The organism is Ferranicluibacter rubi (assembly GCF_011603255.1).
In the GTDB taxonomy this organism is placed as follows: Bacteria; Pseudomonadota; Alphaproteobacteria; order Rhizobiales; family Rhizobiaceae; genus Ferranicluibacter; species Ferranicluibacter rubi.
In genome coordinates this window covers 1-98108 of sequence record NZ_JAANCM010000015.1, presented here as the reverse complement: position 1 = coordinate 98108, position 98108 = coordinate 1, and the positions used below count along the sequence as shown (strand labels likewise).

Below are 98108 nucleotides of genomic sequence, written 5' to 3'. Positions count from 1 at the left end.
ACCCACCCCCACCCCAGTTCCCTCCCGAGCCCAAACCTCAGGAGCGCCCCATGCCCGCACTCGCCGACACCTTCATCTCCGCCCTCCACCGCCTCGAATCCGACCGCGATACCGACACCATCGCCAGCCTGTTCGCAGACGATGCCAGCCTGTCCAATCCGCTGGTGTCCTATGACGATGGCGGGGTGGATGCGGCGAAGACGTTCTGGTCGCATTATCGCGATGCCTTCGACGAGATTGCCTCCGAGTTCCGCGCCGTCACGCAGACGGAGGGCGTTGCCTTTCTCGAATGGCGCAGCCGCGGTTCGATCGATGGCGAGGCCTTCGACTATGGCGGCGTCAGCGTGCTGGAAGAGGCGGATGGCAAGATCGCCGCGTTCCGCACCTATTTCGACAGCGCGCAGATCCCCCGCGCCCATTCCACCGGCGGCGAAGGGTCCGGTCGCAGCGGGAAACCGGAGATCGCAGTGACGGGTAAAAAGAACGGTGAGGACGATCTGGAGACCGCCCAGCGCGAAGCCGCCGAGCAGCGCGCCAAGGGCGGCTACAGCTGATCCCGACCGTTCGAAAATCTGTTTGAAAACAAGGAGGCAGGCCGGAAACGGTCCTGCCTCCTTCCTGTTTCCGCCCCCGCATCGGCCTGATCGGGCGAAGCCGAAACGCGCCACACCACCCAAATTTGCACGTGCCGTTTTCCCCGCCGCCCGGGCCCGCCCCCATACTGGCCCCGTTCCGCTCTCGGATACACCGGCAGGCGTGCCGGCGAGGCGGAGCCGGCTGTGGGGTGGGAGGAACGACGTGCGCCTCCCGCAACACGGTCCGCAACACGGCCTCCCCCCGAAACGGCAGCGCCTCGCGCAAGCGACGGTGCGAATGGGTTCGGGTTTGCCTTCGCGGCATGCAACGCCATCCCGTCCTGCCCCTCCGGGCGGTCGGGATCCCGGCAGAGAGGCACTTGCGGGCATAAACCGCCGAACGGGGCGCCGGAAGGTGTCATTACTTTACCTATCAACGCGGCAGCTTCCAGCGCCCCGTCCGAAATTCCGGCCCGACAGCCGGTCCAGCATCGATGCGCCAGACCACGCGGCAAAACCGCCTGCGTGAAGGAGACCGCATGTCCAGACGAGATCCGACATCCCCCGGCATCGCGCCGCCCAGCGCCCAACCGGCCAGCGCCCGACCGACCGAGGCCGTCCCGCCCGTCCGGCCTTCACCCCCGAACCCCGCCTGCGCGGTGGCAGATATGCTGCTTGCGCCGGCCTTCCTCTGCCACCGCGCCCGCTGCCGCCGTCACCGCGGCTGCAGCCTGCCCGGCGCGACAGTGCCCGACCCGGACATTCCCTTCTGGCAGCCCGAAACCTGCTTTCCCCGCTGCATCATGGAAGCGAAAAACAGATTTCGCGGGGAATTCCTGCTGATCCTCGGCTTACTGATGCACATCGAGAAGCTTCTGGAGCCGGGCGTGCTCAAGGCCTGGAGCGGCACTATCGACACCGACGACACCGGCGACCAGATTCGCGCCGCCCTCACCCTCGCCGCCCGCCGCCTGCCCCGCGGAGACCCCTTGATGGCGGAGTTTCGGGCTTTCTGGCGGGAGGAGGAGGCTCAGGGGGATGGGGATGATGAGGCGTTTGCGGGTGAGGTTTGAAAGAAAAACCCTCTCTGGCCTGCCGGCCATCTCCCCCACAAGGGGGGAGAAGACCCGGGGCCGGCCGCTCGACTTCGGCTTGGCGAGGCGTGAGTGAATAGGCAGTAGGCAGTAGGCAGTAGGCAGTAGGCAGTAGGGAGTAGGGAGTAGGGAGTAGGGAGTAGGGAGTAGGGAGTAGGGAGTAGGGAGTAGGGAGTAGGGAGTAGGGAGTAGGGAGTAGGGAGTAGGGAGTAGGGAGTAGGGAGTAGGGAAACAGGACCAAAATCAAGCACAAAGACAAAACGGAATCGAGTGGCAAACCCCAAATCTTCTCCCCCCTTGTGGGGGAGATGGCCGGCAGGCCAGAGAGGGCCTTCCTTCCTTCAACATCCTATTCGCTATTCGCTACTCCCTACTCCCTACTCCCTACTCTCACTCCGCCGCCTCATCCCGCTCCTCGGCCCGCAGCACCTCCAGCTCATACCGATACCCCTCGAGCATCAGATAGGCCTGTTCGATCACCTCGATCTGCCCCTCCGCGCTGCGGATCGCCTCGGCGATGGATTGCGAGCGTGACCGCAGCATCGACCCCAGCACATCCGCCTCGGGGCGGCGTCCCAGCCGGTCCATGTGCTGGCGCACGCGGGCGCGGTGGCGCTCCAGTTCGAGAATATGGAAGCGGCTCTTGACGATATCGTCGGACAGGCGGCGGCGCATGGCGGCCACGGGATCGAAGCTGCCGGGCTCGCGCTCGTCGAGGATGACCTCGTTAACCAGCGTCTCGATCACCAGCAGCCCCTTCAGGTCGCGCGGGTCGGCGAGCTGCGGGTCGTAGCCGGTATCGTCGAAGATCTTGCGGCGCACGGGATCGCGCAGCAGGTCGTAGGCCGCCTGCAGCTTGCCGAAGGCGTCCACGTCGCCGCCCTGGTCGGGATGCGCCGTCTTCGCCAACTGGCGATAGGCCGTCTTGATCGCGGCCTCGTCGGCGTCGCGCTCCACGCCCAGCATCGCATAGGGATCGATCACCTTGCCCCCAATCCTCTCGCCGTATCGGCCAGTCTGCCCGTCTTTCAAAATGTCACGGGTCTTTTCATACAGTGTCGGCCACCCTTGCAGTACCCGCCCCGGCCGCCGGCATCAACCCTTGGAGCGCCGCAGACCTGCCGCTGTGCACCGCTTCGGGACACTCCGCCATGCATCCGACGAAAATGTGGAGGCCCGGCCTTTTTCTCTCATCCGTCCCCATTCGGAGCCGCTTGCCAAGGCGCGTATTTGCTGGCAGAAATATACCGTTCGGGCTGTTCATCCCGGAGACTGGACTGATGTGGTTGTGCCGCTCGGCGGCGTTCCGGTGGGGAGATCCGCTGTGGACACGGCCGAACGGCAGCATGGGGCGGATGGCCGGCAAGGCCTTGCGGCTCCCATGGGCGTAGACGTTCTTTGCTCCCGTACGTGACATCCAGACGGCGTGTCCTGTTTCGACACGCATGACCGCCCGCCTCCCCGGCATCGGGGGTGCGGTTACCACTTCAAGGGAAGACCAGAGGACATCCCCCATGGCCACCAAAGGCATCGTAAAATTCTTCAACCAGGACAAGGGTTTTGGTTTCATCACTCCGGAAGGCGGCGCAAAGGACGTATTCGTTCACATCTCCGCTCTCCAGGCCGCCGGCCTCCAGACGCTCAAGGACGGCCAGCAGGTCACCTTCGACACCGAGCCGGATCGCATGGGCAAGGGCCCCAAGGCCGTCAACATCAGCGCTGCATGATCGGCCGCTGACGACATCCGGAAACGGCGCCCCAGTGGCGCCGTTTCTGTCGGTGCGACACGCCCCGTGTTTCGGGCATGCATTGCATCGAAAAAAATCCGCGCGACCATCTCCCCGGTCGGCATGCGCAAGGTAGACTGAGCCTCAAAGGTTCGGGAACCGCAGTCCTCTTTCTTTTACCGCTCTTTGAAATCACTCCGCAGCATCGCGCTCCCCGGCACCAGCACCAGCAACCGAGAGCACCGCAGCAAACGCCGCCGATATCACCTCCGGCCCGGCTCCCGCCCGTGTCGCATTGGCCGAGAGGATCTGCCGAAACCGCCGCGCCCCCGGCCAGCCCTGAAACAGGCCGACCATGTGCCGCGTCACATGCACCAGCCGCCCGCCGCTAGCGATGTGCCCGGCCGCATAGGCCATCATCGCATCCCGCACGCCGCACCAGAAATCCGCAGATCGCCGATGCCCCGCCTCGGTGAACTCACCCGGATCGACGGCAACGGGCGCCGCCCCGGTCAGCGGATGCGGAAAGGCCCCATCCACGCCCGTCAGCATCGCGCTATCATGATAGGAAGCCCGGCCAAGCATCACGCCGTCGAGAGCAAGATGCGTCTCGGCATGACGAAGCTGGAGCAAGGCATCACCCAGCGTGTGAAGCCCGCCATTGATGCCGATGAAAAGATCGGGATTCTCCGCCTTGATCCGGTGCACCAGAGCATAGTCGAGCGGCGGAATGTCGCGATTCTCCTTGGGCGAAAGCCCCTGCAGCCAGGCCTTGCGCGCATGCACCCACACGCCGTCGACGCCCGCCGCCCGCACGCGGTCGAGCAGCGCGCGCAGCGCGATCTCCGGTTCCTGGTCGTCGACGCCGATCCGACATTTCACCGTCACGGGCACGGAAACCGCCGCCTTCATCGCCGCCACGCAGTCCGCCACCACCTCCGGCTCCCGCATCAGGCAGGCGCCGAACGTGCCGGATTGCACCCGGTCGGACGGGCAGCCGACATTCATGTTGATTTCGCTATAGCCGAACCCCACCCCGATCCGCGCCGCCTCCGCCAGCTTCCCCGGATCGTTGCCCCCCAACTGCAACGCCACCGGCGTCTCCGCGACCGAGCACCGCAACAACCGCTCCCGGTCCCCGCGCAGCACGGCATCGGCCACGATCATCTCGGTGTAGAGCAGCGCATGCGCCGACAGCTGGCGCGCGAAATAGCGATAATGGCGGTCGGTCCAGTCGATCATCGGGGCAACGGCGAACACCGGCGGCGCGAACATGCGGGCCTGCGCGGTCTCGGAAGCGTTCTCAATGTCCGTCATGGTGCCGTCTCGTTGCTGGGGCCTGTCCCCGCCCTCATACCCCTCAGCGCGCATTGCGCCAAGAGCCGGCATTGCGACAGGCATCCAGCCATCGCTCGCCGGAAAAGAAAAAAGCCTGCCGCGGGAGGAGGTGCGGCAGGCTTTATGAAAGGATCCAAGGGTCGGGAGGAGGTGACCCGGATCTCTCGAAGCACCCGGGAGGAGGATGAGTGCTTCGGTAACGTCAAGATAATATTGCATTGCAGCAAAAACAAGATGGGGGATGAGATTTTCTGCCGCTGCTCGGGTTGGCCCTTCGCCATACCGCGGCAAACCCGTTTGCCGCCGACGAAAACGCTATCGCCAGTACCGCGAAACCAGCGTATCCCGGCGCTGTCCGGTCCCCAGCAGATAACCGGCGACGAAGGCCGCAGCCCCCACCAGCAGCAGCACCGACCCGGTCGCCGCTCGGTGATCCTGCGCCGAGGCGACCACGGCGCCGGCCTCGCGCTGAACGGCGGCGGTTGCGCGCTTCACATTCGCGGCCACGGTCGTCTTGTCTTCCAGTTCGGCGGTAAACCCTGTCTTGATGTCGGACATTTCGCTGCTCCGGGGTTGAGTGAGGTATCCCTAAGAAAAGTCCAGGAAGGATTTTTGTTCCGCAGCGCCGAAATAAACCTCGATTCTAGGGCATTCTGTTTTCGCAGTGCAGCATATCGAGGCAAAATTTGCTTTGCATGACGGGCTTATTTTCGATTTTGCGAAATTTTCTCTGGTTGCATCGGATCGTTTCTGGCAAGCTCATCGTGAGGTGCCTCATAAAAACCCGCTTCACGGCCGCAAATGCCTGATTCGGAAAACACGTCGCAGAAGATGGATCGCAAAAAAGAGGCAGAGGGAGAACGTCATGGTAGAGGAAAATCTGTACCGCATTGTCGAAGTCAGCGTGAAGCGTGGCACGGACCGCCGCGATGTCGGCATCATGACGGTGCGCCAGGCCTTAGCCCTCCCCGATGTGCCGAGCCTCGAATATACCGATCCGGACCGTAAGACCCGCAGCGGCGGCCCCTTTATCAACCGCGCCCAGCTTCAGGCTTACGCCTGCCGCTGAGGGAAACGACAGCGCTGGCCGGCAAGGTTCGCTTGCGGCGAGACGCATGCTGATGCGAAAATCCCGGAGCGACCGGCCTCACCTCACGCTCCCACACCGCGAAATCACCGCACCGTCTTCCCCGCCGCCTCTCGCGGGTGCTATCCTGCCGCTGTCATCACCAGCATCCGGATTGCCATGAACACCGTCATACCCGCCCCCGCCCCCGTCATTCTGCCCGTTCGCGGCAGCGAGGCCGGGTTTCCCGTTCGTCGCGTTTATTGCGTCGGCCGCAACTATGCCGCCCATGCGATCGAGATGGGGCATGATCCCTCACGCGAACCGCCCTTCTTCTTCCAGAAGAACCCGGAAAATCTCGTCCTGCCGACGGCCGGCTTCCCCTACCCCGCGCAGTCGAGCGACGTGCACCACGAGGTCGAACTCGTCGTCGCGCTGAAGGCTGGCGGCACGGATATCGATCCGGCCACCGCGATGGACTGCGTCTGGGGCTATGGCGTCGGCATCGATTTCACACGGCGCGATCTTCAGGCAGAGGCCAAGACCAAGGGCCACCCCTGGGCCGCCGCCAAGGCGTTCGAGCATTCCGGCCCCGTCTCCCCGCTCGTCGCGGCCGAAGATTGCCCCGATCCCGCCAGCGGCCGCATCCACCTCAGCGTCAACGGCGAAACCCGACAGGACGGCGACCTCGCACAGATGACGTGGAAGATCCCGGAGATCATCGTGGAACTCTCCAAGCTCTTCACGCTGGCCGCCGGCGATATCATCCTCACCGGCACGCCCGCCGGCGTCAGCGCCGTCAACCGCGGCGATGTCGTCACCTGCGGCGTCGAAGGCTTTGGCGACCTCACCGTCACCATCGTTTAATATTCGAGCCTGCGGGGACATCCCGCAGGCCACTTCCTCGCCCGAACTATCGGAGCCAACATGCCCCTCTACGCCCTCGGCACACGTCGCCCCACCTGCCCGCCTGCGGATCGCTACTGGATCGCGCCCGATGCGCATGTCGTGGGAAATGTGGTGATCGGAGAGGATGTCGGCATCTGGTTCGGCGCCGTGCTGCGCGGCGACAACGAGCCGATCCATGTCGGGGCGCGCACCAATATCCAGGAAGGCGCCGTCGTCCATGTCGATGCCGGCTTCCCGGTCGCGATCGGGCAAGGCTGCACCATCGGCCACCGCGCCATCGTGCACGGCTGCACCATTGGCGACAACAGCTTGATCGGCATGGGCGCAACCATCCTCAACGGCGCCGTCATCGGCCGCAATTGCCTCGTCGGCGCCAATGCGCTCGTCACCGAAGGCAAGGTGTTTCCCGACAATTCCCTCATCGTCGGCGCCCCGGCTCGCGTCCTGCGCACGCTGGACGACGCCGCAATTGCCGGCCTGCGCGCCTCGGCCGACAACTACGTCCGCAACTGGCAGACATTCGCCGCTGAACTCACACCTATCGAAGAGGACTGAGCCATCGCTCTCAGGCCGTGCAATTCCCGCAATGCCCGCGCATCTCGATGGTCGTCTTGTCGGTCTTGAACTGTTGCTTGGTCGCCAGCACCGCCAGCCGATCCTCGATCTCGGGATCGCTGATCTCGCTCACCTGCCCGCAATCTTCGCAGATCGCAAAGGCAATCACGGCCTTCTCAGGTCCGTGGTCGTGCGGATGGGTGCAGGCGACGAAGGCGTTGAGGCTCTCCAGCCGGTGCACGATGCCGAATTCGGTCAGCTTCTCCAGCGCCCGGTAGACCTGCAGCGGTGCCCGAAACCCGTGGTCGCGCAGCTTGTCGAGGATCGTGTAGGCGCTGAGCGGCGCTTCGGCATGGGTCAGCGTCTCCAGAACGAGCGTCTGGTTGCGGGTCAGCTTGCGTGGCTCCATCAGTGATGTCCTTCCGGCGGTGAAAACGGCGTGCCGTCCCGCCCGCGCCGGCCGATCGGCAGCAGGCTGAGGACGAAGATGACGACGGCGGCGACCACGATCGACGGGCCGGACGGCGTGTCGAAATGCAGCGAGCCGAACAGCCCGCCGACCACCGCCACCGCGCCGATCAGCGAGGCGAACACCGCCATGATCTCGGGCGAGGCCGAAAAGCGGCGCGCCGTGGCGGCGGGAATGATGAGCAGCGAGGTGATCAGCAGAATGCCGACGATCTTCATGGCAATGGCGATGACCAGCGCCATCAGCAGCATGAAGAACAGCCGCGACCGCTCCGGATGCAGCCCCTCGGCCTCCGCGATCTCGGGATTGACGGTCGCGGCCAGCAGCGGCCGCCAGAGCATGACCAGCGCCATCAGCACGAGAATGCCTCCGCCCCAGACGATGTCGATATCGGCCTCGGAGACGGCGAGAATGTCGCCGAACAGGAACCCGACGAGATCGATCCGCACCCACGTCATGAAAGCGACGATGACGAGGCCGATCGACAGCGAGGAATGCGAGAGGATGCCGAGCAGCGCATCCGTCGAAAGCCCGCCGCGCTTCTGCAGCGCCAGCAGCAGCAGCGAGACCATCGCCGCGACGATGAACACGCTGACCATCAGGTTCAGGTCGAGCAGCAATGAGAGCGCGACGCCGAGCAGCGCGGAATGCGCCATGGTGTCGCCGAAATAGGCCATGCGGCGCCAGACCACGAAGCAGCCGAGCGGCCCGACCGTGATGGCCAGGCCGACGCCGGCAATGAGGGCGCGGATGAAGAAATCGTCAAGCACGGTCGCGCTTCCCCGGTTCGAGCCGCTTCAGGCGGATCTGGCTGTGGCCGCATCCGCAGCTTTCGTCATGCACGTGGTCCGGAACGGCCGTATCATCCTCATGATGGCCATCCTCCGGATGGCAATGGTCCGTCAGGCTTCCGTCCGCATGCAGGACGCGGCCGTCAGGCAGATGGGTGTGGTCATGATCGTGATTGTAGACAGCCAGCGTCTGTGCAGCTTTCACGCCGAACAGGCGCTGATATTCCGGGCTCTGGCTCACCGCCTGCGGCGTGCCGCGGCAGCAGACATGCCCGTTGAGGCAGATCACCGTGTCCGTTTCCGCCATCACCACATGCAGGTCGTGCGAAATCAGCAGAATGCCGCAGCCGGTTCTATTGCGAATGGTCTTGATCAGATCATAGAGCGCGATCTCGCCGGAGAAATCCACGCCCTGCACCGGTTCGTCCAGCACCAGAAGGTCCGGCCGGCGGGCGATCGCCCGCGCCAGCAGCGCCCGCTGAAACTCGCCGCCGGAGAGATGCTGGACCTCCGCCCGCGCCAGATGCAGGATACCCGTGGAGGACAGCGCCTCGGCAATCTCGGCGCTTTTCAGCGGCCCGGTCAGCGTCATCAGCCGCTCCACGGTCAGCGGCAGCGTCCAGTCGATGGAAAGTTTCTGCGGGACATAGCCGACCTTCAGGCCCCCGATCTTTTCCACCCGCCCCTCGTCCGGCTTCATCACGCCGATTGCCGTCTTTGCAGTCGTGGATTTCCCCGAGCCGTTCGGCCCGATCAGCGTCACGATCTCGCCGCGCGAAACGGAAAAATCGACGCCCCGCACCAGCCACCGCCCGCTCCGGCGAATGCCCACCTCGCGCAGCGTCACGAGCGCGTCGTTAGCAGTACGCGCGGGCGCACCCGTACGGGATACGGCAGGCGCGGTGTGCGAATGAGCGTCGGTTTCGGACATCGGAAATTTCCCGGAGGACCCTGTTGCCAGCGGCTATGCCACACGTTATAGCATAACGCAATTGATGTAATAACATAACATTGAGAATACAAGCCGCCGGCATCCTCCCTCACCGCCGCCGACGTCTTGCCCGAACAAACGGCCCAATCGCCCCGCCAACCGCGACTTCGTCGCCGCTCGTGAGACGGTCGGACCCCGCATGAACCCTACAGGAGCTTCTCCATGTCCCCTCGCGCCTCGCTGATCCTCGCCGCCACCGCATTTCTTGCAGCCGGCACGGCCCACGCCCATACACCCGATGTGGTGGTGTCGATCAAGCCGATCCACTCGCTCGTCGCCTCCATCATGGCCGGCGTCGGCGAGCCGAAGCTGATCGTGGAAGGCGCTGCCTCCCCCCACACCTACAACATGAAGCCCTCCAATGCCTCGGCGCTCCAAAAGGCCAATGTCGTCTTCTGGATGGGCGAAGGCATGGAGCATTTTCTGGAGAAGCCTCTGGAAACGCTGGGCTCCAAGGCCACCATCGTCGCGCTCGAAGAAGCGCCGGGTGTCGAAAAGCTGCCGCAGCGCGAAGGCGGCCCGTTCGAGCCGCATGACGATGGCGACGAGGCCGAAGCCGCTCATGGCCATGACGCCGCCGACGCTCACGACGCCAAGCATGCTCACGATGACGGCGAGTTCGACATGCATTCCTGGCTCGATCCGCGCAACGCCAAGGCCATGGCGGCCGAGATCGAAACGGTGCTGGCAAAGGCCGACCCCGAGCATGCCGCGACCTACCGCACCAACCGCGAGACCCTCGACGCCCGCATCGACGCCCTGGATCTCGCGATTGCCGCCACCCTCGCCCCGATCAAGGATCGCCCCTTCATCGTCTTCCACGATGCCTACCAGTATTTCGAAAACCGCTACGGCGTCACAGTTGCCGGCTCGATCACCGTCAGCCCGGAGACCGCTCCCGGCGCCCAGCGCCTGAAGGAAATCCACGCCAAGATCGAAAAGCTCGGCGCCACGTGCGTCTTCGCCGAACCCCAGTTCGAGCCGAAGCTGGTCAACGTCGTGCTGGAAGGCACGACCGCCAAATCCGGCACCCTGGACCCCGAAGCCGGCACGCTGACCGCCGGCCCGGACCTCTACTTCCAGCTGATGAACGGCGTCGCCCAGTCGCTCGCAAGCTGCCTGTCCCAGCAGGGCTGATGGCCTCGCACAAGCTCGCTTCCCCATCATCCCGGTATCAATGACAGACAGGCGTGATGCTATGACGGGACGATTGGCGACCGCGACCGAGGCTTACGAGAGCGGCGACTACAGCGCCGCTCTCACGCTTTTGAACAGCATGGTCGATGACGGCGCGGATGCCGGCGTGCTGACCCTTCTCGGCCGGACCTTCCAGAAGCTTGGCCTGGAAAAGGATGCGCTCGATCTCTTCGGTCGCGCCGTCGATCTCGATCCGACACCCGAAGCCCTGAAGCGTGCCGCCGCCTCGGCCGTCGCCGCGGGGGACGATGCACGAGCCCTGCTCTACGGAATGCGGCTGTTCCTGCTGCAGCCCGATAACGCGAATGTCGCAGCCCTCGTCGCCTCCACCTTCATACGCTCCGGCGACCCCGAAGCGGCGAACCTCGTCCGGGCGGCTCTGGTCGAGAGCGACGACCCCGCCCACATCCATCTCGCCGCAAACCTCTATGCCGGCGAAGACCGCGACCCCGCCGTGCTCACCGTCTTTCGCAAGCTGGCGAACCTGAAGGCAGATGATCCCTACGCGCAGGCAACCTATATGGCGATCGCACGGGACTTCTGCGATTACGAGGCCCTGGCCGATCTGGAAAGCCGCTGGGAGAAGGCCTCCTGGGACACGGCAACCTCGACACCGCCGCTCCTCCAGGGCGAAACGCCCTACGCCAACCTGCTCCATTGCGACAACGAACGCCTGAACCGGCTTGCGACCAACGGCACCCCGGCCCGCAACCGCTCGAAACCCGCCGTCGCCGCCCGCCCCCGCATGAGCCGGAAACGCGGCACGCAACCGCTGCGGATCGGCTACCTCTCCAGCGACTTCTGGAGCGGCCACGCCACCATGCGCCTGCTGCAGGCCGTCCTCACCCTGCACGACCGCAACCGCTTCGACGTCACGCTCTACTGCCATACGCACGAACAATTCACGACGGCCGAGACCTGCGATCGCACGCTCTGGGGACGCATCGTTCCCATTCATGCCATGAGCGACGGGCAAGCTGCGCAGAAAATTCGCGCCGACGGCATCGACATTCTGGTCGATCTCAAGGGCTCGACCGCCGGCAACCGGAACACGATCCTCAACGAAAACGTGGCACCGGTGCAGGTGTCCTGGCTCGGCTTCCCCGGCAGCAACACCAACATCGACTGCGATTACGTCATCGGCGACCCAATCGTCACGCCGCCATCGTCCGCACCCTTCTACCACGAGCGGATCTGCCGCCTTCCCGAGACCTACCAGCCGAACGACCCGTTCCACCGTGCTCTTCCACACCCAACGTCCCGCGCCGAACTCGGCCTTCCAGAAGATCGCTTCGTCTTCGCCGCCTTCAACGTGACCCGGAAGATGACGATCGAGACGATCGACATCTGGGCCGACATCCTTCGCCAGGTGCCGGACGCCCTCCTCTGGGTCCTCGTCGACGGCAGTGTCGCACGCGAAAATTTCGCCCGGGCCATGGCGGCGCGGGGCGTTGCGGAAACGCAGATCGTCTTTGCAGGCAAGGCGCATTACGAGAGCCATATCGCCCGGCTGCAGGCAGCCGACCTCGGCCTCGACACATTCCCCTATAACGGGCACACGACGACATCCGACCAGCTCTGGGCGGGTCTTCCGGTCATCACCCTGCGGGGAAGAAATTTCGCGTCGCGGGTCTCCGAAAGCCTGCTGACGGCGATCGGCCTGCCCGACCTCGTCCTCCCGGACAAACAGGCCCTGATCGATCACGCGGTCGCCCTTGCAAGACATCCGGAAGAGATTGCGAACCTCAAGCAACGGCTGATCGCAAACCGGGACACCGCGCCCTTGTTCGACGCCGAGCGATCCTGTCTCCACCTCGAAGCCGCGTATGAGAGAATGGCCGACAGGGCGAGACTAAGGCTGCCGCCGGCATCGTTCGATGTGCCGGCGCTGCCCGAACGGAAGGGACGTTTTCGTTGAAAGGGAACACCGCAGCTCCGCAAAGAGAGCTGCGGCGAACATGGCTTACCGGCTGGAGGCGAGGCCGACGATGACGCCGGTGGCGACGCTGATGAGCAGGAAGTCGTTGTCGACCTTGACCCAGCGCTGACCACGCGGCGGGGCGTTCAGGCGGTAACGGCGGTAGTCGCGGACCTCGGCGGTGCGGCGGCGTTCGGCAGGCGACAGGCGGTGGCCGCGGGCCCAGCGGTTCTTGCGCACCTCCGTTTTCTTGATCGTCGTGGTCGAATGCCGCTCGACCGTCCGGCCCCGGGCACCGTCGTTCCGGTCCTGCGGCGCGGCGAAAGCGCCGGGCGCGGCAAGGAAGGATGTGGCGAGCAGGGTGATGATGAGACGTTTCATGAGGCATGTCCTTCGTGTTTCGAGACAGCCGGAAACTAGGCCCGGGATGATGAACGGAAAATGAAGATGCACATTACATTTCCGTAACTATATCAGCATATTATAAGTCATTCATCATCAAACGCATGAAATTTTAGGGCAGCCTCCCGCACAGAGGCTGGCACTTGAGACCTCCAGATGCCGGCCATGCCGCATCTGCGACTTTGGTCGCATCCCGGCCAAACACCGCGCGAAACGGCCCAAACCGCTTGAAAGCACGGCCGAAATCGGCACTGTGGCCGAGGGAAGGCCGCTGGGGAGAGCGGCTGAAGCATGTCGCGCAAAAGTATGCAGCGGTTTTGCGATAACGACATGCGAAAAAACAGGAGCTTAAAGCGTACGGAGCAATCGCGACACGCTTTAAGAGGGGGAGATCGACATGACACCATTGCTGGGCCTCAGCCGCCTGATCGATGCGACGACGGAGTTCATCGGCAAGTCCGTGACGTGGCTCATCCTCGTCGCCGTGCTCGTCAGCGCCGGCAACGCGATCATCCGCAAAGCCTTCAACATGTCGTCCAATGCCTGGCTCGAGGCGCAATGGTACCTCTTCGGCGCCGCCTTCATGCTGGCCGCCGCCTACACGCTGAAGCAGAACGAGCACATCCGCATCGACGTCGTCTACGGCAACTTCTCGCGCCGGGTGCAGCACTGGATCGACCTGCTCGGCCACCTCCTGTTCCTGATGCCCTTCGTGCTCGTGATGATCGTCTACCTCATCCCCTATGTCCGCATGAGCTACGTCTCCGGCGAAATGTCCTCCAGCGCCGGCGGCCTCATCCTCTGGCCGGCAAAGGCCATCCTCCTCGCTGGCTTTGTTCTGCTGGCCTTCCAGGGCGTTTCCGAGATCATCAAGAAGATCGCCATCATGCGCGGCGCCATCGACGATCCCGCGCCTTACGTGCCGACACATGCGCCGCTGGAAACCGCGCCGTCTAATGTCGCTCCGGAGGTGCGCCCGTGATCGAGTTCATCGCCGAAAACCTCGCGCCCATCATGTTCCTCTCGCTGATCGTCTTCATGCTGATCGGCTACCCCGTCGCCTTTTCGCTGGCCGCGAACGGCCTCCTGTTCTTCGTCATCGGCGTCGAACTCGCCCCCTATTCGGACAGCATCAACCTGTCCTGGCCGCTGCTCAACGCCCTGCCGGACCGCTTCTGGGGGGTGATGTCGAACGACACGCTGCTCGCCATCCCCTTCTTCACCTTCATGGGCATCGTGCTGGAGAAATCCGGCATGGCGGAGGATCTGCTCGATACGATCGGCCAGCTGTTCGGCCCCGTCCGCGGCGGCCTCGCCTATGCGGTCATCTTCGTCGGCGCGCTGCTGGCCGCCACCACCGGCGTCGTCGCGGCCTCGGTCATCGCCATGGGCCTCATCTCGCTGCCGATCATGCTGCGCTACGGCTACGACCGCAGCCTCGCCTCCGGCGTCATCGCCGCATCCGGCACCCTGGCGCAGATCATCCCGCCCTCGCTGGTCCTCATCGTCCTTGCCGACCAGCTCGGCCGCTCGGTCGGCGACATGTATGCCGGCGCGCTCATCCCCGGCCTCGTCCTTACCGGCCTCTACATGGGCTATATCCTGCTGATGTCCTTCCTGAAGCGCGAGGCCATGCCGGCTTTGCCGCTCGAGGCGCGCACCCTCGGCTCCGGCGTCACCTCGCTTATCGTCGCCCTCGTGGTGGCCTTCGCCTTCGCCTATGCCGCCCATGTCATGCTGTCACCGACCTACGGGGCGGATGCCGACATTCTCGGCGGCACCTGCGGCGTCGCCTTCATCTACGTGGTCGCCCTCATCGACCGCACGACGAAGCTCAACATGATGTCGCGGCTGGCCCAGCAGGTCATCATCGTCCTCATCCCGCCGCTGGCGCTGATCTTCCTCGTGCTCGGCACCATCTTCCTCGGCATCGCCACGCCGACGGAAGGCGGCGCCATGGGTGCGGTCGGCGCGCTCATCATGGCCGGCGCCAAGGGCCGCCTGTCGATGGAGGTGATCCGCTCGGCGCTGACCGCCACGACACGCCTGTCGGCCTTCGTGCTCTTCATTCTCATCGGCGCCCGCGTCTTCTCGCTCACCTTCTACGGCGTCAACGGCCACATCTGGGTCGAACACCTGCTGACGGGCATGCCGGGCGGTGAAACCGGGTTCCTGATCGCGGTCAACGCGCTCGTCTTCTTCCTCGCCTTCTTCCTCGATTTCTTCGAACTCGCCTTCATCATCGTGCCCCTGCTGGCACCGGCGGCGGACAAGCTCGGCATCGACCTGATCTGGTTCGGTGTCCTGCTCGGCATCAACATGCAGACGAGCTTCATGCACCCGCCCTTCGGCTTCGCGCTGTTCTACCTGCGCTCGGTCGCTCCGAAGATCCCCTATCTCGACCGCCTCACCGGCAAGATGACGCCGCCGGTGACCACCGGCCAGATCTACTGGGGTGCCGTGCCCTTCGTCTGCATCCAGATCCTCATGGTGGCGCTGACGATCATGTTTCCGCAGATGGTCATGCACTACAAGGGTGACGGCGCCGTGGTGGACCCGAACACGATCAAGATCGAGGTCCCCGGCTTCGGCACCAATGGCGGGGGCTTGAGCCTCCCCGGCGGCCTGCAACTTCCTCCCGGAAACCCGCTGGACGGCACGAAACCCGCCGACCCCGCGGCACCGCCCGCCAACGACCTCAGTGCCCCGCCATCATTCAAATAGGCGTGGTCGAAACGACAGAACGGCCGGGCTCATCCCCGGCCGTTTTTCATGGGGTAGACTGGCAAACGAAAACCGCCGGAGCCCGTGGTTGAGAACGGGCTCCGGCGGCGGTCTTTGAAACAGTGAAAACCGATCAGAGCTTGCCGTTGCGCTGCTGGATCATCATGAACGTGTCGTAATTGTATTCCGCGATCTGCGCGTTGAGGTAGAACTCGGCACGGAAGGCCTTGATCGAGCCCCAGATTTTCTTGAAGGCCGGGTTCGTCGCTTCCATGTCGGCATAGACCTTGTTGGAGGCGTCGAAGCAGGCGGACAGGATTTCGGCGCTGAACGGGCTGAGCTTCGCACCGGACGCGACAAGCCGCTTGATCGCGGCAGGGTTCAGGTAGTCGTACTTCTGCAGCATGTTGGCATCCGCCGCCTGGCAGGCGGTGCGCAGCAGCGACTGGTAGGCCTTCGGCAGGCCGTCGAAGGCCGTCTTGTTGAACATGGCGTGGACGGTCGGGCCGCCTTCCCACCAGCCGGGATAGTAGTAGTAGGGCGCGACCTTGTAGAAGCCGAGCTTCTCGTCGTCATAGGGACCGACCCATTCCGCCGCGTCGATCGTACCCTTTTCGAGCGAGGGATAGATGTCGCCGCCGGCGATCTGCTGCGGCACGACGCCGAGGGTCTGCATGACCTTGCCGGCAAAGCCGCCGACACGCATCTTCAAGCCTTGCAGGTCGGCGACGGTCTTGATTTCCTTGCGGAACCAGCCGCCCATCTGAACGCCGGTATTGCCACCGGGATAGGCGACCAGACCCTGCGGCGCGAGGAACTCGTTGAACATGTCGATGCCGCCGCCGTGATACTGCCAGGCATTATGGCCACGGGCGTTCAGCGCGAAGGGAACGGCGGCGCCCAGCGCCCAGACCGGGTCCTTGCCCCAATAGTAATAGGAAACCGTGTGGCAGGCCTCGACCGTGCCGGATGACGCGGCATCTGCCGCCTGCAGGCCGGGAACGATCTCGCCGGCCGCAAAGACCTGGATCTGGAAATTGCCGTCCGTCGCCTCGGAGACATATTTCGCGATCACCTCGGCGCCGCCATAGATCGTGTCGAGCGATTTCGGGAAGGACGAGGTCAGCCGCCACGAGACTTTCGGGGTCGTCTGGGCGATGGCAGGTGCTGCCAGCACGGTCGCAGCGGCCGCTCCGGCGCCGCCAATCCCTGCTCGACGAATAAATGAACGACGATCCATGTTCTGTCTCTCCTCCTGTCGCAGTCAGCCGGTAGAATGCCGGTCTGTCCTCCCTGCGGGCGCCCTTGCAGACGCCGGATCCCAGAGGCGGTTTACTTGTCGAAAACCGCTTGCCCGAAGGGCAGATTACACGCCCCGGTCGCCGTGTCCAGCAGAGGCGGCGACCGGGGTCTTCGACTTTCGCCGCAAAGGGAGACATGCCGCAGACATGCCAATGACGACGACAGGTTTTCTGCCCCGGCCCTCATCCCGGCAATAATTTTCCCGGATGGTCGAACAACCTGAGATAGCCGACCTCGGACACACAGCGACACCACCCTATGATACCGCCATCAACCTACCGGAGACTTGAATGAAACGCTTCCTTCTGATCGGTGCCGCCCTGGCCGCATTGACCGCTTCCGCCCATGCCGACGACAAGCTGCTCAACGCGTCCTACGATATTTCGCGCGAGCTGTTCGAGAAGGTCAACGAAGCCTTCGTCGCCAAGCACCCCGGCGTAACCGTCGATCAGTCGCATGGTGGATCATCCAAGCAGGCGCGCGCCGTTCTGGAAGGTCTGGAAGCCGATGTCGTCACGTTCAATCAGGTCATCGACATCGACGCCTTGGTGAAGGGCGGCTTCGTCACCGACGACTGGAAGACGGATTTCCCGAACAACGCGTCTCCCTATTATTCCTTCCCGGCCTTCCTCGTGCGCGAGGGCAACCCGAAGGGCATCAAGGACTGGAACGATCTCGTTCGCGACGACGTGAAGGTCATCTTCCCCAACCCCAAGACCTCCGGCAATGCGCGCTACACCTATCTGGCAGCGCTCGCCTTCGCCAAGGAGACCTTCAAGGACGACCCGGCCAAGGTGGACGCGTTCATCGCCAAGCTGTTCGATAACGTTCCCGTCTTCGACACGGGCGGCCGCGCCGCCACCACCACCTTCGTCGAGCGCGAGACCGGCGACGTGCTGATCACCTTCGAGGCGGAGACCAAGGGCATCGCCAAGGAATTCGGCGAGGACAAGTTCGATATCGTCGTCCCCTCCGTCAGCCTGCTCGCGGAATTCCCGGTCGCCGTGGTCGACAAGGTCGTGGACAAGCATGGGACCCGCGATCTCGCGAAATCCTATCTCGACTTCCTCTACACGCCCGAAGGCCAGACCATTCTTGCCGAGAACGGCAACCGCGTGAACGACGCAACCGTCGCGGCGAAATTCAAGGATCAGTTCCCGGATATCCGCCTTCTCAAGGTCGAAGACGTGTTCGGTGGGTGGGCCAATGTGAAGAAGGAAGAGTTCGCCGAAGGCGGCCATCTCGACAAACTTTACGGCAGCCGTTGATCGCAGGGCCAATCTATGGAAAACGGAAGCCGCGGCGGGACAAGACGTCCCCCGCGGCTTCCATCCGTTTGCAGCTTGCCCCATCGTCACCGGTGAGGACCAAGCTGCGGCCCGTGAACAACCGCAGGACGGCCTTCGCCGCCCACGCGACCTGACAAGAAAGAGGACCGGCCTTGGCTCGGCGCATTCTTCCCGGCTTGCCGCTGACCCTCGGCATCACGCTGGTCTATGTCGCCGTGATCGTGGTGCTGCCGCTCGGCGCGCTGATCTTCAAGGCGGCCAGCCTCGGTCCGGGCGATTACTGGACGATCATCTCGTCCGACCGCGCCGTCGCCAGCTATCGCGTGACGCTGCTCTGCGCTGCCGCCGCGACCGCCTTCAACCTCGTCTTCGGCATGGCGCTCGCCTGGGTCATCGTCCGCTATCGCTTTCCAGGCCGCCGCATCGTCGATGCGCTGGTTGATCTTCCCTTCGCGCTGCCGACGGCGGTGGCGGGCATCGCGCTGACGACACTGTTTGCCAGCAATGGCTGGTTCGGCAGTGCCCTCTCGACGCTTGGGCTCAAGGTCGCCTACACACCCCTCGGCATCATCATCGCCATGGCCTTCACCAGCCTGCCCTTCATCGTGCGCACGGTGCAGCCGGTGCTGGAAGAGCTCGACGGCGCGCTGGAAGAGGCAGCACAAACACTGGGTGCGAGCGATAGCGAAATCTTCGCCAAGGTGCTGCTGCCGCAGCTCTTCCCCGCCATCCTTGCCGGCCTGTCGCTGTCCTTTGCGCGCAGCCTCGGCGAGTTCGGTGCCATCATCTTCATCGCCGGCAACCAGCCCTACGAGACGGAAATCACCGCCCTCCTCGCCTTCATCCGGCTGGAGGAATACGACTACCCCGCCTCCGCCGCCATCGCCTCCGTCATGCTCATGGCCGCGTTCCTAATGCTCGCAATCACCAATATCCTGCAGACCCGCGCCCTGCGCTACACGGTGAAGGGCTAACGATGACCAAAACGAAAACCCGTCGCCCGCCGCGCATCGGCGAAAAGCCGGTCTTCCGCAACAGCCTCATCGCGGTCGTTCTCCTGCTGGTGGCGCTGGTTATCGTCGCCCCGCTCGCCATCATCGGCGTGCAGGCGTTCTCCAAGGGTGCCGCGTATTTCGCAAAATCGATCACCGACCGCGACACCGTGCATGCCATCTGGATGACGGCGCTGACGGCACTCATCGCCGTGCCCATCAACACGATCTTCGGCGTGGCCGCCGCCTGGGCCATCACCAAGTTCGACTTCCCCGGACGCCGCCTGCTGCTCGTCGTCATCGAGATCCCCTTCTCGGTCTCACCGATCGTCGCCGGTGTCGCCTATCTCTTCGTCTACGGCCTTCAGGGCCTGTTCGGCGAGACGCTGCAATCGGCCGACATGAAGATCCTCTTCGCTCTGCCCGGCATCGTGCTGGCCAGCCTCTTCGTCACCGCACCCTTCGCCGCCCGCGAACTCATTCCGCTGATGCAGGCGCAGGGCCGGGATCTGGAGGAAGCCGCGACCTCGCTCGGCGCCAGCGGCTGGCGGACGTTCTTCTCGGTGACGCTGCCCAACATCAAATGGGCGCTGCTCTACGGCGTCATCCTCTGCAATTCCCGCGTCATGGGGGAATTCGGCGCCGTCTCGGTCGTCTCGGGCAATATCCGCGGCCAGACCAACACGCTGCCGCTGCACATTGAACTGCTCTACCACGACTACAACGCGGTCGGCGCCTTCGCCGCCGCCTCGATTCTCGCAAGCCTTGCCATCGTGACGCTGATCGCCAAGGTCGCGCTGGAGCGCCGCGGCGCCGGCCGCGTCCGGCGTCCCGCGTTGGCGGGTCCGACCTTTGAAACGACTGAACCGGGGATATCCAAGCCGTGAAGATCCGCCTCGATACGATCGTCAAGACCTTCGACACCTTCCGCGCCGTCCATGGCGTCTCGCTGGAGATCGAAAGCGGCGAACTGGTCGCCCTGCTCGGCCCCTCGGGCTCCGGCAAGACGACGATCCTGCGCATGGTCGCAGGGCTCGAATATCCCGATGAGGGCGCGATCTTCTTTGGCGAGGAGAACGCCACCGACATCGAGGTCCGCAACCGCGGCGTCGGCTTCGTGTTCCAGCATTATGCGCTGTTCCCGCACATGACGATCGGCGAGAACATCGCTTTCGGCATGAAGGTCTCCAAGACCCGCCGCTCGACGGCCGAAATCACGGAGCGCGTGGCCGATCTCCTCCGGCTGGTCCAACTCGACGGACTGAAGGATCGCTTCCCCGCGCAGATCTCCGGCGGCCAGCGCCAGCGCGTGGCGCTCGCCCGGGCGCTCGCGGTCGATCCGAAGGTGCTGCTGCTCGACGAACCCTTCGGCGCGCTGGACGCCAATGTGCGGCGCGACCTTCGCCGCTGGCTGCGCAAGATCCACGAGGAACTGGGCATCACGACGCTCTTCGTTACCCACGATCAGGCCGAAGCGCTCGATCTCGCCGATCGCGTCGTCATCCTCGACAAGGGCCGGATCGTGCAGACCGGCACGCCGGAAGAGGTCTGCCGCGCGCCCGAAAATGCCTTCGTGATGAATTTCCTCGGTGATGCCAACCGCTTGAGGGCGACGGTGACGGCCGGCCGCGCCAGCGTCAACGAGATCCTGTTCGATGCGGCGGGCGTGCCCGACGGTCCGGCGGAACTGTTCTTCCGACCGGCCGACGTCATCTGGCGCGAGGACGGCGCCGGCATCCCCGCCGTCATCCTGCGTGTCATCGACCGCCCGGATTCCAAGCGGATCCTTGCGGTGACCGCCGACGGCCAGCATGTTGAATTCGACACCGCGCCGGAGTTCCCCTTCCGGACGACGGCGCGCGGAACGCTGGAAATCCTGCGTCCCCGCGTGTTTTCCACAACGCCGGCTTGAACCGGGCAGAGTGAGCAAGCCGGCAATGCGCCGGCTTGCAGAGCGTTGAACGTCAGGCCAGTTCGGCCGACTTGGCCCAGAGGTTGATGTCGGCCTCGCGGGCATAGGTGTCGATCTCGGCCAGTTCCTCGGCCGTGAACGACAGATTGTCGATCGCCTTGACGCAATCCACGATCTGCGACGTCTTGCTGGCGCCGATCAGCGCCGAGGTCACGCGGCCGCCGCGCAGCACCCAGGCAAGCGCCATCTGCGCCAGCGTCTGGCCGCGACGGGTGGCGATCTCGTTGAGCTTGCGGACGTTGTCGATGACCTCGGGACGGATGAGGCGCTGGTTGAGATAGTGGTTCAGGGCAGCGCGGCTGTCGCCGGGAATACCGTTCAGATACTTCGTCGTCAGCATGCCCTGCGCCAGTGGTGAGAACACGATGGAACCGACGCCGAGATCCTCGACCGTATCCAGCAGCCCGTCGTCCTCGACCCAGCGGTTGATCATCGAGTAGCTCGGCTGGTGGATCAGAAGCGGCGTGCCGAGGTCCTTGAGAATCGCGGCCGCTTCGCGGGTCCGCTGCGAGTTGTAGGAGGAGATGCCGACATAGAGCGCCCGGCCGGACCGGACGATATGATCGAGCGCGCCGCAGGTCTCTTCCAGCGGCGTCTCGGGGTCGAAGCGGTGCGAGTAGAAGATATCGACATAGTCGAGGCCCATGCGCTTCAGGCTCTGGTCGCAGGACGCGATCAGGTACTTGCGGCTGCCCCATTCGCCGTAAGGACCCGGCCACATGTCGTAGCCGGCCTTGGACGAAATGATCATCTCGTCGCGATAAGGCTTGAAGTCCTGTTTGAAGATCTCGCCGAAGGCCGTTTCGGCAGCGCCGTAGGGCGGGCCGTAATTGTTGGCGAGGTCGAAATGGGTGATGCCGAGATCGAAGGCGGTCTGGCACATCTCGCGCTTCAGCGCATGCGGCGTGGTTTCGCCGAAGGTGTGCCACAGCCCGAAGGAGATCGCCGGCAGCTTGAGGCCGGAGCGGCCGCAGCGGTTGTAGATCATCGTGTCGTAGCGGGTGTCGGCGGGATGCCAGGTCATTGTCTTGTCCTCCGTTCGTCGGTGTCGGCGTGGTCTATCGCAGAACGCCGGCGGCAGGAACCGTCACGCGGATTTTGTTTTTATCGGGGGTGCTCAGCCCCTCACCCTAACCCTCTCCCCGCAAGAGCGGGGAGAGGGGACGCGCCCTGCTCGTTGTTTTGACGTGGGATGAAAGAGGTGCCACACGTCCCTTCTCCCCACGGGTGGGGAGAAGGTGGCGGCAGCCGGATGAGGGGCGGCCGCAGGTGTTGCCGTCTACCGCAGCAGCGCCCGCGCCGCCTCGATGCCGAGCGGGGCCGGCTGGGTGCAGGTGGTGGTGAGGTCCACGAACCGTCCCTCGTCGCCCGACTTCAGGATCGAGACCATGACATCGACGCCGTGGAGCGTGCGCTCCAGCGAGCAGCGCGGGTCACGGCCCTCGGTAATGGCCTGCGCCATGTCGGCGAGACCGGCCGTGCGATAATTGGCGAGCGGACCCTGCGGGTGCTCCTGATTCTCCACGGAGAACGGGTGATCCCAGCGCTCGAGCGGCGAAATTTCCTTGCCCTTGCCGCTGACCTCGACCTTGCCGCCGAAGAAATTGGGGTCCGGCACATAGAGCGAGCCCTCAGTGCCGTAGAGCTCCATGTTGCCGTGGCGATGCGACCAGACATCCCAGCTCGCCGTCAGCGTCACAGTTGCACCGCTGTGGAATTCGAGAAGCGCATGAATGTTCGTCGGCGTCTTCACCGGGATGACCTGGCCCTTGCGGGGCTCGCTCGAGATGGTGCGGGTCTTCGCCGCCTTGGATGCCAGAGCCGCGACGCGCTTCACCGGGCCGATGAGGTTGATGAGGTTGGCGACGTAATAGGGTCCGAGATCGAGCACCGGCCCTGCACCCGGCAGAAAGAAGAAGTCCGGGTTGGGATGCCACATCTCCATGCCGGGGCTCATGACGTGGCAGGTGCCGGAGGTGACGCGGCCGATGCGGCCGCTATCGACCTGGGCACGGGCCAGCTGATGCGCGCCGCCAAGGAACGTATCCGGCGCACAGCAGACGGTGAGGCCCTTCGATGTCGCAAGGGCGCGAAGCGCCTCGCCCTGCTCCAGCGTCAGCACGAGCGGCTTTTCGGAGTAGACGTGCTTGCCGGCTTCCAAGATCTGCTTGGAGACGGGGAAATGCGCATCCGGAATGGTCAGATTGACGACGATGTCGATATCCGGGTTGGCGAGCAGCTCGTCGATCGACTGAGCCTTGACGCCGTACTCGCCGGCCCGCGCTTCGGCCGCAGCCGGATTGATGTCCGCGCAGGCGCGGATTTCGATGCCCTTGAACAGGGGCGCAAGCCGGAAATAGGTGGTGGAAATATTGCCGCATCCGATGATGCCGACGCCGAGATCCTGTGTCATGACGTATGCTCCTTTGAAAAGGTCGTGCTGTCAGAAGGTCTTGATGGAGGCGATGGAGCGTTCGGCAAGGCGGGCGAGATCGCTCGGATTGTCGTGCTCGACGATGTAGATCTTCGCCGGTGTCGAGGCGAGACGGGCATAAAGCCCCTTCCAGTCGACCGTTCCGTGCCCGACATCCGCCCAGCCGTCCTCGTCCGTGTTCTCGCCGGCCGGGGCGATGTCTTTGACGTGAACGGCGGTGATCCTGCCCGCATAGCGGTCGATCCAGGCCAGCGGATCGGCGCCTCCACGGATCACCCAGGCGATGTCGGCTTCCCATTCGAGATCCGGACCGCCTTCGAAGATCAGGTCCATCGGCACCGTGCCGTCCGGCAGGGCCGCGAATTCGAAGTCGTGATTGTGCCAGCCGAAACCGAGCCCGGCTGCCCGGACTTTCTCTCCGGCCTTCTGCAGCCGGGCACCGAAGGCCTTCCAGCCAGCCGCATCCGTCGGACGGTTTTCGGGCAGGACATAGGGGCAGTAGATCGTTGCGATGCCCAGCATCTTCGCCACTTCGATGGCCCGTTCCGGATGGCTCTCCAGCATGTCGAGGCTGAAATGCCCGGTCGGCATCGTCAGCCCGTTGCGGTCGAGATCGGCTTTCAGCGCCTTCACCGCGCTGTCGTCGTGATCGCCATAGAGCGCACCATAGCCTTCGACGTGGCCGTAGCCGGCCTTGGCCACGATATGCAGGGCATCGGACAGCGGCGGAAAGTTGCGGGCGGAGTAGAGCTGGAAGCTGAGCGGTCTCATGGAACTGTCCTTTTTTAGAAATGCGGGTCGGTCTCTGGCTCCGTCGGGGAGCGTCAACCAGCCGAGGATTGCAGGTCGTAGACGGTGAAGACCGGCGACGGGCCCTCGCCCGGCGTCGATGGTGTGAAGCGGACCGTGCGGCTTGTCCCCGCGGTGAGGTCGAAGGCGTTGTCGCTGAAGCGCCCGGCGACATCGGCCTCGATCATCACGTGGAGAGCGAGGCTCTTTGCGGAGACGGTGACGTCGATGCCACCGTCCTGGCTGGCCGTCGTCAGATGCAGGCCGGACGGTTCGAGATCGAGCGCCTTGTAGGTTCCGGGAACGTAATGCCCCTCGCCCCGCGCGCCGTCCGAGGCCTCGAAGGTCCAGAACAGCAGCATGCCTTCCGGGATGTCGGCAGCGGAAAGCTCCACGAGCGTTGCGGCGCGATCGGCCGGGCAAGTACCGCTCGCCGCCATCAGCGGGCGGCGCTCCCCCGACAGCGAGACGAGGAACGTCTGCACCTCGATGCTGACGGCTTCCCGTGTGTCGTTGACCATCGACAGCGCGATGGTCTTCCCATCGTCCGACGGAATGGCGGCGACGGCGACCGGCTGGAAGAAGCGGCGCACCATGTAATGCATGGCTTTCCAGCTGCCGCCATAGTCGAGGCTCGACCAGGATGCGACCGGCCAGGTGTCGTTCAGCTGCCAGTAGAGCGTGCCCATGCAATGGGGTTTGAGCGACCGCCAGAACTCCACGGCCGTCTTGATGGCGAGGCCCTGCTGGATCTGGCTGAGATAGACGAAGCTCGAAAAATCCTTGGGAAAGCGGAAGTAGCGGAACATGGTGCCCGCAATCCGCTCGTTGCCCCCGGCATTCTTCTGGTGGCTCTCCATCACCGGCGAGGCGATGTTGAGGTCCTTAGCGGCGGCGAATTGATGGATCACCGGCATGGATGTGTAGGACTGAAAACCGAACTCCGAGCAGAAGCGCGGGCGCACGGTGCGGTAGTTGTCGAACGACTTGTTCTCGTGCCAGACCGACCAGTAGTGCATGTCGCCCGCGCCATCGGCGTGCCAGGCGTCCCCGAAGTTGAGCGGACCGACGGCCGGGCTCGATGGCCACCAGATCAGGTCCGGCGCGGCCTTCTTCATCGTGGTCTCGATGGTCCGGTTCAGGCGGTCGTAAGAGACGAGATAGCGGTCGCGATCCCTCCGGCTCTCCTCGAACCACGTCAGCGCGCCGACGAGCTCGTTGTCGCCGCACCACAGCGCGATGGAGGGATGCGACGACAGGCGGCGCACCTGATCCTCCACTTCGGCGGCGACGTTGTCGAGGAAATCCGTGGTCGAGGGATAGAGATTGCAGGCGAACATGAAGTCCTGCCAGACCATGAGGCCCAGCCGGTCGCAGAGGTCGTAGAACCAGTCCGGCTCGTAGAAGCCGCCGCCCCAGACGCGGATCATGTTCATATGTGCATCGACCGCCGACTGCAGCAGGTCCTCGACACCGGCCTGCGTCACACGCGAGAACAGCGCATCGGCCGGGATCCAGTTCGCTCCGCGGCAGAAGATCTCGACGCCGTTGACGCGGAAGGCGAAGCGGCTGCCGGCCTCGTCCGGATCGGTCAGGAGTTCGATTCTGCGAAAACCGATGGTCTTTTCGACACGATCGCCGCCGACGGAAACGACGAGGCGCGACAGCGCCTGCTCGCCGCTACCGGCCGGCCACCAGAGGTTCGGTTGTCGGACAGGGAAGACATGCTCAACGGTGGTCGTGCCCCTGGCGAGATCGACATCCAGCGTCTGCACGGTGCCATCGAGATCGAAGCTGACGGAGGCATGGCCGGTTTTCGTGGCGAAGAGCGCGGCGGTGACGACGAGATCGACCGAGCCGTCCTGATGCCAGTCCTGCCGCGTCGTCACATGCTCGACCCGCGCCTCCGCCAGCCGCTTGAGGAGCGGCGGCTCATAGACGCCGAGGGGGGCGATGGCGATGTTCCAGTCCCAGCCGAAATGGCACTGGACCTTGCGCAGCATGCTGCCGTTCGGGATGGGGGAATTGGCGGTGGAATAGGGAATGTAGAACGGTTGCTTCGCCTGCCGCTCGGCGCTCTCGCGCACGGAGGATCTGATGACAAGTTTCAGCCGGTTGGTGCCGGGAACGAGCTTGCCGGTCACGTCCGGCCGGTAGCGGCGGAAGCTGTTGTCGGCTTCGAGCACGAGGGCGTCATTGAGATAGACATCCACCACCGTGTCGAGCCCGGCGAGGTCGAGATACCAGCTGTCGGTCGCGGCGGCATCTGTGATGTCGAAGGTCCGCTCCAGCACCCAGTCCTGTTCGGCCACCCACTGCACGTCGGCCTCGTTGCGGCCGACATAGGGATCCGGGATGATGCCGGCTGCGAGCAGCGCGCTGTGGACATCGCCGGGGACCGGCATGGTGAGGGTGTGTTTCGCGTTGAGGCTCGACAGTGTCCAGGTGCCGGAGAGATCGGTGGTGTGGGTGGTGACGGTGTTGGTCATTTCGGGTCTCTGCTTGGTCATGTTTGCTCGGTTCGTTCTGCGATAAGGCCGCAATCCCTCAACTCGCTGCGAGGTCGCGGCCCCTCATCCGGCTGCCGCCACCTTCTCCCCGCTGGCGGGGAGAAGGGACTCGGAGCGGCCTTGAGGCACGTCCCCTCTCCCCGCAGGCGGGGAGAGGGCTAGGGTGAGGGGCTGCGGCGCCCGGCAACGGTTCCAGCAATGCAGCAGCAACGCCTACCCGTCACAACCGCTGCTCCGTGCCCGAATCGAAGATCGACGCCATGCCCATGTCGATGCCGAGGCGGACCTGCGATCCCGGGGCGTAGCGGCGCGACCCGGCGATCCGCACCGACATGGTCTGACCGGCAAGCTTCAGCCAGAGAAGGTTGTCCGCGCCCATCGGCTCCTCGATATCGACCACCGCCGCATGCGCATCGCCGCCGGCCGGCACCTCGTCCACCGTCACATGCTCCGGGCGGATGCCGAGCACGACGTTGGTGCCGGAGAGGATCGGCGCGCGGGCGGGATAGGCGTCGATCGCGAAATCGACGCCGCCGACGTGCACGATCTTGCGGCCGCCCTTCTCCTCCACCGTGCCGCGAAAGAAGTTCATCGACGGCGAGCCGATGAAGCCGGCGACGAAGAGGTTTTCGGGTGCGTTATAGATCGTCATCGGATCGGCCAGTTGCTGGATGACGCCGCTCTTCATGACGGCGATGCGGTCGGCGAGCGTCAGCGCCTCGATCTGGTCGTGCGTGACGTAGATCATGGTGTTCTTCAGCGACTGGTGCAGCCGCTTGATCTCGACGCGCAGTTCGGAGCGCAGTTTCGCATCGAGGTTTGACAGCGGCTCGTCGAACAGGAAGACATCGACGTCGCGCACAAGGGCCCGCCCGATCGCGACGCGCTGCCGCTGGCCGCCGGAAAGCTCGGCCGGCTTGCGCTTCAGGAGTGGCTGGATCTGCAGGATCTCGGCGGCGCGGGCCACGCGCTTGTCGATCTCCGGCTGCGGCATCTTGGCGACCTTGAGCCCGAAGGACAGGTTCTTTTCGACGGTCATCTGCGGGTAGAGCGCATAGGACTGGAACACCATGCCGATGCCGCGGTCCTTGGGCTCCTCCCAGGTGACGTTCTTGCCCTTGATGAAGATCTGCCCGTCGGAGATTTCCAGAAGCCCGGCGATGCAGTTGAGCAGGGTCGATTTTCCGCAGCCGGACGAACCGAGCAGCACGAGGAACTCGCCGTCGCGGATATCGAGATTGAGGTTTTCGAGAACGGTGACTGCGCCGAAGCTCAGCGACAGATCCTGGATGGAAACGCTTGACGTCATGAGGATCAGCCTTTCACGGCGCCGGCGGCGATGCCGCGGACAAACAGGCGCCCGGAAACGAAATAGACGATGAGGGGAACGGCGCCGGTCAGCAGCGTGGCGGCCATGTTGACGTTGTATTCCTTCACGCCCTGCACCGAATTGACGATGTTGTTGAGCTGGACGGTGATCGGATAATATTCGGGGCGGGTGAACACGACGCCGAACAGGAAGTCGTTCCAGATGCCGGTGATCTGCAGGATCATCGCGACCACGAAGATCGGCAGCGACATCGGCAACATGATCCGGAAATAGATCATCCAGAACCCTGCCCCGTCGATGCGGGCCGCCTTGAACAGCTCCTCGGGCAGCGAGACGAAGTAGTTGCGGAAGAGCAGCGTCAGGATCGGCATGCCGAAGATCGAATGGACGATGATGAGGCCGGTGAGCGAGCCGTAGATGCCGAGTTCGCGCAGGATGATGACGAGCGGGTAAATCATGACCTGATAGGGAATGAAGGCCCCGATGATCAGGACGATGAAGAAGGTCTCCGACCCCTTGAAGCGCCAGTTGGCCAGCGCATAGCCATTGATCGAGGCGAGCGCGATGGAGGCGATGGTCGAGGGTACCGTGATGCGCACCGAATTCCAGAAACCGCGCGACAGGCCGTCGCAATTGAGGCCGGTGCAGGCGCTCGACCAGGCCTTCACCCAGGGCTCGAAGGTGATCTCGACCGGGGGCGAGAAGATGTTCCCAAGCCGGATCTCGGGCATGCCTTTCAGCGAGGTCACGACCATCACGTAGAGCGGCAGCAGGTAGTAGCAGGCAAACACCAGCAGCGTGCCGTAGACCATGATGTTGGTGCCGGAAAAGGCGCGCGCCGGGCGCTTGCCGCGGGGCCCGGCGGCCAATTGCGGTTTGGCGGCGTCGATGGCAACGGCGGTGGTGTTGAGGGAGGAGATATCAGCCACGCTTGCGTCCTCCGAATTCGAGATAGGCCCAGGGAATGATGATGATCGCGACGGCCAGCAGCATCATGGTGGAGGCTGCAAAGCCCTGACCGAGGTTCTGGGCCTGAAACATGTAGTCGTAGACGTACTTCGCCGGCACTTCGGATGCGATGCCCGGGCCGCCGCTGGTCTGCGCCACCACGAGGTCGTAGACCTTGACGATGCCGGAGGCGATGATGACGAGCGTGGTGATGAAGACCGGCCGCATCATGGGGATGACGATGAAGAGATAAGTCTTCCAGGCGGGAATGCCGTCGATGCGCGAGGCCTTCCAGATCTCCCCGTCGATGCCGCGCAGTCCGGCCAGCATCAGGCACATGACGAGGCCCGTTCCCTGCCAGAGCGCGGCGATCAGGATGCCGTACATCACGAGGGCGGGATCGTAGAGCGGATCGAAGCGGAAGGACGTCCAGCCGAGCGAGCGGATGACCGACTGGATGCCGAATTCCGGATTGAGGATCCACTGCCAGACGAGACCTGTGACGATGAAGGAGAGAGCGAAGGGATAGAGGAAGATCGTGCGGAAGGTGTTCTCGAACCGGATCTTCTGGTCCATCAGCGCCGCCAGCAGAAAGCCGATCAGCAGGCTGAAGATCAGCGAGAAGATGCCGTAGATACCAAGATTGATGATCGACACCGTCCAGCGGGGTGCTGCCCACAGGCGCTCGTACTGGTCAAGGCCGACGAAGCTCATGCGTGGCAGCAGCCGCGAATTGGTGAAGGAATAGAGCACCGTCCAGAGTGTGCCCCCCGCGAAGATGACGACGGCGGTGAGGATCATCGGGATGGACGCGATCTTCGCGCTCATATTGCGGAAATACTGGTTCGGCCGGGTGGATTTCCGGGCCGGTGGGGCAGCTGTCGTCGCTGGAACCGTCATCGGCAGGCGCCTCCTCGTGGCTCTCCCTGATGGGCGGAGCGCGGCAAACATGAGACTAGGGCGGGGCGGTCCCGGGCCTCGTCGAGGCCCGGGTGGTGAATGCGGAGGGTGATCGCTGGTTGGGGATAGTGACGGCGACAGGCCGCCACCTCTTCATCACTCGGCGGAGGCGATGATGCCGGCCCAACGCGTCTGTGCGTCTTCGACGGTCATCGTGGTGCTGGCGAAGAATTCGGAGAACAGGTCCTCCTTCTGCTTCTGGATGTCGGCCGAGAGCAATTCGTCCGTACCCTGAACAACGTCGCCCTTGGCAAGGATATCAAGACCCTTCTTCATGCAGTCGTTGGTGGCCGACAGATCGACATCGCCGCGCACGGGCAGCGAGCCCTTCTTCAGGTTGAAGGCGACCTGCGTGGCTGGATCCAGCAGCGACTTCGCGAGCGCTTCCTGCGCCTTCGATTTGTCCTCGTCCTTCAGGAGCGGGAAATAGAAGGCGTCGCCGGCCGTTGCGAGAAAGCCGTTCATGCCGAGACCCGGAAGGCAGGAGTAGTCCGTGCCGGCCTTCTGGTCGGCCAGCTGAAATTCGCCCTGCGCCCAGTCGCCCATGACCTGACCGCCGGCCTTGCCGGTGATGACGAGGTTGGTGGCCTGGTTCCAATCCTGGACATTGCTGCCCTTGGCCATCTTGCGGGCATCGTCCGCCGCCTTGAAGATCTTGGCGATCTCCGGTCCCGTGGCCGTCTCCCCGTCCTTGTCCTTGTAGACCTTCAGATAGAGATCCTTGCCGCCCAGCGAAATCAGGAGCACATCGAACAGACCGGCCGACTGCCAGGCCTGACCGCCGAGTGCCAGCGGAACGATGCCGGCCTTCTCCAGCGCGGGCGCCGCCGCGACATATTCGTCCCAGGTCTTCGGCACCTCCACGCCGGCTGTCTTGAAGGCCGCGTTGGAGAGCCACAGCCACTGCCAGGAGTGGATGTTGACGGGTGCGCAATAGATCTTGCCGTCGATCGTGCAGGCGTCGAGCAGGCTCGCCGGCCGGATGACCTCTTTCCACTTTTCAGCGGTGGCGACATCGGTCAGGTCGCGCATCAGGCCGGCCTGCACCAGTTCCTCGGCCTGTCGGCCATGGTTGAACTGCGTGGCGCCCATGGGGTCGCCGCCGGTGATGCGGCTGATCATGATGGGGCGTGCCGTGCCGCCCGAGCCGGCAATCGCGCCGTCCACCCATTTGTTGCCGGTCGCATCGAACGCCTTGGCCAATTCCGCGACCGCCGCAGCCTCCCCGCCGGACGTCCACCAATGCGTTACTTCCAGATCCGTGGCATGAGCCGCACCGAGCGGCAGTACCACACCGGCAGCCAGAATTGCTGCGCGAAAGCGTGTCATCATGAGTCTCCTCCCTCACTGTAACGTTGCCGTAAAAACGTAGCGGATGTGCTCCGAGCACGCAACAGAGCAACCGTTAAATTTTCTGAGAGTCTTTTAATTCTACCTGGGGGAGAATTTTTGTCATGACAGCAAGGTCGTGTTCTCACCGAAATGCGCTGCAGCATATGGATTTAGGTGCAAGAAGCTCATTGAATAGGCGTCATTTTCGCCATCATTGCCTTGATAAACCGCGGCATGCCGATTTGCAGTGCAGCAATTATTTCGGCGTCACTCTGGTATCGTCCGAAGATTGCAACCTGACCCGAGAGCCACAAAAGATCGTCACGATCAACTGTATCGTTACAGATTTTTCGTGTAGGCACGGAATGGGTGACATTGGTCAAGCCGCGTCGAACCGGCTAGAACGATTGGCGACACGCCGGTTGCATGGACCGGATGGAAGGGCAGGCATCGATGGCCGAGACGACGAAAACCGATGGTTTGCCACAAACGGCGGCGCAGGCCGGCCCGCAGACCGGCAGCGCTCAACTCCACCTCCCCAGCAACGACCGCCCGACGCTGAAAACGATCGCCTTCATGACCGGGCTCGGCATTACCACCGTGTCGCGCGCCTTGAAGGACGCGCCCGATATCGGCGCGGAAACGAAGGAGCGCGTGCGCCTCGTCGCGCGCCAGGTCGGCTACCAGCCGAACCGCGCAGGCGTGAGACTGCGGACCGGCAAGACCAACGTCATCAGTCTCGTCCTGTCGCTGGAGGAGGAAATCATGGGTCTCACCAGCCCGATCGTCGTCGGCATTTCCGAAGTGCTGGCGGCCACGCCCTATCACCTCGTCGTCACACCCTACAGCCCCTCGCGGGACGCCCTCGCCCCGGTTCGCTACGTGCTGGACACGGGTGCCGCCGATGGCGTCATCATCTCGCGCACGGAGCCGAAGGATGCCCGCGTGGCGCTGATGCTGGAGCGAAACTTCCCCTTCGCCACCCATGGACGCACCGATATGGGGCTGGCACATCCCTATCACGACTATGACAATGAGGGCTTCGCCTATGCCGCCGTGCGGGCGCTGGTGGAGCGCGGGCGCCGTCGCCTGACGCTGCTGCAGCCGCCGCCCCACCTCACCTATCACAGGCATATGCGCAACGGCTTCGACCGTGCGGTCCGCGACTTCGGCGTCGAGACGATCCCGTTCGACACCGTCGATATCGACCATTCGCTGATCGACATCCGCACCGCATTCGAAACCCTGCTGCGCGGCGGAGCGGTGCCGGATGGCATCGTCTCGGGGAGCGGTGCGGGAACCATCGCCCTGATTGCCGCCATCGAAGCGACCGGCCGCAAGATCGGCGCCGACATCGACGTCGTCTCAAAGGTGCCGAGCGATTTCCTCGGCTGGCTGCGCCCTGAGGTCATCACCATGAAGGAAGATATCCGCCACGCCGGCCACGAGCTCGCCAAGGCGGTCCTCGCCCGCATCGCCGGCCGACCGCCGGAAGAGCTTCAGAGTCTGAGCGGCCTCGACAGATCGAAGAGCTGACGACGCCTCTCTCAGAACAGCAAGAAGGCCGCGCGACATACGCCGCGCGGCCTTTCTTCGTCAGGTCGTTCGACCCTTTAGATCAGGATCGTTCGGCAGATCAGGACCGTTCGGCGACGAGGCCGCTGCCCCACGGGCCGTGATGCGAGTCCTTGCCGTCCGTGCGGTCATAGCCATGGGCGCCGAAATAGTCGCGCTGGGCCTGGATCATGTTGGCCGTGCCGCGGGCGCGGCGGTAGCTGTCGAAGTAGCCGAGCGCCGAGGCGAGTGCCGGGACCGGGAGACCGCCCAGAACGGCGGTGGAGACGACGCGACGAAGCGGACCGTCGGTTTCCTTGACCATGGCGGCAAAGGCCGGGGTGACGATGAGGTTCGCGGCATCCGGCGATTCGGTGAACGCCTTGGTGATCTCGTCGAGGAACTGCGAGCGGATGATGCAACCGGCACGCCAGATGCGGGCGATGGTCGGCATCGGCAGGTTCCAGCCGAACTCGCGGGAGGCAGCCGCCATAACGGCGAAGCCCTGCGCATAGGCGCCGATCTTTGCCGCAAGCAGGGCGTTTTCGAGATCGGCAAGGAAGGCGGCCTTGTCGCCGATCGACAGCGGCGGCACATCCGGCAGTCCGAGGATCTTCTCGGCAGCCTCACGCTCGGTCTTCATCGACGACAGGCTACGGGCAGCGACGGCCGCCTCGATGCCGGTGGCCGGCACGCCCATGTTCTGCGCCTCGATCACCGACCACTTGCCGGTGCCCTTCTGGCCCGCCTTGTCGAGGATGACATCGACGAGCGGCTCGGAACCGAGCTGGTCACCAGCGCGGAGCACGATTTCGGAAATCTCGATCAGGAAGGAATTGAGGCGGCCCTTGTTCCAGGTCGCGAAAACCTCGGCGATCTCGGTCGCGCTCATCTTCAAACCGTCGCGCAGGATGCCGTAGATCTCCGCGATCATCTGCATGTCGGCATATTCGATGCCGTTATGGATGGTCTTGACGAAGTGTCCGGCACCGTTCTCGCCGAGCCACGCCACGCAAGGGTCACCTTCATAGCGGGCAGCAATCGAGGTCAGAACCTTTTCGACGCGCGTCCAGCTTTCTTCCAGGCCACCGACCATGATCGAGGGACCATGGCGTGCACCTTCTTCGCCACCGGAGACGCCCATGCCGATAAAGGTCAGGCCGCTATCCTTCAGGGTGTCGAAACGGCGCATCGTATCGCGGAAATTGGCGTTGCCGGCATCGATCATGATGTCGTGCGCTTCGAGATGCGGCTTCAGGATTTCCATCTGCTGGTCGACCGCTTCGCCGGCCTTGATCATGATGATGATCGGCCGCGGCGGCTTGATCGCCGCAACGAACTCTTCGATCGTCTCGCAGGGGATGATGCGATCCTTGAGATCGCCTGCCTCCTCGTAGAACTCTCTCGTACGCTCGACCGTGCGGTTGAACACTGCGATCGTGTTGCCCTTCTCGGCAATGTTGAGCGCGAGGTTGGACCCCATGACGCCGAGCCCGATTAGGCCGATTTCCGCCTGTGCCACGTGTATGCCTCCATTAGATCCTGGAACGCGGGGATGCCGGTCATCGGCGGGCGTTCCATTGATGTGTCGTACCCGCAGTGCCGACCGTTGCAGCCGGTTGCCGAATGGGTGAACGCGGCAAGTTTTGGCACCGGAAAGCGTGAACCACAAGACATTGTTGACGTTCGAAGCTACATTTCCTCTCCGATGCCGACAGATGTCGCAGCAGCGCGAGGACGTCCTGCAAAGGTGTCCGCGCCTGCACCGCCGAGAATGCTCGAAGAGGAGAAGGAGAGAGCGAAATGACGATGAACGTCCGAACCGTCGAGGTCGTCATCGAGCGGGATGCGGGCACGGTCTATGCCTATGCGAGCCGCCCCGAGACGATGCCGCTCTGGGCATCCGGGCTTGCAAGCGGGCTCCAGCCTGCCGGCGATCACTGGGTTGCGAGCGGGCCACTCGGAACCGTCAGGATATTCTTCACGCCTGCGAACGATCTCGGCGTGATGGACCATACGGTCGTCGAGGAAACAGGCGTGACAACCTACAATGCTTTCCGCGTGACACCGAACGGCTCGGGAGCCGTGGTCGTGTTCACACTGTTGCAACAGGCCGATACGAGTGAGGACAGCTTCGCACGCGATATCGCTTGGGTGCGGAAAGACCTGACCCGGCTCAAGGCTCTTCTGGAGGGCGAAGGAGACGCGACGGCCTGAATTTGCCGGCGGCCGCTCACTCAGGCCGCGATGGCGCGACGACGGTTGGCGAGTTCCTGATAGACGATGATGGCGCCGATGATCTGCCCTGTCGATGTGCGGCACGGGGTCATGCGGGACCGGATCACGATCGTCCGGCCACCGATTTCGCGAGCATAGGTCGTATCCACCGTCTCGCCGCCAAAGCAGCGATCGAGGCGGGGTTTCAGGTTGTCCTCGAAGAACTGAAGCCCGGCGAATTCCAGAATCGTCCGTCCGATCAGGGACAGCGGGGTTTGATGGACATGCTGTGCGTGAAGGACATTCGCATAGAGATAGCGGTAATCGGGCGTGACGACGCAGACACGGTCCGGCAGACTGTCGAGAATGGCCTCGTTCAACAACCCCTCATCCGCCCGGACCTTCGGAAGCAGTGCAGTCCGTTCCGGGGCGATGCCTGGGTACCGCACCATCAGATTTCCGGTTTCCGACTCGACGAAATAGCGCTCGGCAAGATCCGACAGCACATTGCTGTGTCGCATGACATTGGAGCAGTCGTCGGCCTCCTTCTTCAGGAGATCCAGCAGGAACTGGAACTGCAGGCGAGCATCAGCGACCGTCTTTGCACGTTCGCTCTCGATCGCCTTCAAAAGGGGTTCGATCTCTCTGTCGAGGACGTCGATCAGCGAGGTTTCCCCGCCGGTCACTGCCTGCTGGATCTGGCTGTATTTCACCCAGAACAAATCGATCAGCGTCTTCACGACTTTATCCCCACACCCATGCGTCACCGCAAACAGACAGGAAATGTCTATTCCGACCGCATGACACCATGTTAACGAAACGCCTGAAAATGCGCCGTTTCACTCTACACAGGCGACGACGTCGTTCAACCGATCCTTCGCGATATCACGAATTTCATATGCCTTTTTTATAAGGCACGCCGACGCTGAGAAAGCCAACCGAAGGCTTCTCCGTCTACATTTTCGTATTCGTCTCGCGGGCCAACTTGCGCTTCACCTGCCAGCGATCATGATACCACAGCCATTGGCCGGGATATTCCCGTACCCAGCGCTCCACCGTGTCGTTCAGAAGCTGCGCCGTCGCCTCGACATCGACGCTGCCGCCCTCCTTGCGGGGAATCGCGACGGCGGGCTCGATCTCCAGGCGGAATCGATTGCCGGGCAAGCGGATGCAGCGCGCCGGGTAAACCTCGCAGCCGAACTGACGCACGAGCTTGGCGAGCAGCGGATTGGTCTTGACCGGCTGGCCGAAAAACGTGGTGCTCAAGCCCTTCTTGAACTTCTGGTCGACCAGAACGCCGATCCCCTGCCCTTCGTCCAGCTTGCGCGCCAGCGTGAAGGACGATCCGGCGTGGGACGGCACCAGAGTTCCCATGCGCTTGGCGCGGAAATCATAGACCTTCTTGGCCATGGTCGCATTGTTCGGCGGGCGGAAGAGCACGGTGACGTCGAGACCGAACGCCGATCCTGCAACCGGCAACATCTCAAAACTGCCGGTATGGCCGGTGAAGACGATGAAGGGACGCGGGTTGTCGCGCAGGTCGAGGAAGATCGGCGCGCCGACCACCTCCACCCGGCCCGGCGCGCCGCGTGTCGGGTCATAGTCGAACAACCGGTCGAGAAAGACGTATTCGGCGGCAAGCCGGCCGATGGATCCCCAGCTTTCCAGCGCGATCGCTTCGATCTCGCTCTCGCTCTTCTCCGGGAAGGCGGCGCGCAGGTTGGCGAGCGTCAACAGATGACGGCCCCGCATGAAGCGCGGGCCGGCAAGCCGCGCCACGCGGTCCATGAAATTGAGTGCCGTGTCCGGCGGAAGCAGCTTCAGCAGCATCAGCGGCAGGAAGGCCAGCTGCGCCACGATCCAGTCGCTCGCGTGCCTGTAGAAGAGAACGAGCCGCGTGATCAGAATGCGCACCGGATCAATCCAGCCGCAGGACGATCTTGCCGAACACCTGACGGCCTTCCATGCGCTCCAGCGCGCGATCGATGTTTTCGAAGGTCACTTCCGTATCGATGACGGGATGAACGAGGCCGCGCGCCATCTTCTGCATGGCATTCGCCATGTTCTCCATCCGGCAGCCGAACGAGCCGATGAGCTTCAGCTGCTGCTGGAAGAGCATCATGAGGTTCATGTCCGCGGAAACGCCCGAGGTGGAGCCGCAGGTGACGAGGCGCCCGCCCCGCTTCATGCAGAGCATGGAGCCGGCCCAGGTGTCCTTGCCGACATGCTCGAACACGACATCGACGCCCTTCTTTTTCGTCAGCTTGCGCACCACGCCTTCGAAACGGTCGGTGCGGTAGTTGATGACGTGATCGGCGCCGAGGGCCTTGGCCTTCTCGATCTTGTCGTCGGAGCCGACGGTGGTGATGACGGTGCAGCCGATCTTCTTGGCAAGCTGGATCGCCGCCGAGCCGATGCCGGACCCGCCGGCATGGATGAGGATGGTCTCGCCCGGCTCAAGCTTGGCATTGTCGAACAGCATGTGCTCCACCGTGCCGAAGGTGACGGGCGCAAGCGCTGCGGCAACGGCATCGATGCCGGGCGGTGCCGGCACGAGGAGGCGGGCGGGAAGATTGACCTTCTCCTGCGCAAAGCCATCGAGGTGGAAGCCGTGAACGCCGCTCACATGTTCGCAGAGATTGTCGCGGCCCTCGCGGCAGGGACGGCAGAGGCCGCAGGTGCGGGCGCCGTAGATCGACACGAGCTGACCCGGCAGGACGTTGGCAACGCCCGGCCCGATGGTCTCGACCACGCCGGCAGCCTCAGCGCCGATGACGAGGGGCATCTTGCGCTTGGCGAACGCCATGCCGCGCCAGCCCCAGACGTCGATATGGTTGAGCGCCACGGCCTTGACGCGCAGCGTCACTTCGCCCGGACCGGGTGCGTCCGGCTCCGGCAGGTCGGTGACTTCGAGCTTCCGGTCGTCGATCAGTTGCAGCGCGCGCATGGTCTTTTCCTTATCGTTTCCGCGAGGTCGTCAATGCCGCCGGCCTCAGGCCGGTTCCGCCGTCATGACCAGGCTGGCATTCTGTCCGCCGAAGCCGAAGGAGTTGGAGAGCACGGCTGTCACCTGCGCATCGCGCTTGACGTTCGGCACCACATCCAGGGCAATGGCCGGATCGGGGTTCTGGTAGTTGATGGTCGGGGGCAGCGTGCCCGTGAGAATCGTCTGCAACGAAAACACCGCCTCGACGGCGCCGGCCGCGGTCAGCGTGTGGCCAATCATCGACTTGTTCGAGGAGACCGGGATGCGGGCAAGCCCTTCGCCGAAGACGGCGGACATCGCGCCATATTCCATCTTGTCGTTCTCAGGCGTCGAGGTGCCGTGCGCGTTGACATAGCCGACATCGCTCTCGGCAATGCCTGCATCGGCAAGTGCGGCGCGAATCGAGGCGATGGCAGGCCCGCCATCCGGCGAGGAGCGCGTGCGGTGGAAGAGATCGGCCTTTTCGCCGCAGCCCTTGAGAATGCCAAGCACCTTTGCGCCGCGCGCGACCGCGGCTTCGAGCGATTCGAGCACCAGCGTGGCGGCACCCTCGGCGATGACGAAACCATCACGATCGCGCGTGAAGGGCTTTGAAGCCTTTTCCGGCGGGTCGTTCTGGGTGGAGAGGGCCGAGAGCAGCGAGAAGCGGATCAACGCTTCCGCGCTCACCGAGCCGTCGGTGGCGACGGTCAGCGCGCGGGTCGTGCGACCCTGGCGGATGGCCTCGACACCGAGCTGGATCGCGGTGGCACCCGAGGCGCAGGCGGTGGACAAGGTCACCGGAAGCCCGCGCGTTCCGAACCGGTCGGACAGACGCTCGGAGATCGCGCCAAACAGGGCGGCCTCGTAGAACACCGGATCGGCCTTTTCGCGCATGGCAGCGAGGAACCGATTATAGGCATCGGCCGGCTTTTCCGACGGCGGCGAGCGGTCGGCGAGCGCAAAGCGTGCGCTCCATTCCGGCTCGATCGGCGGCGCGGCGAGAAACAGCGGTCCGTCGAAATCGCCGGAAATGCCGGCTTGCGCCAGCGCTTCCAGCGTGGTCTCCCGCGCCATGGCGTAGGACCGCTCGACGGAGTTTTCGTTGGGAACATCGATGAAATCGACCGTTCCGCAGATCCGCGTCGACAGTCCATCGGTCGGGAAGCGGGTGATCTTGTGGATGCCGGACACACCGCCGGTCAGCGCGGCCCAGTTGTCCTGAAGACCCTGGCCGAGCGACGTGATGACGCCCATACCGGTAACGGCGATCAGCGGGCGACCCAGATGGTCCTTATAGGCATTGGTCATGACGAAAGCTCCTCTGCACCCGCTTTGGCATGGGCTGTGAGTACGGCGATCCCCTCGCCTCTGCCGTGGCCGAGCGTCGTGACGATGGCGTGCTTCGGGGCGCGCGTCATCAACGGTTCGGAGGGATCGAACGGCGGTACGACGGCCCCGGCATCGAGCGCAAGCGCGGCCAGCGCGAGACCCAGCGGAAACTGCGCCTCGATCCCATGCCCGACGGCGCCGCTATAGCCGCGCACCGGCGCATTCGGGAACCGCGTCTCCAGCCATGTCCGTTCCTGCGTGGCGAGATCGGCAAGGCCGCTGGCGCCGGAGAACACGACGGTATCCTCGCCCGGTGCGGTCTCGCTCAACTGATCCAGCCGGCGTTCCAGCCCGCCGCCTTCGCGCTTGCCGCGGTCGCCGCCGACGGCATCGATGGTCGCATAGATGCGCGCGCCGCGGCTTTCGGCATGTTCGCGCGATTCGAGCACCAGGAAAGCGCCGACCGAACCGAGGATGATGCCGCCGCCCTCACCGTCCGCGCGCGACCACAATGGACGCCATGGACCGGTCGCGTGCGCCTGAAGCGCTTCCACGAGCAGGATGATATCGAGCCGCTCGGCCGACAGCGCGCCGCCGACCAGCGTATGGCTGGACTGGCCCGCTTTGATGCGGGCGAAAGCCGTTTCGACCGCGGAAATGCCGGCGGCCTCTTCGCCCATGAAGGTGCGCGAGGATCCCGTGACCTTGTGGACGATGGAAATGTTGCCGGCCATCAGGTTGGAGAGCTGTGCGAGGAACAGCGTCGGGCGCAATTCCGTGGTCAGCTTTTCATTCAGCAGATGTTCGCGGTCGTTGCGCTTCAAGCCCTCGTCCACGATCAGGCTATCGACCGCAATGTCGCGCTCGCCGCCGCCGGCCGCAACGATCATGTCCATCGTGCCGCAGGCGTCCGTGTCGTCCTTCAGCCCGGCATCGTCGAGCGCGAGGCCCGCGCTGAACACGCCGAGGCGCTGCCAGTTCTCCATCTGCCGCTGGTCGCCGCGCTTGGCGATCTGGGCCGACCAGTCGATGGCCGGCAGCGGGTGGACGGGATAGGGCGCAAAGCGCTCCGTCTCCACCACAACCGCAGGCGCCTCGTCCGCCGTGAGCATGGCGACATGCGGCGCGACACCCACGCCCTGGCTGGTGACGATCCCCACCCCGGTGATCACGACATCGTTGGCGGCCTTCATGCGGTCACTCCTTGGACGATTCTGGGGACAGCTGGGCGGCCAGCGCCGCCATGAGCCCGACCTCTTCCGCCCGCTTGCGGACGAGGGGTCCAAGCGGCAGCTGGTCGAACGGGACGGTCCTCAATTTCAGCTGGGCATCGGCAATCCGCTTTCCCGCGGACGAGATCTTCGCCTTCGTGACCGCAAAGCCCGAGCCGTCATGCTCCAGCACGACCTCGATGTCGAGCACGGCTTCCGGCTCCACGAAGGAACGCATCTTGGCGCCATCCACGGTCATCAAAAACGGCATCGCGGCGAAATCGGTCACGGCCAGCACGAGAAAGCCGGAGGCCTGCGCCATCGTCTCGATGAGGAGGACGCCGGGGACGAGCGGATAGCCCGGGAAATGCCCCTCGAAGACCGGGCTCCGGGCCGGCACGACGGAGCGGGCGCGCAACGTCTTTGCCGTCATGTCGACGGCCTCGACACGGTCGATCATCTGGAAATATTCAAGCAGCATAAGACATCATCCGCTGACCAGTTTCAAACCCATGACGGGAGACCCGCAACAGGTATCGAGGACCGGTGACGGCGGCACCCGGACATTGCGTTCGAGGCCGTCAGGTAGAAACGGCGATGCCGCCTGTCAAGCGCGCAAGAGCGGCGTCAGGCGGCATCGCGGAACGGGTGCAGGTGGAAAGGCCGATCAGGCCTTGGCAGCGCGCAGTTCGTCGATCTTGGCACAGAGGTTCTTCAGAACGAAGTATTCCTCGGTCGTCGCCTTGCCTTCGTTGACGTCCTGCGTCCACTTTTCCAGCGGAATCTTGATGCCGAATTCCTTGTCGATCGCAAACACGATGTCGAGGAAATCGAGGCTGTCGATGCCCAGATCGTCGATCGTGTGGCTTTCCGGCGTAATCGTCTCGCGATCGATCTCGCTGGTTTCTGCAATGATATCGGCGACCTTGTCGAATGTGGCTGTCACGCGCGGACCTCTTTGAGTGGCAAGTTTTGCCGAAGCTATAGGGTAACTGCGCAGGAAAAGCCAATGGCCTTCCGGCCGTGCCGGGATTTTTGCGCGGCCCTGTTGCCGAAAGGACCGCGTTGCAGCATGGGCGACCTCCGGGGGCGATCTTCAGTCGGCGATGACGATGCGCGTGTTCCTCAATCCGGCCTGGCTCGCCAGCGAGAAAAACGCCGCCGCGTTCCGCGGATGCAGCCGTACGCAGCCATGCGACGCCGGCCGGCCCAAGCGCTTCAGATCAAAGGTGGCGTGGACGGCATAGCCGCCGTTGAAGAAGACGGCGAAGGGCATGGGCGCGTCGTTGTATTTCCGCGAGCGGTGATCGCGGGAGAGCCATTTCGCGCTCCAGCTGCCCTGCGGCGTGACATAGCCCCGGCGCGCCGTGGAAACCTGCCATTGATGCAGGACGATCCCGTTTTCGGTCACCGTCATCGTCTGGCTGGCAAGACTGATGCGGGCGACGAGCGTCGCCGCACTTGCCGTGTCCGGCATGACAGCGGTTGCCATAGTCATGCACGATACCGCCACAGCGGCGAGAAAAAAACGACGCATCCGATCCCCCTTAGCGTACCGCAACGGTACGATGTCCCCACTGCGGACGATACTGCCGGAGGAGGACGCAGAAAGACTTAAACAGCAGTGGAAACAGAGCGTTAAAATAGGTTCTGAAATACGGCTGCGGAGACCACGACAGCCAGCGCCAGCGTGCAGGCGGCGTGGTAGACCCTGACGCCGCGCAAAATGTCGTCTGCCGTGGCGACCGGCCGTCCGGCAGCGTTCATCATCGGCTCCTCGACCCGGCCACCGGCGTAAAGGCGGGGGCCGGCGAGCTGAAGATGGAGCGCGCCTGCCATCGCCGCCTCCGGCCAGCCGGAATTGGGCGACCGGTGAAGCCCCTGATCGCGCAGGGCGACGGACAGCGCATCGCGCCCAGACCGCTGGCCAAGCCGCCAGTACGCTCCGCCCGATATCAACAGCATCGACAGCCGCGCGGCCGGGAGATTGGCGAGATCGTCCAATCGTGCCGACGCCCGGCCGAAGTGGAGATAGCGCTCGGTCTTGTGACCGATCATCGAATCGGCGGTGTTCAGCATTTTGTACGCGAGCAGTCCGGGGAGACCGCAGATCGCATACCAGAAGAGGGGCGCCACGACTCCGTCCGAGAAGTTCTCGGCAAGGCTCTCGATGGCGGCCCGGCAGACGCCGGCTTCGTCGAGGCTCTCGGGATCGCGCCCGACGATCATCGAAACCGCCCGCCGCCCGCCCGCAAGCCCGCCCTCCTGCAGGCCGGCGGCAACCCGCAGGACGTGATCGGACAGGCTCTTCTGCGCGAGGAAGATCGCGACGATCAGGGCCTCGATCGCGGCGCCGGCAAGACCGAGCGAGGACAGTGCAACGTGGATGAGAAGGCCGATCGCAGCGGACAGGAGAAGCAGCCCTGATATCGCCACCACGCCGCATCTGCGAAGCTGCTCGTCGCTGAGATGCGACTGGTTCATCCGGCGTTCGCAGGCGGCGATCGCCGTGCCGAACAGCACGACGGGATGCGGCAGGCGGCGCCACAGCCAATCGGGATCGCCGACGACACGATCGATTGCAAGGCCGGCCGCGAGAATGAGAAGGCGCATCAGGCAGCAACCTTGCCAAGGACGTCGAGAAGACGGAGGTCGGATGCCGGATCGGGCGTCAGGCCGATTCGCACCCAGCCGGGTGCGTAATCGAAGCTGCGGGTGAGGATATGCTGCTCGCAGAGGGCATGCTGCAAGGCAGCGCCATCGGTGACCTCGATAAGCGAGAACAGATGCGTGCCACCGATCGTGCGGAGGCCAGCTTGTGACAGGACCTCGTCCAGCCCGGCCTTCCGCTCGGCGATTCGTGACCGAAGGCTTTCGATGTCACCCTGCAGAAGCTGTTCGGCGACCGACAACGCCGGTCCGGAGACGGCCCAGGGGCCGAGTGCTGCGGCCAGCGCCTCCAGCACGGCGGGCACGGCCATGACGAAGCCGAGGCGGATGCCGGCATGGCCGAAGACCTTGCCGAAGGAGCGGAAGACGATAAGACCGGGATGCGCGAACGCCTCGGCCGCGACGCTGTTTCCCGAGACCCCGTCGCCGAAAGCTTCGTCCACGATCAGCCGTCCGCCCTGCTCGGCCATGCGGTCGGCGATATCGAGCAGCGCGTCTCGCGGCAGAAGGCGTCCCGTCGGGTTGTTCGGATTGACGACGATGGCGAGACCGTGATCGGGCCGAAGCTCGCTGATATCCGAGATCAAATCGACGGGGAGACCCGACAGCGACAGGACCCGATGATACTCGCCATAGGTTGGCCCGAGAATGGCGGCCGGGCGGCCGGGCGCGGCGAGCGCCGGCAATTGCTGGATGACGGACTGCGTGCCTGGGACGGCCAGCGGCCGATGCTTGCCCGTGCCGTAAAAGACGCCTGCTGCCATTTCGGTCCGGTGCACGAGATCCGCATCCGGCAAACGGTGCCAGGCGGATGCGGGAATATCCGGCAGCGGCGGTGGGCAGGGATTGATGCCGGTAGAGAGGTCGAGCCAATCCAAAGCCACGCCACCATAACGGCCGATCGCGCGGGATAGACCGCCGCCATGCTGGATCGGCGCTGTCATGCCGGCTCCGCCGCGGTGTGTTCGGGCGCGCGGTCGATCAGGTGCATGAAGGAGCCGGCAACCGTTCCGGCGCGAAGGCCGGCGGTGCCGAGCGAGGTGCCTACGGCATCCTCAACCGCGAACAGAGGCGCGGCATCCCCTTCCGAGACGATCGTCGCATAGTGAAACTCATGCGCCATCATCGGCTTGAAGAATCCCGTTTCATCCAGCGGCCGGATGCGGCGATAACCGAGATGCCGGCGTCGTTCAGCAAAGCTGGTGGTCAGCGGCAGAAGGCCGAGCATCGGGTAGCGCGTGCCCGACGCATCGACAAGCCCCTCGCCGAGCGTCATGTAGCCGCCGCACTCGCCGAAGACACGGGCATCGCGCAGAGCCGCAGCCCGCATGCCGGCGCGGAAGGTTTCGGCGGCCGACAACGTGCCCGCATACAGTTCCGGATAGCCGCCGGGGAGATAGACGGCATCGGCATCGTCTGCCGGCACCTCGTTCGCCAGCGGTGAAAAGAAGGAGAGGCTCGCGCCCGCTGTGTGCCATCCGGCCAGCAGGTGCTGATAGGCGAAGGCAAACGCGACGTCGCGCGCGATCGCGATTCGCGACCCGAGCGGGTCCATGGCGACGACGTGGTCCGTTGCAGGCTGCACGGGACGGGCGCGGCGTCCGAGCGCCACCAGCGCGTCGAGATCGCACCCCGCCTCGACGGCATCGGCGGCGTGGTCGATGAACAGATCGAGACCGCCCTGCTCGCCGGCCTGCACGAGGCCGAGATGGCGCTCGGGTAGAGCGAGGCCCGGATCGCGGCCGATGACGCCGAGCACAGGCATATCGATGGCATCAAGCGCGCCGCGCAGCATGGCCTCGTGCTTCGGACTGCCGACCTTGTTGAGGATGACGCCGGCAAGTTGCACGTCGGCGCGGAAGCGGGCGTAGCCGGACACCAGGGCCGCCACCGACTGCGCCATGCGTCCACAATCGACCACCAGCACGACCGGCAGACCCAGAGACGCCGCAAGATCGGCCGGCGCGCCGGTGCCATCCATCGCCGCATCGAAGAGGCCCATCATGGCCTCGATCACCAGAAGGCGGCCATCGTCCCGCGCGCGGGATGCCTGCGCATCGAGCAGAGCGGGGCGCATGGCCCAGGGATCGTAGTTGACGCAGGCGATGCCGCAGGCCGCGGTGTGGAAGGCGGGATCGATATAATCCGGGCCCGCCTTGCCGGGAGATACCGCGACGCCGCACCGGCTGAGGGCACGCAAAAGACCTAGCGTGATGGTGGTCTTGCCGGAGCCGGAAGATGGGGCGGCGATCAGGATGCCGCTCATGCCGTGCGTTCCCTCGCCAGAGCCGCATCGGCCTGCTCGGAGCCGAGCCAATCGAGAACGGCGCGCAGCCGCACGACCTCTCCGAGGACGACGATGGCCGGTGGCGAGACGCCGGCGGAGGCAGCATCGGCCGCAGCCTGCCCCAGCGTCGTTTCGAGAACCGACTGGCGGGACGTTGCGGCGTTGCTGACGAAGGCCAGCGGCTCGTCCGGCGCGCGGCCGGCGGCCAGGAGGTTCGCGGTGATCTCGCTGATATGTTTCATGGCCATATACATGACGATGACGGGTGAGCCCTTGGCGACGCTCGCCCAATCGACGCGATCCGGCACGAGGCCCGAGGAATCATGGCCGGTGAGGAAGGTGACGACATGGGTGATGTCGCGGTGGGTGACCGGAATGCCCGCATAGGCGAGACCGCCGATACCCGCGGTGATGCCGGGCACGACCCGGAAGGGAATGCCGTGCTCGACCAGCACCAGCGCCTCTTCCCCGCCACGACCGAAGACGAAGGGATCGCCGCCCTTCAGCCGCAGCACCCGCTTGCCCTCCCGGGCGAGCGCGACGAGGCGCAGAGAGATATCGCGCTGCTTCGGCGAGGGCTTGCCGCCGCGCTTGCCGGCGAACTCCAGCACGGCGCCGGGCCGCGCGAGAGACAGGCAGGCGGCATCCACCAGCGCGTCATGCACGATGACATCCGCCTGTCGCAGGGCGTTGACCGCATGCAGCGTCAGCAGGCCAGGATCGCCCGGGCCAGCCCCGACGAGCCAGACCGCGCCCGGCGCCATCAGCGGCAGGCCTTCGAAGGGAAAATCACTCATCCCGCCAACTCCAGGGCCGGCAAAGATGATTCGATCTGAGAGGATCTGACCAGACCGGTCGAAGACATCGCGGCAAGCACCTGTTTCGACTCGGCTTCCACCACGGCAGCGGTCGCTTGGCGGGAGGTACGCTTTTCCACCACCAGCCGTCCGCCAATCCCGGCAGCGGCAAGGGCCGATGCCTCCGCGACGCTATGGCATCCGGTCAGGCGAAAGACGTCCGGCGATGGCGTCGCGATGCGCGGCGTCTCCGTCTCCAGTCGGACGGCGTCGAATGTCAGGAGCGGAACGGCGAAATGATCGGCAAGAGCGAGGATGGCGGGCTCGGTGGCGCGGGCATCGAGCGAGGCGATGGCGTGAAGCGGCAGCTTGGGGTAGCCGGCATCTGCCAGCACGGCGCAAGCGAGATCGAGGACGTCGGCGACGGATGCACCCGGCCGGCAGCCGAGGCCGAGAACGAGCCCACGCTCCGTCGTCTCACCGCTCATGGTCATTCCACGCTCTCCGCTGCACGCCACCTGTGCCCGAAGGGGCAGAACAGGAAGCCGCGTTTCAGATCCGGCAGCGACGTGGCGGTCGATGACGACACCACAGGCTACAGTCGCGCAGACGCCGAGCGGCCGGGGATCTCTCCCCGGTCGAGGCCTCGACAGCTCCGGCATGAGCCCCCGATCAGGGTCGGCCGCACCGGACGCGTTTTCAGCCCGAACCGGGCGCCGTCGCATGAAGCATGACTTACAAGAGATTTGCGCGAACCGGAATGGATGATGAAGATTCCATGGCAGAATCGACGAACCCGGGTTTGACGATCGCGGTCGGTCGGCAACACCCTGCGCCTCGGCAAGGCCTTCCTTTTCCCCGCCGGCTCTGCCAAAGAGCTTGCGTGTCTGCGCGCCGAGCGCGCGCACCCCTAGATATCCCGCTGCCGGCGTCACGGCCCAAGGTCCATCGTGCACGATCTCGCGTTTCATCTGCTCCTTTTCCTTTTCCTTGCCGCGTTCATCGCCGGCTTCATCGACAGCATTGCCGGCGGCGGCGGCATGATCACGGTGCCGGCCATGCTGCTCGCCGGTCTTCCGCCGCTGGAAACGCTCGGCACCAACAAGCTGCAATCGCTGTTCGGCTCGGGTTCGGCCAGCCTTGCCTATGCGAAAGCCGGCCATGTGGACCTGAAAAGCCAGCTGCCCATGGCGCTCCTGTCGCTGGCCGGAGGCGCCATCGGCGCGGTGGTGGCAACCGTCGTGCCGGGCGATGTGCTGCGCGCCGTGCTTCCCTTCCTGCTGATCGGCATCGCTCTCTATTTCGCGCTGAAGCCGAACGTCGCCGATCTCGATCGCGCCCAGCGCATCACGCCCTTCATCTTCGGCCTCACCATCGTGCCCGCCATCGGCTTTTACGACGGCATCTTCGGGCCCGGCACCGGCTCTTTCTTCATGCTGGCCTTCATCGCCCTTGCCGGCTTCGGCGTGCTCAAGGCGACGGCGCATACCAAGCTCCTCAATTTCGGCTCCAATCTCGGCGGCTTCCTCGTGCTCGCCTGGTATGGCGTCGTGCTGTGGAAGGTCGGGCTGATGATGGGCGTTGGGCAGTTTGCGGGTGCGCAGCTCGGCTCGCGCTTTGCCATGAAGCGCGGCGCCAAGATCATCAAGCCGCTGCTGGTCATCACCTGCATCGCGCTCGCCATCCGCCTGCTCGCCGATCCGGCGAATCCAGTCCGGGTCTGGCTCGGGTTTTAGTACTCCACCCCTACCTGCGCCTTGATGCCCGAGCGGAACGGGTGCTTGACGAGCTCCATCTCGGTCACGAGGTCGGCGATCTCGATCAGTTCCTCGCGGGCATTGCGGCCGGTCAGTACCACATGGGTCATCGGCGGCTTTTCCTCGCTGAGAAACCGCACGACCTCGTGGATGTCGATATAATCGTAGCGTAGCGCGATATTGATCTCGTCCAGCAGCACCATGGAATTTGCGGGATCGCGGATCAGCTCTTTTGAGGTTTCCCAAGCCTTCTGCGCCATCGCGACGTCGCGGGCACGGTCCTGCGTTTCCCAGGTAAAACCTTCACCGAGCGTGTAGAAGCGGCAGAGATGCTGGAAATGCGTCTCGATCAGCGTGCGCTCGCCCGTCTCCCAGCCGCCCTTGATGTACTGCACGACCGCGGACGGCATGCCGTGGGCGATGTGGCGGAAGATCATGCCGAAGCCGGCGGTGGTCTTGCCCTTACCCTTGCCGGTATGGACCATGATGAGGCCCTTGCCGTCGGTTTTCGTCGCCATGATCTTTTCGCGCGCAACCTTCTTTTTCGCCATCTTCATGGCGTGGCGCTCCAGATCGACCTCGGCGGCCGGTGTTTCCTCGGTCATATCAGTCCCTTTGGGTTCTCACGACGCCCTGAGCGTCAGGCTGTTGGAAAGCTCGAAGCGGGCCGAGTTAGAACGCGGCTGCCAGTATCCACGGTCGATCGCGTCGGTCAGCCGGGCTGCCAGGTCACGGAAGGCATGGCGGTTGGCCGCCTCCATGAAGGCGCGCACGGCATCGTCCAGCACGAAGGCCTGGTAGACCGCCTCGAAATGCTGGCTGCGGACAGCACCTGTGGTGGCGGCAAAGGCGAAGAGATAATCGACGGTCGCCGCCATCTCGAAGGCGCCCTTGTAGCCGTGCCGCATCATGCCGGCGATCCATTTCGGATTGACCACCCGCCCGCGCACGACGCGGCCGATCTCCTCCTCGAGCGACCGGATCACCGGCTTTTCCGGCCGGGAATGATCGTTGTGGTAGATCACGGGCCGCGTGCCCGAGAGGTGTTCGATGGCCGCGCTCATGCCGCCTTCGAACTGGTAGTAGTCGTCGCTGTCGAGAAGATCGTGCTCGCGATTGTCCTGATTCTGCACGACGGCCTGTACGCCGGCGAGGCGTGTTTCCAGCACCTCGCGCGCGTCGCGGCCCTCCGCATGCGCGCCATAGGCATAGCCGCCCCAGGTGAGATAGGCGTCGGCAAGCTCGGAGCGTTCGGGTCCGCGCTTCTCGTCCATCAGCGCCTGCAGGCCGGCACCGTAGGAGCCGGGCTTGGAGCCGAAGACGCGGTAGGAGGCGCGGCGTTCGGCATCTGCGGCACTCAGCCCCTTCTCGCGCCATTCCGCGCTCTCGCGGCGGATACGGGCGGCGATGGCGTTGTCCTCGTCGTCCTCCTCCAGCGCGCCGATCGCACGGACCGCACTGTCGAACAGCGCGATCTGCTCGGGAAAGGCATCGCGGAAGAAGCCAGAGACGCGCAGGGTGACATCGACGCGCGGGCGGCCGAGAAGCGCCGGCGGCACGATTTCGTAGCCCGTGACCCGCCGCGACATCGGGTCCCAGAGCGGCTTCGCGCCGATGAGGGCCAGCGCCTGCGCGATGTCGTCGCCGCCGGTGCGCATGTTGGAGGTGCCCCAGGCGGTGAGGCCGAGCGCCGTCGGCCACTCGCCATGATCCTGCAGGTAGCGCCGGATCAGGAGATCGGCCGATTTCCTACCGAGTTCGAAGGCGGCCGGTGTCGGCACGGCGCGGCTATCAACGGAATAGAAGTTGCGCCCTGTCGGCAGCACGTCCGGCCGTCCGCGCGTCGGCGCGCCGGAGGGTCCGGGCGCGACGAACCGGCCGTCGAGACCGGCCAGCAGGCCGGCGATCTCCGCCGGTCCGCAGGCGGTCAGCGATGGTTTCAGTCGTGCCTCGACGGCATCGAGAACGGCGCGCGTCGCCGGCCAGCCCACGGGACAGGCGATCTCACCGCCGACGAGCTTTGCCGCGAGAAGCTCGATGCGCTCGACGGTGTCGCCTTCGCTGCGCCACGGGTCGTCGCTGACGGCCAAGAGCATTGCCGGGCGCGGCCCCTGCCAGAGCGTGGCGGGCGCGCAATCCAGCGGATCGAACACCGGTATGTCCGTGCCCTCCCCGTTGACCAGCGCGCAATCCCGCGAAATCGCCCGCTGCAGGCTCGCGTCTCCACCCTCGCCGGTGCCGCGCGGCACGCGCGCGAGCCCCAGTGTCAGGTCGGTCAGGAGCCGTCCTTCGGGCGAGACACCGAAGACGTGGAGACCATCGCGGATCTGCATCTCCTTGAGATCGCAGAGATAGGCGTCGAGCTTCTGCAGCGCCGCATCCTCGCCATCCGTCTCGGCGATGCCTGCATCCGCATCGAGCCCGATATCGCGCACGAGGTGCAGGATCTGGTTGGAGAGCAGCCGCAGGCGCCGCGGATCGCCACCGGCCGCGTCGTAATATTCATCGACCAGACCTTCGAGGTCGCGCAACGCGCCGTAGGTCTCGGCGCGCGTCAGTGGCGGTGTGAGGTGATCGATGATGACGGCGCTGGTCCGGCGCTTGGCTTGGGTTCCCTCGCCGGGATCGTTGACGATGAACGGATAGAGATGCGGCAGCGGGCCGAACACGGCTTCCGGGTAGCAGGTCTCCGACAGCGCCAAGGCCTTGCCCGGCAGCCATTCGAGATTGCCGTGCTTGCCCATGTGGATGACCGCATGCGCTCCGAAGGCGCGGCGGAGGAAAGCATAGAAGGCGAAATAGCCATGCGGCGGCACGAGGTCCGGCGAATGGTAGGTTTCCTTCGGGTCGATATTGTAGCCGCGTGCCGGTTGAATACCGATCAGCACGCCGCCGAGGCGCGCGAGCGGAAGCGCGAAACGGTCGCCATCTGCGTAAGGATCGCGCGAGGGACCTCCCCAGCGTGCCGTGACCTCGGCTTGAATCCGTTCGGGAAGCGTTGCGAAGAACGCGTTGTAATCCTTGAACGATAGCGTCTCGCGGATATGCCGCCCATCGCGGGCTGCGTTGGTCGGGCCTTCCATGAGATGCCGGATCAGTGCATCGCCGTCTGCGGGCAGATCGGTCGCGGGATACCCCGCCTTGGCCATGGCGCGCAGCACCTCGATCGTGCCGGCCGGCGTATCCAGCCCGACGCCGTTGCCGAGCCGACCGTCGCGGTTCGGATAATTGGCGAGCACGATGGCGATCTTGCGGTCGGCGGGCGGCGTGTGGCGCAGGCGCGCCCAGTTCGCCGCCAGTTTCGCCACGAAGGCGACCCTGTCCGGCAGAGGCGCATGCCCGACGATGTTGGTCTCGACCGCCTCGTCATAGATCGCGGCCGCCTTGAAGGAGACCGCACGAGAAAGAATGCGTCCGTCCACCTCGGGAAGCGCGACGTTCATCGCGAGATCGCGCGCCATCAGGCCTTGCGACGAGCTTTCCCAGGCCTGCCGGGTCGAGGCGGAGAACAGCACCTGAAGCACCGGCGCCCCACCGGCGTCGAGCACGGTTCCCTTGTGATCGCCGCCCGGTGCGGAGACCGCAAAGCTCGTGGCGTTGAGGACGACATCCGGCGTGAACCGCGCGAAGATCGCCTCGACCGTGCCGACGGACAGGGCATCCTTCAGGCTGGAGACGAAGACCGGGAGAACCCGCATTCCCTCGGCAGACAGCGCCTCGACCAGCGCGGCCACCGGTCGTGTCTCGCCGGACTGGACGAGTGCGCGATAGAAGCAGAGCGCCACGATCGGCTGCTGCCCCGCATGTGCGCGTCCCCAATCCGCAGCACCGATAATGCCCGCTTCCGGCGACCAGATGCCGGCCCGCAGCAACGGCGTTGCCGCCGGCGGCCGCTCTCCGTCATCGACGACCGCGCCGGCATAGGCGAGGAACCGCTGCATATTGTCGGGACCGCCCTCGGTGAAGTAGGCCAGCATCGCCGCCCGATCCTCGGCCGACACGGTGGAATAGGCGTCGAGCGCGGGATCCGGCTTGTCGTAACCCGGAAGAACGGCGATCTTGGCACGATGGGTGACGGCCGTGGCGTGGAGCGCTTCCAGCACGTAACTAAAATAGGACGCACCGCCGAGTGCGCGCACGACGATCAGCTTTGCATGCCGCGCGGTGCGATCGACATAGGTATCGACCGACATCGGGTGCTTCAGCGACAGAAGGCTTGCCGCCCGCAGGGTTCGCCCGCCGTGCGCGGTCTTGCAGGCGCTCGCGATGGCGGAAAGCTCCGTATCGGCGGCGGACAGGAACAGGATCTCGCCAGGGGACTGACCGAGGTCGATGGCCTCGTCCCCGTCCGAGATCGTGCCTTTCTGCGCAAGAAGAAGATGCATCCGCCGCTGATCCTGCCTGTTTTATGCCGCTGCCGCGACGATGGCAGCGCGCACCGCAGCCTCGTCCAGATCGTGAAGCCCGATGACGACGAGGCGCGTGCGACGCACTTCGCCGGCCGCCCACGCACGGTCGAAATAGGGATCGATCCGCGTTCCCACGGCCTGGATCAGAAGCCGCATCGGCTTGCCGGGAACATCCGCAAAGCCCTTCAGCCGAAGGACGTCATGTGCGGAGACGATCTCCTTCAGCCGCGATACGAAAGCGGTGGTATCGGCGATCGGGCCGAGTTCGACCACGAAGCTCGCAAACTCGTCATGGTCGTGCTCCTCGCCCGCCTCGTGCTCCATCTCGTGATGGGACTTGCGGTTGGCGATATCGTCTTCCGTACCGACGCCGAGGCCGAGCAGCACCGAGGCCGGCACTGCGCCATTGGCGGCCTCGATCATCATCGGCTTGCGCGTCGTCCGCGAGGCGACCTCGCGCCGAACGGCTTCGATACCGGCGGCATCCAGCAGGTCGGTCTTGTTGAGAACGATGAGGTCGGCGGCGGTCAGCTGGTCCTCGAACAGCTCCTCGATCGGGCTCTCATGGTCGAGATTGTCATCCTCAGCGCGCGCGGCATCCACCTTGTCATGATCGTCGGCGAAGCGACCGGCGGCGACGGCGGCGCTGTCCACCACGGTGATCACGCCATCCACCGTCACCTGCGTGCGGATATCCGGCCAGTTGAACGCGGCGATCAGCGGCTGCGGCAGCGCCAGACCGGAGGTCTCGATGACGATATGGTCGGGACGGCCCTCCCGCTCCAGAAGACGGGTCATCGTGGGAATGAAATCGTCGGCCACGGTGCAGCAGATGCAGCCATTGGTGAGCTCGATGATATCGTCCTCGCTGCAGGCCTCGGCCCCGCAGCCTTTCAGGACGTCGCCATCAACGCCGAGATCGCCGAACTCGTTGATGATCAGCGCGATCCGCCGGCCATCGGCGTTTTCCAGAATGTTGCGGATCATCGTCGTCTTGCCCGCACCGAGAAAGCCGGTGATGACGGTCGCGGGGATCTTGGCGCCCGGTGTTTTCCGGTCGCCGGTTTTGGAAAATGTCATGGATTAACCTTTCATCTTGAGCGGCAGACCTGCTGCCACGAAATAAACGTCGCGCGCCTGTGCCGCGACCTGCTGGTGGAGCCGGCCGGCATGATCGCGGAAGTCCCGCGCCATGCGGTTGTCGGGCACGATGCCAAGGCCCACCTCGTTGGAAACGAAAATAACGGAGGCGCGAAGCGCCGGGAGGCTGTCGACGAGGCGCGCCGACTCCGCCGCGATATCGCGCTCCTCCAGCATGAGATTGGTGACCCACAGCGTCAGGCAATCCACAAGAACGACACAGCCGACCGCGTCGATGGCGGAGAGCCGACCGACAAGATCGAACGGCTCTTCATGCGTTGTCCAGAGATCGCCGCGCGACGTGCGGTGCGTGTCGATCCGCGTGCGCATCTCGTCGTCGAAGGCGCGGCCGGTGGCGATGTAATGCCGGACAAGGCCCGTTTCCACGGCCAGCCGTTCAGCAAAATTCGACTTGCCGGAGCGTGCGCCGCCGAGCACGAGCGTGGTACCATGAAGGGGGGATGTCATGATCGCGCGGCTATCCCGCTGCTCCCATAACGTAAAAGCCAACGCGATCCGCGGGGTCTGCAGGCGCCTGCCGGGCATGAACCGAAATCGCATGCGTAAAAATCGCTGGCCCGGGAGACCCGGTGGGCGAACGTCTCGTGTGCCACGACAACCTCCGTGCTGGCGCTGGAACGCTGCATCATGAGGATGCGGCGCGGTGTGGCTGGCAGGTCTCCTGGCTCACGGCGTCACGCAGGGTTCAAACCCTGAGAACGGGTTCGCCTCGCCTTCCCGAAACAGTTTGCCTGGCCTTTGACGGCCGGGTCGATGTCGAAGAGGTGGACGATTCGTAGATAAGGAGGCGTCCGACCCCGGTTGCTCGCATCGCTGCTTCAGTGGCTTTTCCGGCCCTGCCCTTCAGGTGACGCCAGCCGCACCACGCGGCATGGTCCGTCGCCCATGAGGCGAGACCGGATGGCGAACCCTGACCGTTCTACAGTCGCGGGGTCGGCTGCGATGAGGATGCCCTGTGTGGGTCCATCCCTTCGCATTCCCATTTACTCCCGAACGACACGCGCCGCACGGGAACCATCCATACGCCAAGATTAGGCGCGTCGCTGGATCAAGTCAATCTTCCGCGCTATGTCCGCATCTCCGCCCGACCCGAAGCTCAAGCGTTTCCTTAGCGGAGACGCCCGACGAGATCGAGCCTCCCATGCCCGACGTCCTGAAGTCCCTGACCCTTGCCCGCGTGAAGCGCCTGGCCCGGAAATCCGTCACATTTTCGGAATGGCGCATCTTCGCCCGGCGCAGCGAGATCGGGCTGCTCGTTGCCGGCATCGTCGTCGGTCTCACCTCGGGGCTCGCCGTCATCGCCATGAGCTTCATCTCGCTGCAACTGCACAAGCTGATCTTCGGCATCTCCGAATACGAGCGCGTCAGCTCCGCCGACCTCAAGGGGCAGATCGCCATTCTCATGGCACCGATCGTCGGCGGGCTGCTGCTGGGATTGCTCATGATGGGCCTCGCGCTCTGGCGCAAGAAAGCGATGGTCGACCCGATCGAGGCGAATGCGCTGCACGGGGGCCGGATGTCGTTGACCGACAGCATCGTGGTCGCCGTGCAGAACCTCGTTTCCAACGGTTTCGGCGCCTCCGTCGGCCTGGAGGCCGGCTACACCCAGCTCGCCTCCGGCCTCGCCTCGAAGATCGGCGTGAAACTGAAGCTTCGGCGCAACGATCTGCGCACGCTGCTCGGCTGCGGCGCGGCCGGCGCCATAGCGGCGGCCTTCAACGCGCCGCTGACCGGCGCCTTTTACGCCTTCGAGCTGATCATCGGCTCCTACACCATCGCCTCGCTGACCCCGGTCGTCGTCTCCGCGCTGGTCGCCAACCTCGTGACGCGCCTGCTCTGGGGCGAGGAGTTCACCATCGACATAGGCGCATTCGGCGATGTCGTCCCCGGCGACTACGTGCCGGCCATCCTGCTCGGCGCGCTTTGCGCCGGCGTCGCCATCCTCATCATGAAGGGCGTGTCGCTGACGGAAGAGATCGCCCGCAAAAGCGACATCCCCGCGCCGCTGCGCCCCGCCATCGGCGGCGTCGTGGTCGGGCTGCTGGCGACCATCTCGCCGCAGGTTCTTTCGGGCGGTCATGGCGCGCTGCATCTGAACCTCGCGCACGCCACGCCCATCGCCATGCTGATCGGCCTGTTCCTGATGAAGTCGATCGCGACCGCGGTGTCGATCGGCTCCGGCTTTCGCGGCGGGCTGTTCTTCGCCTCGCTGTTTATGGGCGCATTGCTCGGCAAGGTCTTTGCCGGCGTCGTTCCTTACGTCTTCGGCGACACCACGCTGACGCCAGTCATCTATGCCGTGGTCGGCATGAGCTCGCTTGCGGTGGCCATCATCGGCGGGCCGCTGACGATGACCTTCCTCGCGCTGGAGATTACCGGCGACTTTCCCATCACCACGCTCGTGCTGGCGGCCGTCATCACCTCATCGCTGGTCGTGCGCACCACCTTCGGCTACTCGTTTGCCACATGGCGCTTCCATCTGCGCGGCGAAAGCATTCGCAGCGCCCATGATGTCGGCTGGATCCGCAACCTGACCGTGGGACGGCTGATGCGGCCCGATGTCCGCACCATCAACGCAAAGGCGACGCTGGACGAGTTGAAAGCCGAATTCCCACTTGGCTCGGCCCAGCGCGCCATCGTCGTCGACGACAACAACCGCTATGGCGGGGTCATCCTCATTCCCGAGGTCTATGCGAGCCCGGTGGAAAAGGACGCAGCCGGCAAGGGGATCGAAGACTACATCAAGCTGCCGAACGACTTCCTGCAGCCGAACATGAACGCCCGGCAGGCGGCGACTCTGTTCGACAAGACCGAGAGCGACGCGCTCGCCGTCTGCAACAACCTGATCGAGCGCCGCGTCGTCGGTGTGCTCACCGAAAGCTACACCCTGCGCCGCTACAGCGAGGAACTCGACCGCCGCCGCCGCGAGGCATCCGGCGAATTCTAGAGCGATTTCAGCGACACAGGCGACGACGCTCTAGCGACCCATGAGCCCGTCGAGCCAGCGCGGATCGAGCACGGCCTCCAGTTCCCCGGCGACCGCATCGAGCGCCGCATCGACGGAACCACGATAATCGAAGGCCTCCGCCTCGATGCCGAAGCTGCGCAGGAGGGCTGCGCGGTAGGCGTCGCTAGCGAACAGCCCGTGGAGATAGGTCCCCATGACACAGCCGTCGGGCGAAAGCGCACCGTCCGGGCGGTCCTCGATGATAACGGGCGGCCGCGCGCAGTCCGGCCCGGTGGTCTTGCCGAGGTGGATCTCGTAGCCCTCCAGCGCGACATCGTGTTCCGTGGAACGGGCGCCGCTGTTGCGCACCACCTTTTCGCGCGCCATCTCGGTCTCCACGTCGAGCAGGCCGAGGCCATCGATCTCGGCGGTTCCGCCCTCGATGCCGAGCGGGTCTGAGATCCGGCGCCCGAGCATCTGGTAGCCGCCGCAAAGGCCGATCACCCGTCCGCCATGCCGCAGGTGGCGGGCGAGATCCTTGTCCCAGCCCGCAGCCCTGAGGGCCGCGAGATCCGAGATCGTCGCTTTCGAGCCCGGGAGAATGACGAGCGCCGCATCCTCCGGCAGGCGGTCGCCGGGCTGGATGAAGCGGAGGTCCACGGACGGTTCGGCGGCGAGCGGATCGAGATCGTCAAAATTGGCGATGCGCGGCAGCACGGGCACGGCGATGGTCAGCGCTCGCGCCGTTCCTCGCGACAGGCGTTCGAGAACGACGGAATCCTCCGCCGGAAGCTGGCGCGCGGCCTTCAGCCAGGGCACCACGCCGAAACAGGGCCAGCCGGTAAAGCCGCCAATGGCGGTGAGCCCGTCATCGAACAGGGTCACATCGCCCCGGAACTTGTTGATCAGGTATCCCGTGACCATGGCCCTGTCCTCGGGCATGAGCACGGTATGCGTTCCCACAAGCGAGGCGATGACGCCGCCGCGGTCGATGTCGCCAACCAGCACCACGGGCACGCCCGCACGCGTCGCAAATCCCATATTGGCGATGTCGCCGGCCCGCAGGTTGATCTCGGCCGGCGAGCCCGCGCCCTCGACGATCACGAGATCGCGTCCGGCGCGGATCGTCTCGAAGCTTTCCAGCACGGCGCCGAGCAGCTTCGGCTTCATCGCCTGATAGTCGCGCCCCCGCGCCTGCCCGACGACCTTGCCCTGCACCACGACCTGGCTGCCGGTCTCCGACTGCGGCTTGAGGAGCACGGGGTTCATGTGGATCGAGGACTGGATGCGGGCGGCGAGCGATTGCAGCCACTGCGCCCGGCCGATCTCACCGCCATCGGCGGAGACGGCCGCGTTGTTGGACATGTTTTGCGGCTTGAAAGGCGCGACGCGGCATCCGCGATTGGAGGCGAGCCGGCAGAGACCGGCGACGAGCACGGTCTTGCCGACATCCGAACCCGTCCCCTGAAGCATGATCGATTTTGCCATGTGGCCTGATATCACCGGGAAACGGTGGACGCCATGGACAGGCCGGGATGATCCCGCGCAAAAACCGCAGCAGCCGGAGCCCTGCGGTTTTCCGCCCTCGACACCGAAAAACGCACGGTGCGGGGCGGTCAAGCGGAGGCATCGAACGGATGCCACGAGGCTGGCAGATTGCCGGGACGCAAAACCTGATCCGGCAGAGCAGCTGTGACCAGCCACGGCACCATCCTTAGGCCGTGAGAGTTACCAGAGAGTTACCCGCAGGGCTCGGTCTCCGTTTTCGTCACAATCACGTCATCTCGAATGAACCGGCGCTGATCGGCGCGTCTGCCGGCACGACGTCCCTAGAGGTAAGAGCGCTCACGAAACCGAACATTCGAAAGAGATGAAATTCAATGGCTTGCGCGGTGGTTCCGATTCGAAACGGCCAAGAACAGCGGTTGATTTCTGTCCCAGAGCTTCTAGGCTGTCCGGACGGGAAAATATCGGCAACACATGATCGCGGGACATCGTGCGTTCGCACCGGAGGCGTCGGTCTGATGAAGAACATTCGCGACGTTTGCGAAAAGATGACGAAGGCCGCCGTCGGCCCGGCCCTTGCGACCGCGCTCGGCCTTCTCGCCGGCAGCGTCCTGTTGCTGTCGGGCACGCCCGCCCGGGCCGCAGGCTGCGGCACGCTGTCGATTGCCGAGATGACCTGGGGATCGTCCGCCATCACGGCCCATATCGACAGGTTCATTCTGGAGAAGGGCTATGGCTGCACGGTTCAGCTCGTGCCCGGCGACACGATGCCGACCTTCGCCTCGATGAATGCGGAGGGGCGGCCCGACATGGCGCCGGAGATCTGGGCGGCCTCGCTGCAGGCACCGCTCACCGATGCGCTGCGGGATGGCCGGCTGGTCGAAGCGGCGCGGGTTCTGACGGACGGCGGTGTCGAAGGCTGGTGGATCCCACGCTACATCAGCGATGCCCATCCCGACATCAAGACGGTGCAGGATGCGCTGAAGCACCCGGAACTCTTCCCCTCGCCGCAGGACGCCACGAAGGGCGCGATCCACAACTGTCCCTCGGACTGGAACTGCCAGATCCCGACATCCAACCTCTACCGGGCCTTGAAGGGCAACGACGCCGGGTTCCAGCTGATCAATTCCGGATCGGCGGCCGATCTCGACGGCTCGATCGCCCGGGCCTTCGAGGAGAAGAAGGGCTGGCTCGGCTATTACTGGGCGCCCACCGCAATCCTCGGCAAATACGAGATGGTCAAACTCTCCTTCGGCGTCACCCACGACCGGGCCGAGTGGAACAACTGCACGGCGGTGCCGGATTGCAGCGCGCCTGTCGTCAACGGCTATCCCACCACCGATGTCTATACGATCGTCACCCGCGGCTTCTCCGAAAAGGCCGGTCCCGAAGCCCTCGCCTATGTCTCGAAACGGCAGTGGGACAATCAGACGGTCAATAGCGTGCTGGCCCATATGGACCAGACCAACGGCAGCCGTGAGGATGCGGCGCTCTACTTCCTGAAGACGTTCGAGCCTGTCTGGACCGCCTGGCTGCCCGCCGACATCGCCGCGAAGGTCAAGGCCGCCCTCTGACGGTTCCCTTCACAGTGCAGCACTCCAGTCCTGCTTCAGCCTCGTATGGCATGACGGCGCGAGAACGCAGACACCGGCTTGAGGGACCCCATGAACACGCACACGACGATCAGCCCCATGCAGCAGCCGACGCCGACGGGCCGCGATGCGGTTGCCGACGTCATCGAACGCTTCCAGACGGCGGACACGGCCTTTCTGTCGCTGATGATGGACAATCCGCAACAGGATGACGCGCTGATCGACGGGCTGCACCGCTTCCTCGACCGTTCGGCCGGCGCACGCTTCCTGCACACGCTGAAGCTGGAGCAGCGCGGCTTCTGGCTCGGCAATGTCGCCCCTGCCCGGCTACAGATTCGCCTGACCGAAGCGGCACGCTCATCGCAGCATGCGGCCTATCAGGCTTTCCGCACCGGGCTCACCAAGTCGGGCGGACTGGAGCGGGCCTTTCCGAAGGCCTAGGCTCTACGGAGCGGGCTTGGGAAGAACGGCGCCGTGCCACATCGGCGTCGTCACCGCGATGATCGGCCCCATCGGATAGGTCTCGTCGATACGGCCGAGGTCGGGCGCGTAGAGACTGGAAATGTGCCCGTCGAGAAACAGCGCATTCGGACAGCCGAGCGCGTCGCGATAGAGCGTGGCGAAATCGTGAAAGCGCACTGGCGATAGCGCGACGGCAAAATGCACGAGGCCCTTCTCATCGACGCCGACGCCGTTGCGGATCTGCAGACTGTCGCTTTGTGGCTTGAACGCAGGGTGGAGCGCGCCGTCGATGACGAGCATTGGCCCGGATTGTGTCGCGACATCGGGCGTGGCCACCACCGAACGCCGGTAGGCCTCCGTTTCCCTGACGATAGCCTTGCCGTTCGACAGGGCGAAGACACCATTCGGAAGCAGATAGAAATTACCCCAGCCCTCGCCGGTCGCGATCGGCTTGCGCTCGACGCCGTCGATGACCAGAAGCCCGACGGGTGAGAGGTCCTTCTCGTACATGCCGCCATTCATCGCGAAATCGAGCCGTGTCTGATCGCGAAGAAGATCGGTCTTCAAAGCGGTGAAGCCGCCATAGGGCCGGCCCGTCTCGTCCGCATGGAAGATCGTGAGAGAGGCCGTCGCGGGATCGACGTCGCATACGGCGTAGTCGGCCCCAAGGTGCCGAACGATCCGGCAGGCGCCACGGGCGTCGGGAGAAAGAGAAACCATCAGGACCAGCGCCAGGAGAAGCTTTGCGAACATGGGCATCATCATAGGCGACCAGTGCCCTGTTGCCAGACACGAAAACGCCGGCAGACCCACGGTCGCCGGCGCTTTGCAAAATCGGGTCGGATCAGTTGGCGGCGCGTTCGACGCTGCGGCCTGCATCCTGCGTGGCGTTGACGGTGTTTGCCGTGTCCCGGCCCACGCCGCGGATAGTGTTACCGCAAGCGGAAAGCGAAACGAGAGAGACGAGTACGATGCCGACGGTAGCGATGGTCTTTGCGGTCATGGCTTGGGTCCTTGAATAACGCCAGTGGAAGAAAGACATGTGTCTTCGGCCACATAACGCCGGAGCTTCAAAAAGGTTCACATGTTCGTGACAAAAATCGTCATGCCGTTGTCGAAAAATCTGCGCGATGGAACGCCTCGCACCGGAACTTCCGCTTGCCGGTGAAGTTCATACGGCCGTGGACCAGATCACATCCTCGATAGCCGCTTCGGTCGGCAAGAAACGCGCCGCCGGCCAAGACGGCGATACGCCGGCGCCCGAACTCGTCTATCTCTCGCGCCTCGAAGACGGCATCACCCGCAAGCAGGGGAAGAACGGCTTCCTCTATTACGGACCCGACGGCCAGCGCATTTCCGATCCGGGCGAAGTCGAGCGCATCGCGGCGCTCGCCATTCCCCCGGCCTATACCGAGGTTCTGATTTCGCCGGATCCGCAGACGCATCTGCAGGCGATCGGCAAGGACGCACGCGGCCGCAAGCAATATCGCTACCATGCCGACTGGCACGCCGAGCGCGGCAAGGCAAAGTTCGCGTTGCTGCCGTCCTTCGCGTCACGTCTGCCGCGAATCCGCGAGCGCGTCGATCATGATCTGCGCATGCGCACGCCGGGCATGGAAAAAGCGCTCGCCACCATCGTCTGGCTGCTCGACAACCTCTTCATCCGCGTCGGCAACACGGTCTATGCCGAGGAGAACGGCTCCTATGGCCTGACGACGCTGAAGAACCGGCATGTGAAAGTGTCGGGATCGAGTGTGCACTTTCAGTTCAAGGGAAAGTCCGGCAAGGAATGGCGCCTCAGCCACAATGACCGCCGGATCACCCGCATCATCCGCTCGCTGCAGGAGCTGCCGGGCCAGCATCTGTTCCAATATCTTGATGAAGATGGCGACCGCCATCAGATCCGCTCGCAGGACGTGAACGCCTATATCCGCGAAGCGACCGGCGGTGAATTCTCCTCGCGCCAGTTTCGCACCTGGGGCGCAACGCAGATGGCGGCGACGGCGCTTTCGACCGTGGAGCCGGAGACGAGCGAGCGGCAGCGCAAGCGCCAGATCAACGAGGCGGTGGATGGCATCGCGGCCGCACTGGTCAATACGCGGGCCGTGTGCCGGAGCTCCTACATTCACCCCAAGGTATTCGAGGATTTCGAGAATGGCGAACTGCGTACGCTTCGCGCGCAGCGAAAGAGCACCAGCGAAAAGATGACGCGCTGGATGAACGACGACGAAATCCGCGTGCTGCGCTGGCTGAAGAAGACCACCGACAGCGCCTGACGATCAGACGAGCGCGATGCAGGCGGCCCGCACATGCTCGGCAACCGCAAGCACGGGTGCTGACGCGTCGTCGATCGTCTGGATGCCGATGTTGTAGGTTCCGAGGTCCGGCAGACCTTCCGCCGGCCCAAGCTCCACGAGATCGCCCTGAACGAGATAGCGGGGCAATGGCGCAATCGCGAGGTCCGCAAGGATCGCCGCCTTCTGGCCCGTCGTATGTGCGCTAAGAAACGCCACGCGATGGGCGCGCCCTGCTTTGTTCAGCTTGTCGATCGCATCGGCCCGCCACACGCAGCCGTCTTCCCACATCGAGACGGGCAGCGGCTCGCGCAGATGGGCGGTGCCGCACCGTGTACCCGCCCAGACGAGCCGTTCCTCCATGAGGATCTCGCCGTCGCGCAGCGTATCGCTCGGGAAGCTGTTGTAGATCACGATGTCCATGCGCCGCTCCTCGACGCGTTTGCGCATGACATTGCTCTGGCCGATGGTGACATCGACCGTGACGTTCGGAAAGGTCTCCCCGAACCGCTTGAGAACGTCGGGAAGGATACGCTCGCCAAGATCTTCCGGCGCGCCGAGACGCACCACGCCGTGCATGTCCGGCATGAGGAAGCGCGTGACCGCTTCATTGTTGAGCGCCAGCATGCGCCGCGCAAAGCCCAGCAGCACCTCCCCCTTCGGCGTCAGCGACACCGAGCGCGCATCGCGCAGGAACAGCGCGCAACCGAGAAGCTCTTCCATCTTCTTGATCTGCATCGAGACGGCCGACGGCGTGCGGTAGACGGCCTCGGCCGCCGTGGTGAAATTGCCGGTCTCGGCAATGGCCACGAAGGTCTTGAGCACGTCGATTTCGAGCATCGGCAGCGCGTGCCGCATCATCATATTCATGTCGGATCCATCATCAGAAAAACTGAACGATACCATGAGTTCATTTCGTTTGATTGAACATCGACCGGCGCGCATTGTCAAGGCACGGGCAACGGAGACGCCGGCCATGAACAGCAACATCATTCCCTTCAAGACAAGAATAATCTTAGAGCCGGCGGAATTGGCCCGCCATCCCGTCAGCGCGATCATCCGCATCGTGAAGGCGGTCATCGACCGGCAAAAGCTTTCGGCGACACGCCGGATCACGCGCCGGCAACTGCAGAATCTTCCCACGGTGGTCCGCCGCGATATCGGCGTGTTCGCTGTCAATGATCATCAAGAATACTGAACTGACGCATCAATTCTATTCGTTGGATTGATAGACCGGGTTGCGACATGATGCCCTCATGGTCGCGACCTTTTGAAGAACCCCATCAAAAGGAACCAGTGCAATGTCTACCTTCAGCCTCTCGAGTTCACCCTCAACCCCGTCATTCGGATCGCGTGCGCTTGCCGGCGCCACGTCGCTCGCACATCGCATCGTCAAGACATGGCAGGACAGGCGCTCGGAACGCGCTCTGGCATCGCTGTCCTATGACACGCTCAAGGACATCGGCTTTCCCGCATCCACCGACAGCCGGAACACGCCTGCGCAATGATCCCATCCGCCAAAGACACCACAGACGACCCGCCGTGTCCCCGCCGCGGTTATGACAAAAGGGCGTTTTGCCGACCGGCAGGACGCCCTTTTTTGTGCTGTGTTCAAACCCGGACGAGATGACCTTCGATCCTCCTGTTTCCGACAAGTCCACCGCATGTCCGAGCGTCGCAAACAGATCAGCCGAAACACAGATCGAGCCTGCATCGCTCGCTCCACTTTCAAGTCCATATGCTGCAAAGCAACATAATTGGGCGTTTGCACCATCGGCAGATGCTTTTTCAGGCACAGTGCGGGATGTCGCAAATTTTGTTCCTTGGCAGTCGCGACCATCCATGCCAGTGTCGCATTCAGGCAAGCTCGTCGGCCGTGCCCAAGCGACGAATAGCCATCTGCCCTGCATGGAGATATCGCTCGTGAACAAGCCGCTCACTGCCAAGCGCTCGCTGGTCTTCTTCCTTGTTCCCAATTTTTCGCTTCTGCCCTTCGCGGCCGCCATCGAGACGCTGCGGATCGCCAACCGGATGCTGGGCTATGACGCCTATTCCTGGCGGCTCGCCTCCACGGACGGCGCACAGGTCGTGTCCTCCAGCGGCATCGCGCTGGAGGTCAACTCGTCGGTCGCCGACGAGCGCAAGCACCTGGGCGGCGAGAGCCGGCCGTCGATGGTGCTGGTCTGTTCCGGCGTCTTCGTGGAGGATTTTCAGAACAAATCCGTCAATGCCTGGCTTCGCGAGGTCTACAATCGCGGCGTTGCCGTCGGGAGCCTCTGTACGGGCGCCCATGTGCTGGCTTCGGCTGGCCTGCTGACGGGCAAGCGCTGCGCCATCCACTGGGAAAACCTGCCGGGCTTCGCCGAAGCCTTCCCGCAGGTCGACGTCTTTGCGGATCTCTACGAGATCGACAGCAATATCTACACCTGCGCCGGCGGTACCGCCTCGCTCGACATGATGCTGAACCTGATCGATCAGGATTTCGGCGAGAACCTCGTCAATCGCGTCTGCGAACAGGCGCTGACGGATCGCGTTCGCGGCCCGCACGATCGCCAGCGCCTGCCGCTGCGCGCGCGCCTCGGGGTGCAGAACGCCAAGGTCCTGTCGATCATCGAGCTGATGGAAGGCAATCTCGCCGAGCCTCTGTCGCTGCTGGAACTTGCCGACAGCGCCGGTCTCTCACGCCGCCAGATCGAGCGGCTGTTCCGGCAGGAAATGGGACGTTCACCTGCCCGCTACTATCTGGAGATCCGGCTAGACCGCGCCCGCCACCTCCTCGTTCAGTCGGCCATGCCGGTGGTCGAGGTGGCCGTCGCCTGCGGCTTCGTCTCCGCGTCGCACTTCTCCAAGTGTTATCGCGAACTCTACAACCGCTCTCCGCAGCAGGAGCGCGCCGACCGCAAGGTGACGCTTGCCCAGTCCGCTCGTTAAGGCCGCTCGCCCAATCCGCTTGTCGAGTATCAGGACGCCATCGTATTGATCATCGTGAGTTCGGAGACGATCCGGTTCCGGCCGGCATGCTTGGCCATGTAGAGAAACTGGTCGGCGGCGTGGAGGTAGTTGTCGAACACCTCGCGCTGCTCGATGGGCGCAAGGCCGATCGACACGGTGACCGACAGGTCCTCGTCGTCGGTGACGACCTGAGTCCTTGCGATCGTCTCCCGCAATTGCTCGCAATAGAGGGTGGCGGCGGAGATATCGAGCCCGTCGAACAACACGCCGAACTCCTCGCCGCCGAGGCGGGCGAGCAGGTGGTCGTTGCCGACGAAATTGCGCAGCGTCCGTGCGACCGCCTTCAGCACGAGATCGCCCACCTCGTGGCCGAACGTATCGTTCAGCCGCTTGAAGTGGTCGATGTCGAGAATGGCGATCGAGGAACCCACATTGCGGCGGAAGCACTGCTCGACAATGCGTGGCCCTTCCTGAAAGAAGAAGCGTCTGTTGTAGAGATCGGTGAGGTAATCACGCGACGCCAGTCGCTGCAGCGAGGCAATGCGCCGGTGGACGGTGATCGACCGGTTGATGCGGCTAATGAACTCGTCGCGGTCGAACGGCCGCTCGACGAAGTCGGCGCCGCCCGCTTTGAGAAACCGCGCCGCCTGCCCCCGGGCGGACTGTGGGGCCATCGCAATGATCGGCACCGTCGTTTCGCATTCATAGGACCGCAGTCCGACGAGAAGCTGCTGCGCGGAAAGATCGCTGGCCGCATATTCCGAGATGACCAGATCGACGCGGCCCTCCATCACGGCGCTGAGCACGTCCTGCCCCGTCGTTGCCTCGGCCACCTGAAACCGCTGCTCGCGCAGGACCGACGCCAGCGCCTGCCGGCGTTCCGCATCGTCGTCGGCCACCAGCACGTTCGTTCCGGCGTTGCTCAGCATGCGATTGACGGCCGCGACGACCGAAGACACCGAGTCGCGCTCGTTCTTGATAATGCAATCCACGACACCGCGCGCCATAACGCGCTCGCGCGTGCTGTCGTTGAAGCTGCCGGTGAAGACGATGGCGGGAATGCCGTGCGAGAGCACGAGGTCGAGCGCCTCGCAGTTTGGTGCATCGGGAAGGTTGAGGTCAAGCACGGCGACATCGAAGCTCTGGCACTCCAGCGCCCGCGTCACGTCACCAAGCGAGGCGCAATGCGTCACCGTCATGGCCTCACCGTTCTGGATCTCGTGACGGATAAGCGTCGAGAAGACGCGGGAATCTTCGATCAGCAGCAGATGCCTGCCGCTCTGCTTCAGCGCGGCATCGCCGGTCTGCTCTTGCTTGCTGAACGTCAAGGTCCCCACCCTTTTCGAGCAGGATACCGTATACCGGTTCTGCTCCCCCCCAAGATCCCGGCCGTCGATGCTGCGTAGGCGGGATCTATTATGTCTCGTATGGCTTACCACAAAGGGTTTTGTGTTCCGTTAACGCGACCCGAAAAACGGTATGGGTCACACTCGCCACGGATGGAAGATCGGGAGGATCGGCCTGGCGCAACGCAAACACCAAGCACCCGGGAACGGGCGCCTGGGTGCATATGAGGCACACGAAAGCGTCATGTCGGTGACGTTGGACCGAGAGTGTCGCCGTTCGTCAGATCAGGCGCTGAGCGCCATCTGCGAGCCGAGCGTACGGATCTTCGTCAGCGTGTCCAGGTTCTGGTTGACGCGGCAGTAGAACTCCTCGTTGACGAACGGCCGCATGATGAAGTCGTTGCCGCCGGCCTTCAGGAAACGGGCCGAGAGGAGACGGTTCGTAGAGGAGGATACGCCGATGATGCGCAGCTGATGCGGACCATAGGCGCCGCGAATGCGCCGGGTCAGCTCGAAGCCGTCGATATCGGGCATGTTGTAGTCGGTGATGACGAGACCGATATCCGAATGGCGCTTCAGGAGTTCGAGCGCCATCGCGCCGCAATCGGCGGTGCTGACGCGGAAATTGAACCGCTTGAGCTGCGTCGTCAAAAGCGCGCGCGCCGTCGGGCTGTCGTCCACGATCATCACGTGGTGCCGGTGATTGGTCAGAAAGCGGCAGACGGATTCCACCAGCATATCCACGGCAAAGACGCTGTCCTTGATGATGTAATCGACGATATCCTTGGCGAGGATCGACTCGCGCGTGCTCTCCTGAAACGTGCCCGTGAACACGATGGTCGGAATGCTCATATCGACCAGATAGGACAGGGCCTCGCCGTTCTCCGCGCCGGGAAGATTGATATTCGAGATGGCAAGCGTTGCAGGAAAGGAAGCGTTCTCAATGGCGAAAGTGACTTCGTCATAGTCTTTACAGACGATGACATCGATATCGAGGAGTTCCTTGAGGCGCTTCGACACCATTGCCGCGAAGAGATTACTATCTTCCGCGAGCACAATACGGTGCTGTTGCAGGGACTCTCCGGAGTAATACATCCCCGACACACCGAAAAACGACATTGCGCGCTCTCTTTTTCTACACTGAGGGGGACATTAGCAAAAAAGGTTTTCGCAGTCGTTAAAAGGCCGCTACCTAGGGTGGCTTTTTCAGGAATACGGCGACAAACCGGCGGAGAACACGAAAACAGTCTTCGCCGGCGTCACGTTCATGCCGTCAAATCCCGAACGACGGTCAGCGCGGCCGGCCGGGCCGGCGCTTGCGGGCACCGCTTTTCGTCCCGTCCGTGCCCTTCTCCGGTGCCGGCTTGTCTTCGCCGATATCGACCTTTCGCGCAGGCGTGACCGGTGCGAGCGATGCCGCAGCGGAAACGCCAGGCTTGGCGTCGGCGCGCAGCTCTTCGCCCCGCAGTGCATCGCGCCGGTCGCTCTCGGACGAGTCCGGCACATCATTGCCACGGCTGTCCGGCGGCTCGACGCTCGGCTGCTCCACATAGCCGCCGGCGTCCCCCGGCAACAGCGAGGCCCCCCTTGCAGCCTCCGACCGCGTTCCCTGGAAGATGGCCGAGAGCACTTCGGCATCCTCCGGCGAAATCTTGATCGGCACTTCGGGTGCCGCCGGACCGCCCAGCGCGATGCCATCGGCCTGAAAGCGCTCGAAGACCGCGATGCGGACATCCGTTCGAACGGAGACGCCCTGCAGGATATCGGCGAGGAACACGCGCACCTCGAACTCGAGCTCGGACGACGTGAAGCCGCGGAAGACGATGATCGGCTCCGGGTTGCGCAGGATGTTCGGCAGCCCGGTCACCGCAGCGCGCAACGATTCCACCACCTTGCGCGGATCGTTGGAGGAGTGCGCGGAAAAGGTGATATCCACGCGACCCAGCTTGTTGCGGTGGGTCCAGTTGCCGACGGACGCGTTGATGAACAGCGAGTTCGGCACCATGATCGTCTGCCGCTGGAACGTTTCGATCTCGGTCGCGCGTACCGAGATGCGTTTGACGAAGCCCTCGGTCGTTCCGGAGATGACCCAGTCGCCCACCTTGAACGGTCGCTCGACGAGCAGGATGAGGCCGGAGACGAAGTTCGAGACGATGTTCTGAAGGCCGAAACCGACGCCGAGGGACAGGGCACCGGCGACCAGCGCAAGGCTCGACAGGTCGAGGCCCGCGGCGGAGATGCCGATCAGGCCGGCAATGCCCATGCCGAGATAGCCGATACCCGTCTTGACCGAGTTGCGCACGCCGAGATCGACCCGGCTGCGCGCCAGCACGCTGCCATCGATCCAGCGCTGCAGCCAGCGGGTGATGACGAAGCCGAGCACGAAGAGCAGGATGCCGGCGAAGATACCGACGAGCGAGATGGTGATCGTGCCGATGCGGATCTCGGTGAAGATCCGGTAGGCCCAGGCCTCGATATCCGCGATCTTGAAGCCCCATTGCAGGAGCAGGAGCGGCACGAAGAACATGGCGACGAGCAGGTAGATGCTCAGCCCGACCGCAAGCCCGATCTGATCCAGCGCCATCGGCTCCAGCCGGTAGCGATGCGACAGGTAACGGCCGCCGACGGTCTTGGCGAGTGCGTTCTGCTTGGCCAGCGCCTTGCCGGTGAGGATGCCGATATACATCGTGACGAAGATCGCGCCGGTGACGACGATCTGCGTGGCGATGAAGCGCGCCAGCCCGACATAGCCGGAGAGCGCCGCCGTGATCAGCCCGAGGCCCGCCAGAAGCAGGAGAATGGAGATGGCACGCGGCCACGGCCGCCCCTGCCCGTCCAGCGGCTGGCCCTGCGGAATGACCGGGCGGATCAGCGCGATCGCCATCAGTAGCAGGCCGATGAGGATCGAGGCGATGAGGCTTTTGGCGACCGTCAGCACCAGCGGCGAGCCGAGGGTGACGCTGATCGTCTCCAGCAGGTAATCGAAGAGGTTTGCGAAGGCCATCGCCATGATGAGGGCGACCAGCAATCGCGCGCCGCGATCCGACACCCGCACCAGCCGCCAGACGGCCTGGCCGGGTGCCAGAACCGCCGTCGAGATCGTCCAGACGAACTGCAGCGCGACGCAGAGCGCGAGAAACGTCACCACGATCGGCGCGATGTCCGGCCTAAGCACATTGAAGGACTGGAGGAAGAAGAAGGCCGTCGTCGCAAACGTGGCGGACGCGATGGTGGGCACCAGCGTCGAACCGAAGGCGCGCGACAGGCGGGCGATGTAGGTCGGGTTCAGATCCCGCACCGAACGGCGCAGAAGCGGCGCGAAAAGCCGATGCGTGCCGGCCAGAAGCACCAGCGCCGAGCAGAGCGACAGGAACAGCGCCGACATCAGCGGCACGCGCTTGAAGGTGAAGACGAAGGTCAGCCAGCTACCGATATTGCGGGAGAACGCCTGTGCCTCGACCACCAGCGCTTGGCCCGCATCGACCAGCATGTCGATGTTGATGTCCGTATGCCGCAGCAGCGTGCTGGAAAACAGAAAACGGCGTTTCTCGGTGATCGTCGTCGAGAGCGCGTTGGCATCCGCGACAAGCGTTTCCGCCGTTCCGGTCACGGCGTTCAGGGCGTTGCGCTCGGCGATCAGGCGGCCCCGCTCGTCGGTCACGACGGAGGCTTCGGGCTCCGCACCGGCCGCCGGCGGATCGCCGAGTTCGGTCAGCCGCGCCTTGATCTGCTCGATGCGGGTGCGGGCCGCATCCATCTGGCCGCCGACCTGCTGCGACAGGTCGTCCACCTGCGCCTTGATTTCGGCCAGCCGGTTGTCGGCAGCATTCGAATTGTTGGCCTGGGTCGAACGCGCGGTTTCCGCAGCATCGGCGGTCTCGACCTGTGCCGCAAGCGCGTCGAGCCGCTTGCGTGCCGCCTCGAGCTGCTGCGCCGTATCGGCCTGCGCATCGTCCAGCCGGTCCCGCACCGCCCCGCCATCGCCGGCATTCTGGCGTCCGACGCTCGCAGCCGGTGTGGCGGGTGTTGCCGGTGGCTGACTGGTCGTTGGCTGCGCGGGCGCAGCTGGCTGGCTTTGGGTCGGCTGGCTGGGGGCCGGCTGCTGCGCGAGGACCGGCGACAGGCTGGAAACGAGAATGAGCACAATGGCGAGGAAACGAAGCATCGTTGGGGAACACGCTTTCACGGTTGGGTCTGTCTTCCCGACGGACGAAGCCGAAAGGTACTGAAAGAAAGAACGCGGCACACGGCCGAGAGAATCATGCGGCAGGAGAACGCCATACGCGCTCCGGTTGGCGGCTCGGTATGGCGAATTTTGGGCTCTCGCCACAGGCTCTCCCGGTCAAAGGTTAGAAGCGCGAACCCGGCTGCAGCAGGAAGGCTTCCTCCTGCGGGCTCGGCATGCGCCCGAGAATGGCGTTGCGATGCGGAAAACGACCGAAACGGGCGACGATCTCGCGGTGACGCACGGCGAAATCGAGAAGCACGAGGTCGCCCAGCGCCGTGAAGAGCTGCACCGCGAGATCCTGATCGGACATCGCCTCGGAATGCTCGAACGGCAGGTAGAAGAACGCGCGCTGCACCGGCGCGACCGCCTGGTCGGCGCCCGCTTCCAGCGCCAGCCGCGCTTCGCGACGCGCGAGACCATCCGTGGCGAAGGCGAGCGGCGAACCGCGATAGATGTTGCGTGACATCTGGTCGAACAGGATGAGGGTCGCAAGCCGCGCCGAAGGCGTCTCCCGCCAGGCTGGGCCCACATTGCGCGACACGGCGAGATGCGTGGCGCGGAAACGCCGGTCGCATTCCGCATCCAGCTCCGGGTACGCCTTGTACCAGTGTTCCGGGTCGATATCCTCGAACCAGAACGAAACGACCTCCTGCGGCGTGCACAGCGCTTCGGTCATGGGTATCCCTCCTTGCCGGACGTAAGAGTGCCTTGTTGCATCAATCTTGCGCGAGCGGGAGACCTGACGGCAGGACTTTTCTCCAAAGGGCGTCGCAATCGCAAACTTCTTTGTTATCCTATTCGACAGACCCGCTAGAGTACGTCCGACAACACGGAGGTCGAGATCAATGAACGCAAAGGGAATATCCCGCTTTTTCACGGTGGCCCTGCTGGCCACCAGCATTCAGGTCGGGGGTATGGGGTTCGCCTTTGCCGATCAGACCATCCTGAATGTGTCCTATGACCCGACACGCGAACTCTACAAGGACTTCAACGCCGCCTTCGCCGAGAAGTGGAAGACCGACACCGGGGAAACGCTGACGATCCAGACTTCTCATGGCGGCTCCGGCAAGCAGGCACGCTCTGTGATCGACGGCCTTGAGGCCGACGTGGTGACGCTCGCGCTCGAAGCCGACATCGACGCCATCGCCAAGGAAAGCGGCAAGATCCCCGCCGACTGGAAGACGAAGTTCGAGAACAACAGCGCGCCCTACACCTCCACGATCGTCTTCCTCGTCCGCAAGGGCAATCCGAAGGGCATCAAGGACTGGGGCGATCTGATCAAGGACGATATCCAGGTGATCACGCCGAACCCGAAGACCTCGGGCGGCGCGCGCTGGAACTTCCTGGCCGCCTGGGCCTGGGCCCGCGCGCAGAACGGCGGCGACGATGCCAAGGCGCAGGACTATGTGAACCAGCTCTTCAAGCACGTGCCGGTTCTCGACACCGGCGCCCGCGGCGCGACGACGACCTTCGTCCAGCGCGGCCTCGGCGACGTGCTGATCGCCTGGGAAAACGAGGCCTATCTCTCGCTCGAGGAACTCGGCCCCGACAGCTTCGACATCGTCACCCCCTCGATTTCCATCAAGGCCGAGCCGCCGGTGGCGCTGGTCGATGGTAATGTGGACACGAAGGGCACCCGCAAGGTGGCCGAGGCCTATCTCCAGTATCTCTACTCGGATGTCGGGCAGAAGATCGCCGCCAAGCATTATTATCGCCCGTTCAAGCCGGAAGCGGCCGATCCGAACGATATCAAGCGCTTTGCCGACGTGAAGCTCTCGACCATCGACGAATTTGGTGGTTGGAAGGAAGCTCAGCCGAAATTCTTCGGAGACGGGGGCGTCTTCGACCAGATCTACAAGCCGGGGCAATAAGATTACATGACCATAAGCCTCCCTCAGCGGTGGCAATTTCGACAGCCGAGCGTCATCCCGGGATTCGGGTTGGCGCTCGGCGTCACTTTGTCATGGCTCATTCTCATCATTCTCATTCCGCTCTCCGGCCTCGCCTGGCGATCGAGCACGCTCGGCTGGAGCACGTTCTGGACGCTGGCAACCGACCAGCGGACGCTGAACGCGCTGAAGATCAGCTTCGGCACCGCCTTCCTCGCAGCGCTGGCAAACGTCGTCTTCGGCGTGCTGCTGGCCTGGGTGCTGGTGCGCTACCGATTCTTCGGCCGGCGCGTCATCGATGCGATGGTGGACCTGCCCTTCGCCCTGCCGACGGCCGTCGCCGGTATCGCGTTGACGACACTCTACGCACCCAACGGATGGATCGGCAGCCTGCTGACGCCGCTGGGCATCAAGGTAGCCTTCACCCCGCTCGGCATCGTCTTCGCGCTGATCTTCGTCGGCCTGCCCTTCGTGGTGCGCACGGTGCAGCCGATCATGGAAGAGATCGACCGCGAGGTCGAGGAAGCCGCGGCGACGCTCGGCGCGACGCGCTTCCAGACCGTCAGCCGGGTTCTGCTGCCGGGCCTCGCGCCGGCCGTGCTGACCGGCTTCGCGCTAGCGTTCGCCCGCGGCGTCGGCGAGTACGGCTCCGTTATCTTCATCGCCGGCAACCTGCCTTACGTCTCGGAGATCGCACCCTTGCTCATCGTCATCCGGCTGGAGGAGTTCAACTATCCCGCCGCAACCGCGATCGCCGCCGTCATGCTGATGATCTCCTTCGTCATGCTGCTCGTCATCAATTCCATTCAGGCCTGGAGCCGGCGGAGGTATGGTTATGGCGCATGATGCTGTCGCTCCCGCCTCCAGCAGCACCTCCGAAATGGTGCGGTCGGCAACCTCGGAAAGCCGCCTCGCCCGTTACGGCCTGATCGCCCTGTCGCTCGCCTTCGTCGGCCTGTTCCTGGTGCTCCCGCTCGCCATCGTCTTCACCGAGGCACTGCGCAAGGGACCGGGTGCCTTCTTCGAGGCCATCGCCGATCCGGAAACATGGGCGGCGATCCGACTGACGCTGTTGGTCGCGGCCATCGCGGTACCGCTCAATCTCGTCTTCGGCATCGCTGCCGCCTGGGCCATCGCCAAGTTCGAGTTCAAGGGCAAGGCGTTCCTGACCACACTGATCGACCTGCCCTTCTCGGTATCGCCGGTCATTTCGGGTCTCGTCTTCGTGCTCCTGTTCGGATCGCACAGCCTGCTCGGCCCCTGGCTCGGCAGCCATGGCATCAAGGTGCTCTTCGCCGTGCCTGGCATCGTGCTTGCCACGGTTTTCGTCACCTTCCCCTTCGTCGCCCGCGAACTCATTCCGCTGATGCAGGAACAGGGCACGAGCGACGAGGAGGCCGCGCTGTCGCTCGGCGCCAGCGGCTGGCAGACCTTCTGGTACGTGACCCTGCCGAACATCAAATGGGGCCTGCTCTATGGCGTGCTGCTCTGCAATGCGCGGGCCATGGGCGAGTTCGGTGCGGTGTCGGTCGTCTCGGGCCATATCCGAGGCATGACCAACACGATGCCGCTGCAGGTCGAGATCCTCTACAACGAATATAATTTCATCGGCGCCTTTGCCGTGGCCACGCTGCTCGCGCTTCTGGCGCTGGTCACGCTCGTCATCAAGTCGCTGCTCGAATTCAAATTCAGTGCGCAGATCGCCGCCGCACGCAAGCACTGAAAAAGGTATACGGTTTCATGGAAGTACGCGTTCAGGACATCCGCAAGGACTTCGGCCGGTTCCCGGCCCTCGACAAGGTCTCGCTCGACATCCGCTCGGGCGAACTCATCGCCCTCCTCGGCCCGTCGGGTTCCGGCAAGACGACACTGCTGCGGCTGATTGCCGGGCTGGAAAGCCCGACCGACGGCACGATCTTCTTCGGCGACGACGATGCCTCGAAAAAGACCGTACAGGAGCGCAATATCGGCTTCGTGTTCCAGCACTATGCCCTCTTCCGGCATATGACGGTGATCGACAACGTTGCCTTCGGCCTCAAGGTGCGCCCCTCGTCCCGTCGCCCGGCTGCGGCCGACATCCGCAAGCGCGCCGAAGATCTCATCGATCTCGTGCAGCTCGGCGGCCTGGAGAAGCGCTATCCCGCGCAGCTTTCCGGCGGTCAGCGCCAGCGCGTCGCACTCGCCCGCGCCATGGCGGTGGAGCCGAACGTGCTGCTGCTCGACGAACCCTTCGGCGCGCTGGATGCTCAAGTGCGCAAGGAGCTGCGCCGCTGGCTGCGCGAGATCCACGACCGCACCGGCCACACCACCGTCTTCGTGACGCACGATCAGGACGAGGCGCTGGAACTCGCAGACCGCGTCGTGGTCATGAGCAAGGGCCGGATCGAGCAGGTGGGAACGCCGGACGAGATCTACGACACGCCGAACTCCCCCTTCGTCTTCGGCTTCATCGGCCAGTCCAACACCCTGCCGGTGCGCGTCGAGAATGGACAGCTGTGGCTCGAAGATCGCTCGATCGGCGTCAGCGCACCGGGGGAGCCTGCAGGACCGGCCGAACTCTATTTTCGCCCGCACGACATCGACCTGCTCGACGGCTGCGGCGGCTGTCTTGCCGGCGTCGTCACGCTCAGCCGGCGCGTCGCCGGCACGCGGCATGTCGAACTGGATATCGCCGGCAGCACGCGCCGCATCGAGATCGAACTGCCCTCCGATGTAGCAGCCACCCCCGGCACGCGCATCGCTTTCCGCCCCAATCGCTGGCGCCTGTTCCGGTCCTGAGGTGGCCCGACCGGGATGTGCGCCTCGGCCACACCGGCGAAGAATGCGGGAGCGCTATTCCATTAGCGTCTTGAAGAATGCCGGCGGTGGCCTATTCCTTTAGGCGGCGGATCGATGCTCCGCCGTCTTTTTACGTTCTCCATACCCGCCAGCCCCCTGACGCGAAAACCTCATGCAGCACCGACCCGAAATCGATGGCCTCCGGGCCGTGGCCGTCGTCCCGGTCATCCTCTTCCATGCGGGCGTCGGCTGGTTCGCCGGCGGCTATGTCGGCGTCGATGTGTTCTTCGTCATCAGCGGCTATCTGATCACCACGATCATCGCCGCCGCGCAGGACAAGGGCACCTTCACTATCCTCGGCTTCTACGAGCGGCGGGCGCGGCGCATCATGCCCGTGCTCTTCACCGTGATCTTCTGCTGCCTGCCCTTCGCCTGGGCCTGGATGCTGCCGGCGCAGATGAAAAGTTTCGGCGAGAGCATCATCGCCGTCTGCCTGTTCCTGTCGAACGTGCTCTTCTGGCAGGAAAGCGGATATTTCGCCGCCGCCGCCGAGAAGCAGCCTCTGCTGCACACCTGGAGCCTCGCGGTCGAGGAGCAGTATTACGTCGTCTTCCCGATCCTGCTCATGATCCTCCATCGTTACGGCGCCCGCGTCCGCTTCGCCGCCGTTCTCCTGATGGCGCTCGCCAGCTTCGCGCTCGCGGTCTACGGCGCAGTGGCCTTTCCGAACGCAGCCTTCTACCTTCCGCACACCCGCGCCTGGGAACTGCTGGCCGGCTCGCTCTGCGCGCTCATTCTCCTCAAGCGCGAACAGCCCGGCAACGACGTCCTCTCCCTCATCGGCCTTGCCGCCGTGCTCGCCGGGGTCTTCCTCTATGACGATGGGACACCCTTTCCTTCGGCGTGGACACTGGCGCCGGTCGGCGGTACCGCGCTGATCATCCTGTTTGCCGGTCCGGGCACCCTCGTACACCGGCTCCTCTCCCTGCGGCTGCTGACCGGCATCGGGCTGATCAGCTACAGCCTCTATCTCTGGCACCAGCCTCTGTTCGCCTTCGCGCGCATTCGCAGCCTGACCGAGCCGACGCCTCTTCTGATGGCACTCCTCACCGTTGCCGCCGTTCTCCTCGCCATCCTATCCTGGCGCTTTGTCGAGACGCCGTTTCGCACCGGCCGGATCAAGGCGCTCACCAGCGGCCCCCGTATTCTCGGCGCGACCGGCGTGGTTGCCGTTGTGATGATGGTGATCGGAGCAGCGGGGCGGCTGGACGACGGTCTGTCGTTCCGCCTGCCACCTGCGGCGCTCGCGGCGCTCGAGGTGCAGGCGCATCCCGACCCGGCGATGACGACCTGTCTGTTCGACAAGGGCGAGGCGACGCTGCCCCATCCGATCCGCGCCTGCATGACGCCGAACACGGAGAAGAGCGACACGATCCTGATCGGCGATTCCCATGCCGGCGCGATCACGGGCGAGGCTCTGCGGGCATTCGCGAGCGCGGGGCTCGACCTCTACGCTCTCTCCCACTCCTCCTGTGCCGGCTTTTCCGGCTTCGTGGTCTCGAACGCCAAATACCACCTTCGCTGCAACCCCTTCTTCGAAGGCGTGGAGGACTATATCGCGAAGAGCGGCATCAAGACCGTCATCATGGTCAGCCGCTGGTCGCTCTATCTGGATGGCAACGCGTTCGACAATGGCGAGGGCGGAATCGAGGCCCTGAAGCCGACCTATGCCGACCTTTATGACCGTCGCGACGAGATGGGCGGTGAGACCGACCCTGCCCGCAAGGAGCGCGTGCTCGCTGCGTTTCTCGCCGATATCCATGCCTATCTCAACCACGGCGTGAACGTCGTTCTCGTCTACCCCATACCGGAAGCGGGCTGGAACGTACCGGATCTACTGGCCCGCGCGGCCATGACATCGACGGATGTCGAGCCGCTGGGAACCTCGTCGGATCGCTACCGCGCCCGCAACGCCGCCGTCATCGCGGCTTTCGACACGCTCGACCATCCCCGACTCGCGAAAATCAAACCATCCGCCATCTTCTGCGACAGCTTCGTTCAGGGCCGCTGCATCAACAGCCTTTCGACGGACCGGATCTTCTATTTCGACGACGACCACCTGTCGAATGCCGGTGCCGGGCTGCTGATGCCCCCGATCATCGACGCGGTACGTGGTCTGACAGCCACTGCTTCCACAAGCCGCTGAGCGACGACGCGTGTCAGGTGAAAATCTGCCGCCGCAGTTCGAGGCTGACCTTCGCGACGCAGGTCCTGTTCACATCGAGCACCTCGACCTCAATGCGGCTGTCGGGCCCTCGCGGAAGACCATCGAGCGCCATTTCCGCAAGCACGACCTCGGCCTCGGCCAGCGCTGCGGCGACATCCGTGAAAGCATAGGGCTCCTCCGCCCGAGAGAAACCTTCATGATCGAACAGATTGAAGTAAAACAGAGGCATCACGACCGCCTTGATGATGCGTTCAGCGAGGGTGAACGGCAGAATATGGGGGCTAACGCTTACACGGGCATGAAGGGCGCCGGCGGTTGGCCTTGAGGTTTTGGCGAGCTTGCGGCGCTCACGGATTCTGCTCCGCGGCCTTTTCCGGCGCGACGACGAGCGGATCCGGAGGGGTAATGGATTGGTCGCCGGATTTCCCTTCGAAACGCTGGACGACGACGACGCTCAGGATCGCCGCAATCACGAAGCCGAAGACCCCCAGCATGATGGTACGAACTGGCAAAACGCTCTCCTCGACAATCACTCTACGGAACACAGGCACTCTAAGGAACACAGGCTCGCGGTCACCACGACCTGCATTCGGTTCATCTTTCGAACGAACAGTCGGAACGCGTGCCTATGTTTGATGTTCCTCTGACATAGCGGCGTGGTGATGAAATGACAGATGCTTGTCGATGCGGAGTCGGCGCACCACGATTGGAGAGGGACTTCGATCCGGAGGTGGGCAGGTACCGTTCAGGCATCCCTCACTCGCAGATGGGCGGAACCTTGATAGCTCCGCGACAAACTCACCCGAAAACGAAAAGAGCCCGCTGCGGGAGGAGGTGCAGCAGGCTCTCAATTCCGGTTGGCAGCTTGGGAGGAGGATAAGCTGCAACCACCATCGACAATCCCGGGAGGAGGATAGGATCGTCAAGGACGTCGAAGCTTTGCGGGAGGAGGTGCATCGCTTCGATAGGTTCATCATACAATTTTCCGCGGCTCGTGCGAGCAGATTTATTGCATCGCAGCTATGCGTTTTGCACATGCGAAGAGAGCACCTCCCCTGAGCCTCACATGCGAAAGCGATTTCCGCTGCGGTCGAGATGGACTAAGGGAGAACCATCGACACGGACGGCAGCCAGAACGGATGGCGGGCCCCAAGCGGGAGAGAGACGAGATGACACAGGCGACCTCAAACGTAACCGTTGCCAAGCAGCGGGATGGCAAATGGAGCTTCACACTAACCTTTCGCGGCGTCACCCACCCCGCATCCGGCAAGTTCTCATCCCAGCTTCAGGCGCAGGCAGCAGGCATGGCCACTCTGAACGCTCTCCAGGGTAATCGGCAAGCCTGAGCGGCCAAGTACGCGCTCCAGTGCTTTAAACGTCGCCTCCCCCAAACCTTCCTGCGTGTCTCCGAATTGCGCAGCGCGAAGGGAACTTCGCCGAAACCGAGGCGTTCACATGCGAGTTTGCAGTTGAGACGTGCAAGGGAGCGGTGACATGACGGATTTGAAGGGAATACGGGGAAAGACGGTGCGTGGCGAATCCTGCACGCTGGAAGAATTCCAGTCGCGCTACGGTCTGGAGACCGACGAGGCAAAACGCCTCTATGAGCGTTTCGGACCCTCCATGACGGAATTGGACTTGCTGATGGCGGCAAAGCGCCGCGTACCTGCACTTTAAGACATATCGAAACTGGCCTTGCGACCCTTGGGCAAAAGGGTCGTACTACCTTTACTGAAACCGGGGGCGTTCTCACGAGAGACGCAAAATGGATTCTGAAATCCTGATTTTCGCCGCCATGAACGTCATCGGCGGCCTGCTCGCTTTAGGCTTCGTTCACTTCTACTATCTCCCCAATGTCGAAACGAGCCGGATCGAACCGGCGCTCTACGATGTGACGCAGCGTGAGAGCATCTCCATCGAGCCCTTGCGCCGATAGAAAATTGACCGAATTCCGTTCTCGTCACGGGGACCTTTGGGATTCAGCAAGCCATTGAGCGACATTGGTACGCTTCCGAAATGCCAATTTGTGACATCCCGCAACGACGATCAACGACAGGATGTCGAATTCCTCGATTTCTCCTTGCCTTCCCCGATTGAATGGCTTTAGCGGACAGATAACGCAATTGTCATTCAAAGCGAACGGCACGAGGGAGACGTATCGGATATGGAAATTTTCACCGCAGCCGGATTGGCCGCATTTCTACAGGTCATCGCCATTGATCTGGTGCTGGCGGGCGATAATGCCATCGTCATCGGTCTTGCCGCAGCAGGACTGCCGGCCGACCAGCGCCGCAAGGCAATCCTCGTCGGCATTATCGCCGCAACCGTGCTGCGCATCGCCTTTGCTGCCATCACCGTCCAGCTTCTGGCCATTGTCGGTCTCCAGTTCGCCGGCGGTCTGCTGTTGCTCTGGGTGTGCTGGAAGATGTGGAGCGAACTGCGCCAGGCCGACCAGAATGCGGCGCACGAAACGGGCGATGCCGCAGACGAAACCCGCGTCCGCAAGACCTTCCTGCAGGCGGCAACGCAGATCGTCATCGCCGACGTTTCCATGTCGCTCGACAATGTTCTTGCCGTCGCCGGTGCAGCACAGGATCACCCGACCGTGCTCGTCATCGGCCTGATCGTCTCGATCGCGCTCATGGGCCTTGCCGCCAGCTTCATCGCCAACCTGCTGCACAAGCACCGCTGGATCGCCTATGTCGGCCTCGCCGTCATCTTCTACGTGGCACTCAGCATGCTCTACCACGGCGGTATGGAAATCCTGCCCTACATCGACGGCAGCGCCGCCACGACGCCAGCCGTGACGACAACACCCGTCGCGCCCCCCGCAGTCGCTCCGGTAGCACCTCCGGCCGCAGCGCCCGCGCCGTAACGCGCTGAAGAGCGTCATATCGCTGCTGTTCTGCAGATGATTGTGGCAGACAGCCAGAACATCGAGCCCTTTCGCCAAAACCGGCGGGAGGGCTTTCTCGTCTCTGCACCCTTCCCTGGTCGCGCGCAGTGATTCGGAGCAACCAAGGCGCGACAACAGCCAAGCCGGGTGCGCCACATAGGACGTGCGGCCACGTCGATATCGATCCGTTCGAATCCTGTCACCTCGGCAATGAAAACCGGCGCTGGTTGCCCAGCGCCGTTTGTCATTGTCTTCAATTGGCCTGCGTCGCAGACACATCACCGGCCCGCCCCTTGCGCCAGCGGCGAAGAGGCGGAGCGTGCTGATGGTGTCAGGCTGCAGCCGAAGCGTAGCCTTCGGTGGACACTTCCGAGATCGTCTTGAGGACGGCGGAAGCGATCTGGTAGGGGTCGCCCTGCGAGTTCGGGCGGCGGTCTTCCAGGTAGCCCTTGTAGTCGTTCTTGACGAAGGAGTGGGGAACGCGGATGGACGCGCCGCGGTCGGCAACGCCGTAGCTGAACTTGTTCCACGGAGCCGTTTCATGCTTGCCCGTCAGACGCTTGTCGTTGTCGGGGCCGTAGACGGCGATGTGGTCCATGAGGTTCTTTTCGAACTGGGCCATAAGCGCTTCGAAGTAAGCCTTGCCGCCGACTTCGCGCATGTAGGCGGTCGAGAAGTTGCAGTGCATGCCCGAGCCGTTCCAGTCGGTGTCGCCGAGCGGCTTGCAGTGGTACTCGATGTCGATGCCGTACTTTTCAGTCAGGCGCTGCAGAAGGTAGCGTGCCATCCAGATTTCATCGGCAGCCTTCTTGGAGCCCTTGCCGAACACCTGGAATTCCCACTGGCCCTTGGCCACTTCGGCATTGATGCCTTCGTGGTTGATGCCGGCTTCCAGGCAAAGGTCGAGATGCTCTTCGACGATCTCGCGTGCGACGTCACCGACATTGCTGTAGCCGACGCCTGTGTAGTACGGGCCCTGCGGCGCCGGGTAGCCCTGCTCGGGGAAGCCGAGCGGACGGCCGTTCTGGTAGAAGAAGTATTCCTGCTCGAAGCCGAACCACGTGCCTTCGTCGTCGAGGATCGTCGCACGGGCATTGGTCGGATGCGGCGTGACGCCATCCGGCATCATGACTTCGCACATGACGAGAACGCCGTTCGTACGGGCCGGATCGGGATAGAGAGCGACGGGCTTGAGAACGCAGTCAGAGCTGCGGCCTTCGGCCTGCATGGTCGAGCTACCGTCGAAGCCCCAGAGCGGCAACTGCTCCAGTGCCGGGAACGCGTCGAATTCCTTGATCTGCGTCTTGCCGCGCAGGTTCGGTACCGGTGTGTACCCGTCGAGCCAGATGTACTCGAGCTTATACTTGGTCATGACAAATCTCTCATAGGTGGTGAGCAATCCAGGAGGTCGATGCCCGAAACCGAAAACCGGCCCCTCTGAACTGAGAGGAATGCACACGCCGTGCCAGTTTGGCGCCCACTTGGCGAAGATGACGATTTTGTTAACGGCTGAAGCGTGGGAAACCGGGGCCTCACCACCGTGCGATTGAAAAGACGAGGCAGTTTCCGGCCCGGAACGGCAGTCGGTTGAGCCGCGTCGGGAACAGAGGTGTGAGCGCGACCGTTGGTAAGTGGAAAATGAAGGCAGAAACATCGGCCAACGACCGGAAATCTGCCGCCCAATGGAAAAATGCGCGAAAACCCGACAGAGATTTGATTTATTTTTAGACATTCAGCGCAAAATATGTGCATATGAACGTCATATAACTCCAACACAGAAAAGGGAGCCGATGCCATGACAACGACACCACAGCGCCACTCGGCAACGATCTACCAATTCCCGATCGGCGGCCTCAAGGGGCTGAAGACCTGGAAGACCGGCATGGATGCGAAGGTCGAGGCTCCGGCCTCCCCCGTGATCATCGACAGCTGGTACCACGAAGCCGCCATGAACGAGACGAAGCCCCAGTAAGGGTACAGATGCGATATTCTTTCAGACGTTAAGAGCGATTGCCGCGGAGATGCGACAATCGCTTTTTTCATGTCCGCTCCATGAGGGACTTGCCTGATCTGGCGTGATTACGCCGCGGGATCGCCGATGGTGTCGGCCACATAGGCACCGCGCTCGCCCATCGGCATCGGATGCCCGGTCGTGGAATCGACCGTCGTCTGGTGCTCGAGTTCCGCGTTGATCTCCGCCCCGACGATCAGGATGATCACCGACATCCAGGTCCACACCATGAAGCCGATCAGGGCGCCGAGGGTGCCGTAGGTCGCGTTGTAGTTGGCGAAGTTCTCGATGTAGTAGGAAAAGCCGAGCGATGCGCCAAGCCAAGCGATGCTGGTGAAGGCCGCACCCCAGGTGAGCCAGCGCAGCTGCGCCGTCTCCCGGCTCGGGCCATAGCGATAGAGCATCATCGTGGCAAAGCAGACGATGGCCAGCATCAGCGGCCAGCGCGCGAACCGCGCCAGAAGCTCCACCCAGCGATCGAGCCAAAGGAAGGACAGCACCGCCGGCAGAATGCCGATCGCGGAGATAACGACGACGGCGACGCCGAGCGCACCAAGCGTGAAGAGGAAACCCAGACCCGTCATCTTCAAGAAGCCGCGCTTCTCGGTTTCGCCATAGGCGATGTTCATCGCATCGAACAAGGCGCGCATGCCGTTGTGCGCGCTCCACAGCGCGACGACGAGACCGAAAACGAAGCCGATCGACAAAGTGGACGTCTTCTGCGTCGCTAGCGTCTTCAACTGGTCGAGAATGATGTCCAGTGACCCGGTGGGTACGACATCGGCGAGAAGGGTTACCTGGGCACCGATCGCGCCCGGATCCGCAACGAAGCCGTAGATGGAGACGAGCGCGGCAAGAGCGGGGAAGAGGGCGAGCAGAAGATAATAGGTGACACCGGCCGCAATCAGCGTCACCCGGTCCTCCCCGATCTCGGCGATGACCCGCCAGAAGACATCCTTCAGCCCGGGATAGGGAATGGCCGAGGGCTTTTCCGCAAGGCGCCCCCGTCTATCGCTTCCCCCCGCGCTATCGTTGAGCGGAACACCGCCGATTGTTGCCGCTTGCCTGCCGGCCTGATGTCCGTCTGCCATGGAACCCTCTCACAGTCTTTGAGAGAGACTTACGGCTGTTGCGGCGGATTTCCATCCTGCGGCACATCATTTGGCGTAATCACCGGCATCTGACCCGTTTGAGGCGCCGGCTCGACGATCTCACTGTCACCAACGGCCGGGGGCTTGAGCACGCCATTGCAGTCGTCGAGTTTCTCGGTCAGCGAGCCGCTGCCGGGATTGGCATTCGGCGAAGTTCCCGACGGAGGTACGCCAACGGCGCATTCGCCCTGCTGCGCTTGCGCGAAGGTGGCACCAGCAGGCAAAACCAATGCGGCGGAAAGAAGCGTTACACGAATGAAATCCTTGACGAACATGACAAATCTCCTTTTGCTCAAAACGGGATATCGACGGTATGGTTCCCTCGGAAGCCATCCGGATCGCCCTCGCCTGCAGGACCGAAACGACAGAAAACGTGATGATCGACGCTGACTTTTTCGACCGTTCCGCCGTGGACGTTGCCCGGGATCTGATCGGTGCGTCCCTGTTCGTGGATGGTATCGGCGGGGTCATCGTGGAGACCGAGGCCTACGAGCCCGATGATGCCGCGTCGCACAGCTTTCGCGGTCCGACGCCCCGCAACCGCGCCATGTTCGGGCCTTCGGCGCACGTCTATGTCTACAGGTCCTACGGCATTCACTGGTGCGTCAACATGGTCTGCCGGCCGGGCAGCGCCGTGTTGATCCGAGCCCTACAGCCGACATCCGGACAGGATGTCATGGCGCGACGCCGCGGGCTCGATCAGCCGAGACTCCTCTGTGCCGGTCCCGGCCGGGTCTGCCAGGCGCTCGGCATCGATGGTGGGCATGATCGTCTGTCCCTGTTTGCAGCCCCCTTCTTTCTCTCAGGCCCCGAGGCGCCGCCGGAGGTGGTCACAGGCCCCCGGATCGGCATCACCAAGGCGATCGATCATCCCTGGCGGTTCGGCCTCGCCGGTTCTCGCTATGTCAGCCGCAGTTTCACGCGGACGAAAGCGGCATCGACACGGGTTTCAAACACATCCCCAAATGAGGATTGAAAAAGTCCCGTCTCGCCACATTTTTCTGTCCGAGAAAACATCCTCAACCCATAGGAGACACCATGCGCCCAATCATCATCGCCATCCTCGGCATCGCCGCCATCACGCTGACCGGCTGCGGTAATACGGCAAACGGCCTGAAGCGTGACGGGCAGGACACAAGCCGGGCGCTTGACGATGCGAGCAACCGCGTGTTGTCGCAAAACGGAAAATAAGGCGACGGAAAGTCGCGCGCCGTCTCCTTCATTGACAGACCTCACGCGATCACCGCGTCCCCCAGCTGGGACGCGGTTCGCACTGCCAAGTTTCGACAGCAGACCTTGTTTTTTTTAAATGGCCGCCCTGAATTTACCGTCTAGGAGAAAGGTCACCGAGAGGACGATCATTGAACGACGTGACAGAGCACCAGCGCATCGAAGCCCAGATCGTCCGGAAGGACCTGGGCCCCGATCCCTTCGCAGCGGCCGTGCGCTCGACGCGCATGCCGATGATCATCACGGACCCCTCCAAGCCCGACAATCCGATCGTCTTTGCCAATGATGCGTTTCTCCGCTTCACCGGTTACGAGCGCGACGAGGTCATCAACACGAACTGCCGTTTCCTGCAGGGGCCGGATACGGATCGCGGCGATATCCAGAAGGTGCGAGAAGCGATTGCCAATCGGCATCCGATCGAAATCGACGTTGTGAACTACAAGAAGAATGGCGAGCCCTTCTGGAATCGCCTGCTGATTTCCCCTGTCTTCAATGAGAAGGGCGAACTCACCTACTTCTTTGCGTCCCAGCTCGATGTCACATTGGAGCGTGATCGCCTTGTGCGCCTTGAGCGAGACCGCGACCTGCTGGAGGGCGAGGTCCAGAAGCGAACGGCGGAACTGAAGCGCAATGAGACGCAGCTGCGCTTTGCCATGGAGGCGGGCCATCTCGGCTATTGGACGCTCAACATCGCTACCATGGAACTCGTTGCCTCGCCGGATTGCAAGGCAAACTTCGGCTATGCGCCGGACCAGGATTTCACGGTCGACAATCTTCTCGATGCCGTTCTGCCGGAGGACCAGGCGCGGGTGCGCGACGCCTTCCGCAAGGCGGTGGAACGTCACGAAGAATATGATGTCGAGCACCGGTGCGTCCTTCCCGATGGCCGGCTGCGCTGGGTGCATGTTCGCGGGCTGGTCTATTACGAAGCCGACGGTCAGGCCTCCCAGATGTCGGGACTGTCGATGGACATCACCGACCGCAAGCAGACCGAGGAAGCGCGCGCGATCACCGTGCGCGAACTCAGCCATCGCATGAAGAACCTGATGACGACGGTGCAGTCGGTCATCAACCAGACGTTAAGGCAGGCGCCGGACAAGGAAACAGCCGGCAAGGCCATCACCTCGCGCCTGCAGTCGATCGGCGCGGCACAGGACCTGCTCGTCTCCGGCAATTTTTCCGGTGCCGATCTCGGCCGCATCATCCGGGCGACGCTCGATCCGTTCTGGGACAGCTATCCCAACCGGATCGACATCGACGGGCCTGACCTGCAGATCTCGTCCAATCTCGTGCTGACGCTGGCGATGGCCCTGCATGAGCTGGCGACCAACGCCATCAAGTATGGCGCGCTCTCCAACCTGTCGGGACGCATCCGCATCCGCTGGCACGCCATGCCCGACGCGTCCCTGCATCGGCTGAAGCTGACATGGGAGGAGAGTGGAGGCCCGCCTGTGTCGCCCCCGACCAGCCGCGGCTTCGGCACCCGCATGATCGAGCGCGTGCTGTCCAACAGTCTCGGCGGCAGCGCCGAACTGCGCTACGACGTCACGGGCGTGGTCTTCACGATGGAAGCGCCGATCGGCGACGAAGATGAAGACGGCGAGGACATGCGCCTCGGCTAAAGCATGTCCCCAGCCGTCAGCTCCGGTAGGCCGGCTGCTGCTGGTCCAGCACGCGCCGCACGCTTTCCAGATGAAGCCGGGCGCTTTCCGGGTCTCCTTCCCGCATCTGGCGTGCGGCGACGCTTGCGATCTCATGCGACACCGGCAGAAGCCGTCGACCGGTGCTCATCGCTTTCAGCTGCACTTCGGCGGCACGCTCCAGATAGTAGAGATCGTCCCAAGCCTCGGCGATATTTGGCGCGCAGACCATCACGCCGTGGTTCTTCATGAACAGGATGTCCTTGTCACCGAGGACGGCGGCGATCCGGTCGCCCTCCCGCTCGTCAAGCGCCAGCCCGTTATAATCCTCGTCCACCGCAACGCGGCCGTAGAACTTCAGCGCGGTCTGTCCGGCCCAGACAAGCGGGTCACCCTCGACCATGCTGAGTGCCGTCGCATTCGGCATATGCGTGTGGAAGGCGGCGCCGACGCGCGGGCTCATCTTGTGAAGCCGGGCATGGATGTAGAAGGCGGTCGCCTCCGGCACGCCGTCGCCCGTAATCACATGGCCCTCGAAGTCACAGATCAGCAGCGAAGATGCCGTTGCCTCCTGAAAGGCCCAGCCGAGGCGGTTGACGAGGAAGAGATCGGGATGGCCCAGAACGACGGCCGAGAAGTGGTTGCAAATGCCCTCCTCCAGCCCCAGCCGCGCCGCCATGCGAAGGCTCGCGGCGAGATCGACACGGGCCTGCCAGATGTCCTCCGTCTCGAGCGACGAATTGCGCAGCAGCGCGGGGCCGGTCTTGGGGATCGTCAGTTCATGCGCCATGTCGGCCTCCAGAATCCTGTTGCATCCAGCCGGCGGCCTGAAACAGGCCGGGCACATGGTCGAGCGTGGGAACGCGCGCATCCGGCCGGTAATCCTCGGGCGGCTTGCGCCCCGTTCCCCGGTCGATCCAGATCGTACGAAAGCCCAAGTCTTGCGCCGCCACAAGATCGAGATGCGGACTGGCGCAGATATGCACCAGCTCTTCGCGCGCAATGCCGAGGCTCTTCCACGCGTGATGGAAGATCTGCGCCGACGGCTTGTAGGCGCCGGCCTGCTCGGCCGTGATGACCCGGTCGATGACGCCGCCGAGCTGGGCGACATTTCCCGCGATGATCGCGTCGTCCGTGTTGGAGATGATGGCCAGCTTGAAGCCTGCGTCCTTCAGCCGGCGCAACGTCTCCACCACCTCCGGGAAGGGCGGCATCCGGCCGATCGATCCGGTGAGAATCTCGGCATCCGCGGGATCGAACGCACGGTCGAACGCCACCATCGTCTTCTCCAGCGCCAGCGCGCTGACCTCGCGAAACGACCGATGCGGTCGCTCAGCTTCGAGCGCATGCTCATATCCGTCGAACGTGGAAATGAAGGCGCCGGGATCGACGGTCCCGGCTTGCCCCGACAGGATCGTCGAGATCGCCGCCATCAGGCCTTCGTCCCACTGGATCAGCGTTCCGTAGCAATCGAATGTCAGCCAGTCCGGCCGCGGTCCGGTCAATGTCATCGCATCGTCTCCTTGGTCCCCGATGTTTTGGCAAAGGATTCCACCATTGGGAAATGAAATGTTCGGATGCGCGCGATCGGGTTTGACGCTGACCTGTCCGTCAGGCCGAGCCGATATGCCAGACGAAAACGCCGCCCGTCGGATGAACGGGCGGCGGAGATCATGACGATCGATGCGAGAGCCGTCAGGCCTGTGGCTGCGGTGCCGAATGTGCATCGGTCGTCGGCTGTGCCTCCGGCTTCTCCTCGTGGATCCGGAACCAGGCGACATAGAGCGCTGGCAGGAAGAGCAGTGTCAGGACCGTACCGACGATGATGCCGCCGATCATGGCATAGGCCATGGGGCCCCAGAAGATCTCGCGCGCGATCGGGATGAGCGCGAGGCTGGCGGCGGCGGCCGTCAGCATGATCGGCCGCATACGATGCTCGGTCGCCTCGACCACGGCGCGCCAGGGGGCAACCCCCTCCCGCCGCAGCGTCTCGATCTGGTCGATCAGGATCACCGAGTTGCGGATGAGAATGCCGATCAGCGCGAGGATGCCGAGGATGGCGACGAAGCCCATCGGCGCACCGCTCGGCAGCAGCGCCGCGACGACGCCGATGATGGCGAGCGGCGCGACCGCGAAGACGAGGAACAGCCGGCTGAAGCTCTGCAGCTGGATCATCAGGATCGTCGCCATGACGAACAGCATCAGCGGCACGACGGCGGCGATCGGTCCCTGCGCCTTGCCGCTTTCCTCGACGGCACCGGCAACGGCGATCGAATAGCCGGGTGGCAGCGTCGCCTCGAAGGACTTCACGGCGGGATCGAGCTCGGCCACGGCCGTCGCCGGCTGAACCTTGTCGATCATGCCGGCACGCACCGTGACGGTCGGAATGCGCGAGCGGGTCCAGATCAGCGGCTGCTCGACATCGTAGCGGAAGGACGCGACGGCTGCGAGCGGCACGGACCGCCCGTCGCCGACCGGCAGCTGGAGGTCGCGCAACGTCTCAATGGAGCTGCGCTCCGCCTCGACCGCACGGCCGACGATGTTGACGAGGTAGATATCGTCACGCACCTGCGTCGCGGTCGCGCCGCCGACGATACCGTTGATGGTGGTGGCGATCGCCTGCGACGTGATGCCGAGCTGGCGCGCCTTGTCCTGCAGCACATCGATCTTGACCACGCGCGACGGCTCGTTCCAGTCGTAGGCGACGTCGCCCAGATGCTTGTTCTCGCCGACGATATTGCCGAGGTCGAGCGCCAGCTGCCGCACCGTCTGGATCTCCGGCCCGCTGACGCGATAGGCGACGGGGCGACCGACCGGCGGGCCAATGTCGAGGAGCTTCACATAGGCATCCGTGCCGATGAACGTCTTCTTGAGATAGGCCTCGAGATCCGTCTTCAGCCGGTCGCGCGCCTCGATGCTCTTGCTGACGATGATCGTCTGCCCGAAGGCCGGGCTGTTCGGCTGCACGTCGAACGACAGGACGAAGCGCAGCGCGCCCTGCCCCACATAGCTCGACCAGTGCTCGACATCCGGATTGCCCTTCAGCTTCTCCGCCTCGAACTGAGCGATCTCCCGCTGCGTTTCGCGGATCGATGCGCTCTGCGGCAGGTTCCAGTCGATGATGAGTTCGTTACGGTCCGACGAGGGGAAGAACTGCTGCTGCACGAACTGCATGCTGTAGACGGAACCCGCGAACACGATCAGCGTCACGGCGATCGTGACCCAGCGGAAGCGCATGCAGATCAGCAGGAGGCGCGAGAAGATGCGGGCGACGATGCCCTTGGCGCCGTGATGCTGCTTCATGGTCTTCGGCAGGATGAGAACGCCGAGGAGCGGCGTGAAGAGCACCGCGACGATCCAGGAGAGGATCAAAGACGAGGCGATGACGATGAACAGCGTGAAGGTGAACTCACCGGCCGCGCTGTTGTTGAGACCGACGGGAATGAAGCCCGCGACGGTCACCAGTGTGCCCGTCAGCATCGGAAAGGCCGTGGACGTGTAGACATAGGTGGCGGCCTTTCGCAGGTCGTCGCCCGCCTCCAGCCGCGCCACCATCATCTCCACCGCGATCATGGCATCGTCCACGAGCAGGCCGAGCGCGATGATCAGCGCGCCCAGCGAGATGCGCTGGAGTGAGATGCCGAGATATTCCATGATGACGAAGGTCATCGCGAGAACGAGCGGGATCGCCACGGCGACCACCAGCCCTGCCCGCAAGCCGAGGCTGACGAAGGAGACCGCAAGCACGATGGCGATAGCCTCGAACAGTGCCCGCGTGAAACCCGACACCGCCTCGTCCACGATCTTCGGCTGGTCGGAGACCAGATGCGCATCGATGCCGACCGGCAGCTTCCGCTCGATCGTGTCCATGCGCTCCGTCAGCGCCTCGCCGAAAGCGAGAAGATTGGCGCCCTGCTTCATGTTGACAGCAAGCGCGATCGCCGGCTCGCCATTGTAGCGGAAGATCGTGCTCGGCGGATCGGCGTAGCCACGGCGGATGGAGGCGACGTCGCTCAGCCGGAAGAACTGATCGTTGACCCGCAGGTTGAGGTTGCGCAGGCTCTCTTCCGAGGAAAACTGGCCGGAGACGCGAACGCTGATGCGCTCCGGGCTATCCTGCATGACGCCGGAGGGGGCGACCGCGTTCTGGGCCTGCAGCGTATCGACCACGCTCTGCTGGTCGATGCCGAGTGCGGCCAGCTGGCGGGAGGAGAATTCGAGGAAGATCACCTCGTCCTGCGCCCCGATGATGTCGACCTTGCCGGCATTCGGTACGGTCAGCACCTCGGCCCGTACGGCTTCCACCGTGTCGCGAAGCTCGCGCTGCGAGAACCCGTCCGAAGTGAAGGCATAGATATTGCCGTAGACGTCGCCGAAGCTGTCGTTGAAGAACGGCCCCTGAACGCCCGAGGGGAAATTGCCCTTGATGTCGCTGACGAGATTGCGCACCCGCACCCAGGTCGGCGCGACCTGCGCTGCCGGCGTCGTTTCGCGCAGATAGACGAACACCGTCGTCTGGCCGGCCACCGTCTGGCTCTTGGTATAGTCGAGCTGCGGCAGTTCCTCGAGCTTCTTCTCGATCCGCTCCGTCACCTGCTTGATCGTGTCCTCGACGGTGGCGCCGGGCCACTGCGCGGTGATGATCATGGTCTTGATCGTGAAGGAGGGATCCTCCTCGCGACCGAGATTGAGGTAGGACAGGAAGCCGGCAAGCGAGAAGACCAGCATGAAATACCAGAGAAGCGAGCGGTGACCCAGTCCCCAGTCCGACAGGTTGAACGGCTTCATTTCACATCTCCGGAGATACGGATTTTCTGTCCGTCGGTCAGGCTGTTGACCCCGGCGACCACGACGCGGTCGCCGCGCTTGAGGCCGGAGCTTATGGAGACGCGATCCCCGCGGGTGCTAGTCGCCGTCACCTCGCGCGTGGCAACCGTATCGGTCCCGTCCGGAATGATCCAGACGAGCGTCTTGCCCTCACGGGTGACGATGGCGGTCGCGGGCAGCAGCAGTTCGGACGGACGTGTGTCAGGCAGCGACACCGAGATGATGGAGCCCAGACGGAAAGCGGCGGGCGCCGCCTGCAGCGCGATGCGGATGCGCTGCGAGCGGGTCACAGGATCGGCCGAGGGCTCGATGCGGCGCACGCGACCCTTGACCACCGTCGTCGGATCGGACTGGAGGACGACCGCGAAGGGATCGCCGATCTTGACCCCGGAGGCCGCCGAGGCGGGAAGATCGACCACGGCATCCCGAAGGTCGGGCCGCGCCACCGTCACCACGGTCTGTCCGGCGGCAACCACCTGGCCGGGTTCGGCGGCCGTGCTGGTGACGACGCCGGTATAGTCGGCGGCGATCTTCGCATAGCTCAGACGCTCCTGCGCCTTTGCAAGGTTCGACCGCGCCCGCACTTCGGCGGCCTGTGCAGCCTGCGCGGCCTGCACGGCATCCTCGACGGCGGCCTGCGACACGACGGTCTTGGCGAAAAGGCCCCTCTGGCGCTGTTCGACGACACGGGCATTGTTGGCGGACGCCTGGGCGCTGACGAGCGACGCCTGTGCGGCCTGCACGTCCTGTTCCAGCGCCGTGGCTTCGAGCACGGCCAGCAACGTGCCGCGCTCCACGCCATCGCCCACCTGGACGTTGCGCGAGATCATGCGGCCGAGGATCTGGAAGCTGTAATTGGTGACGATCTGCGGCTCGACGGTTCCGGCGAAGGACAGCGGAACGGAATTCGTCTCTTCCAGCACCAGCGACTTCACCGGCCGCGGTGGCGGCGGCGGCGCTTCGGTGTCGTCGGAGCAGGCCGCCAGCATCAGGGCGAGCGGAAGGAGGATGAGGACGGGCTTCATGGGGTGGTCCCCTCGGACAGCATGACGGTCTGGCCCTGGCGTAGCAGCTTGGTGCCATCGACGACGACCTGATCGCCGGCCTTCAGACCGGTTGCGATGATCATGGCGCCGGTCTGGTATTCGGCGAGCGTCACCGTGCGGAGCGAAACGGTGGTGTTGGCGGGATCGAAGATCCACAGAGCAGGCTTTCCGCCCGACGCGGCCAGCGCGGTCGGCGGCAGTGTGAAGGCGGGCGGGCCGACCAGCGACACGGTGCCCCGCACGACCGAGGCGAGCGTCATGCCGGCCGGCGGCCGGTCGAGCCCGACCTTGACGCGCACGGTGCCCGTCTGCCGATCGACCGTCGGCGCGATCTCGCGCACCGGGCCGCGGGCGACGACGGAGGGGTCCGACGCCAGGCTGACGGTGACGTCCGGCGGCTCTCCGCTGCCCAGCAGCGACTCGTAGATATCGAAGACAGCATCCCGCGGGCCATCCACGGCAACGGAGAAGACGGCCTGCGCCGCCTGAACCGTTTCGCCGACATCCGCATCGCGCGCCGTCACGATCCCGTCCGCTTCGGCGGTGAGCTTGGTATAGGACAGCGTTTCCTCGGCATTCGTCAGCGCCGACTCGGCCGATTTCAGCGCAGACCGCGCGACCTTCAGGTTCTCTTCCGCAAGATCATAGGTCGTCTGCGCCGTCGAATTGGCGCGAAGCAGCGTCTGCTGGCGCGCAAACGCCGCCGTCGCATGCGAGACGTCGGCATTGGCAGCCGACAGCGTGGCGTGAGCGGATGCAAGATCGGCCTGCTGCACCTCGTCGTCCATCTGGGCGAGGAGCTGACCCTTGTGCACGGCATCGCCCACATCGACCAGCCGCTCGATGATGCGGCCGCTGGTCCGGAACGACAGATTGGTCTCGGTGCGCGCGGCGATCGAGCCCGTCAGGCTGATCTCGCTCTTCGAGGGTTTGGGAGCGACGGTCTCGACGCGGACACGCGGCACCGGCTTTGGTGCTGGCGCCTCATCGTCGGAACAGGCCGTCAGAGAAGACACCGCCATGGCAGCGACGAGCGCCATACGGACGAAGGGGAAGGTCATGATCGGATCCATATTGCCGTTTCGTCCGGAGTAAAGGCCTCTCGGGCTTGACGGGAAACCCTGCAGTTTCCTATTGATAGAAAACTCATCGGTTTCCGAAAGTCAAGAGGGCCCTCATGAGCATATGCGGATATAGTATCAAGAAAAAACCCGGCCGTCCTGCCGCTCTGAGCGAAGACGAGCGCCGGGACCAGATTCTCGCTGCCGCGGAGCAATGTTTCGTCTCGCAAGGATATCGCTCGACGCATATGGACGATGTGGTCAAGGCCTGCGGCATGTCGAAGAAGACGGTGTATCGGAGTTTCGGAACCAAGGAAAACCTGTTCGTCGCCTTGATCGACCGGGTCATGCATGACGACATCAAGCTGGATATGCCGGAGGAGAATCAGCCGGCCGATGTCGTGATCGCCGATATCCTCTCCCGGCTCTCGGCCTTCGTCCTCTCCGACCGGCAGGTCAACATCACCCGGCTGGTCATTTCCGAAAGCGCGCACGCGCCTGAACTTGCAGCCGCCTTTCACGACAACGGCCTGCGCTACTGCAAGGAAAAGCTGACCGGCATCCTCTCCCGCCTCAACGCCACCGGCCGCCTGAAGGCGGAGCGTCCGTCGGAACTCGCAAGCCTGCTCGTCGGCGCCATCATCGGCGAATCGCTGGTGACGGCCCTCATCCGCCGCCCGCAGCCGATGACGGATCGCGAGCGGGAGGGCCGCATCGACCATCTGCTGTCGCTCATGCGTCCCTCGCTGATGCCGAACGGGGCCGTTCAGGCTCCCTGAAGCACGTTCCTCGCTTTATGGAGAGAGAGCGACGACAGGCGTCGCAGCGACACCGTGCAGAACGCGCATAGCGCGCTACTTTCGGCAGCATCGTTGCCCCGCCTCATTGCGCATCCTATGCTCCCTGATGTCTGCGGGCGAAGCCCCACCTGCCGGACATGCCGGGATAAAGATCGATGCAATCCACCATCGTCATGATCAACCTGTTCGGCGCCATCGCGCTCCTGCTCTTCGGCCTGTCGCTGGTCAAGGACGGGGTATCGCGCGCCTTCGGCGCCCGGCTGCGCACGGGCCTTGCGACGGGCACGAAGCGCGGCTGGCGGGCTTTTCTCTCCGGCTTCGTGGCGACCGTGGCCCTTCAGAGTTCCACGGCAACAGCGCTCATGGTGTCGTCCTTCGTGGAGCGCCGCATGGTCAAGCAACGGCTGGCGCAGATCGTGCTTCTCGGCGCCAATATCGGAACCGCCGTTACCGCCTGGATCGTCTCGACCGGCATCGAATGGCTCTCGCCGTTGCTGATTCTCTCAGGCACCGTGCTTTATCGCGGCAAACATAGCGGCCGGCAGGGCGGCGGCACGGCGCTGATCGGCATCGGCCTCATGCTGCTCTCGCTGCATCTCCTCGGTCTTGCGACGGAGCCTATGCGCGCATCGCCGGCGCTCGCCGCCTTCATCGGGCTTCTCGACGGAGCCTGGCTGGTCGCGCTCATCTTCAGCGCGGTGCTCGCCTTCGTATCGTCATCGAGCCTTGCGATCGTCGTCCTGATCCTGTCGCTGGCTTCGACCGGCATTCTCTCCCCCGGCCTCATCGTCGTGCTGGTGCTCGGCGCCAATCTCGGCGGCGCCATCCCACCGTTCGTCGCCACCCTCAACGGGCCACCGGCGGCGCGGCGGGTGACGCTCGGCAACCTGATCGTGCGCACCTGCGGCTGTCTCATCGCCCTGCCGCTGGCCGGCATCGGCGCGGATCTGCTGGGCCGCCTGCCCCTGCCACCGGAAAAGCTGCCGGTCGATGCGCATCTCATCTTCAACATCCTGCTGGCGATCGCCGCCTGGCCCTTCGCCCGCAGCCTGTCGATCCTGATGATGCGCATGGTGCCGGACCAGCCCGAGCGGGAGAATGCGCCGAAATTCCTCGACGACCACGAACTCTCCACCCCCGTCGTTGCCCTGACCAGCGCCACGCGCGAAGTGCTCGGCGTCGGCGATCTCATCGAGCGCATGCTGATCCTCGCTTCCGACAGCTTCCGCACCAACGACATGGCACCGCTGCGCCAGATCCCAGGCCTGGAGCACAGCGTCGACAGCCTGCAGCAGGAGGTGAAGATCTACCTCTCAAAGCTCGGCCGGAAGGGTCTGGACGACGAGAACGGCCGGCGCTCCATCGTCATCGTGGACTATGCGATCAACCTCGAGCATATCGGCGACATCATCGAGAAGGGTTTGCTCGATCAGGTGACAAAGAAGATCACGCTCGGGCTCAAGTTCTCCGACGCCGGCTTTCAGGAGTTGCAGACCCTGTTCGACATGACGATCGACAATCTGCGCATCGCCCAGACGATCTTCGTCACGCGCGATATCGATCTCGCCCGCAAGCTGATGGAGGTGAAGGTCGAGGTCCGTAATCTGGAGAAGCAATCGGCCGAACGGCATTTCCAGCGCCTGCGCGACGGCCATGCCGACAGCCTGCAGACCAGCTCGCTGCATCTCGACATGCTGCGCGACCTCAAGCGCATCAACGCCCATATCGTCTCCGTCGCGCATCCGATCATGGATGCGAGCGGCCTCCTGCGCGAAAGCCGGCTGAAGACCCTCGGCGTCTGACAATCAGGCAGAGCGCTTCTCGGAGGGCGAGAGCCGGGCTTCGGCGATGGCCTGATCCATCCCCGTCAGAGCCCGGTCGAGATGCCCCTCGAAGACGAGCCGCTGCTCGTCGGGGTGTACCGTGATCTCGGGCCGCCCCTTCAGCCGCACCTCGTGCGAGGCGGAAAGCCCCTCGTCGATACCCGGCGCCAGAAGGTCGAAATAGCGCGTCCCCGGTCCGGTGAAGACGATCGGCAGGCGGCCATGGAAACTCATCAGCCGTGACAGCCCGTTGCCGAGCGCCAGCCCCGCCTGACGGAATGCATAGCCCGCCATCCGGTTTCCGCCGCGCGCCGTCTGCGCGATCTTGTCCATCTCCGGCAGCGGCACGAATTTCGCCGGGATCGTATCGGCCGGAACCTGAAAGGCCGTGCGCAGGATGCCGTAGAACCCGGCCGTCGCCTCAATGCACCCGTGCCCGCCACAGCGACAGAGCCCACCGCCCGGAGCGTGGAGCATATGCCCGAAATTGGGCGCGCTCGCCTCCACCTCGTCATGTCGCCGCAGGCGGGCGATGCCGAGCCCGATGCTGTGACCGAGCGACACGACCGCCAGTGCATGGTCCTCTGCGGAAGGCTTCGCCGCAATCCCGAGCGCCTGCGCCACGAGCAGCGTCTCGTTGCTGAGCGTCACGACGGCGCGCCAGTCCGGCGCGAGCAGAGCAGCGAAGTCGATTTCCTGCTCGCCCAGAAGCGGAGACCAGAGGAGCCGATGCCCGTCGGCATCAACCGTGCCCTTGCTGCTGATCGAAATCGCCATAACCGTATCGCGCGCAAGCCGCGAACGCTCGGCGAGCCGGGCCAGCGCCTCGCGAAACTGGGGCGCGAAGCGGGACGTGCTCTGTGCATCGTGCCGCCGCGCCTCGTCGAACCGGTCGATCAGCCGGCCTGCATAATCGACCAGCGAATACTGCACCGCATCCGACGAGATCTGCGCGGTGATCAGATAGCCGCAATTGCGCGCTTGCGAAAATAGCACACGGGGCCGGCCGCGCCCTGCCCCCGGCTGCTGCTCGCTCCGCTCGAGAATGCCTGCCTTTTCCAGCTCGACGGTGATGGCGGAGACGGTCGCCGACGACAGCCCGGTGCGCGTCCCGAGGTCCGTATGCGACTGCGGACCATGGCGCCGCAGGCCTGAAAGAACGAGCAGGATGTTCTGCTGGCGCATCTGTTCGGAGCCGGACTTGATGAGCATGCGCAGCCAGACCTTCCCTGCCCGAAATCCAAGAAACCTGTCGAAAAACCCCAGAAATGACCGTGTTGACAGCCCTGAAAATCTCTGACATCTATTTTCTCGACTGTCGAGAAAAAACTCTCAGGAGGAGGGTTCGGCAGGTTTTCGGGCTGGGCGGGGGTCGTGCGGGAGGTTCGCGCGAACGGTCAGCCGCGTTTGGGAGGTTTTGATGAAATC

Annotated in this window: 92 protein-coding genes and 1 riboswitch; of the genes, 39 read left to right on the top strand and 53 right to left on the bottom strand. The window is 64.0% G+C overall.

Translation table 11 applies throughout. The features are described 5' to 3' along the window. Positions 1-50: 50 nt before the first annotated feature. Together G8E10_RS22725 and G8E10_RS22720 are read left to right on the top strand one after the other, a co-directional pair. Positions 51-554 carry a nuclear transport factor 2 family protein gene (locus G8E10_RS22725; protein WP_167130788.1) on the top strand — a complete coding sequence of 168 codons (504 nt, stop codon included), beginning with the start codon at positions 51-53 and terminating at the stop codon, positions 552-554. Between the two features lie 560 nt (positions 555-1114). Then, a complete protein-coding gene (locus G8E10_RS22720) occupies positions 1115-1648 on the top strand; it encodes a hypothetical protein (RefSeq protein ID WP_167130734.1) in 534 nt (177 codons plus the stop codon). Between the two features lie 411 nt (positions 1649-2059). Here the strand turns inward: G8E10_RS22720 and G8E10_RS22715 are convergent, their stop codons facing one another. Continuing rightward, entirely contained in the window at positions 2060-2635 is a 576-nt protein-coding gene (locus G8E10_RS22715) for a J domain-containing protein (protein WP_110799458.1), read from the bottom strand. A gap of 548 nt (positions 2636-3183) precedes the next feature. Here G8E10_RS22715 and G8E10_RS22710 point away from each other — a divergent pair. Next, positions 3184-3396, top strand: a complete 213-nt coding sequence (locus tag G8E10_RS22710) for a cold-shock protein (RefSeq protein WP_092984081.1) — start codon at positions 3184-3186, stop codon at positions 3394-3396. Positions 3397-3588: 192 nt separating this feature from the next. On the opposite strand, the gene dusA is transcribed toward G8E10_RS22710, so the two are convergent. Together dusA and G8E10_RS22700 are read right to left on the bottom strand one after the other, a co-directional pair. Next, a complete protein-coding gene (gene dusA, locus G8E10_RS22705; protein WP_167130786.1) occupies positions 3589-4713 on the bottom strand; it encodes a tRNA dihydrouridine(20/20a) synthase DusA in 1125 nt (374 codons plus the stop codon). A 336-nt stretch (positions 4714-5049) separates the two neighbouring features. Then, the gene (locus tag G8E10_RS22700) at positions 5050-5292 is read right to left on the bottom strand and encodes a hypothetical protein (protein WP_167130785.1); all 243 of its coding nucleotides are present in this window, start codon (positions 5290-5292) and stop codon (positions 5050-5052) included. A 307-nt stretch (positions 5293-5599) separates the two neighbouring features. On the opposite strand from G8E10_RS22700, the gene G8E10_RS22695 reads away from it, so the two are divergent. From G8E10_RS22695 to G8E10_RS22685, 3 genes are all read left to right on the top strand, one after another. Then, positions 5600-5803: a hypothetical protein gene (locus G8E10_RS22695; protein ID WP_110799069.1), complete on the top strand. Its 204-nt coding sequence runs from the start codon at positions 5600-5602 to the stop codon at positions 5801-5803. Positions 5804-5980: 177 nt separating this feature from the next. After that, the gene (locus G8E10_RS22690) at positions 5981-6667 is read left to right on the top strand and encodes a fumarylacetoacetate hydrolase family protein (RefSeq protein ID WP_167130784.1); all 687 of its coding nucleotides are present in this window, start codon (positions 5981-5983) and stop codon (positions 6665-6667) included. 60 nt (positions 6668-6727) lie between these two features. Continuing rightward, entirely contained in the window at positions 6728-7264 is a 537-nt protein-coding gene (locus tag G8E10_RS22685) for a gamma carbonic anhydrase family protein (RefSeq protein ID WP_167130783.1), read from the top strand. A gap of 10 nt (positions 7265-7274) precedes the next feature. Here G8E10_RS22685 and G8E10_RS22680 read toward each other — a convergent pair whose 3' ends face one another. The 3 genes from G8E10_RS22680 to G8E10_RS22670 are packed head-to-tail and all read right to left on the bottom strand — an operon-like array spanning position 7275 to position 9455. After that, positions 7275-7673, bottom strand: coding sequence for a Fur family transcriptional regulator (locus G8E10_RS22680; RefSeq protein WP_110799072.1), 399 nt, complete (start codon positions 7671-7673; stop codon positions 7275-7277). After that, positions 7673-8503, bottom strand: a complete 831-nt coding sequence (locus G8E10_RS22675) for a metal ABC transporter permease (RefSeq protein ID WP_167130782.1) — start codon at positions 8501-8503, stop codon at positions 7673-7675. Before G8E10_RS22675 ends, G8E10_RS22680 begins: the two co-directional genes overlap by 1 nt. Further along, entirely contained in the window at positions 8496-9455 is a 960-nt protein-coding gene (locus tag G8E10_RS22670) for an ATP-binding cassette domain-containing protein (protein WP_167130781.1), read from the bottom strand. The genes G8E10_RS22675 and G8E10_RS22670 overlap by 8 nt, the downstream gene beginning before the upstream one ends. 222 nt (positions 9456-9677) lie before the next feature. On the opposite strand from G8E10_RS22670, the gene znuA reads away from it, so the two are divergent. Both znuA and G8E10_RS22660 read left to right on the top strand, forming a co-directional pair. After that, the gene (gene znuA / locus G8E10_RS22665) at positions 9678-10652 is read left to right on the top strand and encodes a zinc ABC transporter substrate-binding protein ZnuA (protein ID WP_167130780.1); all 975 of its coding nucleotides are present in this window, start codon (positions 9678-9680) and stop codon (positions 10650-10652) included. Between the two features lie 61 nt (positions 10653-10713). Then, positions 10714-12630 carry an O-linked N-acetylglucosamine transferase, SPINDLY family protein gene (locus G8E10_RS22660; RefSeq protein ID WP_146236019.1) on the top strand — a complete coding sequence of 639 codons (1917 nt, stop codon included), beginning with the start codon at positions 10714-10716 and terminating at the stop codon, positions 12628-12630. Between the two features lie 45 nt (positions 12631-12675). Here the strand turns inward: G8E10_RS22660 and G8E10_RS22655 are convergent, their stop codons facing one another. Then, on the bottom strand, positions 12676-13011 hold the full coding sequence (locus G8E10_RS22655; RefSeq protein ID WP_110799077.1) for an RcnB family protein: 336 nt from the start codon (positions 13009-13011) through the stop codon (positions 12676-12678). Positions 13012-13429: 418 nt separating this feature from the next. On the opposite strand from G8E10_RS22655, the gene G8E10_RS22650 reads away from it, so the two are divergent. Then, positions 13430-14014 (top strand): TRAP transporter small permease subunit, encoded by a 585-nt coding sequence (locus G8E10_RS22650; protein ID WP_167130779.1) that lies wholly within the window; start codon positions 13430-13432, stop codon positions 14012-14014. Further along, the gene (locus G8E10_RS22645; protein WP_167130778.1) at positions 14011-15756 is read left to right on the top strand and encodes a TRAP transporter large permease subunit; all 1746 of its coding nucleotides are present in this window, start codon (positions 14011-14013) and stop codon (positions 15754-15756) included. Before G8E10_RS22650 ends, G8E10_RS22645 begins: the two co-directional genes overlap by 4 nt. 133 nt (positions 15757-15889) lie before the next feature. Here the strand turns inward: G8E10_RS22645 and G8E10_RS22640 are convergent, their stop codons facing one another. Further along, positions 15890-16996, bottom strand: a complete 1107-nt coding sequence (locus G8E10_RS22640; RefSeq protein ID WP_167130777.1) for a TRAP transporter substrate-binding protein — start codon at positions 16994-16996, stop codon at positions 15890-15892. Positions 16997-17348: 352 nt separating this feature from the next. Between G8E10_RS22640 and G8E10_RS22635 the strand changes: the two genes are divergently transcribed. From G8E10_RS22635 to G8E10_RS22620, 4 genes are all read left to right on the top strand, one after another. After that, positions 17349-18326, top strand: a complete 978-nt coding sequence (locus G8E10_RS22635) for a sulfate ABC transporter substrate-binding protein (RefSeq protein ID WP_110807527.1) — start codon at positions 17349-17351, stop codon at positions 18324-18326. 173 nt (positions 18327-18499) lie between these two features. Further along, positions 18500-19321: a sulfate ABC transporter permease subunit CysT gene (gene cysT, locus G8E10_RS22630; RefSeq protein WP_167130776.1), complete on the top strand. Its 822-nt coding sequence runs from the start codon at positions 18500-18502 to the stop codon at positions 19319-19321. 2 nt (positions 19322-19323) lie between these two features. Continuing rightward, positions 19324-20226, top strand: a complete 903-nt coding sequence (gene cysW / locus G8E10_RS22625) for a sulfate ABC transporter permease subunit CysW (protein WP_167130775.1) — start codon at positions 19324-19326, stop codon at positions 20224-20226. Continuing rightward, positions 20223-21251, top strand: coding sequence for a sulfate ABC transporter ATP-binding protein (locus G8E10_RS22620; RefSeq protein WP_167130774.1), 1029 nt, complete (start codon positions 20223-20225; stop codon positions 21249-21251). The genes cysW (G8E10_RS22625) and G8E10_RS22620 overlap by 4 nt, the downstream gene beginning before the upstream one ends. Before the next feature lie 52 nt (positions 21252-21303). On the opposite strand, the gene mgrA is transcribed toward G8E10_RS22620, so the two are convergent. The 8 genes from mgrA to G8E10_RS22580 form a co-directional block, all read right to left on the bottom strand. After that, the gene (mgrA, locus tag G8E10_RS22615) at positions 21304-22335 is read right to left on the bottom strand and encodes an L-glyceraldehyde 3-phosphate reductase (protein WP_110799084.1); all 1032 of its coding nucleotides are present in this window, start codon (positions 22333-22335) and stop codon (positions 21304-21306) included. 255 nt (positions 22336-22590) lie between these two features. Then, positions 22591-23724 (bottom strand): Gfo/Idh/MocA family protein, encoded by a 1134-nt coding sequence (locus G8E10_RS22610; RefSeq protein ID WP_132441776.1) that lies wholly within the window; start codon positions 23722-23724, stop codon positions 22591-22593. A 30-nt stretch (positions 23725-23754) separates the two neighbouring features. After that, positions 23755-24516 carry a sugar phosphate isomerase/epimerase family protein gene (locus tag G8E10_RS22605; RefSeq protein WP_167130773.1) on the bottom strand — a complete coding sequence of 254 codons (762 nt, stop codon included), beginning with the start codon at positions 24514-24516 and terminating at the stop codon, positions 23755-23757. Between the two features lie 53 nt (positions 24517-24569). Continuing rightward, complete coding sequence (locus G8E10_RS22600) at positions 24570-27044, bottom strand: glycoside hydrolase family 2 protein (protein ID WP_281517752.1); 2475 nt, start codon at positions 27042-27044, stop codon at positions 24570-24572. 220 nt (positions 27045-27264) lie between these two features. Beyond that, positions 27265-28353, bottom strand: coding sequence for an ABC transporter ATP-binding protein (locus tag G8E10_RS22595; protein ID WP_110799087.1), 1089 nt, complete (start codon positions 28351-28353; stop codon positions 27265-27267). Positions 28354-28358: 5 nt separating this feature from the next. After that, complete coding sequence (locus G8E10_RS22590; protein ID WP_167130772.1) at positions 28359-29303, bottom strand: ABC transporter permease subunit; 945 nt, start codon at positions 29301-29303, stop codon at positions 28359-28361. Continuing rightward, complete coding sequence (locus G8E10_RS22585) at positions 29296-30222, bottom strand: carbohydrate ABC transporter permease (RefSeq protein ID WP_167130771.1); 927 nt, start codon at positions 30220-30222, stop codon at positions 29296-29298. The genes G8E10_RS22590 and G8E10_RS22585 overlap by 8 nt, the downstream gene beginning before the upstream one ends. A gap of 156 nt (positions 30223-30378) precedes the next feature. Next, positions 30379-31614 carry an ABC transporter substrate-binding protein gene (locus G8E10_RS22580; protein ID WP_132710391.1) on the bottom strand — a complete coding sequence of 412 codons (1236 nt, stop codon included), beginning with the start codon at positions 31612-31614 and terminating at the stop codon, positions 30379-30381. A gap of 453 nt (positions 31615-32067) precedes the next feature. On the opposite strand from G8E10_RS22580, the gene G8E10_RS22575 reads away from it, so the two are divergent. Then, positions 32068-33150 (top strand): LacI family transcriptional regulator, encoded by a 1083-nt coding sequence (locus G8E10_RS22575; protein ID WP_167130770.1) that lies wholly within the window; start codon positions 32068-32070, stop codon positions 33148-33150. A 100-nt stretch (positions 33151-33250) separates the two neighbouring features. On the opposite strand, the gene gndA is transcribed toward G8E10_RS22575, so the two are convergent. After that, positions 33251-34690 carry an NADP-dependent phosphogluconate dehydrogenase gene (gene gndA, locus G8E10_RS22570; protein ID WP_167130769.1) on the bottom strand — a complete coding sequence of 480 codons (1440 nt, stop codon included), beginning with the start codon at positions 34688-34690 and terminating at the stop codon, positions 33251-33253. A gap of 281 nt (positions 34691-34971) precedes the next feature. Here gndA and G8E10_RS22565 point away from each other — a divergent pair, with 281 nt between their 5' ends. Continuing rightward, positions 34972-35385 carry an SRPBCC family protein gene (locus G8E10_RS22565; RefSeq protein ID WP_167130768.1) on the top strand — a complete coding sequence of 138 codons (414 nt, stop codon included), beginning with the start codon at positions 34972-34974 and terminating at the stop codon, positions 35383-35385. A 20-nt stretch (positions 35386-35405) separates the two neighbouring features. Here the strand turns inward: G8E10_RS22565 and G8E10_RS22560 are convergent, their stop codons facing one another. The 13 genes from G8E10_RS22560 to G8E10_RS22500 all read right to left on the bottom strand — a co-directional run bounded on the left by G8E10_RS22560 (position 35406) and on the right by G8E10_RS22500 (position 47141). Continuing rightward, the gene (locus G8E10_RS22560) at positions 35406-36125 is read right to left on the bottom strand and encodes a PAS domain-containing protein (RefSeq protein ID WP_167130767.1); all 720 of its coding nucleotides are present in this window, start codon (positions 36123-36125) and stop codon (positions 35406-35408) included. A gap of 214 nt (positions 36126-36339) precedes the next feature. After that, the gene (locus tag G8E10_RS22555) at positions 36340-37293 is read right to left on the bottom strand and encodes a lipid A biosynthesis lauroyl acyltransferase (protein ID WP_132710986.1); all 954 of its coding nucleotides are present in this window, start codon (positions 37291-37293) and stop codon (positions 36340-36342) included. 10 nt (positions 37294-37303) lie between these two features. Beyond that, positions 37304-38332 (bottom strand): zinc-binding dehydrogenase, encoded by a 1029-nt coding sequence (locus G8E10_RS22550; RefSeq protein WP_110799094.1) that lies wholly within the window; start codon positions 38330-38332, stop codon positions 37304-37306. 45 nt (positions 38333-38377) lie between these two features. Next, complete coding sequence (locus G8E10_RS22545) at positions 38378-39661, bottom strand: beta-ketoacyl-ACP synthase (RefSeq protein WP_132710384.1); 1284 nt, start codon at positions 39659-39661, stop codon at positions 38378-38380. Beyond that, on the bottom strand, positions 39658-40875 hold the full coding sequence (locus tag G8E10_RS22540; protein WP_167130766.1) for a beta-ketoacyl-ACP synthase: 1218 nt from the start codon (positions 40873-40875) through the stop codon (positions 39658-39660). The genes G8E10_RS22545 and G8E10_RS22540 overlap by 4 nt, the downstream gene beginning before the upstream one ends. A gap of 4 nt (positions 40876-40879) precedes the next feature. Next, positions 40880-41374, bottom strand: coding sequence for a 3-hydroxyacyl-ACP dehydratase FabZ family protein (locus G8E10_RS22535; RefSeq protein WP_167130765.1), 495 nt, complete (start codon positions 41372-41374; stop codon positions 40880-40882). A 186-nt stretch (positions 41375-41560) separates the two neighbouring features. Then, complete coding sequence (locus G8E10_RS22530; protein ID WP_110728080.1) at positions 41561-41839, bottom strand: acyl carrier protein; 279 nt, start codon at positions 41837-41839, stop codon at positions 41561-41563. A 150-nt stretch (positions 41840-41989) separates the two neighbouring features. Further along, positions 41990-42430 (bottom strand): L,D-transpeptidase, encoded by a 441-nt coding sequence (locus G8E10_RS22525; protein WP_110799098.1) that lies wholly within the window; start codon positions 42428-42430, stop codon positions 41990-41992. 101 nt (positions 42431-42531) lie between these two features. After that, positions 42532-43506, bottom strand: coding sequence for an adenosylcobinamide-phosphate synthase CbiB (gene cbiB / locus G8E10_RS22520; protein WP_167130764.1), 975 nt, complete (start codon positions 43504-43506; stop codon positions 42532-42534). Further along, positions 43506-44507 carry a threonine-phosphate decarboxylase CobD gene (gene cobD, locus G8E10_RS22515; protein WP_167130763.1) on the bottom strand — a complete coding sequence of 334 codons (1002 nt, stop codon included), beginning with the start codon at positions 44505-44507 and terminating at the stop codon, positions 43506-43508. Before cobD ends, cbiB begins: the two co-directional genes overlap by 1 nt. Beyond that, on the bottom strand, positions 44504-45829 hold the full coding sequence (locus G8E10_RS22510) for a cobyrinic acid a,c-diamide synthase CobB (RefSeq protein WP_167130762.1): 1326 nt from the start codon (positions 45827-45829) through the stop codon (positions 44504-44506). The genes cobD and G8E10_RS22510 overlap by 4 nt, the downstream gene beginning before the upstream one ends. Beyond that, on the bottom strand, positions 45826-46647 hold the full coding sequence (cobA, locus tag G8E10_RS22505) for a uroporphyrinogen-III C-methyltransferase (RefSeq protein WP_132710373.1): 822 nt from the start codon (positions 46645-46647) through the stop codon (positions 45826-45828). The genes G8E10_RS22510 and cobA overlap by 4 nt, the downstream gene beginning before the upstream one ends. Continuing rightward, the gene (locus G8E10_RS22500; protein ID WP_167130761.1) at positions 46644-47141 is read right to left on the bottom strand and encodes a cobalamin biosynthesis protein; all 498 of its coding nucleotides are present in this window, start codon (positions 47139-47141) and stop codon (positions 46644-46646) included. The genes cobA and G8E10_RS22500 overlap by 4 nt, the downstream gene beginning before the upstream one ends. A 456-nt stretch (positions 47142-47597) precedes the next feature. Here G8E10_RS22500 and G8E10_RS22495 point away from each other — a divergent pair, with 456 nt between their 5' ends. Continuing rightward, positions 47598-48383: a TSUP family transporter gene (locus G8E10_RS22495; RefSeq protein ID WP_167130760.1), complete on the top strand. Its 786-nt coding sequence runs from the start codon at positions 47598-47600 to the stop codon at positions 48381-48383. On the opposite strand, the gene cobO is transcribed toward G8E10_RS22495, so the two are convergent. Genes cobO through cobU form a run of 4 tightly spaced genes read right to left on the bottom strand, consistent with a single transcriptional unit; the run spans position 48380 to position 54421 of the window. After that, the gene (gene cobO / locus G8E10_RS22490; protein ID WP_110728088.1) at positions 48380-49009 is read right to left on the bottom strand and encodes a cob(I)yrinic acid a,c-diamide adenosyltransferase; all 630 of its coding nucleotides are present in this window, start codon (positions 49007-49009) and stop codon (positions 48380-48382) included. The two genes, G8E10_RS22495 and cobO, sit on opposite strands and share 4 nt — an antisense overlap. Before the next feature lie 18 nt (positions 49010-49027). Further along, the gene (cobN, locus tag G8E10_RS22485; RefSeq protein WP_167130759.1) at positions 49028-52789 is read right to left on the bottom strand and encodes a cobaltochelatase subunit CobN; all 3762 of its coding nucleotides are present in this window, start codon (positions 52787-52789) and stop codon (positions 49028-49030) included. Positions 52790-52810: 21 nt separating this feature from the next. After that, a complete protein-coding gene (gene cobW / locus G8E10_RS22480) occupies positions 52811-53893 on the bottom strand; it encodes a cobalamin biosynthesis protein CobW (protein WP_167130758.1) in 1083 nt (360 codons plus the stop codon). A gap of 3 nt (positions 53894-53896) precedes the next feature. Next, positions 53897-54421, bottom strand: coding sequence for a bifunctional adenosylcobinamide kinase/adenosylcobinamide-phosphate guanylyltransferase (gene cobU, locus G8E10_RS22475; protein WP_110728091.1), 525 nt, complete (start codon positions 54419-54421; stop codon positions 53897-53899). Positions 54422-54608: 187 nt separating this feature from the next. Further along, positions 54609-55008: riboswitch (cobalamin riboswitch) on the bottom strand. Between the two features lie 107 nt (positions 55009-55115). Here cobU and G8E10_RS22470 point away from each other — a divergent pair. Further along, positions 55116-56921 (top strand): chloride channel protein, encoded by a 1806-nt coding sequence (locus G8E10_RS22470; protein ID WP_167130757.1) that lies wholly within the window; start codon positions 55116-55118, stop codon positions 56919-56921. A gap of 30 nt (positions 56922-56951) precedes the next feature. Here the strand turns inward: G8E10_RS22470 and G8E10_RS22465 are convergent, their stop codons facing one another. Then, positions 56952-58409 carry a cobyric acid synthase gene (locus G8E10_RS22465; RefSeq protein WP_167130756.1) on the bottom strand — a complete coding sequence of 486 codons (1458 nt, stop codon included), beginning with the start codon at positions 58407-58409 and terminating at the stop codon, positions 56952-56954. A gap of 566 nt (positions 58410-58975) precedes the next feature. On the opposite strand from G8E10_RS22465, the gene G8E10_RS22460 reads away from it, so the two are divergent. Both G8E10_RS22460 and G8E10_RS22455 read left to right on the top strand, forming a co-directional pair. Next, positions 58976-60001: a glycine betaine ABC transporter substrate-binding protein gene (locus G8E10_RS22460; protein ID WP_167130791.1), complete on the top strand. Its 1026-nt coding sequence runs from the start codon at positions 58976-58978 to the stop codon at positions 59999-60001. 90 nt (positions 60002-60091) lie between these two features. Then, complete coding sequence (locus tag G8E10_RS22455) at positions 60092-60460, top strand: hypothetical protein (protein WP_281517750.1); 369 nt, start codon at positions 60092-60094, stop codon at positions 60458-60460. Positions 60461-60463: 3 nt separating this feature from the next. On the opposite strand, the gene G8E10_RS22450 is transcribed toward G8E10_RS22455, so the two are convergent. Together G8E10_RS22450 and G8E10_RS22445 are read right to left on the bottom strand one after the other, a co-directional pair. Beyond that, positions 60464-61240: a phosphodiester glycosidase family protein gene (locus G8E10_RS22450; protein WP_167130789.1), complete on the bottom strand. Its 777-nt coding sequence runs from the start codon at positions 61238-61240 to the stop codon at positions 60464-60466. A gap of 85 nt (positions 61241-61325) precedes the next feature. Then, positions 61326-61484 carry an entericidin domain-containing protein gene (locus tag G8E10_RS22445; RefSeq protein ID WP_110728095.1) on the bottom strand — a complete coding sequence of 53 codons (159 nt, stop codon included), beginning with the start codon at positions 61482-61484 and terminating at the stop codon, positions 61326-61328. A gap of 127 nt (positions 61485-61611) precedes the next feature. Here G8E10_RS22445 and G8E10_RS22440 point away from each other — a divergent pair, with 127 nt between their 5' ends. Next, a complete protein-coding gene (locus tag G8E10_RS22440) occupies positions 61612-62757 on the top strand; it encodes a DNA topoisomerase IB (RefSeq protein WP_167130755.1) in 1146 nt (381 codons plus the stop codon). A gap of 3 nt (positions 62758-62760) precedes the next feature. Here the strand turns inward: G8E10_RS22440 and G8E10_RS22435 are convergent, their stop codons facing one another. Continuing rightward, positions 62761-63645, bottom strand: coding sequence for a LysR substrate-binding domain-containing protein (locus tag G8E10_RS22435; protein WP_167130754.1), 885 nt, complete (start codon positions 63643-63645; stop codon positions 62761-62763). A gap of 106 nt (positions 63646-63751) precedes the next feature. On the opposite strand from G8E10_RS22435, the gene G8E10_RS22430 reads away from it, so the two are divergent. The 3 genes from G8E10_RS22430 to G8E10_RS26360 all read left to right on the top strand — a co-directional run bounded on the left by G8E10_RS22430 (position 63752) and on the right by G8E10_RS26360 (position 65706). After that, complete coding sequence (locus G8E10_RS22430; protein WP_167130753.1) at positions 63752-63973, top strand: hypothetical protein; 222 nt, start codon at positions 63752-63754, stop codon at positions 63971-63973. Between the two features lie 103 nt (positions 63974-64076). Then, a complete protein-coding gene (locus tag G8E10_RS22425; protein ID WP_110799113.1) occupies positions 64077-64283 on the top strand; it encodes a hypothetical protein in 207 nt (68 codons plus the stop codon). A 415-nt stretch (positions 64284-64698) separates the two neighbouring features. Next, positions 64699-65706, top strand: a complete 1008-nt coding sequence (locus G8E10_RS26360; RefSeq protein WP_110728558.1) for a GlxA family transcriptional regulator — start codon at positions 64699-64701, stop codon at positions 65704-65706. A gap of 29 nt (positions 65707-65735) precedes the next feature. On the opposite strand, the gene G8E10_RS22415 is transcribed toward G8E10_RS26360, so the two are convergent. The 4 genes from G8E10_RS22415 to G8E10_RS22400 form a co-directional block, all read right to left on the bottom strand. Continuing rightward, positions 65736-67055, bottom strand: a complete 1320-nt coding sequence (locus tag G8E10_RS22415) for a diguanylate cyclase (protein ID WP_281517749.1) — start codon at positions 67053-67055, stop codon at positions 65736-65738. A 303-nt stretch (positions 67056-67358) separates the two neighbouring features. After that, complete coding sequence (locus tag G8E10_RS22410; protein WP_110799114.1) at positions 67359-68192, bottom strand: response regulator; 834 nt, start codon at positions 68190-68192, stop codon at positions 67359-67361. Positions 68193-68364: 172 nt separating this feature from the next. After that, positions 68365-71238, bottom strand: coding sequence for a mechanosensitive ion channel domain-containing protein (locus G8E10_RS22405; protein ID WP_167130752.1), 2874 nt, complete (start codon positions 71236-71238; stop codon positions 68365-68367). A gap of 184 nt (positions 71239-71422) precedes the next feature. Further along, complete coding sequence (locus tag G8E10_RS22400) at positions 71423-71977, bottom strand: DUF924 family protein (protein ID WP_167130751.1); 555 nt, start codon at positions 71975-71977, stop codon at positions 71423-71425. 238 nt (positions 71978-72215) lie between these two features. On the opposite strand from G8E10_RS22400, the gene G8E10_RS22395 reads away from it, so the two are divergent. From G8E10_RS22395 to G8E10_RS22375, 5 genes are all read left to right on the top strand, one after another. Continuing rightward, the gene (locus tag G8E10_RS22395) at positions 72216-73172 is read left to right on the top strand and encodes a sulfate ABC transporter substrate-binding protein (RefSeq protein ID WP_425530867.1); all 957 of its coding nucleotides are present in this window, start codon (positions 72216-72218) and stop codon (positions 73170-73172) included. A gap of 6 nt (positions 73173-73178) precedes the next feature. After that, entirely contained in the window at positions 73179-74036 is an 858-nt protein-coding gene (gene cysT / locus G8E10_RS22390) for a sulfate ABC transporter permease subunit CysT (RefSeq protein WP_167130749.1), read from the top strand. Beyond that, positions 74026-74913 (top strand): sulfate ABC transporter permease subunit CysW, encoded by an 888-nt coding sequence (gene cysW, locus G8E10_RS22385; RefSeq protein WP_167130748.1) that lies wholly within the window; start codon positions 74026-74028, stop codon positions 74911-74913. Before cysT (G8E10_RS22390) ends, cysW (G8E10_RS22385) begins: the two co-directional genes overlap by 11 nt. A gap of 17 nt (positions 74914-74930) precedes the next feature. Then, on the top strand, positions 74931-75968 hold the full coding sequence (locus tag G8E10_RS22380) for a sulfate/molybdate ABC transporter ATP-binding protein (protein ID WP_110799120.1): 1038 nt from the start codon (positions 74931-74933) through the stop codon (positions 75966-75968). Between the two features lie 172 nt (positions 75969-76140). Then, positions 76141-78174 carry an acyltransferase family protein gene (locus G8E10_RS22375; RefSeq protein WP_167130747.1) on the top strand — a complete coding sequence of 678 codons (2034 nt, stop codon included), beginning with the start codon at positions 76141-76143 and terminating at the stop codon, positions 78172-78174. 13 nt (positions 78175-78187) lie between these two features. Here G8E10_RS22375 and G8E10_RS22370 read toward each other — a convergent pair whose 3' ends face one another. Both G8E10_RS22370 and G8E10_RS22365 read right to left on the bottom strand, forming a co-directional pair. Then, the gene (locus G8E10_RS22370) at positions 78188-78424 is read right to left on the bottom strand and encodes a DUF6894 family protein (protein ID WP_110728106.1); all 237 of its coding nucleotides are present in this window, start codon (positions 78422-78424) and stop codon (positions 78188-78190) included. 118 nt (positions 78425-78542) lie between these two features. After that, positions 78543-78707 (bottom strand): hypothetical protein, encoded by a 165-nt coding sequence (locus tag G8E10_RS22365; protein WP_167130746.1) that lies wholly within the window; start codon positions 78705-78707, stop codon positions 78543-78545. 657 nt (positions 78708-79364) lie between these two features. Between G8E10_RS22365 and G8E10_RS22360 the strand changes: the two genes are divergently transcribed. The 4 genes from G8E10_RS22360 (at position 79365) to G8E10_RS22345 (ending at position 81070) form a co-directional block, all read left to right on the top strand. Beyond that, a complete protein-coding gene (locus G8E10_RS22360) occupies positions 79365-79541 on the top strand; it encodes a hypothetical protein (protein ID WP_165916922.1) in 177 nt (58 codons plus the stop codon). Between the two features lie 148 nt (positions 79542-79689). Next, positions 79690-79872, top strand: a complete 183-nt coding sequence (locus G8E10_RS22355; RefSeq protein ID WP_092934233.1) for a hypothetical protein — start codon at positions 79690-79692, stop codon at positions 79870-79872. Between the two features lie 88 nt (positions 79873-79960). Continuing rightward, complete coding sequence (locus G8E10_RS22350) at positions 79961-80131, top strand: hypothetical protein (RefSeq protein ID WP_167130745.1); 171 nt, start codon at positions 79961-79963, stop codon at positions 80129-80131. Positions 80132-80359: 228 nt separating this feature from the next. Beyond that, positions 80360-81070 carry a TerC family protein gene (locus G8E10_RS22345; protein ID WP_110799124.1) on the top strand — a complete coding sequence of 237 codons (711 nt, stop codon included), beginning with the start codon at positions 80360-80362 and terminating at the stop codon, positions 81068-81070. 352 nt (positions 81071-81422) lie between these two features. Here G8E10_RS22345 and G8E10_RS22340 read toward each other — a convergent pair whose 3' ends face one another. After that, entirely contained in the window at positions 81423-82463 is a 1041-nt protein-coding gene (locus G8E10_RS22340; RefSeq protein WP_110799125.1) for a glutamine synthetase beta-grasp domain-containing protein, read from the bottom strand. Between the two features lie 423 nt (positions 82464-82886). Here G8E10_RS22340 and G8E10_RS22335 point away from each other — a divergent pair, with 423 nt between their 5' ends. Next, positions 82887-83063, top strand: coding sequence for a DUF2735 domain-containing protein (locus tag G8E10_RS22335; protein ID WP_110799126.1), 177 nt, complete (start codon positions 82887-82889; stop codon positions 83061-83063). 107 nt (positions 83064-83170) lie between these two features. Here the strand turns inward: G8E10_RS22335 and G8E10_RS22330 are convergent, their stop codons facing one another. Continuing rightward, on the bottom strand, positions 83171-84193 hold the full coding sequence (locus tag G8E10_RS22330) for a YihY/virulence factor BrkB family protein (protein WP_167130744.1): 1023 nt from the start codon (positions 84191-84193) through the stop codon (positions 83171-83173). A 29-nt stretch (positions 84194-84222) separates the two neighbouring features. Beyond that, positions 84223-84528: a hypothetical protein gene (locus G8E10_RS22325; protein ID WP_167130743.1), complete on the bottom strand. Its 306-nt coding sequence runs from the start codon at positions 84526-84528 to the stop codon at positions 84223-84225. A 101-nt stretch (positions 84529-84629) separates the two neighbouring features. Here G8E10_RS22325 and G8E10_RS22320 point away from each other — a divergent pair, with 101 nt between their 5' ends. The 3 genes from G8E10_RS22320 (at position 84630) to G8E10_RS22310 (ending at position 87105) form a co-directional block, all read left to right on the top strand. Continuing rightward, a complete protein-coding gene (locus G8E10_RS22320) occupies positions 84630-85229 on the top strand; it encodes a DNA-3-methyladenine glycosylase (protein ID WP_167130742.1) in 600 nt (199 codons plus the stop codon). Positions 85230-85291: 62 nt separating this feature from the next. Continuing rightward, complete coding sequence (locus tag G8E10_RS22315; protein ID WP_132710340.1) at positions 85292-85444, top strand: entericidin; 153 nt, start codon at positions 85292-85294, stop codon at positions 85442-85444. A gap of 179 nt (positions 85445-85623) precedes the next feature. Next, positions 85624-87105: a PAS domain-containing protein gene (locus G8E10_RS22310; protein ID WP_343289860.1), complete on the top strand. Its 1482-nt coding sequence runs from the start codon at positions 85624-85626 to the stop codon at positions 87103-87105. A gap of 16 nt (positions 87106-87121) precedes the next feature. On the opposite strand, the gene G8E10_RS22305 is transcribed toward G8E10_RS22310, so the two are convergent. The 5 genes from G8E10_RS22305 to G8E10_RS22285 all read right to left on the bottom strand — a co-directional run bounded on the left by G8E10_RS22305 (position 87122) and on the right by G8E10_RS22285 (position 94057). After that, complete coding sequence (locus tag G8E10_RS22305; protein WP_167130740.1) at positions 87122-87913, bottom strand: aldolase; 792 nt, start codon at positions 87911-87913, stop codon at positions 87122-87124. Beyond that, positions 87903-88634: a haloacid dehalogenase type II gene (locus tag G8E10_RS22300; RefSeq protein ID WP_167130739.1), complete on the bottom strand. Its 732-nt coding sequence runs from the start codon at positions 88632-88634 to the stop codon at positions 87903-87905. Before G8E10_RS22300 ends, G8E10_RS22305 begins: the two co-directional genes overlap by 11 nt. A 184-nt stretch (positions 88635-88818) precedes the next feature. Continuing rightward, the gene (locus tag G8E10_RS22295) at positions 88819-91911 is read right to left on the bottom strand and encodes an efflux RND transporter permease subunit (RefSeq protein WP_167130738.1); all 3093 of its coding nucleotides are present in this window, start codon (positions 91909-91911) and stop codon (positions 88819-88821) included. After that, the gene (locus tag G8E10_RS22290; protein WP_167130737.1) at positions 91908-92975 is read right to left on the bottom strand and encodes an efflux RND transporter periplasmic adaptor subunit; all 1068 of its coding nucleotides are present in this window, start codon (positions 92973-92975) and stop codon (positions 91908-91910) included. Before G8E10_RS22290 ends, G8E10_RS22295 begins: the two co-directional genes overlap by 4 nt. Further along, positions 92972-94057, bottom strand: a complete 1086-nt coding sequence (locus G8E10_RS22285) for an efflux RND transporter periplasmic adaptor subunit (RefSeq protein ID WP_167130736.1) — start codon at positions 94055-94057, stop codon at positions 92972-92974. The genes G8E10_RS22290 and G8E10_RS22285 overlap by 4 nt, the downstream gene beginning before the upstream one ends. Positions 94058-94173: 116 nt before the next feature. Between G8E10_RS22285 and G8E10_RS22280 the strand changes: the two genes are divergently transcribed. Further along, positions 94174-94836: a TetR/AcrR family transcriptional regulator gene (locus G8E10_RS22280; RefSeq protein WP_167130735.1), complete on the top strand. Its 663-nt coding sequence runs from the start codon at positions 94174-94176 to the stop codon at positions 94834-94836. Positions 94837-95012: 176 nt separating this feature from the next. Further along, on the top strand, positions 95013-96659 hold the full coding sequence (locus tag G8E10_RS22275; protein ID WP_110799137.1) for a Na/Pi cotransporter family protein: 1647 nt from the start codon (positions 95013-95015) through the stop codon (positions 96657-96659). A gap of 3 nt (positions 96660-96662) precedes the next feature. Here the strand turns inward: G8E10_RS22275 and G8E10_RS22270 are convergent, their stop codons facing one another. Continuing rightward, positions 96663-97892, bottom strand: a complete 1230-nt coding sequence (locus G8E10_RS22270) for an ROK family transcriptional regulator (protein ID WP_110799138.1) — start codon at positions 97890-97892, stop codon at positions 96663-96665. Positions 97893-98108 lie beyond the last annotated feature (216 nt).

What these genes read in the sequence shown, in the direction of transcription:
- G8E10_RS22610 (WP_132441776.1), bottom strand. Translation starts at nt 23,724, where the DNA reads ATGACACAGGATCTCGGCGTCGGCATCATCGGATGCGGCAATATTTCC.
- G8E10_RS22535 (WP_167130765.1), bottom strand. Translation starts at nt 41,374, where the DNA reads ATGCTGCTTGAATATTTCCAGATGATCGACCGTGTCGAGGCCGTCGAC.
- G8E10_RS22335 (WP_110799126.1), top strand. Translation starts at nt 82,887, where the DNA reads ATGACAACGACACCACAGCGCCACTCGGCAACGATCTACCAATTCCCG.
- G8E10_RS22395 (WP_425530867.1), top strand. Translation starts at nt 72,216, where the DNA reads ATGGGGTTCGCCTTTGCCGATCAGACCATCCTGAATGTGTCCTATGAC.
- G8E10_RS22340 (WP_110799125.1), bottom strand. Translation starts at nt 82,463, where the DNA reads ATGACCAAGTATAAGCTCGAGTACATCTGGCTCGACGGGTACACACCG.
- G8E10_RS22360 (WP_165916922.1), top strand. Translation starts at nt 79,365, where the DNA reads ATGACACAGGCGACCTCAAACGTAACCGTTGCCAAGCAGCGGGATGGC.
- G8E10_RS22525 (WP_110799098.1), bottom strand. Translation starts at nt 42,430, where the DNA reads ATGCGTCGTTTTTTTCTCGCCGCTGTGGCGGTATCGTGCATGACTATG.
- G8E10_RS22425 (WP_110799113.1), top strand. Translation starts at nt 64,077, where the DNA reads ATGTCTACCTTCAGCCTCTCGAGTTCACCCTCAACCCCGTCATTCGGA.
- G8E10_RS22600 (WP_281517752.1), bottom strand. Translation starts at nt 27,044, where the DNA reads ATGACCAAGCAGAGACCCGAAATGACCAACACCGTCACCACCCACACC.
- G8E10_RS22640 (WP_167130777.1), bottom strand. Translation starts at nt 16,996, where the DNA reads ATGGATCGTCGTTCATTTATTCGTCGAGCAGGGATTGGCGGCGCCGGA.
- G8E10_RS22715 (WP_110799458.1), bottom strand. Translation starts at nt 2,635, where the DNA reads ATGCTGGGCGTGGAGCGCGACGCCGACGAGGCCGCGATCAAGACGGCC.
- G8E10_RS22465 (WP_167130756.1), bottom strand. Translation starts at nt 58,409, where the DNA reads ATGGCAAAATCGATCATGCTTCAGGGGACGGGTTCGGATGTCGGCAAG.
- G8E10_RS22510 (WP_167130762.1), bottom strand. Translation starts at nt 45,829, where the DNA reads ATGAGCGGCATCCTGATCGCCGCCCCATCTTCCGGCTCCGGCAAGACC.
- cobD (WP_167130763.1), bottom strand. Translation starts at nt 44,507, where the DNA reads ATGACAGCGCCGATCCAGCATGGCGGCGGTCTATCCCGCGCGATCGGC.
- G8E10_RS22445 (WP_110728095.1), bottom strand. Translation starts at nt 61,484, where the DNA reads ATGACCGCAAAGACCATCGCTACCGTCGGCATCGTACTCGTCTCTCTC.
- G8E10_RS22500 (WP_167130761.1), bottom strand. Translation starts at nt 47,141, where the DNA reads ATGACCATGAGCGGTGAGACGACGGAGCGTGGGCTCGTTCTCGGCCTC.
- G8E10_RS22285 (WP_167130736.1), bottom strand. Translation starts at nt 94,057, where the DNA reads ATGACCTTCCCCTTCGTCCGTATGGCGCTCGTCGCTGCCATGGCGGTG.
- G8E10_RS22305 (WP_167130740.1), bottom strand. Translation starts at nt 87,913, where the DNA reads ATGGCGCATGAACTGACGATCCCCAAGACCGGCCCCGCGCTGCTGCGC.
- G8E10_RS22345 (WP_110799124.1), top strand. Translation starts at nt 80,360, where the DNA reads ATGGAAATTTTCACCGCAGCCGGATTGGCCGCATTTCTACAGGTCATC.
- cysW (WP_167130775.1), top strand. Translation starts at nt 19,324, where the DNA reads ATGACCAAAACGAAAACCCGTCGCCCGCCGCGCATCGGCGAAAAGCCG.
- dusA (WP_167130786.1), bottom strand. Translation starts at nt 4,713, where the DNA reads ATGACGGACATTGAGAACGCTTCCGAGACCGCGCAGGCCCGCATGTTC.
- G8E10_RS22275 (WP_110799137.1), top strand. Translation starts at nt 95,013, where the DNA reads ATGCAATCCACCATCGTCATGATCAACCTGTTCGGCGCCATCGCGCTC.
- G8E10_RS22450 (WP_167130789.1), bottom strand. Translation starts at nt 61,240, where the DNA reads ATGCCCATGTTCGCAAAGCTTCTCCTGGCGCTGGTCCTGATGGTTTCT.
- cobN (WP_167130759.1), bottom strand. Translation starts at nt 52,789, where the DNA reads ATGCATCTTCTTCTTGCGCAGAAAGGCACGATCTCGGACGGGGACGAG.
- G8E10_RS22545 (WP_132710384.1), bottom strand. Translation starts at nt 39,661, where the DNA reads ATGACCAATGCCTATAAGGACCATCTGGGTCGCCCGCTGATCGCCGTT.
- G8E10_RS22460 (WP_167130791.1), top strand. Translation starts at nt 58,976, where the DNA reads ATGACGAAGGCCGCCGTCGGCCCGGCCCTTGCGACCGCGCTCGGCCTT.
- G8E10_RS22670 (WP_167130781.1), bottom strand. Translation starts at nt 9,455, where the DNA reads ATGTCCGAAACCGACGCTCATTCGCACACCGCGCCTGCCGTATCCCGT.
- G8E10_RS22380 (WP_110799120.1), top strand. Translation starts at nt 74,931, where the DNA reads ATGGAAGTACGCGTTCAGGACATCCGCAAGGACTTCGGCCGGTTCCCG.
- G8E10_RS22440 (WP_167130755.1), top strand. Translation starts at nt 61,612, where the DNA reads ATGGAACGCCTCGCACCGGAACTTCCGCTTGCCGGTGAAGTTCATACG.
- G8E10_RS22410 (WP_110799114.1), bottom strand. Translation starts at nt 68,192, where the DNA reads ATGTCGTTTTTCGGTGTGTCGGGGATGTATTACTCCGGAGAGTCCCTG.
- G8E10_RS22325 (WP_167130743.1), bottom strand. Translation starts at nt 84,528, where the DNA reads ATGTTCGTCAAGGATTTCATTCGTGTAACGCTTCTTTCCGCCGCATTG.
- G8E10_RS22370 (WP_110728106.1), bottom strand. Translation starts at nt 78,424, where the DNA reads ATGCCTCTGTTTTACTTCAATCTGTTCGATCATGAAGGTTTCTCTCGG.
- G8E10_RS22320 (WP_167130742.1), top strand. Translation starts at nt 84,630, where the DNA reads ATGATCGACGCTGACTTTTTCGACCGTTCCGCCGTGGACGTTGCCCGG.
- G8E10_RS22550 (WP_110799094.1), bottom strand. Translation starts at nt 38,332, where the DNA reads ATGCGCGCGCTGCAACTGATCGACGACCGGAAGCTCGAAGTCACCGAC.
- G8E10_RS22375 (WP_167130747.1), top strand. Translation starts at nt 76,141, where the DNA reads ATGCAGCACCGACCCGAAATCGATGGCCTCCGGGCCGTGGCCGTCGTC.
- G8E10_RS22685 (WP_167130783.1), top strand. Translation starts at nt 6,728, where the DNA reads ATGCCCCTCTACGCCCTCGGCACACGTCGCCCCACCTGCCCGCCTGCG.
- G8E10_RS22540 (WP_167130766.1), bottom strand. Translation starts at nt 40,875, where the DNA reads ATGAAGGCCGCCAACGATGTCGTGATCACCGGGGTGGGGATCGTCACC.
- G8E10_RS22650 (WP_167130779.1), top strand. Translation starts at nt 13,430, where the DNA reads ATGACACCATTGCTGGGCCTCAGCCGCCTGATCGATGCGACGACGGAG.
- G8E10_RS22455 (WP_281517750.1), top strand. Translation starts at nt 60,092, where the DNA reads ATGAACACGCACACGACGATCAGCCCCATGCAGCAGCCGACGCCGACG.
- G8E10_RS22575 (WP_167130770.1), top strand. Translation starts at nt 32,068, where the DNA reads ATGGCCGAGACGACGAAAACCGATGGTTTGCCACAAACGGCGGCGCAG.
- cobW (WP_167130758.1), bottom strand. Translation starts at nt 53,893, where the DNA reads ATGACATTTTCCAAAACCGGCGACCGGAAAACACCGGGCGCCAAGATC.
- G8E10_RS22660 (WP_146236019.1), top strand. Translation starts at nt 10,714, where the DNA reads ATGACGGGACGATTGGCGACCGCGACCGAGGCTTACGAGAGCGGCGAC.
- G8E10_RS22350 (WP_167130745.1), top strand. Translation starts at nt 79,961, where the DNA reads ATGGATTCTGAAATCCTGATTTTCGCCGCCATGAACGTCATCGGCGGC.
- G8E10_RS22695 (WP_110799069.1), top strand. Translation starts at nt 5,600, where the DNA reads ATGGTAGAGGAAAATCTGTACCGCATTGTCGAAGTCAGCGTGAAGCGT.
- G8E10_RS22280 (WP_167130735.1), top strand. Translation starts at nt 94,174, where the DNA reads ATGAGCATATGCGGATATAGTATCAAGAAAAAACCCGGCCGTCCTGCC.
- G8E10_RS22290 (WP_167130737.1), bottom strand. Translation starts at nt 92,975, where the DNA reads ATGAAGCCCGTCCTCATCCTCCTTCCGCTCGCCCTGATGCTGGCGGCC.
- G8E10_RS22470 (WP_167130757.1), top strand. Translation starts at nt 55,116, where the DNA reads ATGCCCGACGTCCTGAAGTCCCTGACCCTTGCCCGCGTGAAGCGCCTG.
- G8E10_RS22330 (WP_167130744.1), bottom strand. Translation starts at nt 84,193, where the DNA reads ATGGCAGACGGACATCAGGCCGGCAGGCAAGCGGCAACAATCGGCGGT.
- cbiB (WP_167130764.1), bottom strand. Translation starts at nt 43,506, where the DNA reads ATGCGCCTTCTCATTCTCGCGGCCGGCCTTGCAATCGATCGTGTCGTC.
- G8E10_RS22585 (WP_167130771.1), bottom strand. Translation starts at nt 30,222, where the DNA reads ATGACGGTTCCAGCGACGACAGCTGCCCCACCGGCCCGGAAATCCACC.
- G8E10_RS22430 (WP_167130753.1), top strand. Translation starts at nt 63,752, where the DNA reads ATGAACAGCAACATCATTCCCTTCAAGACAAGAATAATCTTAGAGCCG.
- mgrA (WP_110799084.1), bottom strand. Translation starts at nt 22,335, where the DNA reads ATGACCTGGCATCCCGCCGACACCCGCTACGACACGATGATCTACAAC.
- G8E10_RS22700 (WP_167130785.1), bottom strand. Translation starts at nt 5,292, where the DNA reads ATGTCCGACATCAAGACAGGGTTTACCGCCGAACTGGAAGACAAGACG.
- znuA (WP_167130780.1), top strand. Translation starts at nt 9,678, where the DNA reads ATGTCCCCTCGCGCCTCGCTGATCCTCGCCGCCACCGCATTTCTTGCA.
- G8E10_RS22435 (WP_167130754.1), bottom strand. Translation starts at nt 63,645, where the DNA reads ATGAATATGATGATGCGGCACGCGCTGCCGATGCTCGAAATCGACGTG.
- cysT (WP_167130749.1), top strand. Translation starts at nt 73,179, where the DNA reads ATGACCATAAGCCTCCCTCAGCGGTGGCAATTTCGACAGCCGAGCGTC.
- G8E10_RS22680 (WP_110799072.1), bottom strand. Translation starts at nt 7,673, where the DNA reads ATGGAGCCACGCAAGCTGACCCGCAACCAGACGCTCGTTCTGGAGACG.
- cobA (WP_132710373.1), bottom strand. Translation starts at nt 46,647, where the DNA reads ATGAGTGATTTTCCCTTCGAAGGCCTGCCGCTGATGGCGCCGGGCGCG.
- G8E10_RS22720 (WP_167130734.1), top strand. Translation starts at nt 1,115, where the DNA reads ATGTCCAGACGAGATCCGACATCCCCCGGCATCGCGCCGCCCAGCGCC.
- G8E10_RS22690 (WP_167130784.1), top strand. Translation starts at nt 5,981, where the DNA reads ATGAACACCGTCATACCCGCCCCCGCCCCCGTCATTCTGCCCGTTCGC.
- G8E10_RS22270 (WP_110799138.1), bottom strand. Translation starts at nt 97,892, where the DNA reads ATGCTCATCAAGTCCGGCTCCGAACAGATGCGCCAGCAGAACATCCTG.
- cobO (WP_110728088.1), bottom strand. Translation starts at nt 49,009, where the DNA reads ATGACCGAGGAAACACCGGCCGCCGAGGTCGATCTGGAGCGCCACGCC.
- G8E10_RS22605 (WP_167130773.1), bottom strand. Translation starts at nt 24,516, where the DNA reads ATGAGACCGCTCAGCTTCCAGCTCTACTCCGCCCGCAACTTTCCGCCG.
- cobU (WP_110728091.1), bottom strand. Translation starts at nt 54,421, where the DNA reads ATGACATCCCCCCTTCATGGTACCACGCTCGTGCTCGGCGGCGCACGC.
- G8E10_RS22655 (WP_110799077.1), bottom strand. Translation starts at nt 13,011, where the DNA reads ATGAAACGTCTCATCATCACCCTGCTCGCCACATCCTTCCTTGCCGCG.
- G8E10_RS22635 (WP_110807527.1), top strand. Translation starts at nt 17,349, where the DNA reads ATGAAACGCTTCCTTCTGATCGGTGCCGCCCTGGCCGCATTGACCGCT.
- G8E10_RS22400 (WP_167130751.1), bottom strand. Translation starts at nt 71,977, where the DNA reads ATGACCGAAGCGCTGTGCACGCCGCAGGAGGTCGTTTCGTTCTGGTTC.
- G8E10_RS22710 (WP_092984081.1), top strand. Translation starts at nt 3,184, where the DNA reads ATGGCCACCAAAGGCATCGTAAAATTCTTCAACCAGGACAAGGGTTTT.
- G8E10_RS22580 (WP_132710391.1), bottom strand. Translation starts at nt 31,614, where the DNA reads ATGATGACACGCTTTCGCGCAGCAATTCTGGCTGCCGGTGTGGTACTG.
- cysW (WP_167130748.1), top strand. Translation starts at nt 74,026, where the DNA reads ATGGCGCATGATGCTGTCGCTCCCGCCTCCAGCAGCACCTCCGAAATG.
- G8E10_RS22725 (WP_167130788.1), top strand. Translation starts at nt 51, where the DNA reads ATGCCCGCACTCGCCGACACCTTCATCTCCGCCCTCCACCGCCTCGAA.
- G8E10_RS22315 (WP_132710340.1), top strand. Translation starts at nt 85,292, where the DNA reads ATGCGCCCAATCATCATCGCCATCCTCGGCATCGCCGCCATCACGCTG.
- G8E10_RS22300 (WP_167130739.1), bottom strand. Translation starts at nt 88,634, where the DNA reads ATGACATTGACCGGACCGCGGCCGGACTGGCTGACATTCGATTGCTAC.
- G8E10_RS22595 (WP_110799087.1), bottom strand. Translation starts at nt 28,353, where the DNA reads ATGACGTCAAGCGTTTCCATCCAGGATCTGTCGCTGAGCTTCGGCGCA.
- G8E10_RS22355 (WP_092934233.1), top strand. Translation starts at nt 79,690, where the DNA reads ATGACGGATTTGAAGGGAATACGGGGAAAGACGGTGCGTGGCGAATCC.
- G8E10_RS22295 (WP_167130738.1), bottom strand. Translation starts at nt 91,911, where the DNA reads ATGAAGCCGTTCAACCTGTCGGACTGGGGACTGGGTCACCGCTCGCTT.
- G8E10_RS22565 (WP_167130768.1), top strand. Translation starts at nt 34,972, where the DNA reads ATGACGATGAACGTCCGAACCGTCGAGGTCGTCATCGAGCGGGATGCG.
- G8E10_RS22405 (WP_167130752.1), bottom strand. Translation starts at nt 71,238, where the DNA reads ATGCTTCGTTTCCTCGCCATTGTGCTCATTCTCGTTTCCAGCCTGTCG.